95 protein-coding genes and 1 pseudogene (1 of these 96 running past the window's edge) are annotated in these 115,343 nt (G+C 37.0%); 51 read left to right on the top strand and 45 right to left on the bottom strand.

Translation table 11 applies throughout. From position 1 onward, the window contains the following. Positions 1–68: 68 nt before the first annotated feature. Positions 69–713: a PRC-barrel domain-containing protein gene (locus tag IQ215_RS05075; protein ID WP_193800231.1), complete on the bottom strand. Its 645-nt coding sequence runs from the start codon at positions 711–713 to the stop codon at positions 69–71. Between the two features lie 69 nt (positions 714–782). Next, complete coding sequence (locus IQ215_RS05080) at positions 783–1,052, bottom strand: TMEM165/GDT1 family protein (protein WP_193800232.1); 270 nt, start codon at positions 1,050–1,052, stop codon at positions 783–785. A gap of 124 nt (positions 1,053–1,176) precedes the next feature. Here IQ215_RS05080 and IQ215_RS05085 point away from each other — a divergent pair, with 124 nt between their 5' ends. The 3 genes from IQ215_RS05085 (at position 1,177) to IQ215_RS05095 (ending at position 4,772) form a co-directional block, all read left to right on the top strand. Then, the gene (locus IQ215_RS05085; protein WP_193800233.1) at positions 1,177–2,115 is read left to right on the top strand and encodes a UDP-glucuronic acid decarboxylase family protein; all 939 of its coding nucleotides are present in this window, start codon (positions 1,177–1,179) and stop codon (positions 2,113–2,115) included. A gap of 136 nt (positions 2,116–2,251) precedes the next feature. Next, complete coding sequence (locus IQ215_RS05090; RefSeq protein ID WP_193800234.1) at positions 2,252–3,631, top strand: UDP-glucose dehydrogenase family protein; 1,380 nt, start codon at positions 2,252–2,254, stop codon at positions 3,629–3,631. Between the two features lie 307 nt (positions 3,632–3,938). After that, complete coding sequence (locus IQ215_RS05095; RefSeq protein ID WP_193800235.1) at positions 3,939–4,772, top strand: photosystem II manganese-stabilizing polypeptide; 834 nt, start codon at positions 3,939–3,941, stop codon at positions 4,770–4,772. Positions 4,773–4,991: 219 nt separating this feature from the next. Here IQ215_RS05095 and IQ215_RS05100 read toward each other — a convergent pair whose 3' ends face one another. The 5 genes from IQ215_RS05100 to IQ215_RS05120 all read right to left on the bottom strand — a co-directional run bounded on the left by IQ215_RS05100 (position 4,992) and on the right by IQ215_RS05120 (position 15,135). Next, entirely contained in the window at positions 4,992–7,400 is a 2,409-nt protein-coding gene (locus IQ215_RS05100; RefSeq protein WP_193800236.1) for a hypothetical protein, read from the bottom strand. A gap of 221 nt (positions 7,401–7,621) precedes the next feature. After that, positions 7,622–9,286: a phospholipase D family protein gene (locus IQ215_RS05105; protein ID WP_193800237.1), complete on the bottom strand. Its 1,665-nt coding sequence runs from the start codon at positions 9,284–9,286 to the stop codon at positions 7,622–7,624. A gap of 112 nt (positions 9,287–9,398) precedes the next feature. Next, the gene (locus IQ215_RS05110; RefSeq protein ID WP_193800238.1) at positions 9,399–10,823 is read right to left on the bottom strand and encodes a DEAD/DEAH box helicase family protein; all 1,425 of its coding nucleotides are present in this window, start codon (positions 10,821–10,823) and stop codon (positions 9,399–9,401) included. Positions 10,824–10,902: 79 nt separating this feature from the next. Beyond that, positions 10,903–12,447: a DUF2357 domain-containing protein gene (locus IQ215_RS05115; RefSeq protein WP_193800239.1), complete on the bottom strand. Its 1,545-nt coding sequence runs from the start codon at positions 12,445–12,447 to the stop codon at positions 10,903–10,905. A gap of 99 nt (positions 12,448–12,546) precedes the next feature. Further along, complete coding sequence (locus tag IQ215_RS05120; RefSeq protein WP_193800240.1) at positions 12,547–15,135, bottom strand: AAA family ATPase; 2,589 nt, start codon at positions 15,133–15,135, stop codon at positions 12,547–12,549. 175 nt (positions 15,136–15,310) lie between these two features. Here IQ215_RS05120 and metH point away from each other — a divergent pair, with 175 nt between their 5' ends. After that, on the top strand, positions 15,311–18,862 hold the full coding sequence (metH, locus tag IQ215_RS05125; protein WP_193800241.1) for a methionine synthase: 3,552 nt from the start codon (positions 15,311–15,313) through the stop codon (positions 18,860–18,862). Between the two features lie 59 nt (positions 18,863–18,921). Here metH and IQ215_RS05130 read toward each other — a convergent pair whose 3' ends face one another. From IQ215_RS05130 to IQ215_RS05145, 4 genes are all read right to left on the bottom strand, one after another. After that, positions 18,922–19,569 carry an REP-associated tyrosine transposase gene (locus IQ215_RS05130; RefSeq protein WP_347239019.1) on the bottom strand — a complete coding sequence of 216 codons (648 nt, stop codon included), beginning with the start codon at positions 19,567–19,569 and terminating at the stop codon, positions 18,922–18,924. Positions 19,570–19,625: 56 nt separating this feature from the next. Next, positions 19,626–20,078: a divergent PAP2 family protein gene (locus IQ215_RS05135; RefSeq protein WP_193800242.1), complete on the bottom strand. Its 453-nt coding sequence runs from the start codon at positions 20,076–20,078 to the stop codon at positions 19,626–19,628. Positions 20,079–20,090: 12 nt separating this feature from the next. Next, on the bottom strand, positions 20,091–20,984 hold the full coding sequence (crtE, locus tag IQ215_RS05140) for a geranylgeranyl diphosphate synthase CrtE (protein ID WP_241735258.1): 894 nt from the start codon (positions 20,982–20,984) through the stop codon (positions 20,091–20,093). Between the two features lie 154 nt (positions 20,985–21,138). Continuing rightward, positions 21,139–22,641: a serine/threonine-protein kinase gene (locus IQ215_RS05145; RefSeq protein WP_193800244.1), complete on the bottom strand. Its 1,503-nt coding sequence runs from the start codon at positions 22,639–22,641 to the stop codon at positions 21,139–21,141. 133 nt (positions 22,642–22,774) lie between these two features. Here IQ215_RS05145 and minC point away from each other — a divergent pair, with 133 nt between their 5' ends. From minC to remA, 3 genes are all read left to right on the top strand, one after another. Beyond that, on the top strand, positions 22,775–23,665 hold the full coding sequence (gene minC / locus IQ215_RS05150; RefSeq protein ID WP_193800245.1) for a septum site-determining protein MinC: 891 nt from the start codon (positions 22,775–22,777) through the stop codon (positions 23,663–23,665). A gap of 13 nt (positions 23,666–23,678) precedes the next feature. Then, on the top strand, positions 23,679–24,107 hold the full coding sequence (locus IQ215_RS05155) for a VOC family protein (RefSeq protein WP_193800246.1): 429 nt from the start codon (positions 23,679–23,681) through the stop codon (positions 24,105–24,107). 262 nt (positions 24,108–24,369) lie between these two features. Then, entirely contained in the window at positions 24,370–24,630 is a 261-nt protein-coding gene (gene remA, locus IQ215_RS05160; protein ID WP_193800247.1) for an extracellular matrix/biofilm regulator RemA, read from the top strand. A 99-nt stretch (positions 24,631–24,729) separates the two neighbouring features. On the opposite strand, the gene glyQ is transcribed toward remA, so the two are convergent. Further along, positions 24,730–25,605, bottom strand: coding sequence for a glycine--tRNA ligase subunit alpha (glyQ, locus tag IQ215_RS05165; RefSeq protein ID WP_193800248.1), 876 nt, complete (start codon positions 25,603–25,605; stop codon positions 24,730–24,732). Between the two features lie 121 nt (positions 25,606–25,726). On the opposite strand from glyQ, the gene IQ215_RS05170 reads away from it, so the two are divergent. The 3 genes from IQ215_RS05170 (at position 25,727) to argF (ending at position 30,861) form a co-directional block, all read left to right on the top strand. Further along, positions 25,727–26,905, top strand: coding sequence for a response regulator (locus tag IQ215_RS05170; RefSeq protein ID WP_193800249.1), 1,179 nt, complete (start codon positions 25,727–25,729; stop codon positions 26,903–26,905). Between the two features lie 83 nt (positions 26,906–26,988). Beyond that, complete coding sequence (gene polA, locus IQ215_RS05175; protein WP_193800250.1) at positions 26,989–29,823, top strand: DNA polymerase I; 2,835 nt, start codon at positions 26,989–26,991, stop codon at positions 29,821–29,823. Positions 29,824–29,937: 114 nt separating this feature from the next. Continuing rightward, positions 29,938–30,861, top strand: coding sequence for an ornithine carbamoyltransferase (gene argF, locus IQ215_RS05180; RefSeq protein WP_193800251.1), 924 nt, complete (start codon positions 29,938–29,940; stop codon positions 30,859–30,861). Between the two features lie 331 nt (positions 30,862–31,192). On the opposite strand, the gene IQ215_RS05185 is transcribed toward argF, so the two are convergent. Together IQ215_RS05185 and larC are read right to left on the bottom strand one after the other, a co-directional pair. Beyond that, positions 31,193–32,569: a DUF4912 domain-containing protein gene (locus IQ215_RS05185; RefSeq protein ID WP_193800252.1), complete on the bottom strand. Its 1,377-nt coding sequence runs from the start codon at positions 32,567–32,569 to the stop codon at positions 31,193–31,195. 270 nt (positions 32,570–32,839) lie between these two features. Beyond that, entirely contained in the window at positions 32,840–34,015 is a 1,176-nt protein-coding gene (gene larC / locus IQ215_RS05190) for a nickel pincer cofactor biosynthesis protein LarC (RefSeq protein WP_193800253.1), read from the bottom strand. Positions 34,016–34,068: 53 nt separating this feature from the next. Here larC and IQ215_RS05195 point away from each other — a divergent pair, with 53 nt between their 5' ends. From IQ215_RS05195 to IQ215_RS05210, 4 genes are all read left to right on the top strand, one after another. Beyond that, a complete protein-coding gene (locus IQ215_RS05195; protein WP_193800254.1) occupies positions 34,069–34,722 on the top strand; it encodes an L-threonylcarbamoyladenylate synthase in 654 nt (217 codons plus the stop codon). 39 nt (positions 34,723–34,761) lie between these two features. After that, positions 34,762–34,908: a DUF2256 domain-containing protein gene (locus IQ215_RS05200; protein ID WP_193800255.1), complete on the top strand. Its 147-nt coding sequence runs from the start codon at positions 34,762–34,764 to the stop codon at positions 34,906–34,908. Between the two features lie 51 nt (positions 34,909–34,959). Continuing rightward, the gene (locus IQ215_RS05205; RefSeq protein ID WP_193800256.1) at positions 34,960–35,358 is read left to right on the top strand and encodes a hypothetical protein; all 399 of its coding nucleotides are present in this window, start codon (positions 34,960–34,962) and stop codon (positions 35,356–35,358) included. A gap of 141 nt (positions 35,359–35,499) precedes the next feature. Beyond that, on the top strand, positions 35,500–36,132 hold the full coding sequence (locus tag IQ215_RS05210; protein WP_193800257.1) for a hypothetical protein: 633 nt from the start codon (positions 35,500–35,502) through the stop codon (positions 36,130–36,132). Positions 36,133–36,332: 200 nt separating this feature from the next. Here IQ215_RS05210 and IQ215_RS05215 read toward each other — a convergent pair whose 3' ends face one another. The 5 genes from IQ215_RS05215 to IQ215_RS05235 all read right to left on the bottom strand — a co-directional run bounded on the left by IQ215_RS05215 (position 36,333) and on the right by IQ215_RS05235 (position 39,972). After that, positions 36,333–36,926 carry an HAD-IIIA family hydrolase gene (locus IQ215_RS05215; RefSeq protein ID WP_193800258.1) on the bottom strand — a complete coding sequence of 198 codons (594 nt, stop codon included), beginning with the start codon at positions 36,924–36,926 and terminating at the stop codon, positions 36,333–36,335. A 225-nt stretch (positions 36,927–37,151) separates the two neighbouring features. Then, positions 37,152–38,114, bottom strand: a complete 963-nt coding sequence (locus tag IQ215_RS05220) for a glycosyltransferase family 9 protein (protein ID WP_193800259.1) — start codon at positions 38,112–38,114, stop codon at positions 37,152–37,154. An 87-nt stretch (positions 38,115–38,201) separates the two neighbouring features. After that, positions 38,202–38,678, bottom strand: coding sequence for a pantetheine-phosphate adenylyltransferase (gene coaD / locus IQ215_RS05225; protein ID WP_193800260.1), 477 nt, complete (start codon positions 38,676–38,678; stop codon positions 38,202–38,204). A gap of 109 nt (positions 38,679–38,787) precedes the next feature. Then, complete coding sequence (locus tag IQ215_RS05230; protein ID WP_193800261.1) at positions 38,788–39,126, bottom strand: thioredoxin family protein; 339 nt, start codon at positions 39,124–39,126, stop codon at positions 38,788–38,790. A gap of 168 nt (positions 39,127–39,294) precedes the next feature. After that, positions 39,295–39,972, bottom strand: coding sequence for an NnrU family protein (locus tag IQ215_RS05235; protein ID WP_193800321.1), 678 nt, complete (start codon positions 39,970–39,972; stop codon positions 39,295–39,297). 269 nt (positions 39,973–40,241) lie between these two features. Here IQ215_RS05235 and IQ215_RS05240 point away from each other — a divergent pair, with 269 nt between their 5' ends. The 8 genes from IQ215_RS05240 to IQ215_RS05275 all read left to right on the top strand — a co-directional run bounded on the left by IQ215_RS05240 (position 40,242) and on the right by IQ215_RS05275 (position 47,767). Beyond that, positions 40,242–41,243, top strand: a complete 1,002-nt coding sequence (locus IQ215_RS05240; RefSeq protein WP_193800262.1) for a LysR family transcriptional regulator — start codon at positions 40,242–40,244, stop codon at positions 41,241–41,243. Positions 41,244–41,357: 114 nt separating this feature from the next. Beyond that, on the top strand, positions 41,358–42,365 hold the full coding sequence (locus IQ215_RS05245; protein ID WP_193800263.1) for a phosphoribulokinase: 1,008 nt from the start codon (positions 41,358–41,360) through the stop codon (positions 42,363–42,365). 102 nt (positions 42,366–42,467) lie between these two features. Further along, the gene (locus tag IQ215_RS05250) at positions 42,468–43,895 is read left to right on the top strand and encodes a phosphoglucomutase/phosphomannomutase family protein (protein WP_193800264.1); all 1,428 of its coding nucleotides are present in this window, start codon (positions 42,468–42,470) and stop codon (positions 43,893–43,895) included. Between the two features lie 159 nt (positions 43,896–44,054). Next, positions 44,055–44,576: a YqeG family HAD IIIA-type phosphatase gene (locus IQ215_RS05255; RefSeq protein ID WP_193800265.1), complete on the top strand. Its 522-nt coding sequence runs from the start codon at positions 44,055–44,057 to the stop codon at positions 44,574–44,576. A 275-nt stretch (positions 44,577–44,851) separates the two neighbouring features. Further along, positions 44,852–45,403 (top strand): hypothetical protein, encoded by a 552-nt coding sequence (locus tag IQ215_RS05260; RefSeq protein ID WP_193800266.1) that lies wholly within the window; start codon positions 44,852–44,854, stop codon positions 45,401–45,403. Between the two features lie 326 nt (positions 45,404–45,729). After that, positions 45,730–46,446, top strand: a complete 717-nt coding sequence (locus IQ215_RS05265) for a hypothetical protein (RefSeq protein WP_193800267.1) — start codon at positions 45,730–45,732, stop codon at positions 46,444–46,446. Continuing rightward, positions 46,400–46,702: a hypothetical protein gene (locus tag IQ215_RS05270; RefSeq protein ID WP_193800268.1), complete on the top strand. Its 303-nt coding sequence runs from the start codon at positions 46,400–46,402 to the stop codon at positions 46,700–46,702. Before IQ215_RS05265 ends, IQ215_RS05270 begins: the two co-directional genes overlap by 47 nt. 660 nt (positions 46,703–47,362) lie before the next feature. Then, on the top strand, positions 47,363–47,767 hold the full coding sequence (locus IQ215_RS05275; protein ID WP_193800269.1) for a hypothetical protein: 405 nt from the start codon (positions 47,363–47,365) through the stop codon (positions 47,765–47,767). 34 nt (positions 47,768–47,801) lie between these two features. Here the strand turns inward: IQ215_RS05275 and IQ215_RS05280 are convergent, their stop codons facing one another. Beyond that, on the bottom strand, positions 47,802–48,524 hold the full coding sequence (locus IQ215_RS05280) for a lipoate--protein ligase family protein (RefSeq protein WP_193800270.1): 723 nt from the start codon (positions 48,522–48,524) through the stop codon (positions 47,802–47,804). A gap of 179 nt (positions 48,525–48,703) precedes the next feature. Here IQ215_RS05280 and IQ215_RS05285 point away from each other — a divergent pair, with 179 nt between their 5' ends. Both IQ215_RS05285 and IQ215_RS05290 read left to right on the top strand, forming a co-directional pair. Continuing rightward, the gene (locus tag IQ215_RS05285; protein ID WP_193800271.1) at positions 48,704–49,060 is read left to right on the top strand and encodes a DUF1815 family protein; all 357 of its coding nucleotides are present in this window, start codon (positions 48,704–48,706) and stop codon (positions 49,058–49,060) included. A 259-nt stretch (positions 49,061–49,319) separates the two neighbouring features. Beyond that, the gene (locus tag IQ215_RS05290; protein ID WP_193800272.1) at positions 49,320–51,797 is read left to right on the top strand and encodes an endonuclease MutS2; all 2,478 of its coding nucleotides are present in this window, start codon (positions 49,320–49,322) and stop codon (positions 51,795–51,797) included. A 281-nt stretch (positions 51,798–52,078) separates the two neighbouring features. Here the strand turns inward: IQ215_RS05290 and IQ215_RS05295 are convergent, their stop codons facing one another. Further along, the gene (locus IQ215_RS05295) at positions 52,079–52,399 is read right to left on the bottom strand and encodes a HepT-like ribonuclease domain-containing protein (protein WP_193800322.1); all 321 of its coding nucleotides are present in this window, start codon (positions 52,397–52,399) and stop codon (positions 52,079–52,081) included. A 216-nt stretch (positions 52,400–52,615) separates the two neighbouring features. Between IQ215_RS05295 and IQ215_RS05300 the strand changes: the two genes are divergently transcribed. From IQ215_RS05300 to IQ215_RS05315, 5 genes and pseudogenes are all read left to right on the top strand, one after another. Further along, positions 52,616–52,924, top strand: a complete 309-nt coding sequence (locus tag IQ215_RS05300) for a hypothetical protein (RefSeq protein WP_193800273.1) — start codon at positions 52,616–52,618, stop codon at positions 52,922–52,924. A 128-nt stretch (positions 52,925–53,052) separates the two neighbouring features. Continuing rightward, positions 53,053–54,651, top strand: a complete 1,599-nt coding sequence (murJ, locus tag IQ215_RS05305; RefSeq protein WP_193800274.1) for a murein biosynthesis integral membrane protein MurJ — start codon at positions 53,053–53,055, stop codon at positions 54,649–54,651. Between the two features lie 3 nt (positions 54,652–54,654). Then, on the top strand, positions 54,655–56,241 hold the full coding sequence (locus IQ215_RS05310; protein WP_193800275.1) for a M16 family metallopeptidase: 1,587 nt from the start codon (positions 54,655–54,657) through the stop codon (positions 56,239–56,241). 27 nt (positions 56,242–56,268) lie between these two features. Continuing rightward, positions 56,269–56,397, top strand: coding sequence for a hypothetical protein (locus IQ215_RS14475; protein ID WP_277815525.1), 129 nt, complete (start codon positions 56,269–56,271; stop codon positions 56,395–56,397). A gap of 102 nt (positions 56,398–56,499) precedes the next feature. Beyond that, positions 56,500–58,886, top strand: a pseudogene (locus IQ215_RS05315) (dynamin family protein). 35 nt (positions 58,887–58,921) lie between these two features. On the opposite strand, the gene IQ215_RS05320 reads toward IQ215_RS05315, so the two are convergent. After that, positions 58,922–59,395, bottom strand: coding sequence for a hypothetical protein (locus IQ215_RS05320; protein WP_193800276.1), 474 nt, complete (start codon positions 59,393–59,395; stop codon positions 58,922–58,924). Positions 59,396–59,498: 103 nt separating this feature from the next. Here IQ215_RS05320 and folD point away from each other — a divergent pair, with 103 nt between their 5' ends. From folD to secG, 5 genes are all read left to right on the top strand, one after another. Continuing rightward, positions 59,499–60,362 carry a bifunctional methylenetetrahydrofolate dehydrogenase/methenyltetrahydrofolate cyclohydrolase FolD gene (gene folD / locus IQ215_RS05325; protein WP_193800277.1) on the top strand — a complete coding sequence of 288 codons (864 nt, stop codon included), beginning with the start codon at positions 59,499–59,501 and terminating at the stop codon, positions 60,360–60,362. Between the two features lie 959 nt (positions 60,363–61,321). After that, complete coding sequence (locus IQ215_RS05330) at positions 61,322–63,364, top strand: Rne/Rng family ribonuclease (RefSeq protein WP_193800278.1); 2,043 nt, start codon at positions 61,322–61,324, stop codon at positions 63,362–63,364. Then, positions 63,365–63,988, top strand: coding sequence for a ribonuclease HII (locus tag IQ215_RS05335; RefSeq protein WP_193800279.1), 624 nt, complete (start codon positions 63,365–63,367; stop codon positions 63,986–63,988). Positions 63,989–64,949: 961 nt separating this feature from the next. Continuing rightward, positions 64,950–66,548: a 2,3-bisphosphoglycerate-independent phosphoglycerate mutase gene (gene gpmI / locus IQ215_RS05340; protein ID WP_193800280.1), complete on the top strand. Its 1,599-nt coding sequence runs from the start codon at positions 64,950–64,952 to the stop codon at positions 66,546–66,548. Positions 66,549–66,716: 168 nt separating this feature from the next. Beyond that, a complete protein-coding gene (gene secG, locus IQ215_RS05345; RefSeq protein ID WP_193800281.1) occupies positions 66,717–66,947 on the top strand; it encodes a preprotein translocase subunit SecG in 231 nt (76 codons plus the stop codon). 55 nt (positions 66,948–67,002) lie between these two features. On the opposite strand, the gene IQ215_RS05350 is transcribed toward secG, so the two are convergent. Continuing rightward, positions 67,003–68,031 (bottom strand): AI-2E family transporter, encoded by a 1,029-nt coding sequence (locus tag IQ215_RS05350; RefSeq protein ID WP_193800282.1) that lies wholly within the window; start codon positions 68,029–68,031, stop codon positions 67,003–67,005. Positions 68,032–68,270: 239 nt separating this feature from the next. On the opposite strand from IQ215_RS05350, the gene IQ215_RS05355 reads away from it, so the two are divergent. From IQ215_RS05355 to IQ215_RS05375, 5 genes are all read left to right on the top strand, one after another. Then, positions 68,271–68,459: a hypothetical protein gene (locus tag IQ215_RS05355; protein WP_193800283.1), complete on the top strand. Its 189-nt coding sequence runs from the start codon at positions 68,271–68,273 to the stop codon at positions 68,457–68,459. A 63-nt stretch (positions 68,460–68,522) separates the two neighbouring features. Further along, positions 68,523–69,209 (top strand): hypothetical protein, encoded by a 687-nt coding sequence (locus IQ215_RS05360; RefSeq protein ID WP_241735260.1) that lies wholly within the window; start codon positions 68,523–68,525, stop codon positions 69,207–69,209. 93 nt (positions 69,210–69,302) lie between these two features. Next, a complete protein-coding gene (locus IQ215_RS05365; protein ID WP_193800284.1) occupies positions 69,303–70,634 on the top strand; it encodes a sensor histidine kinase in 1,332 nt (443 codons plus the stop codon). Further along, complete coding sequence (locus IQ215_RS05370) at positions 70,621–72,282, top strand: ABC1 kinase family protein (protein WP_193800285.1); 1,662 nt, start codon at positions 70,621–70,623, stop codon at positions 72,280–72,282. The genes IQ215_RS05365 and IQ215_RS05370 overlap by 14 nt, the downstream gene beginning before the upstream one ends. Positions 72,283–72,502: 220 nt before the next feature. After that, on the top strand, positions 72,503–72,940 hold the full coding sequence (locus IQ215_RS05375; RefSeq protein ID WP_193800286.1) for a hypothetical protein: 438 nt from the start codon (positions 72,503–72,505) through the stop codon (positions 72,938–72,940). Between the two features lie 67 nt (positions 72,941–73,007). Here IQ215_RS05375 and IQ215_RS05380 read toward each other — a convergent pair whose 3' ends face one another. From IQ215_RS05380 to IQ215_RS05395, 4 genes are all read right to left on the bottom strand, one after another. Next, a complete protein-coding gene (locus tag IQ215_RS05380) occupies positions 73,008–75,599 on the bottom strand; it encodes a pilus assembly PilX family protein (protein WP_193800287.1) in 2,592 nt (863 codons plus the stop codon). 32 nt (positions 75,600–75,631) lie between these two features. Beyond that, positions 75,632–76,843, bottom strand: coding sequence for a hypothetical protein (locus IQ215_RS05385; protein WP_193800288.1), 1,212 nt, complete (start codon positions 76,841–76,843; stop codon positions 75,632–75,634). Next, complete coding sequence (locus IQ215_RS05390) at positions 76,770–77,273, bottom strand: type IV pilus modification PilV family protein (protein ID WP_193800289.1); 504 nt, start codon at positions 77,271–77,273, stop codon at positions 76,770–76,772. Before IQ215_RS05390 ends, IQ215_RS05385 begins: the two co-directional genes overlap by 74 nt. 96 nt (positions 77,274–77,369) lie before the next feature. Continuing rightward, positions 77,370–78,140, bottom strand: coding sequence for a pilus assembly FimT family protein (locus IQ215_RS05395; protein WP_193800290.1), 771 nt, complete (start codon positions 78,138–78,140; stop codon positions 77,370–77,372). 618 nt (positions 78,141–78,758) lie between these two features. On the opposite strand from IQ215_RS05395, the gene IQ215_RS05400 reads away from it, so the two are divergent. Continuing rightward, the gene (locus IQ215_RS05400; RefSeq protein ID WP_193800291.1) at positions 78,759–80,783 is read left to right on the top strand and encodes a DICT sensory domain-containing protein; all 2,025 of its coding nucleotides are present in this window, start codon (positions 78,759–78,761) and stop codon (positions 80,781–80,783) included. A 711-nt stretch (positions 80,784–81,494) separates the two neighbouring features. Here IQ215_RS05400 and IQ215_RS05405 read toward each other — a convergent pair. Then, positions 81,495–83,828 (bottom strand): hypothetical protein, encoded by a 2,334-nt coding sequence (locus tag IQ215_RS05405; RefSeq protein WP_193800292.1) that lies wholly within the window; start codon positions 83,826–83,828, stop codon positions 81,495–81,497. Positions 83,829–83,992: 164 nt separating this feature from the next. Between IQ215_RS05405 and IQ215_RS05410 the strand changes: the two genes are divergently transcribed. The 3 genes from IQ215_RS05410 to IQ215_RS05420 all read left to right on the top strand — a co-directional run bounded on the left by IQ215_RS05410 (position 83,993) and on the right by IQ215_RS05420 (position 87,063). After that, positions 83,993–84,988 (top strand): L-lactate dehydrogenase, encoded by a 996-nt coding sequence (locus IQ215_RS05410; protein WP_193800293.1) that lies wholly within the window; start codon positions 83,993–83,995, stop codon positions 84,986–84,988. Positions 84,989–85,126: 138 nt separating this feature from the next. Beyond that, positions 85,127–85,843: a TspO/MBR family protein gene (locus IQ215_RS05415; protein WP_193800294.1), complete on the top strand. Its 717-nt coding sequence runs from the start codon at positions 85,127–85,129 to the stop codon at positions 85,841–85,843. A gap of 38 nt (positions 85,844–85,881) precedes the next feature. Next, positions 85,882–87,063, top strand: a complete 1,182-nt coding sequence (locus tag IQ215_RS05420) for a M20 family metallopeptidase (RefSeq protein WP_193800295.1) — start codon at positions 85,882–85,884, stop codon at positions 87,061–87,063. Between the two features lie 313 nt (positions 87,064–87,376). On the opposite strand, the gene chlG is transcribed toward IQ215_RS05420, so the two are convergent. Then, entirely contained in the window at positions 87,377–88,369 is a 993-nt protein-coding gene (gene chlG, locus IQ215_RS05425; protein WP_193800296.1) for a chlorophyll synthase ChlG, read from the bottom strand. 198 nt (positions 88,370–88,567) lie between these two features. Between chlG and IQ215_RS05430 the strand changes: the two genes are divergently transcribed. Further along, positions 88,568–91,141 carry a M1 family metallopeptidase gene (locus IQ215_RS05430; RefSeq protein WP_193800297.1) on the top strand — a complete coding sequence of 858 codons (2,574 nt, stop codon included), beginning with the start codon at positions 88,568–88,570 and terminating at the stop codon, positions 91,139–91,141. 3 nt (positions 91,142–91,144) lie between these two features. Further along, on the top strand, positions 91,145–92,545 hold the full coding sequence (locus IQ215_RS05435; protein WP_193800298.1) for an MFS transporter: 1,401 nt from the start codon (positions 91,145–91,147) through the stop codon (positions 92,543–92,545). Positions 92,546–93,122: 577 nt separating this feature from the next. Here IQ215_RS05435 and IQ215_RS05440 read toward each other — a convergent pair. Beyond that, entirely contained in the window at positions 93,123–93,395 is a 273-nt protein-coding gene (locus IQ215_RS05440; protein WP_193800299.1) for an RNA recognition motif domain-containing protein, read from the bottom strand. Between the two features lie 240 nt (positions 93,396–93,635). On the opposite strand from IQ215_RS05440, the gene IQ215_RS05445 reads away from it, so the two are divergent. Then, a complete protein-coding gene (locus IQ215_RS05445) occupies positions 93,636–94,022 on the top strand; it encodes a (2Fe-2S) ferredoxin domain-containing protein (RefSeq protein WP_193800300.1) in 387 nt (128 codons plus the stop codon). Here the strand turns inward: IQ215_RS05445 and IQ215_RS05450 are convergent. The 6 genes from IQ215_RS05450 to IQ215_RS05475 form a co-directional block, all read right to left on the bottom strand. Then, complete coding sequence (locus IQ215_RS05450) at positions 94,019–95,395, bottom strand: MFS transporter (RefSeq protein ID WP_193800301.1); 1,377 nt, start codon at positions 95,393–95,395, stop codon at positions 94,019–94,021. The two genes, IQ215_RS05445 and IQ215_RS05450, sit on opposite strands and share 4 nt — an antisense overlap. Positions 95,396–95,451: 56 nt before the next feature. Beyond that, complete coding sequence (locus IQ215_RS05455) at positions 95,452–96,369, bottom strand: NAD(+) kinase (RefSeq protein ID WP_193800302.1); 918 nt, start codon at positions 96,367–96,369, stop codon at positions 95,452–95,454. Between the two features lie 129 nt (positions 96,370–96,498). Further along, positions 96,499–97,788: a hypothetical protein gene (locus IQ215_RS05460; protein ID WP_193800303.1), complete on the bottom strand. Its 1,290-nt coding sequence runs from the start codon at positions 97,786–97,788 to the stop codon at positions 96,499–96,501. A 342-nt stretch (positions 97,789–98,130) separates the two neighbouring features. After that, positions 98,131–100,035, bottom strand: coding sequence for a tRNA uridine-5-carboxymethylaminomethyl(34) synthesis enzyme MnmG (gene mnmG, locus IQ215_RS05465; protein WP_193800304.1), 1,905 nt, complete (start codon positions 100,033–100,035; stop codon positions 98,131–98,133). Positions 100,036–100,230: 195 nt separating this feature from the next. Continuing rightward, positions 100,231–101,415 carry a 2'-O-glycosyltransferase CruG gene (cruG, locus tag IQ215_RS05470; RefSeq protein ID WP_193800305.1) on the bottom strand — a complete coding sequence of 395 codons (1,185 nt, stop codon included), beginning with the start codon at positions 101,413–101,415 and terminating at the stop codon, positions 100,231–100,233. Positions 101,416–101,482: 67 nt separating this feature from the next. Next, entirely contained in the window at positions 101,483–102,313 is an 831-nt protein-coding gene (locus IQ215_RS05475) for a peptidylprolyl isomerase (RefSeq protein ID WP_193800306.1), read from the bottom strand. Between the two features lie 284 nt (positions 102,314–102,597). On the opposite strand from IQ215_RS05475, the gene IQ215_RS05480 reads away from it, so the two are divergent. Further along, on the top strand, positions 102,598–103,737 hold the full coding sequence (locus IQ215_RS05480; protein WP_193800307.1) for an AbrB family transcriptional regulator: 1,140 nt from the start codon (positions 102,598–102,600) through the stop codon (positions 103,735–103,737). Positions 103,738–103,903: 166 nt separating this feature from the next. Continuing rightward, on the top strand, positions 103,904–104,212 hold the full coding sequence (locus IQ215_RS05485) for a hypothetical protein (RefSeq protein WP_193800308.1): 309 nt from the start codon (positions 103,904–103,906) through the stop codon (positions 104,210–104,212). Between the two features lie 4 nt (positions 104,213–104,216). Here IQ215_RS05485 and lpxA read toward each other — a convergent pair whose 3' ends face one another. The 3 genes from lpxA to gmk all read right to left on the bottom strand — a co-directional run bounded on the left by lpxA (position 104,217) and on the right by gmk (position 106,181). Continuing rightward, positions 104,217–105,014 carry an acyl-ACP--UDP-N-acetylglucosamine O-acyltransferase gene (gene lpxA, locus IQ215_RS05490; RefSeq protein ID WP_193800323.1) on the bottom strand — a complete coding sequence of 266 codons (798 nt, stop codon included), beginning with the start codon at positions 105,012–105,014 and terminating at the stop codon, positions 104,217–104,219. A 23-nt stretch (positions 105,015–105,037) separates the two neighbouring features. After that, positions 105,038–105,517 (bottom strand): 3-hydroxyacyl-ACP dehydratase FabZ, encoded by a 480-nt coding sequence (gene fabZ, locus IQ215_RS05495; protein WP_193800324.1) that lies wholly within the window; start codon positions 105,515–105,517, stop codon positions 105,038–105,040. A 109-nt stretch (positions 105,518–105,626) separates the two neighbouring features. Beyond that, the gene (gene gmk / locus IQ215_RS05500; RefSeq protein WP_193800309.1) at positions 105,627–106,181 is read right to left on the bottom strand and encodes a guanylate kinase; all 555 of its coding nucleotides are present in this window, start codon (positions 106,179–106,181) and stop codon (positions 105,627–105,629) included. Between the two features lie 201 nt (positions 106,182–106,382). On the opposite strand from gmk, the gene rpmB reads away from it, so the two are divergent. After that, the gene (gene rpmB / locus IQ215_RS05505) at positions 106,383–106,628 is read left to right on the top strand and encodes a 50S ribosomal protein L28 (protein WP_015222253.1); all 246 of its coding nucleotides are present in this window, start codon (positions 106,383–106,385) and stop codon (positions 106,626–106,628) included. 48 nt (positions 106,629–106,676) lie between these two features. Here rpmB and IQ215_RS05510 read toward each other — a convergent pair whose 3' ends face one another. Beyond that, positions 106,677–106,937 carry a hypothetical protein gene (locus IQ215_RS05510; protein WP_193800310.1) on the bottom strand — a complete coding sequence of 87 codons (261 nt, stop codon included), beginning with the start codon at positions 106,935–106,937 and terminating at the stop codon, positions 106,677–106,679. 372 nt (positions 106,938–107,309) lie between these two features. On the opposite strand from IQ215_RS05510, the gene ylqF reads away from it, so the two are divergent. Continuing rightward, the gene (gene ylqF, locus IQ215_RS05515; RefSeq protein ID WP_193800311.1) at positions 107,310–108,149 is read left to right on the top strand and encodes a ribosome biogenesis GTPase YlqF; all 840 of its coding nucleotides are present in this window, start codon (positions 107,310–107,312) and stop codon (positions 108,147–108,149) included. An 88-nt stretch (positions 108,150–108,237) separates the two neighbouring features. Here the strand turns inward: ylqF and hflX are convergent, their stop codons facing one another. Next, positions 108,238–109,914, bottom strand: coding sequence for a GTPase HflX (gene hflX, locus IQ215_RS05520; protein WP_193800312.1), 1,677 nt, complete (start codon positions 109,912–109,914; stop codon positions 108,238–108,240). 604 nt (positions 109,915–110,518) lie between these two features. Here hflX and rplI point away from each other — a divergent pair. Further along, positions 110,519–110,977 carry a 50S ribosomal protein L9 gene (gene rplI / locus IQ215_RS05525; RefSeq protein ID WP_193800313.1) on the top strand — a complete coding sequence of 153 codons (459 nt, stop codon included), beginning with the start codon at positions 110,519–110,521 and terminating at the stop codon, positions 110,975–110,977. Between the two features lie 110 nt (positions 110,978–111,087). On the opposite strand, the gene guaA is transcribed toward rplI, so the two are convergent. The 4 genes from guaA to IQ215_RS05545 form a co-directional block, all read right to left on the bottom strand. After that, positions 111,088–112,719, bottom strand: a complete 1,632-nt coding sequence (gene guaA / locus IQ215_RS05530) for a glutamine-hydrolyzing GMP synthase (protein ID WP_193800314.1) — start codon at positions 112,717–112,719, stop codon at positions 111,088–111,090. Between the two features lie 262 nt (positions 112,720–112,981). Then, the gene (locus IQ215_RS05535) at positions 112,982–113,788 is read right to left on the bottom strand and encodes a galactosyltransferase-related protein (protein WP_193800315.1); all 807 of its coding nucleotides are present in this window, start codon (positions 113,786–113,788) and stop codon (positions 112,982–112,984) included. Next, positions 113,778–114,521 carry a glycosyltransferase family 2 protein gene (locus IQ215_RS05540; RefSeq protein WP_193800316.1) on the bottom strand — a complete coding sequence of 248 codons (744 nt, stop codon included), beginning with the start codon at positions 114,519–114,521 and terminating at the stop codon, positions 113,778–113,780. The genes IQ215_RS05535 and IQ215_RS05540 overlap by 11 nt, the downstream gene beginning before the upstream one ends. 156 nt (positions 114,522–114,677) lie before the next feature. Next, a protein-coding gene (locus IQ215_RS05545) for a beta-ketoacyl-ACP synthase III (RefSeq protein WP_193800317.1) crosses the window boundary here: on the bottom strand, positions 114,678–115,343 show its 3' portion. The gene runs 354 nt beyond the window's last position; 666 of the gene's 1,020 nt are visible here — the last part of the coding sequence; the start codon falls outside the window, past its right edge; it ends in the stop codon at positions 114,678–114,680.

A 115,343-nucleotide genomic window follows, 5' to 3' on the forward strand; every position in this document is an offset into this window, starting at 1 on the left:
GAGTAGGGGTGATGGGGAGACAAAAAAATACTAAAGAATTACCATTATTAGTTAAGTGAGCTACATTGTTAAACTGTTTCTTTATCTATGGTAATGGGGGTAGATTCTTCTTTTTTGTCAGAATTTTCTTCTTTATTTTTTAGTTTTAAATCGGCTAAAGTTTTTTCGTAATCATCTTGAATAAAGTCTTTAACTTTGCCTAAGGTTTCTCCTAGTCCTTTACTGTATTGAGGGGCGTTTTCTATGGCTTGATTGTCGGCAATAATACGTTTGTTGGTAATGGCAATGACATCGTCGGGGGCTAGGGCATAGACTCCTTTTTTGATACCTTGCCAACCACTGGAGCTGAATAAATAGTTAATGACTTTTCCTGTGTCGGTGGAAAGGGTATAGTCAATGATGTTACCTGCTTTGTCTCCTGAGTTTGACCATAATTCGGCACCGATGAGAAAGGCGCCCCATTCATCCAGTTGAATTTCGATTTCTTGATCGTAGTGAACGATAATGCTATCTTTGCCGATGCTTTCTATTTGTTGCCATAAAAAACCGTGTTTTTCTCTGCCTAATAAACCTGCTTTTGAGATGATTCCTTTTACTTGATGGGTTTCTAATTCTAGGACGATATTTTCTAGTTTGCCGATATTTTCGGTGGTTTTATAGTTAATAATTAAGCGATCAATTAGTTCGCTGCGTTTTGTTTCTGGGTTAGACATGATAATAAAGACTATGAATAGCTAAAATATATGGTCATTATAGCTAAACATGATTGAATGGTTATAATTTTAGTCTTGCCAGAGGTTACTTAGGGCGAGGAAGATAAAGCCGATGGCCGCTAAACTTTTTAATAATTTAACGGGTAAAAATTCGCCGATTCCTACTCCCACGATTACCCCTAAAAAACTAGCGAGAATGAGGGCGGCAATGGAGCCTAAAAAAACTGCTTGGGGTGATTTTGAACTACCACTAAGGGCGATCGCCGCTAACTGACTCTTATCACCTATCTCAGCCACAAAAACCGTAATAAAAGTCAAACTCAAAATATCCCAATTCATAAAATATAATTGCAATTTAATTAATATAAAACGAACACAAAAAGAAACTATAAATAAAAATTTGCAAACATCAACACAACGGGTAAAATTATATAACAAATTGAACTTATTATAAATAATTATAATGAAAATTCTAGTTACAGGGGGTGCGGGATTTATCGGCTCTCACCTTATCGACTGTTTGATGAGTCAAGGTCATGAGGTTTTATGCTTAGATAACTTCTACACAGGGGAAAAAACCAACGTAGATCATTGGTTAGACCATCATAACTTCGAGTTAATTCGCCATGACATCACCGAACCTATCCGCCTAGAAGTAGATCAAATTTACCATCTCGCTTGTCCAGCTTCTCCCGTTCACTATCAATTTAATCCTGTCAAAACCATAAAAACCAATGTGATGGGAACATTGAATATGTTAGGTTTAGCTAAGAGGGTTAAGGCAAGATTTTTACTAGCTTCTACCTCGGAAGTGTATGGAGATCCTACCGTACATCCCCAAACCGAAGAATATCGGGGCAATGTCAATTGTATTGGGCCTCGTTCTTGTTACGATGAAGGAAAGAGGGTAGCTGAAACCTTAGCTTTTGATTATTACCGGGAACATAAGGTTGATATTCGGGTGGCTCGTATTTTCAACACCTATGGGCCAAGAATGTTAGAAAAAGATGGTAGGGTAGTTAGTAATTTTGTGGCTCAGGCAATTCGGGGTATTCCTTTGACGGTGTATGGTGATGGTAGCCAAACCCGTAGTTTTTGTTATGTGTCTGATTTGGTGGCGGGGTTAATGGCGCTGATGGAGGGAGATTATATTGGGCCGGTAAACTTAGGTAATCCGGGGGAATATACTATTTTAGAATTGGCAAAAACCATACAAGAAATGGTTAAACCCGATAGTGAATTGGTTTATAAACCTTTACCTGAAGATGATCCTCTCCAGCGTCAACCTGATATTACTAAGGCGAAACAATATCTTAATTGGCAACCAACTATTCCTTTAAGGGAAGGGTTAAAGTTAACCATTGAGGATTTTCGGCAAAGAATTAAGGGAGAGGGAAATTAAGAGATAAGGAATGGTGGATAATTGAAAGTCTGAGAAATATGGTTTTTGATTATCCATTATTAATTTTTTGGTGGTATTTTCTGCTTTTTTGTATTAACTTCGATTATATAAAACCTTTGGAAAAGATAAATTTATTATGAAAGTTTGTGTTATTGGTACAGGTTATGTTGGTTTGGTTACGGGGGTATGTTTAGCCCATATTGGTCATGATGTCATCTGTATAGACAATAACGAGAATAAAGTTAATTTAATGAAACAGGGGCAATCTCCTATTTATGAGCCTGGGTTGTCGGATTTGATGCGCTCTTCCATGGAGTCGGGTAGGCTTTCTTTTTCTACGGATTTGGGGGCAGGGGTAAACCATGGGGAGATTTTATTTATTGCGGTGGGTACTCCGCCCTTACCCACGGGGGAAAGTGATACTCGTTATGTGGAGGCTGTGGCTAAGGGCATTGGGGCTAATTTAAGGGGTGGTTATAAGGTAATTGTTAATAAATCTACGGTGCCGATTGGTTCGGGGGATTGGGTGCGAATGATTGTCTTAGATGGACTTAAGGAAAGGTTGGGGGTAACTCAGGGGGAGGGTTTTACCATGACTGAGGAGGTGGAAGCCTGTTTTGATGTGGTGAGTAATCCTGAGTTTTTGCGTGAGGGTAGTGCGGTGTATGATACTTTTAATCCCGATCGCATCGTATTGGGTGGTTCTAGTGATCGGGCGATCGCCATGATGAGTGAGTTATATCAACCGTTGGTTAACCGTGATTTTTCGGAGAATAAATCTTTGCCCCCTGTGCCTATTGTGGTAACGGATTTGAGTTCGGCGGAGATGATTAAGTATGCGGCGAATGCTTTCTTAGCGACTAAGATTAGTTTTATTAATGAGGTGGCCAATGTGTGCGATCGTGTGGGTGCTGATGTTACTCAGGTGGCTAAGGGTATTGGTTTAGATTCCCGTATCGGTGATAAATTCCTTCAGGCGGGAATTGGTTGGGGTGGTTCTTGTTTTCCTAAGGATGTGTCTGCCCTGATTCATACGGCGGAAGATTATGGTTATAGTACAGAATTACTTAATGCGGTGGTTAATGTCAATAAAAAGCAACGGGTAATGGCGATCGAGAAGTTGCAACAGGAGTTAAAAATCTTGAAGGGGAAGGTTGTTGGTTTGCTGGGTTTAACTTTTAAGCCTGATACCGATGACATGAGAGATGCTCCCGCCCTAAATATCATTGAGGAGTTAAATCGCCTTGGGGCTAAGGTAAAAGCCTATGATCCCATTGTTTCTCAAACGGGTATTAGTCATGGTTTATCGGGGGTCATTATTGAAAGTGATGCTTCTATGTTGGCTGATGGTTGTGATGCCCTTGTTTTAGTCACCGATTGGCAAGAGTTTTTGGATCTTGATTTTGAAAAGATGGCTAAGGTAATGAAACAACCTTTGATTATTGACGGGCGTAATTTTCTTGATAAAAGGGCGATCGAGGAATTAGGTTATCGTTATGTTGGTATGGGAAGATAATTATTAGGTGATAGGTGTTAGGGAAATTTTAAATATCAAAATCATAGGGAATATGACGTTAAAAATTTAGACACCAAAATATTATCACTATTGCCTGTTCCCCGTTCCCCGTTACCTATTCCTTATTATTACAAAATTTTAAGTTTCCTATAACGACTCTTAATTTGGTAAAGTATATTACGATAAATCTAATGAAACTTAGACAAGCTAGTTTTTTTCCCACGCCAATCGAAAAAAATAGCAAACATAAGTAAAATACGAGATTTAAAATTAAAAATTTAGAAAAAATCGAAAGAGAGGTCAAATCATGAGGTTTCGTAACCTATTAGTAGCTTTCTTGATTGTATGCTTAGGGTTTTTAGGCGCTTGTAGTGATGGACAAGCAAAAGCATACGATCCCAACACAATCACCTATGATGAAATTGTTAATACTGGACTAGCTAATAAATGTCCTCAAATTAATGAATTTACCCGTGGTTCTATTGATATTAGCCCTGATCAGCCCCTTGCAGTGGTTGATATGTGTTTAGAGCCTGAAGAATATTTTGTTAAAGAAGAGCCTGTTAATAAAAGAAAAGAGGCGGAATATATCCAAGCCAAAGTATTAACCAGAGATACCACCAGTTTGGAACAAATCAGAGGAAGTATTGTTGCTGATGAGGAAGGAGTTTTAACTTTCAAAGAGTTTGATGGCATCGATTTCCAAATCATCACTCTTTTATTACCTGGTGGAGATCAAGTTCCTTTTTTCTTTACCATTAAACAATTAACTGCTCAAACAGAACCAGGTTTTACTTCTGTTAACAGTTCTACTGATTTTAAAGGTGATTTTAAAGTGCCTTCCTATCGTGGGGCTTCTTTCATCGATCCAAAAGGACGTGGTTTAACCATTGGTTACGATAATGCTGTGGCTCTTCCTGCTGGCGCTGATAAATCTGAATATGCCCGTAATAATATCAAGAAAGCTGAGATTATGAAAGGTGAAATGTCTTTACAGATTACCAAGGTTGATGCTGAGACTGGGGAAATTGCTGGAATTTTTGAAAGTGAACAGCCTTCCTCTACTGATTTAGGTGCTGAAGATCCTGAAGAAGTTAAAATTCGTGGTTCTTTCTATGCTCGTTTAGAGCCTCAAATTTAATCTAGTTCTGGATTTGATAGTTTTTTATTCCTCAGGCATACTTTTTAAGCTGTCTGGGGATTTTTGTTGGCTAGGATGTTTTAAGGGCGATCGATCAATAATGTTTAGATTCGGTTAACTAATCCGATTTAGTATTATTTATGAATGGTTATTAAAAACCTAAATTTTTATCTTCGGTAATTTATTTGATTTTTGAATGTGTAGAAAATATCTATTTCTTCAATCAACCCCAGGTTTAGGAATATCATCACCAGTTGCATTACCATCTAATAATCGGGCAAATAACTCATTTAAACTGCCATCATTTTCATGATTAACCAATTTAGATCTAATTTGATAATTTTCTAGTTTATTTACCAGTTGCTTTGCCAACTCATAATGATGGCTATTTTCTAGCACAAAATCATAATTAATCTCTCGAAATGTTAATAGATAAACTAAACAAATTAAAGCGTTTTGAAAATAACCTTTATTTCTATTTTCTTCATAATTTAGAGTTAAACAATAGTGGATAATATCAGAAAAATGTTGTTTATAATTTAACCATTTATTGGCTTCTTCAAAGTTAAGATACCATAGTAAAATTCTTGCATATCCCCATAAATAGGCTTCTATTTTATAAAACTCTTTATCTTCCTTTTGAGAATAATTTGAAAATAAATTAAAATACTGTTTTTGTCTATTTAAAACACAAGCTAGTCTCGCCATATTTTGTAAGTGTTCTTTAAAACTTTTGACATTATTTAAATTTAGTATATTAGAGTCAAAAAGATAATTTAAAGACATATTTTGAGTTAAACCATAACTTTTGCCTAAAAATAATAGAATATCCAGATAAACATTATTTATTGATAGTGCATTTTCTCCTCTAATACTATGAGGTATTCTTCCTCTTAATCTACTTAAATTTTTATTAATTACATCTTCTAAATCGAAATAGATATTCAATATTTGATTCAGATGCTTTTCACTGTTTATTGGAATAGAATTTAAAATAGGAGGAAAATTGTTATTTGCATCTAATCTTAACTTTCTTATTTCTTGAGCATTCCTAATAAAATAAGAACTATTATAGTTAGCTGATTTAATATTGCTTAGTTTCTCTTTTATATTTAATAATATTTGTTCAAAATATAAATAATTTTCCGATATTTTATCTAGCCCCGCATTGGATAAATTGTTTCGAGTAAATTCACTCATATTTTTAGTAGATATACAAACTAAATTATCTAATTCTGGTTTATTTTCTAAAAAGGAATTTAAAACACGATTATATTGATCAATAACTTCTAATTTTGGTGGTTTACCAGGTTGAAGAATAAAACATATTTTTATCAATAAATTCTTATCTTTATTTCCATCGTAATATTGATTCTCAATTTTATAGATTATCTTTTTTGATGTTTGTTCATCAATTAAGTATTCTCCATTAATAGTAAAAGGTAAATAAACAGAAGAATTTGACATAGTAAACTCTTGTCTAAATTCTTGATTATTCTTACTATAATATTCCCCATAGATTTTTTCCTCTTTTTCCCCCTGATAGCAAATTTTTTCAGGTAAACTAATTTCTATCTCTTGATTTTTTTCTTCTCCTGCCACAAAAAAGCTAATTTTGTCTAAATGTTGCCCATAAAGAGGAAATTCTTGATTTTTTGCCTCTAACCAAATATCTTTAAATTTTTTAAAATTATCAGTTTTAACGCTTATTCCATAACTTGACAATGAAGTATTAACTAATGGTAAATCATAGCTACTAATCACTAAAAAGTTATACTTATCTTGATTATTTTCGATAATCTTATTTAATTCTTGTAAAGGTAATTCTTTACTGATAATTTCTTTAATTTCCTCTCCGTTAAGATGATAATGATAAAATTTTTCTCCCAAGTAAATTATGATAGGGAAAGATGTGATATTATTATCCTGTTGAGAGTTGATTAGTTTAAAAATATTAATTTTCTGAAGATATTTAATTAAATCTTTTTTCAGAGTAATATCTAATTTTAGTTGTTTTAGAATATTTTGTGCTATTCTGGAAAAGATACGTGCTACGTAGCATATCCCTTCGGGATCGCACCTCTCCTCATACATAAAAGACAATTTTAAATATTGATAATTGTCGAGATTACGAGTATCAATGATAGGAATAGAATAGTTGCTTTTTGGATGAGATTCAGAAGTTAAAGGAATAATTTGAGAAGGGGTAAAATCATCTAAATTATAAATAATCAAAGGCTTATCCAGATTATCAAATTTAATAATATCATCAACAAAATTCCAATAGTAAAAAACAGGTGAAAATAGATAAGATGCCCTTAATAAACTTAAACCAAAAGCATTAATAGGGGGAATAATAAAAATTTCTTCCTCCCGATTATCTTCAATAAAAAAACCTAACTTTTCCTTAGATATTCTTGATTGATGACTAGGTGTTAATTGTGAAGGCAACAAAGAAGGTAAAAAAGGAAACTCTAAAAACTCAATATTTTTATTTCTGTCAATAAAATGTTTATATTCTAATAGTAAATCTTGCTTATTTTTGTGATTAAGATTAATATTTTCTACAAAAATTTGGGCGTATTGACAATATTCTATATAGGATTCAAGGTTAAAAAATTTACTCATAATCTTTACCATTAATTTTAATAATAATTTCAACTTATAAACTGCTTTGCAATAAATTGACAAAGCTAATAGATAACGTTCAATAAATTGAACTAAAAAAATGTCATTTTAACTTTACATTAGCTTTTAAATATCATATTTTTATTAAGGTGGTTTAGATAGTATTTTATCTTTATTAAAAAAAGCGAAGGGGAATAAATATTTTTATAAATTATTGAAAATTAGTATAAATGATGTAATTGTTGTTTAATAGTTTCTATTAGTTTTAAATTAGTAATTTTATAGGTTAAATCATGAAGACCATAATGAGTAAAAGTGAAATCTTGACTACTAATATAGGCAACTTCATTGCTAAGAATCACAACCTTACCATGCAGAAAAGGAATTTTTTTCGCCGGTAAATCACTACCATTAAAATTGCCATAGTAAATTTCACAAGATAGACTTTTTAACAAATTAGCTTGTATTCCATTGGGTTTAAAATTACGAGTATAAATAATAATTTTGCTGCGAGGATTTTCCCTAAATTGTTGCAAACTAAGAGTTAAATCTTCTTCATATTGATAAGAATTGAGAAAACAACTATCGAAATCAATACTAATATTTTTAGGTGTTAAGTTTTGTATTTGAAATTCTCCCATCTTCGGCACAAATTGTGCCTTACTTTTATTTTCCCAAAGGTAGTTAAAATAATTAATTAAACATTGATATTCAGGGGAATGAGAAAACAAGATTCCTGTCTCAATATTTCTGCTTAAACTACCTCCCGTTAAATTACACGAACCCAAATAAGCTGATTTTTCGCTAATATAAGTTTTAAGGTGAAAATAGCCACTACGAAAACCAATTCCTTTTTCTGCTAATAATTGTAAGCATTGTGTTTTCTTTTCATTAGATGAGCCATATTCTAAATAATCCTCTTTATCTTCTACATTTTCATCAACTGTTTTTATCACCTCATCGTTAAAATCCGTCAAAATCCAAATTCCTAAAGGTAAACTAGAGGCTTTATTAACAATTAGATTAATAATATCTTTATCTTCAAGACGATAACTACTAATTAATAAAAATTTCTCAGCTTTTTCAATTAAATCATAAAGCAATTCTCGATGTTTTCCTTTATTTATTGTTATCTGATTATCGTCAGTCATCATTATATTATCTGATAAAGACGAAATTAAATTAATAGGAGATAAAGTTAAATATTTTTGTCGATAAGTCTTTACTAATAAATTCTCAGAAGTCAAAGAAGAATTATTTTTAAGAATCGTGATAGCTTCCTGTAAATTCATATGTAAATCTTCTATTTTTAATAAAACTATACAGTCATCATAGAGAGAAATAACACAATTTTCGGTATCAGGATTTTGGAGAAATTTATCAATAATTGTTAGGGGTTGCTCTTGGATGATAAGATTAAGTTCATAAAAAGCATTTTCTCTTTTTTGCTTGATAATTGGATTATTCTGATTTTCTGATAACTTAAGTTGATAAACCCCCTCACATACATAAATTAAGTTGACTGGAATTTGCTGATTATCTGAAGCCAAAATTAAGGTATCAATTCCTTCCGATTCTTCAGGGATAAATTGATAGTCAAATTCTTTCGGTTGAAAATTACGACTTGATTCTAGTGATGGTTTAATTTTCTGATTGATTAAGATTGCCGATTTACCTAGATTTTTTTCTAATAAATTATTAACTATACTGGGAGGAAGGAAATTTAAGCCAAAAGATTTATTAATAGTCGATACATTAGATATTTTTTGTTGAGTGGCGATGGCTTGAATATCATTAATGATAGTTTTTAATGGAGTTGCTTTTCTGATTTCTCCATCCTTTGCTATTTTCTGATATTTACCTTTAATGTGCCAATATATTTCCATGTTTTCACCTCAAAATTAATATAATATTGTGTTAAAAATCAAACAGAAAGATAGAAAAATTAAACAAGTATATAGGCAAGATGCCTGTTTTACGGAGACAGATTATTATGAGTTAAATAGTTGCTGATGTTAAGGCTAGATCTCGTTTAATCGTTATGGTATTATCTTGCAGTAAGATGTTTAAGTTTGAATTTTCATAGTGGGTTTTATCTCCTAAAATTGTGATGGAATATTTTGCCCTAGTTAAGGCTAGTTTTAATTCTGTTAAGGTAGGATTATCTTGATTATTTTTATCAACGACGATTAGTAAATTTTCTGTTTCTTCCCCATACCAGTTAGAGATAGATTTTATTATCTGATTGTTTGAATTAGAGTCTAATAGTTGTTGAATGAGAGTAGATGTATTTTCCGAAAAGGTTAGTATTTGATAATCCTTATTTTCTAGTAAATATTGTTTTAAGACGATAATCATTTGTTGAAAATTGACAATATCATGCCAGATTAAACAGTTTTTTTCTAGTAACACAGGTAGATTGTCTGTCTTTCTGGGGGTGTTTAATGAATGAGAAACGGGGGTATAAGGATAGTCATTGTAAAACAAGGGAAAAATTTTTCTGGCTAAGTCGATAGTTAAGCGATGGTTTTCTTTTATTTCCAGACGATAAGCAGGAGATAAATTATAAAATAGTCTTTTCAAAAAATTATCATTATCTTTGTCTAATTCTCCCAATAAGATTAATTTTTGACTATTCTTTGCTATTCTTTCAATTACATTTTGAGTCAATAAATGACTATCTTCAATAATGACTACATCAAAAATTTTGTCGGGAATTAAATCAATATCACTCACTAAACAGGTGTGAGGAAAATTGACAGTATTAATAGTTAATTGGGTTAATTCTTCTAAGTCGTTATCGGCAAGATTTTGATAGTTTTGTTTTAGATATTCTCTTTGAGTTAGGAGGTGAGAAAATTTTTTGATTTTTGCCATTAATAACATACATCTGTTATCGGAGATTTGCGGAAATTTTTGCTTAATCCTTTTTCTCAATTTCTCTTGATTTGTTTCTGTTATTAACTTTGACAATTTTTGGATGTTAATTTCTAAATTATCAAAGATAGTATCGGGTAAAAGATAAGGAGGAGTGAAGTTTATTTCTGGATTTTGTATTTTTGATTTTAACCAGTTTTTGACTATTTCATAATATTTTATTTCCTGATTTATCTGTAATGGTTTAAGACTAAGATTTTGATATTGATTTAAACTACTTTGATGGGGAGAAATAATTAAGGTTGAGTTTTGATTTTTTATAGCCGTGTCAAGAATAGCTTTGGCTATTTCTGTTTTTCCACTAGCTGGATTTCCTGCAATGATGACTAGAGGAAAATTCGATAATCCTAATTCAATGGCTTCTTTTTGTTTCACTCGAAAGGGGAAGTTACCTTGATAATGAGGTAAGTTTAATTGGTTTCTTGTGTTAATAAAACTTATAGGTTTTTCCGTTATTTGATTGATTATCTCTAAGGGTAAATTCATAGTGTTTAATTAATTTAGAATGATGATTTTTGCGTTAATTCATAAAGGATAGAAGGGATAAATCCCTAACTACAAACCTCTATTGCCATTCTGCTAACCAATAACAAATGTTTTCTATAATTAGCTTGACTCCTGTTTCTAAATTTTCTTTTAAAGGATGAGATATTTTGATAAGATTAATCTTACTCTCTATAATTTCTTCTGTTTCTTTTTCTGATGATTCTGGGGAGGGATAAAGATAAAAACAAATAGGCAACTTATCTTTAGATTTTTCTTTTATCTTCTTTAAGATTTCTGCTTCTGGTTGATACCAAAATACCCATATTAACCATTGATAATTAGAAAATTCTGGCTCTCTGTCTGTTATTCTTTGTATGGTGATATTTAACTGAAAATCTCCTTTTGTTATGTTATTAGTATGTTGTTGAAGATTGAAAATAAATGCTGATTTGTTTAATAGGCATAATATCTTAAATTGTTGGTTATCTTTTAAATATTTGCCTTCTTTGGGTATGTCTAAAATTTCTATTTTTGTTTGACAATCAAGATAACTTCCTTCTAATTTTAATAAGGCTTCTAACCATAAAATTTTGACAACATCCACTAATAAGGCTTGACGAAATCCCCAAAATTTTTCTTTCTCTGTGCGTCTTTTTAAGTAGTCTTGATAGGCTTGATAAAAACTTCGATAAATGGGATTTTGTTGTAAAACATAGTTGGGCTTTCCTGTAAATATTGTTGTACGAGGAATTGTTTTGACACTTGGCTCTTGACGAAAACGCTCTATTGCTATATATAATGATTTAGCTTCTTCATAATCACTGCGATAGTCTTGACATTCTAAATGTAATAAATCGCAAAATCCTTTTAAAAATCGATTTTCTGGGGTATTATAGTTTTGATAGCGTTTAATGCCCATTAATTCTTGTCTTGCTCCTGCTTTTTCGATCGCATCTTGCCCCGGGCGACGTACATAATCTCTTAAACAATAGGCATCCATTTCTTGAATATGTCCTAAAGGCATCATCTCCGCTACACGATTAAGTTGAGAGCGTAATTTAGGAGCAATTAATTCTAATTTATGTCTTAGTTCATAGCGTTTATTGAGTGCTAAAATAAGGGGTAAACGGGCATCTTCTTGACTTAATTTTTCTAAACTTTTTTCAATATTTAAAGGAGTAGTTTTTTTGTTTTGATGATGGTTAGTTAAACTGTGAAATAATCCAATAAAAAGGCTGATGCTTTCTGCTGTGGTGCGATCGCACTTTTGTCCTAACTCTTTTAGTAAATTTTTAGCTAAATCCTCATCATTGGTTAATTGTGTCTCGTCTAATACCTCATCTTCAAGGTAAAATTTAATTACTTCTCCTTGTTTAGTTTGAATATTAATTAATTGAGTTAAATTATTATTAGTCTCAAAATCAGCAACTTGTATCAAGGGAAATCCAATTTCATATAATCCTTTATCTCTTTCCATTAAGAAATGATATTGATGTTGTAAATCTTCATCATCGGCTAATTTGAGAAAAGGGCGATTTTTACTTTTTAAGGTGACAATAGACTCTGAGTTAAACGAGTTAAATTTATTGTCTAAATAATCAGCAATACTCGGATAATAAAACATTTCCTATCGTGAATAGTTGATGGTAAATAGTTAATAATTCCTCCTTTGTTAAGGGGGGCTAGGGGGGATCATTGTGGTATATTGATTATTGAGAATCACCTAATCGTTACTTGTTTCCTGATAAACCATCCCCTTCCATTGAAACTGCCCATATTGCCCATTTCGTGCCACCTCAAAAGCCTGTTTTAAAGACTCATCCCCCAATTCATCAATGATTCTTTTCAACTCCTCTAACTGGGGTTTAACATTGCTATCCTCTACCATCAAACCCCTTAACTTCGGTAACAATTTTTGTCCAAATTGATCTGAGATAGCTTTTTTTCTGATATTATCGTCTTGTAGAGCATTCGGATAGTTTACCACATACTTTGCGATCGCCTGATAAACTCGATGGGCAAAAGGTCTTCCCAAAGCCTCCATAATGTTATTAACTCGATTAACATAGTCTTTGACACTCTCTAAAACACTGCTACCCTCTTGGGGTTGTTGACACCAACTGTTAAAAGTTTCCCAAGACAAGTATTCTTTAGGAATGTCAACCTTCCGTTTAACTCCCCTTAACTTCAATTCGGGAGGTTTGCCAAAAGTTAATACATTTGCCCTATCTAACACTTTATCTGATAAAGACTGAGTGGTTTCATCCTCATTCATTGTGCCTACAAACAAAAATTGATCGGGAATTTTTACCCTTTTGTCTTCCTTTGATAACTTTAAACTACCTGCCTCAATTTCTAAAAAAGTATCGTCATTTCTTCTGCTTTCTAACTTAGATAAAAAATCACTAAAATAATATTCAACCCTTGCTAAATTCATCTCATCAAGCAATACTAAAACCATGCGATTTTTTAAGTCATTTTGCCTTTCATGTTGATAGAGATAACGCATTAACTCAGTAGGTTTATATTTCTTTTCAATATAGTTAAAAAACCCTTGTAAGTCTTGGGGAGAATCCCAACGGGGTTGCACAGGTAACATCACCAAAGGTGCACCAATAAACTCACCATAGGCTTGGGGTAACTCACTTTTTCCCGTGCCACTAATCCCGGCTAAAATTACTAAAGCAGAAATATCTTGCACCTTTAAAGAAGTGTGAAAAGCATTAATAACCCTATCAGAAAAAGTTAAGCCTTTTGCTTTTAAATAACTCTTCAATTGATTTAAGAAATCAGATTCACTCTCAAAATATTTTTCTATTTGTGCTTTAACTTCTACGGGAATCTTTAAGGCTTGGAAAGCATAATCAACACTATTTTTTATCTCCTCTAAATCCTCTTTCAATCTTTTAATTTCCTTTTGTAACTCTTTAATTTTACCTTCTTTTCTTTGTATCTCTATTTCTCTCCATTTAATTTCATTTTCTAAATTTTCTTTTTCTGTTTCTAAATATTCTATTTTGCGTTTTAAACTACCTAAATCATTCCTTTTAATTCTAAATTGTGCCTCTAATTCATCTAATTCTCTTCTTAATATATCAGCCTGTTGAGCCTTTGTTTCAATCGTTTGAATTTCTTGTAAAATTCTATCTCTTTCTGATTCTAAACGAGGAATTTCTAAAACTAAAGTTTGCTGTTGATTTTCTAAGGTTTCGTATTCATTTTTTAGGGCATCATAGCTACTTCTAAAAATTTCTAATTCAGCAGTTTTTTGATTGAGATTTTCTAGCTTATGGTTTAAGTTTATTAATTCATTTTGTTTTTGTTCAAATTCTTCTTTTATGTTATTTAATTTAATCTCATATTTTTCATTCTCATTAATTTTATTTTGAATTATCTCTTTTTGATGATTAAGATTGTCAATATCATCTAAAATTTGATTTTGCTTATTTTCTAAAATGCTATATTCTTCTTTTAAAGCATTATAATTTACATTAAATATCTCTAAATCTTCTTTTTTTTGCTTAAAATTATTTATTTGATTATTTAATTCTTTTAGTCGATATTTTTTATGTTCAAATTCTTCTTGAATATTATTTAATCTTATCTGGTACTTTTCCTGCTCAATAATTTTTTCTTGAATTAATTTTTTCGTGTTGTTAAGAATCTCAATTTCTTGTAAGATTTTATTCTGTTCCTTTTCCAAGATGGTATATTTTTGGTTTAAAGCCTCATAGTTGACTTTGGCAATCTCTAAATTTTCTTTACTTTTACTTAATTTGTCTATATTTTGCTTTAAATCATCTAATTCAGCTTGTTTTTGCAAAAATTGACTAGATACTAAAGATAAATTATTTTTTTGATTTTCTCTTTCTTTTATTTGCTCTTTAATATTATTTAATTCTGCTGTTGATTCATCAATTTTTATTTTTAATATTTTATTTTGTTTAATTCTTGCTTCTAACTCTTCTAAATTATAATGTTCTTGTTTAATGGTAATAATTCTTGTTTCTAAATCTTCTTTTTCCTCATTTAAATTATTAATTTTTGTTGTCAATAATTTTTGCTGTTGTTGTAAATAATCCAGTTGTGGTTTAAATCCAAATGCTTCTTTCAATTCCCGATTTTTTTCGTCTAATTTATCTACGTCTTTCTTAATTAAAGTAGTAGAAATATAGCCTCCAGAAGTTGTAGCGAAAAAACCGACTATACTTTGTGATAAATTACCACCAGTCACTGCAATAACTAACGTTGCTAAACCACCAGTAACAGCAGAGGGAATGATTTGAGAAATAAACTGAGGTGGTTTTTTCATAAATTGTATTTGATTAATAGCCTATGTATGTAATCTTAATACTCGAGCTTAGAGAGAATAAATATTTTCATGATTTTTAACATTCCATTTTTGTCAGACATTCTAAGCCCTTAAATAAGCTAAAGTAGTTAATATACATAACTTATAGAAGCAATCATATATAAATAACTACTCCATGAAAAGCCTATTCTTAGAAAGACTCCATAGCAAAGATCGCCCCGTGCTAGTATTAGATGGTGCTATGGGTACAAACCTACAAGTGCAAAACCTCACCGCCGAAGACTTTGGCGGGGCAGAATATGAAGGATGTAACGAATATTTAGTCCACACCAAACCCGAAGCCGTGGAAATCGTCCATAGGGGCTTTTTAGAAGCAGGGGCTGATGTTATCGAAACCGACACCTTTGGGGGTACACCCCTAGTATTAGCAGAATATGATCTTGCGGATCAATCCTATTATCTAAATAAAACCGCCACTGTACTCGCCAAAAGAGTAGCCCAAGAATATTCCACCCCCGAAAAACCCCGTTTCGTGGCAGGAAGCATTGGCCCGGGTACAAAATTACCCACCCTCGGACACATCGACTATGATACCCTAAAAGATGCCTACGTCACCCAAGTTCAAGGGTTATACGATGGTGGTGCCGACTTACTGTTAGTGGAAACCTGTCAAGACGTACTACAAATAAAAGCCGCCCTCAACGCCATCGAAGAAGTATTCAAAGAAAAAGGAGAAAGACTCCCCCTGATGGTATCTGTCACCATGGAAACCATGGGTACTATGTTAGTGGGTACAGAAATCAGCGCAGCCCTTGCCATTCTTGAGCCTTATCCCATCGATATATTGGGGCTAAACTGTGCCACAGGCCCTGATTTGATGAAACCTCACATCAAGTATTTAAGCGAAAATTCCCCCTTTGTGGTTTCCTGTGTACCCAATGCAGGTTTACCTGAAAACGTCGGAGGACAAGCACACTACAAACTATCTCCCATTGAGTTAAGAATGCACCTAATGCACTTTATCGAAGACTTGGGAGTACAAATTATTGGTGGTTGTTGTGGTACTCGTCCTGATCATATCAAAGCCTTGGCGGAAATTGCCACTACCCTCAAACCCAAAGAGCGTCATTATAATTATGAGCCTTCCGCTGCGTCTATTTATGGCACTCAACCCTACCAGCAAGATAATTCTTTCTTAATTGTGGGGGAAAGATTAAACGCCAGTGGCTCGAAAAAATGCCGTGATATGCTCAACGCCGAAGATTGGGATGGTTTGGTATCCCTTGCCAAAAGTCAGGTAAAAGAAGGGGCGCATATCCTTGATGTCAACGTCGATTATGTGGGGCGTGACGGGGAAAAAGATATGCACGAATTGGCTTCCCGTCTGGTGAATAATATCACCCTCCCCCTCATGCTAGACTCCACGGAATGGCAAAAAATGGAGGCAGGATTAAAGGTGGTGGGGGGTAAATGTATCCTAAACTCCACTAACTATGAGGATGGAGAGGAAAGATTTTTTAAGGTATTAGAATTGGCGAAGCAATATGGCGCTGGGGTGGTAATTGGTACTATCGATGAGGATGGTATGGCGCGCACGGCGGATAAAAAATATGAAATTGCTAAACGTGCCTATAACGATGCGCTGAAGTTTGGTATCCCTGCCCATGAAATCTTTTTTGATACCCTTGCTTTGCCCATTTCCACTGGGATTGAGGAAGACAGGGAAAATGGTAAGGCGACTATTGAATCTATTGCGCGCATCCATGCAGATTTCCCCGAATGTCATTTTATGTTGGGGGTTTCTAATATCTCCTTTGGTTTGAATCCTGCTGCCCGTCAGGTGTTAAACTCGGTGTTTCTCCATGAGGCGATGCAGGTAGGGATGGACGGTGCGATCGTTTCTCCTAATAAAATATTACCATTAGCTAAGATTGACGAAAAATCTTTAGAAATTTGTCGGGATTTAATCTACGATAATAGAAAATTTGATGGGGATATTTGTACTTATGATCCTTTAGGAGAATTAACCACCTTATTTCAGGGTAAAACCACTAAAAGTAATAAGAAAAATGTGGCTGATTTACCCATCGAAGAAAGATTAAAACAACATATTATTGAAGGGGAAAGAATTGGCTTAGAAGATGCTTTGAATATTGCCCTAGAAAAGTATCCTCCTTTAGATATTATTAATGTTTTTTTATTGGATGGTATGAAAGTTGTGGGAGAGTTATTTGGTAGTGGACAAATGCAATTGCCTTTCGTTTTACAATCTGCCCAAACCATGAAATCGGCCGTAGCTTTTCTTGAACCTTTTATGGATAAATCCGATAGTGATGGCAGTGGTAAAGGTACATTTTTAATTGCCACAGTGAAGGGAGATGTCCATGATATTGGTAAAAATTTAGTAGATATTATTCTTTCTAATAATGGTTATAAAGTGGTTAATATTGGTATTAAACAACCTGTGGAAAATATCATTAAAGCGTATCGAGAATCTAATGCAGATTGTATCGCCATGAGTGGTTTATTAGTAAAATCCACGGCATTTATGAAAGATAACTTAGAAACCTTTAACCAAGAGGGAATAAATGTTCCCGTCATCTTGGGTGGGGCTGCCTTAACTCCTAAATTTGTTTATGAAGATTGTCAAAATGCTTATAACGGTAAAGTGGTTTATGGTAAAGATGCCTTTGCCGATTTACATTTTATGGACAAATTAATGCCTGCAAAAAACAGCAGTCAGTGGGATAATTTACAGGGATTTTTAGGAGAATTTGAAGAAGAAAATAATCTCTTTAAAGGTCGTAATTTTGATGATTCAGGGGAGGTAAAAACTGAGGATAAAAAAGAGAAAGAAGAAGAAAAAGACCAGGTAATTGATACCCGTAGAAGTGAAGCAGTGGACGTAAATATTGAACGTCCGACTCCTCCTTTTTGGGGTACAAAAATTATGTATCCCGATGAGTTTGATTTTGACGATCTTTTCTGGTATTTAGATTTACAAGCCTTGTTTGCTGGGCAATGGCAATTCCGTAAACCCCAAGGGCAACCAAGGGATGAATATAATGAGTTTTTAGCGGAAAAAGTACATCCTATTTTGGATGAATGGAAAGCGAAAATTCAAGCGGAAAATTTATTACATCCCACCCTCATTTATGGTTATTTCCCTTGTCAATCGGAAGGTAATACTTTATATATTTATAACCCTGAAAATCCTGAAGCGAAGGAAGAAATTGCCAAATTTGAATTTCCTCGCCAAAAGTCTGGTAAAAGACTATGTATTGCCGACTTTTTCGCTTCTAAAGATTCGGGTATTATCGATGTTTTCCCCATGCAGGCGGTGACAGTGGGCGAAATTGCCACAGAATACGCTCAAAAACTGTTTGCCAATGATGAATATACCAATTACCTCTATTATCATGGTATGGCGGTACAAACGGCGGAAGCCATGGCGGAATGGTGTCATGCAAGGATTCGACGGGAGTTAGGTTTTGGCGATTTAGAGCCTGATAATATCCGTGATATGTTTAAACAACGCTATCAGGGTTCACGGTACAGTTTTGGTTATCCTGCTTGTCCTAATATGTTAGATCAATATGTGCAGTTAGATCTGTTGGATACTAAGCGCATTGATATGTATATGGATGAGTCTGAACAAATATACCCTGAACAGTCCACCAGTGCGATTATTTGTTATCATCCTGTGGCGAAGTATTTCAGTGCTTAAGTTCGTAGTAAGCCCTTTAGGGCTTTTTGAAGGGCTTCAGCCCTCACTACGAACTTGGTTTAATCATCCCATCCTTTACCATAGTCTTTTACAGGGTATTTTACCCAACTATCTCTTAACCAGTCTCTACCTTTCTCCTGTAAATACCAATGTACGCTGCTTTCTAACCAATCATAAGGAGAGTTAATGTAGTTATGTTTCACAGGATTATAATGTATGTAGTTCAGGGTTGTGTAATAATGTCTTTTGGAGCGAATGGCGCGATCGCTAAAACGATACCATACTTTACGTCCTCTTTGATTATCTTCTAAATTCCATTGATAGGAAGTAACACCATGAATTGCTTTAAAAATTGAGGAGAGAATTAATAAATTGGGCAAATAGACCAATAAATGATAATGATTCACCAAAATTACCCATCCTCTAATTTCTATTCCTTCATGGATAAATTTTTCAAACAAGAGGTTTAATAATTGTTGACGACGAGATGAAGTATTTAAAATTTTTTGATGTTGATAACAGGCAATTGTAAGTAAATAAAAGCCCTCAATTTGTATGGGATGAGGCGGAGAATGAGCGGGAAATCCTTTTTTAAGTCTCTCTTGCACTAATTCCAATTTTTGTTGATGACTTAATTTATGATACTCATACATAATCCTAGTTTGTAGTAATGGCTTTAGCCTTGATTCTACTGATAATAATGCCACTAAAGTGGCAACTACAAACTTAATTCAATAATTTTTGATTTATTTTCTACTCGAAATCAAATTAAGGGTAAGAAAATAGCAGAACTTAAGATGCCTAAAATCAATCCTACTACTACCTGAAAAGGAGTATGCCCCAATAACTCCTTAAGTCTTTCTTCGTTAAAATCTTCATGGTTAATCATGCCTTCCATAATTTGATTTAATACTCTTGCTTGTTTTCCTGCGGCCTGACGTACCCCCGCAGCATCATACATGACGATTCCTGCAAAAATAGAGGCGATCGCAAATTCGGGGGAAGACCAACCCAAAGTTTGCCCTATACCCGTTGCTAAAGAGCCTACAAGGGCAGAGTGAGCGCTAGGCATACCCCCCGTACTCACAATGTAACGGAAGCTAAATTTGCGGTTGTGAACTGTATCTACGGTAACTTTGATGATTTGAGAGATAATACAAGATAAAAGGGGAATGACAATTAACTTATTGCTTAAAATTTCACTGACTATCTGCATTTTTCACTCCTCTTAATTTTTTCTATTAACAATATATTCCGCAAGAGCTTTTAAGGGTTGAGCTTTTTCCCCATAGATAGTTAACTGTGCGATCGCACCTTCAATCAACTCATCAGCCTTAACCTTAGACTCCTCAAGCCCCCACAACTTAGGATAAGTAGCCTTATCAGCCGAAACATCCTTACCAGCAGTTTTCCCTAACTCCTCGCTAGTAGCCGTGACATCCAAAATATCATCAATAATTTGAAAAGCTAAACCGATATTTTTCGCATAAATAGAAAGACGATTTAAATCCTCCTGATTCGCCCCAGCCAAAACAGCCCCAGAAGTTACACAGGCTTCCAACAAAGCCCCCGTCTTGTGAATATGAATAAAACTCAACATCTCCGCCGTCACATCAGTTTTACCCTCACACTCTAAATCCATCACCTGCCCCCCTACCAAACCTTGAGCGCCCACGGCCCTAGTTAAAATCTTAATAACCTCCAACACATTTTCAGGAGGTACCCCCTTAGTTTCCCTCGCTACATACTCAAAAGCATAGGTTAACAAACCATCCCCAGCCAAAATAGCAATATCTTCCCCATAAACCTTATGATTAGTTAACTTACCCCGACGATAATCATCATTATCCATAGCAGGTAAATCATCATGGATTAAAGACATAGTATGAATCATTTCCAAAGCACAAGCAGAAGGAATCGCCATCTCATCATTACCCCCCATCAACTCACAAGTAGCCAAACACAAAATAGGGCGCAATCTCTTGCCCCCCGCCAACAAAGAATAACGCATCGATTCATAAATCTTCTCAGGCTTACCCATGGGTAAAGACTCATCCAAAGACTTTTCTACTAACCCTTTCTTTTCCTTTAAATAGCTTTGTAAATCAAACACAGAATTCAACTTTCCTTTACTTGCCTTTATTTCCAACGAAAAAAAGAGACTAATAATCCCTTCCTAGATATACCAGATATTATTATCAATGATCACCGACCATTAAGCAATAAAAAATAGGGCATAAAAATTTAATTATCAACTATCCATTATGCATTATCCATTATTTAGCCCTTGCCACCGCCGCCAAAATAGTTTTCTTCACCGACTCAAACTGCTTTTTCAAAATAATTTTACTCGCCTCAGGTTGCCTCTCCCCTCCCCAAGAAGAAGCCCTCATCACAAAACTTTGTAACTGTTTAAGTTTCTCAACACTAACATTAACCGTCAACTTCTGCTTATAACCAGAAGGATTTCCCAACTCAAACAAAAGAATATAATATTTTTTCTGACTCACTAAATGGGTGCTAATTTGATAACCAATATCCGTTTTTAAATCCAAATAACAAGGCAACCACTTCGGCTCATAACTGCGATTATAAAGTAGATTTACCCATAAAATCATTGGATGTGGGGTAGCCTGAAACATAAAATGGGTAAAGCAAAAAGTTGACTTAGGCTGAAAATGTAACACCTCATCAGCGTCAAGCATACTCCATAAACTAGAAAACGTACCCTCTTGGGCTTCCGTTAAATTGGGGAAAACAATCTTTTTCTGGGGCTTATCTTTTGGCCAAACACTTTGACGATATACCGTGCTTAAAGGCAAATTAGAAGAAGCCTCCTGACTTTTGTGGTTAATTTCTTCATCAGCGCCACTATATTCCCTTTCCAAAGGAATAATTAGTTTCAAAATTTCCCTAATACTCTGAGGGCGACGGGCGGGAGACTTATTTAAACACTTCATGATTAAGTCGTCCAACTCTGGGGGTAATTCTAAATAACTAGGTAACTTTTTCGGGGCAAACTCATTATGGGCTTTGTACCATGATTGAAAATTATGAGCCTCGGCCTTAATGGGAGTTTCACGGGTTAACATTTGATACATTAATACCCCTAAACTATATATATCAGAAGTAGGTTTTAATTCTTCCTCTGCCATTTGCTCAGGGGAGCAATATTCAGGAGTACCCATGAAGGATTTTTGTGTTAAAGATTCGTCGGGATTATGAATTTGAGCAATACCAAAATCAAGAATTTTTACAAAATGAACTTGTTTTGGATCTTTACTCAAAAAAATGTTACTTGGTTTTATATCTCGATGAATAATCGGTGCTAATTCATTGTTAACTAAAATACCGTTATGAGCGCACTCTAACCCCAAACATATCTGATAAATTAGAGATAGAAATTTGGGTAAAGAAAGGGGCTTTTTCTTAATCAGTTGATCTAAATCATAACCTTCCAAATATTCCATCACATAAAACGGCACTTGACTATCATCTACACCGTAATCCTTTACCCTGACAATATGATCACTTTGTTCACCCAATAAAGCACTTATTCTAGCTTCTTTTTGAAAACGATCGCGCATCTTCCCATCCAATAAAGCCTGAGAAAGAAATTTAATCGCCACTACCCCATCATTATTATTAGTATCAAAAGCCTTGTAAACCTGCCCCATGGCGCCCTTCCCCAAAAGATTACCGATTTTGTAACGATTAACCAATAATTCTCCTGAATCTTTTTGTAAAGACTTAACCAAATCCGAGATGGGCTTAAACATTGTGATACTATACCTCTACCATTACGGGTTGCCACGGAGATAAATTCTCAGCACCCCTCTAAATATATTATAAAATTGAAACCATTAGTTTTTTGTCCTTCCCTAAAAAAACAATTTACCTCCTTCAATAATAATGATCAATCCAGCTGATAACATACCCCCTGAAAGTGATAACCTTAATTCCCCAGAATCATCTATTACCGAAGAAGTTTCAGAAAACCCCCCCCTATCTAGTCAAGAGCAAATAAAACTGAAACAAGAAGGAGATTTTGTCTATCTTTTTTTACCCCTCCAAAAAGCTAACGACAATCATCAATGGCTAAGGATGGTTGAAGACTTCAAAACTAGATTACAAAAAATGGATAAGTCATGGCTTCCTGACACAAAAGCCCACTTAGAAAGTCACGATAAATTATTAGATACCCGACAAATTAGAGAATTAGACGAAATCCTTGAGCAAAATCAACTAAAACTCGATTTAGTAGTCACCCAACGTCGTCAAACCGCCGTAGCGGCCGCTAGTGCTGGTTATTCCGTCAAACAAAATCCATCTATTTCCCTTTTCGTTAAACCGAAGGAAAATCCCCAACAAAATTTGACTGAACCTTTGTATATTAAAACTAACTTACGCTCGGGGGTGCAAATAGCCCATGATAGTACAGTAATTGTTTTGGGGGATGTTAACCCGGGGGCGACGATTGTGGCGGGGGGAGATGTGTTCGTTTGGGGTACGTTAAAAGGTATTGCCCACGCAGGGGCCAGGGGTAATCGAGAATCACTTATCATGGCACTAAAAATGAATCCTACTCAATTGAGGATTGCCGATTTAGTCGCTAGGGCGCCCGATGATAATCCCGATAATAATGTGGCGGAGGTGGCTTATATCGGTGAGGAGGGCATTAGAATTAGAGATGCGGATACTTTTCGTAAGTTGAATGTTTTTGATAAGCAAAAGCAATATTGGCAGAATCGTCATTCTGAGTTGAGATTCGAGCGCACCGAAAACCTAACCATTGAAAATTGATTATTTTATAACCATGAGTGATATTCTTTTTCATCTAGCAATTCCCATGATTAATAGGGAAGATACCGAAAATTTTTACGCTAATATATTGGGAGCTAAGTTGGGCAGAAATAATGATCATGCGATGATTTTTGATTTTTATGGACATCAATTAGTTACCCACACTAGCAAAGAAAATATTGCTCCCCCTCGGGGTATTTATCCCCGTCATTTTGGCATTGTTTTTACTCAGGAATCTGATTGGGATGAATTAGTTTATAACTGTGAAAATAAACAAGTTAATTTTTATCAACCCCCTCGCATTCGCTTTTTAGGGGAATTAACGGAACATAAAACCTTCTTTTTACAAGATCCAGCCTATAACATCCTAGAATTTAAGTTTTATCGTCACTATGAAGCTATTTTTGGGGCGAATAATATGACGGCTATAGGCGATCGTTAAATTAATATTATCCTCAATAAATTAATTTTTATCCATTAATAAAAACAGTTCTTATTTTTGAAGGAAAACTTCTTATAAATTTTAACTATAATTGTTTCTTTATATTGTTTATAATTGTCATTAACCTAAAAAAATAAAGATATAATTACCATTTATTTTAAACGGTTTAAAAAACCACTCTTTTAGGTTTACTTTTATATATTTGTGTTATTATTCTAGTCATTATCTATAAAGTCATTATCTATAATAAATTACAAAATTGATGGATAGCAAATTAGTAAATATCGGTTTTGGGAATATCGTTTCTGGTAGTAGAATTATTGCCATCGTCTCTCCCGAATCAGCACCCATAAAAAGGATTATTAACGAAGCTAAAGATAAAGGTCAGTTGATTGATGCTACCTATGGCAGAAGAACAAGGGCAGTGATTGTCACCGACTCCAACCATATTATCCTATCTTCCATTCAACCTGAAACCGTTGCTCAACGATTCTCCTCCCCTAAGGATGGAGAAAATAAATAAAAAAAGTTGTACATTAAGTAATCAACCTTCTTTTGTGAGTCTTGAAAAACCGTTGCCATAGCCGTGTAATTGATTACACGGTGGCCAAACTAAAAAGATTTACTGTGCCATGAGAGGAAAATTTAAACTCTCCCTTTGCGCCAGATATTGATGGGCTACCTCACGGGCAAGATTTCTAATCCTACCAATATAACGAGTTCTTTCCGCCACAGCTATTACCCCCCGAGCGTCAAGAAGATTAAAACAATGGGAACATTTAAGAACATAATCAAGGGCAGGTAAAACCAAATTTTTATTAATTAATTGATTGGCTTCTTCTTCATATAAGCTAAAAAGTTTAAACAAGAAATCGGGGTTGGATGCCTCAAAATTATAGGTACATTGTTCAATTTCCCCTTGTAGAAAAATATCACCATATTTAAGGTTATCATTCCACTGAATATCATAAATACTATCCACATCCTGCAGATACATGGCTAAACGTTCTAAACCGTAGGTAATTTCGATCGCCACGGGTTTACAATCAATACCGCCACACTGTTGAAAATAGGTAAACTGAGTAATTTCCATACCATCTAACCACACTTCCCAACCCACACCCCAAGCACCAAGGGTGGGAGATTCCCAGTTATCCTCCACAAAACGAATATCATGATCTTCAGGATGAATACCAAGGGCTTGGAGAGATTCGAGATAAATTTCTTGAATATTATTGGGGGAAGGTTTAATTAATACTTGATATTGATAATAATGTTGTACACGGTTAGGATTTTCCCCATAACGGCCATCGGTAGGACGACGACAGGGTTCAACATAAGCCACCGCCCAAGGCTCGGGGCCTATAGCCCTTAGGAATGTATGATGATTCATTGTCCCTGCCCCTTTTTCTGTATCGTAAGATTGGGCAATCATACAACCCCTGTTGCTCCAAAAGTCATTTAGACGAGCGATAATATTTTGAAAGTTAATAGTCATGAATTACAATAAAAGTTATTGAAATAAAATTTTAAATTTCCTACTAATCCACTAAACTGATTAGAAAGTATAAGACTATACTAGGATCAGTTTTGCTCAGCATACATATAATTTATCACTAATGGATACGCCCCCAACCCAAAACTATAGTGTCCCCATCAAGGAGTTTGTAGCTTCAAAGCAGACTTATTTATTTAATACCCTGAAAAAACATCAATTTACGGGGGAATTAACCTTGAGTTATCCTGGTAATACGGAATGGAAGTTTTATCTTAATTTGGGCCGCATTGTCTATGGTACGGGGGGAGAACATTCGGTAAGGCGATGGAGGCGTAATTTAGGGGCTTATTTACCTGAAATCGCTACGGATCAGGCTTTTTTGGAACGGGAGTTACAGTGGATTGCGGATCAAAGGGAGATTAAAATCTGTTGGGATTATGATTTGTTGAAGCGTTGGTTATCTTTAGAAAAAATTTCCCGTAATCAGGTATTAGCGATGATTAATGCGATGTTGATGGAGATATTTTTTGATCTTAATCAAGTTCCTGAGATTGTTTTTCGCCTTGATCCTGATTTTGATATTCCTTTATCTGAACAGATTTTTTTGATTGATAGTAATAAGATTATCACTCCCGCTTGGAAGTCTTGGCAACAGTGGCTGGGGGCAAAAATGGCCGATCGCTCTCCAAACAAGGCTTTAATGATAAAGTATTCTGAGGAGTTAAAGTTAAAGTGTCCTCCGAAGGTGTATCAGGTATTTACTAAGTTAATTAATGGGCGTAATACCATTCGGGATTTGGCATGGCAACTAAAAAGGGATTTACACCAAGTGGGTAAGTTACTTTTGCCTTACATTGAGGAGGGTTATATTAGTCTTAATTCCATTGCGGATTTACCGCCCCCTGTGTCGGCTACTACTATTGTTCAACCTGAAAATACCATTTTAGTGGCTTGTATTGATGATAGTCCTGCCATTTGTCAGACTCTCCATAGTATAGTCAAACCTGCGGGTTATCGTTTTGTGGCCATTACTGATCCCATAAAGGCGATCGCCACTATCCTTGCATCAAAACCTGATATAATCTTCCTGGATTTGGTGATGCCCAATGCCAATGGTTATGAAATTTGTGCCAGTATTCGTAAACTTTCTTTTTTTCGTAATACTCCCATTGTTATTCTTACTTCCAATGATGGGATGGTGGAAAGGATGCGCACCAAAATTGTTGGGGCAACGGATTTTCTCTCGAAACCCATACAGCCCGATGAGGTTTTAAATATGATTAGTAAACATCGACCGTAAAAAAATTGACAATGGACGATGGACAATGGACAATTACGGTAAGCTAAAATCTTCTGATTCATACCATACAAACATAATTCTTCATGGATTCTTTATTTCTCCTCATCGATGGACATTCCCTTGCTTACCGTGCTTATTATGCCTTTGCCAAGGCTAGAAAAGGGGCTTTGCGCACCTCCACAGGGATTCCCACCAGTGTTTGTTATGGTTTTCTCAATTCCTTATTTCAATTGATTGACGGTTATCAGCCTGAGTTAGTGGCGATCGCATTTGACCTCCGAGAAGCGACTTTCCGCCATACTGCTGATGCTAATTATAAGAGCGATCGCAAGGAAACCCCCGATGATTTTATGGAAGATTTATATAATTTACAACAGTTATTACAAGCCCTTAATATCAGCATTGTTACCGCTTCAGGCTATGAAGCCGATGACGTTTTAGGCACTCTTGCTCTCCAAGGTTCTCAACAAGATTATACCGTTAAAATTGTAAGTGGCGATCGGGATTTATTTCAATTAGTGGATGATGAGAGTAAAATTAGCGTTCTTTATCCCGACAAAAACTTTGGTAAATACAACGAATTTACCGAAAAGGAAGTTTTTGACAAAATGCAAGTCCAAACCAAGCAAATAGTCGATTTTAAAGCCCTCTGCGGAGATAAATCCGATAGCATACCAGGGGTGTTAGGTATTGGAGAAAAAACCGCCGTTAAATTATTACAAGAATACGATAATTTAGCCAATATTTATACCAATATAGACCAGATAAAAGGAGCAACTCAAAAAAAACTAATAAATGGCGAAAAAGATGCCCTTCATTCCCAATATTTAGCCCAAATAATTACCGATATAGACTTAGAAAATAACTTAGAAAATTATCAATTGACAGGAATTAATCAAGAACAAACTATCACATTATTAGAACAACTAGAATTAAAGAGTTTTATCAACCAAATTAATAAAATTCAACAAAAATTAGGCGGTCAAGAATTTAAACTCACCTCTCCTAACGAAGCTCAAGAAAATGAGCAATTATCTTTATTTAACACTCCCAACAAACAAGAAATTATCAAGCCCATAATTATTGATAGTCAAGAAAAATTAACCAATTTAATTACGACCTTAAAACAACAAACTGACAGTAAAAAACCCACCGCATGGGATACCGAAACCAACTCCCTAGATACTCAAAAAGCCGACTTAATTGGTATTGGTTGTTGTTGGGGTGAAACAGAAAAAGAAAGCGCTTATATTCCCCTAAAACATACCCAAGGGCAACAATTAGGCTTTGATATGGTATTAGAAAAACTAAAACCTATTCTCGAGAATAAAACCTATCCCAAAACCTTACAAAATGCTAAATTTGATCGTTTAGTTTTTGCCCATCAAGGTATAAAATTACAAGGGGTTGTATTCGATACCATGTTGGCTAGTTATGTGTTACAGCCCGAACAAAGTCACAAGTTAAGTAGTCTTTGTTTACAATATTTAACCGATATTATCTCCCAAGAATATGATGACTTAGGTATAAAAAAAGGAGAAACCATTGCTAATTTATCCATTGAAACCGCTGCTTCTTACTGTGCCTTAGATGCGATCGCCACTTATAAATTAACGATAATTTTACAAGAAAAATTAAACAAAATTCCCGAACTACAAGAAGTATTTAACCTTGAAATAAAACTCGAGCCAATTTTGGCACAAATGGAAAAAGACGGCATCAAAATTGATAAAGAATATTTAGAACCATTATCCCAAGAAATAGGAAAAGATCTAGAAAAAATAGAACAAAAAGCCTACGAATTAGCAGGAGAAAAACTTAACCTTTCCTCCCCCAAACAACTAAGCGAATTACTGTTTGAAAAACTAGGACTCGATACCCGTAAAACAAAGAAAACTAAAACAGGATATTCCACCAATCAAGTAATACTAGAAAAACTAGAAAAAGATCATCCCATCATTCCCGAAATCCTACAACATCGCACCCTTTCCAAACTTAAATCCACCTACATAGATAGCCTCCCAACCCTAATCAATCCCCATACCCAAAGAATTCACACCAACTATAACCAAACCGTCACCGCCACAGGCAGACTCTCATCATCTAATCCTAATCTACAAAATATTCCCATCCGTTCTGAATTTTCCAAACAAATTAGAAGGGCATTTATTCCCCAAGAAAACTGGTTATTTTTAGGGGCAGACTATTCCCAAATAGAACTAAGAATTCTAGCGCACCTTAGCCAAGAACCAATATTAATTGAAGCCTATCAAAATAATCAAGATATTCATACCGTAACCGCCCAATTATTATTAGATAAAAAAGAAATAGATTCCTATGAAAGAAACCTCGGAAAAACCATTAATTTTGGTGTAATTTACGGCATGGGAGCGCAAAAATTTGCCCGTAAAACAGGAGTGAGCGTCAAAGAAGCACAAAAGTTTATTCAAATATACCAAGAAAAATATGCAGGTATATTTAATTACTTAGAAAGAATGAAAAAAGAAGCCCTAGGCAATGGTTATGTCACAACAATTTTAGGGAGAAGAAGATATTTTAATTTTGGAAATAGCGTTTTAAATTCCTTAAAAGGACAAGAAATAAACTCCATTAACCTAGCAGAATTAAAATTAAATAATTATGATGCCCAAGCCCTAAGAGCAGCGGCTAATGCACCCATTCAGGGTTCTAGTGCCGATATTATAAAAATGGCTATGGTAAAAATCAGTGAATTACTCTCATCCTATGAAACTAAATTATTATTACAAGTTCATGACGAATTAGTATTTGAAATCCCCCCCCATGAAGTAGAAGAATTAACCATAAAAATTAAAAATATCATGGAAAATGTAATTAATTTATCCATACCTTTAATTGTGGATATAAATATAGGAAAAAATTGGATGGAAGCAAAGTAAATAAACCAATGCAAAATCATTAATTGATAACAGAGATTAAAAAAAAGTCAACATCATAGACATTGTTCGTTAAAATGAGAGATTATTAAAATCTGGATAAAAAAAGCATAATTTATGACTAATTTGACAGGCAGAGACTTACTAAATATCACAGACTTAAACACCGCAGAAATCAAAACAATTCTTGATTTAGCCACCGACTTAAAAAATGGTAAAAAAGAATTTAACTGTAATAAAACCCTAGGACTACTATTTTATAAAGCCTCCACCCGTACCCGTGTATCCTTCAGCGTAGCCATGTATCAATTAGGAGGCAATGTTATTGATTTAAACCCCAGCCGTACCCAAGTGGGTAGAGGAGAACCAATCCAAGACACTGCAAGGGTTTTAAATCGTTATTTAGATATTCTTGCCATTCGGACTTTTGCCCAAGAAGACATCCAAACTTTTGCCGATTACTGTGATATTCCTATCATTAACGCCCTCACAGATTTAGAACATCCCTGTCAAATTCTCGCCGATTTACAAACCATCCAAGAAACCTTTGGACAATTAGAAGGTTTAACCATGACTTACTTAGGAGATGGTAACAATGTGGCTCATTCTTTGCTTTTAGGGGGTGTGTTAATGGGCATGAATGTGCGTTTGGCTTGTCCAGAGGGTTATCTTCCCTCCCCTGACATTGTGGCACAAGCCCAAGCCTTAGCGACAAAACCCGAACAGGTGATTATCACCCAAGACATTCAAGGGGCGGTGGAAAATGCCCATGTATTATATACAGATGTATGGGCAAGTATGGGGCAGGAGGAAGAAACTGAACAACGGATTCCCATTTTTATGCCCTATCAAATTAACCAAGAATTACTTAATTTCGCTCATAACGATGCCATTGTCTTGCATTGTCTTCCTGCTTATCGAGAAAAAGAAATTACCGACGAGGTGATGGAAGGCTCTCAATCTCGTATTTGGGATCAAGCCGAAAATAGGATGCACGCCCAAAAGGCTCTCATGGCTTGTTTATTGGGGTTAAATAACTGATGTTACGCAAAAAAGATAATTAGTTCTTGGTTTGAGGTGTCAGGTATCGGGTATCAGGTTCAAAAATTTAGAAAAACTGTATGTTAATTAATGGTCTGATTTTCGCTTTCTCAATAACCTAATAAAAACTTTTCGTATTTTTAACCTGCCACCTGTTATGTCAAGTGCGCTTGATCACTTATAAATTAGCAGTATTAATATCTTAGTTCAATTTATTGAACGAACTACTATTAGTCGTGTAATTCATTACACGGTGGGCGAAGATACAATCTATTTATAAAAAAAAGCCCCTCTCCATGGGAAAGGGGACAAAAAATTGATTATTATTTATTTATTGCTTTTTGACGGGGGGAAACCATTCAAGGGTGGCTTCCTCCTTGGTGTTGGTATTGCGAGAAGGGGTTTCACGGGTAAATTCCATGTGAATAGAGCGGGTTTGCTCACCATCCGCAGCCACGGCAACGATGGGATAATCAATTAGGCCGTCTTGGAAGGACATCTGGAAGCGGAAAGTACCATCAGGGTTGAGTTTGATCGGTCTTCCGCCAATGGTAACGGTGGCATCGGGTTCGGTAGCTCCGTAAACGATTAATTCAGCATCGGCTACTAACCAGAATTTGCGAGGTTGGGCGGTAATGCCTAATCCAGCCCCTGAGCCACTAGCCAATAATCCAGCACCAGAGCCACTGGCCATCATGCCTACCCCTGAGCCTCCTGCATAGCTCACCATGCCCATTCCTGCGCCTGAGGCGGTGGGTACAGCCCACATACCAATCCCTGAAGGGAATACGTAGGAACTAACGGCATTTTCGGGAATCATAGAACTAGGGGCTTGTTGCATACTGCCATAGAGTGAACCTGCTACTCTTTGAGCCTCAGCGCCCCGGGCCATACCAAAGATTTCGTCGTAGATTTTATTTTCTCTTTGTCGGGCTTCTTGGGCTTGTTGCTGGGCGATCGCAACTTTTTTCGCAGGGGGAGTTAACTCATAAACCTTCTTACCCTTAAGCTCTTCTTCCCAATTAACGGTAATAAATACATCTTCTACCCAATCACTAGGATACACAGGGGGAACACGTACAGGGGTCGAACGGGCTAAAATTAACCAACGACCATCAGCACAACGGTAACCAATGTCGATCAAATAATCGCGATCGCTCACAGGAATAGGTAAATACCACTCTCTAGCCAACTCATCACAAAGATACTCTTGAATATTATGGGGGCTTTGATGCTCAATATTAATATCAGTAACATCATATAAACGTAAAGCTAACTGTTGCCCCCCTTGCATTCTTAAACTTTCTTTTTGCTCATGGGGTACATCCCAATAGGCATAAGCCCACTGAGGATCTCTGGGTAATAGTACTATTCTACTTTCTCCATAACCCCCCGGAAGCTCTCCGATTCCTTCATCAACAGATGCTAAGGTTGCCATGGAGAGATCTTCTTGCCCTTGTCCGACATCAAATTTTGATACTTCCATTTTCGGTTCTCTCTGATTATTAACTGGACTTGATTTTGATAAATTATTGGTATTAACAGAATTTATTGCATTAGTGGGTATAAGTTCTTTTTGTCTGGCTTGAATAGCACTTAATAACTGTGCTTTCCTCATGCGACTATAGCGAGGAATATTTAGCTCACTCGCTACCTTGCGCAGTTGCCTTAAAGTCATTTCCTCAATAGGTGGTCGTGATTTTGACATGAGATCAAATCTCCGTGGGATTGATAGTTTAATATGTTTAGGTCATATTAGAACCTGATTTTTTAGCAATTTTATTCCTATATAACTAGGATGGGGATCGCTTATATTAGCTTTATGTAAACCAATAAACCCCTTACTTGTCAAGAGGTTTGAGCAATTGTTTTCTTTCTATCACGAAATATTAAGGCTTTGGGGATCGTTATTGTCAAATTTTCATGACATTTTGAGATCAAAAGTTTAGGCATCCCTTAACCGTAAAAAAAATAACCCCTAATTAATGGCTTTCCTTACTTCCAACATTACTTCACCTAAAGGAATTTGTAATCTTTTAGCCACTGAAACACAATCATCATATTCTGGTTGAATATTGACAACTTCTGAACCATTTTGAGCAATTTTTACCCTCACATCACCATATTTGGTACTCACGGTTTGCAGATGCCGACTCAAAATAGAGCGAGTTTGTATCTGTTTACGAATGCCCAGAGTAGAAGTTTCTCGAAAAATAAACCCTTCACAAACACCAACTCTATCCAAATCACAAATCACCGTCAATAAAACCCCTGGGCGATTCTTCTTCATGGCTACAGGTTGAGTAAAAACATCCCTAGCCCCCAACTGTAATAACTCATCCATCACATAACCAAAAATCTGTGGCGACAAATCATCGATTTGGGTTTCCAATACTGCAACAGTTTCTTCATCAATAACCTCATCTTTTTCCCCTATCCAAAGACGGAGAATATTAGGCATTGCTAAATCCTGATTCCCTGCCCCTAAACCCACTTTATCTAAATTCATAGTGGGGGGTTGACCAAATTTTTTAGCTAAAGTTGTCACAATGGCCGCGCCTGTGGGGGTGACTAACTCTTTATCAATACCATTGCTATATAAAGGCACTTTGCCCATTTGACATAATTCTAACACTGCAGGGACAGGGACAGATAATTTTCCATGGGCAGCTTTGATAGTGCCTCCCCCAGTGGGTAATGGAGAACATTCCAAGCTATTAATATTAAAATAATCTAAACCAATACAAGTGCCGATAATATCAACTAAGGCATCCGTTGCACCTACTTCGTGGAAATGAACTTTTTCTGGAGAGATACCGTGAACTTTCCCCTCTGCGATCGCCAGTTGCCGAAAAATTGCTAAACTATTGTTAGTGACAGTTTCGGGTAAATTAGCTTGAGTTATAATTTGCTCAATCTCTGGTAAATGACGATGGTGATGGTGATGATGGTGTTTTAAATTAACCTCAACTTTTGTTGCCCTTTGCCCCTGTCTTTGTACATCACGCCCTGTTAAGCTATATTCATCACTTAAATTGAGACTTTTTAACCTATCAATGAGATACTTAAGGGGCATTCCTGCATCCACCAAAGCACCGAGAAACATATCTCCTGCGATACCCGTTGGACATTGTAAATAAGCAATTTTCGACATTTGATAAACCTTTTTTTGGATATTTTTTTTAACTAATACTTATTACATATTCTATGGCCACTATATATCAATTAAACTCCGAAAATCCCCAAGGGCGATCCATCGAACAAATTACCGATGCCCTAAAACAAGGGGCAATTATGCTTTATCCCACAGATACAGTCTATGCCATTGGCTGTGATTTAAATGTTAAATCTGCGGTACAAAAAGTAAGACAAATTAAACAATTATCTAGCGATAAACCCCTTACTTTTTTATGTTCTTCTCTATCTCATATTTCGGAATATGCCATGGTAAGCGATGAAGCCTATCGAATTATGAAAAGATTAATTCCGGGTCCCTATACTTTTGTTTTACCTACCACTAAATTAGTTCCTAAATTGGTCATGTCTCCTAAACGCAAAACCACAGGAATTAGAGTACCAGATAATAATATATGTCAAAGTTTATTGGCATCTTTAGATAATCCTATTATTTCTACATCTGCACATTTTCCAGATGATGAGGGAAAGTATCCTTCTTATAATTGGGAAAAAGCAAGATTATTTGATCATTTAGAAAAATTAGTTGATATTATCATTGATAATGATGATGAACCAGGATTAAAAGTTTCTACAATTATTGACTTAAGTACCTCAGAAGCTACAGTAATTAGGAAAGGTTTAGGATGGGAACAATTAGATAATTTATTTAGTTTTTCTAGCTAATTATTAATATAATATCTGTTTTTTATTATAGTAATTTATATGGCAAAACAGCGGAAAAAATCTGATTTACCTAATAAAATATGCCCTGTGTGTGGTTTATCTTTTTCTTGGCGTAAAAAATGGGAAAAATGTTGGAATGATGTTAAATATTGTTCAGACAGATGCCGAAGGCGCAAAAATTCTTAATGGATATTTTAGTAATAAATAAATAATAAAAAACCGAAGGGAGCATAACCTATGAAACCAGATTATAGAACCATTTTAATAAATCCTAATTACGCAAATTATGGGTGTCTTTCATTGTTATTGATTTTAACCCTCATTGTGGCTATCGTCGGCTGGGATTGGGTAATCAATGGAGTTGTAATTTTTCTTGCTTTGCTCATCATCGTACCTGTGGTCGGTGGTTTAATTTTTCGTTGGTGGTTAAAAGCGAATATTATGGAAGATAGTTGCCCTGTGTGCGGTTATACCTTTGCAGGATTTAATAATAAACAGTGTCGTTGCCCTAGCTGTGGTGAAACTCTGATGGCTAATCATGGAAATTTTGAAAGGGTTACCCCTGAAGGCACTATTGATATTGATGCGGTGGATGTTTCTGTTAAAAATATTGATGATAATTTAGACAGTAAATAATGATAAAACTTCAATTGTTAAGTTTTAATAATTACTTGTTAGGTTGCAAAATATCAGAACTAGCATAAAAAAACGATTAAGTAAATCAAGTAAAAATATTCTTTACTAAATTTGCAATCGAATAACTCTACATCACAAAAAATGAATAAATATTTACCGATCTTTCTTTCTACTGTGTGCATATATGGAGGAATTAATTTATCATTGTCACCGTACAATGTAGAGGCGATTTCAGCCCCGATTATTGCACAGAATAGAAATGTAAATGGACGTAACGTAAGAGAAGTTCGCTACCCGCAAAAAGGCGGTGGCTTTTTTCAACAACAGGCTGATGGTTCGTGGGTTGAAACCAACTCCGATGGAAGGTTTACTTTCCGAGAAGAAAATCGAGATGATTGGTCAGTTTATCTAATTAAATCTGATGGGTTACCTATTCAATTAGATTTACACCGAAGGGAAGTTATCTGGCGGGGGCAAGGAAAACTTTATGACATAGAAGGTGCGTATCAAACCGTTAGCACCAACGGATATAATGTCACAGAAGTTCGTTATCCTCAAAAAGGTGGTGGGGTTTTTCAACAACAGGCTAATGGTTCGTGGGTTGAAACCAACTCCGATGGAAGGTTTACTTTCCGAGAGCAAAATCGAGATGCTTGGTCAGTTTATTTAATTAAATCTGATGGTTTACCTATTCAATTAGATTTACACCGAAGGGAAGTTATCTGGCGGGGGCAGGGAAAACTTTATGATATTATATCTAGTTCGGATAATTAGTTATAAATAGATTTTATCTTCGCCCACTGCGTAATTCATTACACGGCTAATGATAGTTCGTTCAATTTATTGAACTAATCTATAAGTGATTAAGCAGACTCGATATTACATTTCTACAGGTTACAGGTATTAAGGTGATGGGGAGTAACGGTGATAATAGTTTAATATTAGCCTTCATTACTAGACTTGTCCAGCGCACCTTACCTGTTTCCCTTCTCCCATTGCAAAATCCAATCTACCGCCTCACTCAAATCCGAGGCAATATAATCAGGTGTGGTGTTATGTTGATACTTTCCTTCCACAACCTGTGTACCATAGCCAGTGGTGACGAGAATACCTGTCAAACCTGCATTATGGGCTAAATCAACATCAGTCGCCTTATCCCCCACCATAAAACTACCTTGTAAATCTAAATCATGTTCCCATGCCGCCGCCACCAACATTCCCGTATTAGGTTTACGCCATGTACCCCAGTAGGTAAACTCAGGGTTTATTCCCCCCGCATTGGGGCTGAGATAGGGGCAATAATAAAGGGCATCTAATTTTGCTTGGGCTTCTTGCCACAACAATTGTTCTAATCTTTGGTGTAATGCTTTCACATGACTATCGGGATAATAATTTCTAGCCGGCCCTGATTGATTGGATACTAGGCAACAGAAAAAGTCACTATCGTTAATTTTTTTGACCGCTTTGGCAACATTGGGAATCAGTCGTAAGTCTTCTATATTGTATATGTATCCTGCCTCAACATTCAAAACACCATCACGATCCAAAAAAACTGCTTTTTTCGCCACAACTATATCCTTGATTTTTGCTGAAAAGTAATTTTAATTAATTTGATTTAATTTCCTATGTACGGGGTTTACCTTATATTTTTTAGTCTAGTTTAAGTTAATTAATTTTTGCTTAATCCTGAGCAATTATCTGATTTTTGTCAATTCTTTTGGTGGGCATTGCCCACCCTACACAAACAATGAGATTTTGAGAATATAAGATTAATTGTCCACCGTCAATTTTCTTTACCCTTGCCACATTTTTTCTAAAATTTTCTCGGTGGGTATATCGGCAATGTTTTTGCTTAGGGATTGAATACCGATAAATCGATCGCTCTTAGGAGGTAATAATTTATCAGCTTGGGTAGGCCCAAATAAAGCGATGGTATAAGTGCCTACGGCTACGGATAAGTGCATAGGGGCGCTGTCGGTACATAACATCAGATTTGCCCCAGCGATGAAAGCGGATAATTTGCCAATATCTGGAGGGCTAATAACTTTTAGGTTGTTACATAATTGTAACATTTCCGCCGTCCATTCCTGGTCATCGGGGCCGTTTAAAAGGACGATGGGTAGATTAGGCTGTTTTCTTTGTACATCTTCGACAATTCTTTGCCATTTGGGTACGGGGTAAATTTTATCGATACCTTTGGTTTTTGCCAGCGCACTCGAGCCCCCGTGGATGAGGATATAACCTGATTCTTTGATGTCTAGCCTTCTTTGTTCAGACTCTGCCCATTCAATGTCTTCTTTGGGTACATTAATAGCCAAAGGAGGGCAAGGATTAGAGATATTCAAACCATGGACAAGATCATGGTACATATAAGCGGCATACTGTTCGGTTTTTAGTTCTACGGGGTTGTTAATAAACCAAGATTTAGGTCCTTGATAACCCACACGGGTAGGAATACCATTAAGCCAGAGGAGGAAGCCCACTGCCCAATTACGCCCAAGGGTAACGGCAACTTCATATTCTCTATCTCTAATGATGCCCAAAAGGTTGAGGTAGTCGGCTAGTCCATTTTTATCTTTATAATCAAAGACTAACACTTCTTTGACGTAAGGACAGACACGGTAAGCATTTTTTGACCGAGGCTCTACAATGACATCAATAACGGCTTTAGGATATTGATCTTTGAGAGTTTTTAAAGTAGGAAAAAATAAAATTTGATCTCCGATACCACCGGGGATAAGAGCTAAAATCCGCATTGTAATAAAATAAATAAAGTATCTATATGAGCTTAATTTTAAGGTATTCGTTGACGATAGCTATTATGTTTTGTTAAAAATTTTAGGTTACTTTTGTAATGCTTTGTAAATATCAAGGGCGATCGCCTCAGGCACTAAATGATCAATTTTACCCCCAAATCGAGCAATTTCTTTGACCACACTACTACTAACAAAGCTATGCTCGGTATTAGTCGCCAAAAAAACCGTTTCCACATTATTGGCTAGGGTTTTATTAATATGAGCCATTTGCAATTCCTGCTCAAAATCTGACAACACCCTTAAACCCCTCAATAAAACCCCTGCCTTTTTCAACTGAGCATATTCCACCGTCAAACCCGAAAAACTATCCACCTCCACATTAGGAATGTCTTGGGTACAAAGGGAAATTTGTTTTACCCTCGTTTCCAAACTAAACAAAGGCTTTTTATTAGGATTTTTCAACACTGCCACAATGACTTTATCAAATAAAATACTACCCCGTTGTATCAAATCTAAATGTCCTAGGGTAATGGGATCGAAACTACCGGGGTATATTGCAATCATGATTTATGAGAATGGGGAATAGGCAATGGGCAATGGGGAATAGGCAATGGGCAGGACAAAATTCATTGAAGTTTAATTGTCCATTGTCAATTGTTAATTGTCAATTATCTTAAGCAGTTTTGTGCATCAGATTTAACATTACATCATTAACCGTTTTATATAAATGTTCCCTATTATGGAAACTTTCGAGACGCTCAATGATTTCCCCTCGATGCATCAGAATAAGGGTGGGTAAACTGCTGAGACTATAATTATTAGCCAAGCGCAAATTTTGATCAGCATTGATACTGACAATTTTTAAATTTGTTTCCCACTCAGACTCAAGACGATTGAGAATCGGTTGAAGCATCATACATAAACCACACCAAGGCGCCCAAAAGTTAATTAAAACCATTTGAGAAGACTCTAAAACTTCTCGCTCAAAAGATTCTTGACTGACAGAAATCATATTAATTTGTTTTATCTAAATAACTAAAAAATTTATAAAATTGCGATGTCGAATCAGATAATAGCCTAAGAAGGGTAATTAATTATTGATTTAACAATTTTTTATTGATGCCATTATTGATCCCCTACCTATATTGTGCAAGATGAAAGGGGAAATCATCCAACTAAATTACCAACTTACACGACTAGTAACTGTCATTAACCAGGGATGGATAAACCAAAATAAAAGGGTAAATGCTGTTACACCCACGTAAGCAGGTTTTAAAAATTCTTGCCATTTTAATTGTTGCCTACCATCAAAGATAGCTAAACCGGGTAAAACGGAGGTTCTTTCCTTGACTTTTAAGAATGCTTCTCCGTAACGTTTGGTAAGTCTTTTGTCTCCATGCCACACCGCAAAAAGATGATGACCAATTAAACCCAGAGAAGTAACAATGGTAAAGGTTGTACCAAGCCAGATAGTGTGGGCAATACACCAAATAACTTGTCCTACCATTTGCGGATGGCGACTAATACGGATAATGCCTGATTCGTACAGATGTACTTGAGGTTTTTGGATAGCTGCAATTTCCAAAAGGTTGAAGGTGGCAGGGTAAAGAAATATGAAGGAGATGGCTGATAATATCCAAACGGTGGTTTTGACTCCTGATACTTCTTGTATTTGCCATAATAGGGCGCCATCATAGCGATGGTTAAAAAAGTAAATGATTAATACGGTGGCAAAGGGAATGCTCACCAGGGCAAATAATACTCGATATAGTCTTGCTCCTATTTTACTTTCTCCCCATGGTCGTAGAGCAGCTAAACCGCTATGGGCGATCGCAAAGCCCACTAACATACCAAGCATAATAAAATGACTAGAAGTTAACCACCCGGGAAAGTTAATGATGGTCAGAAAAAAAGTATATGGAGGAAAAAAATTAATAATTTCTACCGCAAAAGGGGTCATAAAGTTTATACTTATGGGATAAATATATAATAAATACTTATTTTATTGTTTACCTAGATCTTATCAATAAATAGGGTCAAAACTGATCCCAATCTACTTAATATCTAGTTTTAGTCATTATTTTCTCAAAATAAATTAAAATTTTAATAACGAAATCTAATTTTACTATGGCTGAGATTCCTTTTTCCCTTGATCAATTACGGATTTTAAAAGCAATTGCCGAGGAGGGTAGTTTTAAACGGGCGGCGGATAGTCTTTATGTCTCTCAACCGGCCATCAGTTTACAAATACAAAATCTTGAAAAACAATTGACTGTACCTTTATTCGATAGGGGAGGAAGGAAAGCTCAATTAACCGAAGCGGGTAATCTTTTACTGGCCTACGGTGAAAAAATTATTACCCTCTGTCAAGAAACCTGTAGGGCGATCGAAGATTTACAAAATTTACAGGGGGGAACTTTAATCGTGGGGGCTTCCCAAACCACGGGAACATATTTACTACCCCGCATGATCGGTCTATTTCACCAAAAATATCCCTACGTCTCCGTACAACTACAAGTCCACTCCACTAGGCGCACCTCTTGGGCGGTGGCTAATGGACAGGTAGATTTAGCCATCATTGGGGGGGAAGTACCTTCGGAATTACAAGAGGTATTAGAAATTATTCCCTACGCAGAAGATGAATTGGCATTGATTATTCCTCCTAATCATCCTTTTGCTGAACAAGAAACCATCGCCGCTGAAGATTTATATCACCTCAATTATATTACCCTCGATTCTCAATCCACTATTCGTAAAGTAATCGATCAAGTATTAACCAGAAGTGGTATTAATACCAATGATTTGAGGGTAGAAATGGAGTTAAATTCCATCGAAGCCATTAAAAATGCCGTTTTATCAGGGTTAGGGGCTTCTTTTGTGTCCGTAACAGCCATCGAAAAAGAACTCAAAATGGGAGTATTACACCGCGCCCCCATCGAAGGGGTAGAAATCAGACGCACCCTTTCTGTGATTGTCAACTCTAACCGTTATCGTTCCAAAGCTGCCGAAGCCTTTATTAAAGAGATATTACCCCAATTCTCCACCGAAAACTATAATCAATCCCTTGAAAAACTGTCCAGAGAGAATCAAGCATTTTTAGATAAAGAAGTAGAAATTTCTGATGTTTAAAATCAAAAAACAAAACAATTAGATATAGAATAGTGTGCAATTGACTGATAAGATAACAATCAATAGCAAGATTACTTATATAAAGTATATTTAGTTTCACATATAGAGGAAAAAATGACTCAAGATAAAGTAGTAATTATTGGAGTAGCAGGAGATTCTGGCTGCGGTAAATCAACTTTTTTACGTCGTTTAGAAGACTTATTCGGTAAAGAATTTATGACCGTTATTTGTCTTGATGACTATCATAGCTTAGACCGTAAAGGTAGAAAAGCAGCAGGGGTTACTGCTTTAAATCCTAAAGCCAACAACTTCGACTTAATGGCCGAACAAATTAAAGCCTTAAAAAATGGTCAAGCCATTGATAAACCTATTTATAACCACGAAACTGGAGAATTAGATCCTCCCGAAAAAATTGAACCTAACAAAGTAATTGTAATCGAGGGTTTACATCCTCTTTATGATGCTAGAGTAAGAGAATTAGTTGACTTCAGTGTTTACCTCGACATTAGCGAAGAAGTAAAAATTCAATGGAAAATTCAGCGTGATATGGCTGAAAGGGGTCATACTTATGATGATGTGGTGGCTTCTATTAATGCTAGAAAACCTGACTTTACTGCATACATCGAACCTCAAAAACAATATGCAGACATTGTTATTCAAGTATTACCTACTCAGTTAATCGAAGAAAAAGAAGGTAAAATCTTACGAGTTCGTTTAATTGAAAAAGAAGGTATCGAACATTTTGAGCCTACCTATCTATTTGATGAAGGTTCTACCATTGATTGGCGCCCCTGTGGACGTAAGTTAACCTGTTCTTACCCCGGGTTAAAAATGTATTATGGGCCTGATAACTACATGGGTAATGATGTTTCTATTCTCGAAATTGATGGTCAGTTCGACAATTTAGAAGAAATGATCTATGTAGAAAGTCACCTCAGCCGTACTGGTACTAAATACTATGGTGAAATGACCGAGTTATTGTTAAAACATAAAGAGTATCCTGGTTCTAACAATGGTACTGGTTTATTCCAAGTTTTAGTGGGTCTAAAAATGCGTGAAACCTACGAAAAAATTACTGGCACCGTTGCTAATAGCGAGTCTCAAGAGGTTGCTCAGGTTTAATTTTTTTTAAGGTGTGAGGTTTTAAGTGTTAGGAAATTTTTATTTTTGATATTCAGTTATCACTATATATTTACTGTCAAGTTTCCGTCGTAAATTGTATTTATGCCTTTTCAAGCTAGTCCGATTAAATTTGGTACGGATGGGTGGCGTGGAGTAATTGCCGCTGATTTTACTATGGAGAGGGTGGCGAAGTTAGCTCCTCTTTGTGCGCAGGTTTTGAAGGAAGATAAACCCCATGGTAATTTGATGATTGTGGGTTTTGATCGTCGTTTTTTGGCGGAAGATTTCGCTTTGGTGGCTTCTCAGGCTTTACAAGAGTATGGTTACGATGTTCTATTGGCGGATAGTTATGCCCCGACTCCTGCTTTTAGTTGGGCGGCTAAGGAAAAGGATGCTTTGGGGGCTTTGGTGTTGACGGCTAGTCATAATCCTGCTCAATATCTAGGTTTGAAGGTGAAAGGGGCTTTCGGTGGTTCGGTGTCGGGGGAGGTTACGAGTAAGATTGAGGGGTTGTTAGACCATGATTTGCCGAGGGCTTCTCAAGTCGGCACTTTGACAAAATTTGATCCTTGGGATAGTTATACAAAACAGTTGGCTAAATTAGTGGATGTATCGGCTATTGTAGGGGCGATCGCCTCTGGGAAACTAGATTTGATTGTTGATGTGATGCATGGCGCAGCTTCTACGGGTTTAAGTCGCATCCTTGGCTGTAGTATTAATGAAATAAATGCCCAAAGAGATCCGCTGTTTGGGGGTAATGCCCCTGAACCTCTAGCTCGTTATATTCCTGAGTTATTCCGTGAGATTAAAGAAAGGGGTAAAACTAATCCTGATGCCCTACGAGTTGGTTTAGTGTTTGATGGAGATTGCGATCGCATTGCGGCGGTAGATGATCAGGGAAACTATTGTAGTACGCAAATTTTAATTCCCATTTTGATTGAACATTTATCTCAAAATAAAGGATTAACGGGGCAAATAGTGAAAACTGTCAGCGGTTCAGATTTAATCCCCAAAGTGGCAAAACTATATGATATTCCCCTCTCAGAAACTCCCATCGGTTATAAATACATTGCCGAAAAAATGTTAACTAGCCAAGTTTTAGTGGGGGGCGAAGAATCAGGGGGAGTAGGTTACAGTACCCATATTCCCGAACGAGATGCCCTTTTATCGGCTTTATATGTCCTTGAAGCCATGGTTAAGTTTGGAAAAAATATTGGGGAATTATATGGAAATTTACAGGAAAAAACTGACTTTGTTTCCCACTACGATCGCATCGATTTAACTTTAGCAAGTATGGAGCAAAAAAATCAATTACAAGCTACCCTTGCCAGTAAACCCTTAGAACAAATTGCGGGAAAAAAAGTAACTGATTGTTTAGCCATTGATGGTTATAAATACCGTCTTGAGGATGAAAGTTGGTTATTAATTCGTTTTAGTGGTACTGAACCTTTATTAAGGTTATATTCTGAGGGTAATTCTTTAAAAACTGTCCATGAAAATCTTCATTGGGCAAAACAGGAATTTAGTTAAAAAAATGGTTGATTGTGCTATTCAAATAATCTCGGCTCGGATACAATGCTTACAGCACTAACCAAATTTTATGATGTTTAAGGGTGTTTTTCACCCTATTTTTTGTCTTTTTTTTGGCAGACTGCTACAACAGACACCATAGCTAATTGATTGTTTTCTATGTCAAAATCTCATTTATTACAACCGGATTTGGTTTTGGGGGATGTGGTAACTAAGTTAAGTCCTTCTATCATCCAACAATATAATTTAAAGGGTTTAGTTTTAGATGTGGATGAAACCCTTGTGCCTTTTAAGGAAAATACTATTTCCCCTGAATTAGAACAATGGATTTCACAAGTACGCCCTTTAGTTGATTTATGGTTGGTTAGTAATAACCTTAGTAAAAGTCGTATAAGTGCGATCGCCTCTACCCTAGATGTCCCCTTTATTTTTGGAGCTAGAAAGCCATCTCGAAAAAAACTTCGTCAGGCCGTTAATGCCATGAATCACCCCGTAGATAAGGTTGCGATGGTGGGCGATCGTCTATTTACCGACGTTTTAGCGGGAAATCGCCTAGGAATGTTTACCATTTTCGTTGAACCCATGGAAAACACCGAAATATCAAAAACTCCTCTTTTTTCAATTCGTAATTTTGAAGTATGGTTATCCCAAAAAATCGGTATTTCTCTTTACAAAAATTAACTGCTGTAACATTTCTTATTAATTCTTTATTTTCCGAAAATAAACATTAAATAAATATTAAGAAAATTAAGAAAACTTTAGATATATGTCATTATAGTTCTCGAAGATAAATTGAGGTCAGCTTATATAAAGACCTTAAGCATATATAACTCCATATAAAACAACGGGACATTTTGCCAAGGCAGAATGTCCTTTATATTAAATAAAAAAATAGCCCAATCATCTTAATTTCACAAAAAAACTTCACCTGAATAATTAAAAATTTTCCCTTATTTATGGAGCAAGTTATTAACGCTTCCCACAGCAAAGATTTTGTTACCTATGCTCACCCAAGTTTAATTATTAATCGTTTTATAATTGACATAACCTACACCGCAGGTAGCTATGGCATGGGAGGTTATGGTTTTCTTGGTTTTCAATTAAGCCCCACAGAAAAAAGAAAACAAGAATGGCTCATATGTACAATATTTAGTGCCAGTGATTGGTTTACAGTAAACGGTAGATGGTTAAGTTGTCACCCCGCCCAATATCCTCAGCAACAACCCCTTATGGGGACAATTTACGATCCCCACACCAAAAATAAGTACTCATCACCCCTAAAAACATGGGATGATTTTAAACCCCTCATTCTAAATAAAAAAATTAGCCAATTTGACTGCAAAAAAAATAGTTGCCAAATGATCATAGAAGAAAATATTATCGCCATAAATCCCAGTAGTAATAATCGTCCCCCCTTTTATGGTTCTAGGCAACCCCGTGATTTCGACGAAAAAGACGATTTGCGTAAGGCTTGGATTTTAGCCCGAGAAATCTATTTATATTTATAACTTAATTAATAACTCAAAACACACTATATTTGCCAACAAATAATTTTGTTAAGTTTATTACGTTTGCTCCAATCTCTAAACAAATTTAATTTTTACTATTCGTTATGAAATTAGATTTTAATAACTATATTTTTTTTTGCTTTTTATATAGATAGCCTGTGATTATCTTCTCTTACTTTAAATTCAAGATAACTTTATTTAACGATGAAATAAAATTTGAATGTTACATCTTATCCTAATTTTTAATATTATTATTGACATTGATAATATAATCAAACTATTCAATCTCACCCATAGAGATAGATACACTTAAAGGAGCGAAACTAATGACTACTTCGGGTTTATTTTCATCAGCCACAATTCCAGGAACATTTGATCTTAATGACTTCTATCGTACTTTTAACATTGGCGATCCTCAAACTAGACCAGATGCTAGGACTATAGATGAGTTTAATTTCTCAGTTAATGAACCAACAAGCGTTACCGAAGGATTTAATCCAGCCGCACAATTTAGCGTTGGTTTTTCTTTACAAACACCCGGACTAGGAAGAACTCGTTTTAATAAACAAATAATACTGGTAGATCTTAATGATAATTCTGTTAAAAATCTGCGCTCAGGTGATGCTGAAACTATTCTTTTTACTTCTGGTGTAATAGAAATAGGGTCAGATTATCGGGTTTTAGCCGTGGGCAGAGGACCAGAGAATACGACTATTAATTTATTTAATCCTCCACTTCCCATTAATTACAATGCATCTGTAAATACGAATACTACTGAAAATTCACCAATTAGACCAGGATTTACATTTACCCCCAAAATTACTAACTTTGATGATCCTGAAAATTCTAATGGCGGTAGTTTAACTATTCTCGATGGAGTATTAGAACAAGAGGATAGTCTTTTTATTGCCAAAAACCAAATTAAAGGTTTTCTTAACGCTGATGAGACTTTGGGAGCAACGGTAGGTTATGCTGATGAATTTCTTTTGAGTCCTAATGGTAATCAAGGTAATTTTACTATCTTTCTGGCGCAACGCCATTAATCGAGGAGAAGTAAGCCTACCTGCGATCGCCCTTGAAATAGTATTAGGCGCAAGAGATAGCGACATCGTCAAAGTCAGAAATAAAATTACCAGTGCCGATTTATTTACCGATGCCTTGTTTGGGGGATTTGAAAATCGCTATATTGGTTCTAATGCCGAAACCATAGGAAGAAACTTCCTCAGTAACATAGATACCTCTGTCGCCACCACCAATCAAGTATCAGCAGCAGTTAATAGCTTACCAATTGTCGTTTAAATCTTGAAAAAATAAAACATAAATAATGGACAATAAAACCTAAGTTAATTGAGTTCGGGATAAAATTTACAGAAACTGTATTTTATACTGAATCAGCGAATCAAAATATGTTTTAGTTCAATTTATTGAACGATAAATTCCTAGCCTTGTAATTCATTGCAAGGCTTTAACGAGGTGTTGAAAATTAAGTGTTAGGTATCACACCTTTAACCAAATAAACCAAGGAAATTGATTAAAAAAAAGCTCTAGGAAATCCAGCTTAATTTAACCCATTGAACGTCAGTTATTAGCCTTATAATTTATTGGCATTGCTGATTTTGAGTGTGAAACATTATTAAATTACAGTACATGTATAGTATTAAAACTATTATGACTATTGCCCATTGCCAAACTAAACTAAAAATCATACCTTAATTCACCAACACCAATTTATTAAATGGTGGAAAAATTAGCAAAATATTATTTTTCGATAATACATTACTCAACCTCAATATTATTCACCGTGGGTAATGTTAAACTTTGTCAATCAAATTTGTCATAAAGCCAAAAATAGATTGTAAACTATCAATAATTCATCTCCATAGAGCTTATATCAGATTAAAATAAAAGAATTTCCATCTCCAACTTAGGTATTATTTAACTTTACATATAACTTTTACCATGACCAAAAAAAATATTAGAGGGAATAAAACAACCCCACTGCGCTCCCATAATCTGGAAATATCTCGCCCCCAAACCCCTAATCGTCAAATGCCAAGAAAATATGCAGTAAAAACCATCCAAAAACAACCCCAAAACACCAGAAAAAAACATCCTACCAAAGTTCACCCCCAGCATACCAACAAAACTAACGTAGCGAATCAAGACAAAAACAGTATTCTTAAATATTTAATCGTCATCACAGGCACTATTTTCACCTTTGGTAGTTTAGGCTTTGGCTACACCCTCAGATATGCCCATAAATGGCAACAATTGATGGTCAATGAAACAGATGTTAACAATATTATTCAAGGGCAAGAAGTTATCAAACAAGAAATCATTCAAGAATTAAGAATCAACAACTAAGGGCGCTCTTTTGACAACATCTCCCTATTTTTTTTCATTCAGCCCTAATTAATCTCCATTCCTCCGCCGAAAGAGGTTGATGGATAAACTCACATTCAAAACATTCTTCTGCTGCCCTTAATAAAGTATTAATAATATGATTTAGAGAGGGAATTTGAGACAAAATTTGTTTGGGAGGAAGGCAATGAAAAACCTGCTCAAATAGCTCTGATTGTGGCTCTAACAACATTGAACCATGTTGGAGGGTAAATTTCCCCTTTTTTAATTGGGCGCTACCAATGAACTTATTTCCCCCATCATCTATTAAATCAGCGTTAGTAGAGAGGGCAAAACAATTAGAAGATTTTAAATACTGTCGTTGGGGTTTACCAAAAGAAAGATTTATCCCTAATTTTTGCCAACCCAAGATAAGAAACTGAGAAATTTGCCGATAAACTTCATCTAAATTCCCCTCAAACTGAGAAGTTATCACTGCATAGGTTAAGTCGCCTTGGTGTAATACAGCCCTGCCACCGCTAGGACGTTTCACTATATCTATTAATTTTCCTTGCCATTGCAGGTTATCCCAGTGGGGGGGATATTTTTTTCTCTGGCTAAATCCGAGGGAGATAGTGGGTTGATTCCAAGTATAAAAACGCAAAATAGGGGGGTGATTACACTTTTGATGTTGGGTTAATAACCATTGATCGATCGCCATTTGCTCTTTTCCTGAAAGGTTCAGCAAAGGGATAAAACGCCACGATAGTAGGGGTTTCATAGTATTAAGAGGAACAAAAAATAACTAAGTTAGTCATATTTTAATTAATTAGGGTATCCTTAAATTGTGACCGAAAATAATTACTTTTGCATTTTTGATTCAAGATAACATATAATAAATTTGGCAAATCTTAAATTATTATTAAGAATGTAAAGTAAAATTACCCATAGGAGGTAGAAATGTTCATAAGACTTGCGCAGGAATATAGAGAGTTTGTGAAAGATTTAGTCATGAATCTCCAAGCCCTAGCGATTGTATTAGAGAGGAGAGGTTATATTGCTTCTTGCTACACTTGTGGCACCCAGTTAACTAGCGCTTCTTTTATGGTGAGTTTGGGTGATAATCATTTGATTCGTTTTTTAGTTTCTGATTATGGTATCACTTGGACAGAAATGCAAGATGATCGAGAATTAATGAAGTTAGAAGGTGCGGAAGCTATTAGCCAGTTAGAGGAGTTAGCTAATTTGGTAAAATATCAGATCAAATCTTCTGAAAGTAAAGCTCCTAATTATGATCATAGTCTATTAGTGGGTTAATTTTTCCCTGGGATAAACTATTTTTCGTTTAGGAGAATAAATTTAACTCTCGTTCTCTTTTTGTATGACTGAGGGCTGATTTTTGGTTACAAATTTTTGGTTTTTTGAATAGCTGAAAATAATAATTTGCATCATCTTCCTTTAAAATAATTGTAATGCAATGTTTTGCTAACCTCAGCAAAATACTAAGTTGTCTCTATCTTGATATTAATCATTATCAATTCTCCATTATTCATTATCAGTTATTTTTTTACTTGCTTTGATTGAAAAAGAAACTTTCCGACTTTTAGAATGGCAGAGATTATGCCACCATCTTTCCACATTTTCAGCAACAAAGTTAGGTGCGATCGCATCTAGCCATTTAACTATACCCAAAACCCTGTCGGAAACGAAAAAGTTATTAGAGCAAACCAAGGAAGTATATCACATCGAAACTAGCTTAAATCCTAACTGGTCTTTCACTGGTATCCATGACATCGGAGACGCATTAGAAAGAGCAAAATTAGGCGGTATTCTCAAAGGAGAAGAATTATTAAACCTTGCCACTACCCTAGCAGGGGTAAGGAAATTGAGAAGAGTAATTGAAGATTTAGAAGACTCACCCACCCTTAAAGAATTAGTAGAGAGTTTAAGGACTTTCCCCGAATTAGAGCAAGAAATTCACTATTGCATAGATGATCGTGGGGAAATCACAGAAAGGGCATCTCCCCAATTAGGAGAAATTAGGCAAAAAATAAAGGGTTTAAGAAATAAGATTCAGCAAACCCTACAAAACATTATCCAGCGCAACGGTAACGCCCTCCAAGAGCCTGTGGTTACCCAAAGGGGCGATCGCTTCGTACTACCTGTTAAAGCGTCTCACAGTGGGCAAATATCGGGCATTGTTCATGATACCTCCACCACAGGATCAACCCTTTATACCGAACCAAAATCTATTATAGATCTAGGCAACCGTTTACAAACCAGCAGGGGGCAAGAAAAAAGGGAAGAAGAAAAAATATTACGCACCCTCACCGAGAAGGTAGCAGAAGTTTGGGAGGAATTAGAACAATTATTGGCGATCGCCACTGCCCTTGATTTAGCCACTGCCAAAGCTAGGTATAGTATGTGGCTAGAAGGAAACCCGCCCCAGTTTGTGAATTTTCAAAGCCAAGAAAATATCACCCTGCGTCAACTACGTCATCCCCTACTTATCTGGCAACAAAAAAAAGAAGAAAGCGCTGCAGTAGTTCCCATCGATGTTTTGATCAAATCCGATACTAGGGTAGTGGCTATTACTGGCCCCAATACAGGAGGAAAAACCGTCACCCTCAAAACCATTGGCATTACTGCCCTCATGGCAAAGGTGGGCATTTTTATCCCCGCTAAAGATCCTGTTTTAATACCTTGGTTTGATCAAGTTTTAGCGGACATTGGCGATGAACAATCCCTCGAGCAAAATTTATCTACCTTCTCAGGGCATATCCGCCGTATTATTCGCATTATGGATGCCCTCCATGGCTCTACACCAAGCCAGAACCTTGATGATGACTCCCCCACCGTAACCGAAGAACAGGGGCGAAATGAGCTTTCTAATAGCCTTGTATTGCTTGATGAAGTGGGGGCAGGAACAGATCCCACCGAAGGCAGTGCGATCGCCATTGCCATCCTCAAACATCTTGCCGACCATAATTTACTGACCATCGCCACCACCCATTACGGGGAACTAAAAACCCTCAAATATAACGACAGTCGCTTTGAAAACGCCTCCGTAGAATTTGACGATGTCAGTTTACAACCCACCTATCGGGTATTGTGGGGTATCCCGGGGCGCTCCAATGCCATCATTATCGCCCAAAGGTTGGGTTTACCCTCGGATGTTATTGCCGATTCCCAAGAGTTGGCAGGGGGCTTTTCTCAGGATGTCAACCAGTTAATTGGCGAGTTAGAAAACCAAAGAAGGGAACAGGAGGAAAAACATAAACAGGCTCAGGATTTATTAAGCAAAACCGAGCGTTTCTATCAAGAAGTAGAAGCCAAAGCCACTTCTTTACAGGATCGAGAAAGGGATTTAAAATCTCAGCAAGAACAAGCGGTGCAAAAAATGCTCCTTGATGCGAAAAGTCAGATTGCCCAGGTGATTAAGGAGTTACAGAAAAAAGGTAACCCCACCGCTCAGGAAGCCCAACAGGCAAGGGAAAATCTGGAGAAAATAGGCGATCGCTTCTTAAGCCCCATCCAAAAATCCCGTAAAAAATCTAGTTATAAACCCAAGGTAGGGGAGAGGGTGAGAATATTAAGCCTTGGGCAAACCGCCGAGGTGTTAGATGTGGATGAAACCGCCGAACAGTTAAGCGCTCGTTTCGGCATAATGAAGATGGTATTGCCCTTTACCGATATTGAATCTTTGGATGGTAAGAGGTTTGAGAAGGAAAAACCCCCGAAAACAGAGGTGAAACAAAAACCGCCTAAGACGCCAAGTAAAAATCAACCCGCCAAGACTACCGCAAGGGTAAGGGTAGAAAAAAATACTGTGGATATTCGTGGGCAAAGGGTACATTTAGCAGAACCTGTACTGGAAAGGGCGATCGCCTCTGCCACGGAATTAGGACTATTATGGATTGTCCATGGTAAGGGTACAGGGAGTTTACGCACTGGGGTTCATGACTTTTTACAACGGCATCCCCAAGTGAGCAAGTATGAAACCGCCCCCCGCAATGAAGGGGGTACAGGGGTTACTATCGCTTATTTGAAGTAGTTTTCTTGCAAGTTTCCGAAAACGCAAATAATATCGGCGTTGGTGAATTAAGATATGATTTTTTATTGAGGGAGGGAACAGGGAACGGGGAACAGGCAATAGTGATACTATTTTAATGTCTTAATTTCTAGTGTTATTCAATTATATTTCACACCATGATTAAGCAATGCCCAATATTTTAGTTCAATTTATTGAACGAATTACTATTAGCCGTGTAATTCATTACACGGTGGGCGAAGGTATAATCTATTAATAACGAATTATCTGAACTTGATATAATCTCATTCTTGATTGTTTTGGGGAGCAAGTTTTTCTATTAGCTCTAATAACTGGGGAATATCAATATCCGATGTTTTCCAGACTTCATCTAAGTTTGTATCGCCATATTCATGAATTAGATTATCTCTCATTCCTGCGATTAAAGACCAAGGGATTTGTGGATGATTATTTCTTAATTCAAAGGAAATACGTTTAACGGCTTCCCCAATAATCAGCAGTTGATATGAAATGGCAGATTGAACTTGATCATTTTCCAAAAATTGTGCTTTATTTAATCCATTTTTATACTTAATAATTTTATGACAAGCATTGACTATATCTATTAGAGAAGCTCGATCTTAATTATGGTATGAAATATAGTTCAATGATTAAACTAACCTAGTATTTAAGATACTATCACTATTGCCCCTTCCTTATTCTCCCTCCGAATTACCCTATTTTTTGATTATGAATACATAAGTTTGACAGAGTGTCTTTTGACACAAAAAACCTTTGGTATATATATTTTGGTCATCTCGATATTATATGTTTTACCCTCCATGAGACTAACTCTAAAAAACAAAAAACTAATTCAAATCGGTATTGCCCCCCACGATGGCATATTGTGCATCGGTATTTCTCCCCATGGTTTAATTTCCATCGGTGCTATTCCCCATGGCGTAATTTCCATTGGATTAGTACCCATGGGAGTATTTTCCATTGGTTTGGTATCTATGGGAATTTTTGCCCTTGGACAAGTTACCATGGGCGTTATGAGTTATGGAAGACAGGATATGAGTTTGATTAAGCTCAATAACGTTCAACCCCAAGAGTCTTTACCCATGAATCATGATCACCATCACCATTAATGCAATTCTCTACACGGGGTAAAACCACAGAAGATAAGAGCGAAAACCCAACACCTAAGACCTTAAATTATTGTCAATTGTTCATCATCCATAGATAATAAGTCAAGTCATAATATTCTTTTCTAGGCGTGAACAAAGGTAAAACAAGATCCATTGGCAATATTGCGGGGATAGTTGGTATTGGTACATTTATCAGTAAATTAACTGGGTTAGTAAGAGAACAAGTGGTGGCGGCTGCCTTTGGGGTTGGTGCGGTGGCCAATGCCTATGCTTATTCCTATGTGATACCTGGGTTTTTATTAATCCTTTTGGGGGGAATAAATGGACCATTCCACAGCGCTTTGGTGAGTGTTTTAGCAAAACGAGATCAAAAAGAAGCAGCGCCCTTAATTGAAACCGTTACAACTTTGGTGACGGGTATTTTATTTGTAGTAACCATTATTTTGATTGTTTATGCTAGTCGTTTTATTGATTTAATTGCCCCCGGTTTAGATTCAGAAGTAAGGGCGATCGCCATTACCCAATTTAAAATCATGGCACCTTTAGCCATTTTTGCGGGTTTAGTGGGCATCGGTTTTGGTAGCCTTAACGCCTCAGATCAATACTGGCTACCGAGTTTAAGCCCCCTTTTCTCTAGCTTAACCACCATCATCGGGGTGGGGGGCTTATTGTGGGTTTTGGGCGGACAAATCAACGATCCTGAATATTTGAGACTAGGGGGAATTGTCTTAGCATCAACAACCCTGTTAGGGGGTATCTGGCAATGGTTAGCCCAACAAATAGCCCTCGTCAAATCGGGTATTAGTCGTTTTCGCTTTCGCTTTGAATTTGGTAGGGAAGGGGTAAAAGACGTTATGAAAGTAATGATTCCCGCCACCCTCTCATCAGGAATGTTACATATCAACGTTTATACAGACCTATTCTTTGCCTCCTATCTGCCCAATGCGGCGGCGGCCATGCGTTACGCCAATTTTGTGGTTTTAACCCCTGTAGGCATCCTTTCTAACGTGATTCTCGTACCTTTTTTACCCGTCTTCTCCCGTCTCACTGAGCCTGAAAATTGGGGGGAATTAAAATTAAAAATTCGTCAAAGTCTTGTGTTAACAGGATTAACTATGTTTCCCTTTAGTGCTATTTTTGTGGCATTATCCCAACCCATTGTCAGAATTATCTATGAAAGGGGAGTATTTCGCGCCGATGCTTCCTCCATTGTTGCCCCTGTCTTACTAGCCTATGCTTTGGGGATGTTTTTCTATTTGGCAAGGGATGTATTAGTTAGGGTGTTTTATGCCCTTGGGGATGGTAATACTCCTTTTAAGATTAGCATTTTTAATATTTTTCTTAATGCTTTCCTCGATTATGTGTTGGTGAGAAGTTTTGAGGTGCAAGGCTTGGTATTTGCCACCATTGGAGTTAATGTGATTTCTTTAATCATTTTCATTGCTCTTTTACATCGTCGCCTTAATGGTTTGCCTCTGCTAGAGTGGGCTGGGGTGTTTGTCATCCTCGTGGTTGCTAGTGTGATTTCTGGCTTTGCTTGTTGGGGTATTCATCAGGGTTTAACTTCTTTTTGGGGTGATGAAAGTTTTATTCTGCAATTTATTAATCTCTCTGTGGCTAGTATAGGGGCGATCGCACTTTTCCTTATTTTTGGCAAACTGTTAAAATTACCAGAGTTAGAGCTTTTATCTAATAGAGTTTTAGCAAAAATCAAACGCAGTAAATAAACCATGAAAAAAGTTATTGATAACCAGAGGTTTAAACCCCTCAACTCACCCTTAAAACCATCAACTTTAACCCTAAAAAAAATATTTTCATTACTCTTAGCAACATTATTAATTTGGAATTTTAATCTTAATTCAGCCGTTGCACGAACCATCGAAAATAGATCAATTACCCCCTATTTAGAACAAGTAAAAAATAATATTACCGAATTTACTCTTAATAACGGTTTAAAATTTATTCTGCTCGAAAATCACCAAGCTCCCATCATTTCTTTTGTTACTTATGTAGATGTAGGGGGAGTCGATGAACCCCAAGGGCAAACAGGAGTAGCCCATTATTTAGAACATTTAGCCTTTAAAGGAACATCGGAAATAGGCACCATTAACTATGAACAAGAAAAGCCATTATTAGATAAATTAGCGCAACTCTTTGACCAAATTCAACAAGCAAAAAAAGAAAATAATCAACCAAAATTAGCTCAACTAGAAACAGAATTTAGACAAGTAAATCAACAAGCTAGTGAGTATGTAAACCAAAACGAATTTGGGCAAATTGTCGAAATCGAAGGGGGAGTAGGTTTAAATGCGGCTACCTCCGCTGACTATACCGCCTATTTTTATAATTTTCCTTCCAATAAACTAGAATTGTGGATGTATCTTGAGTCTAATCGATTTTTAGATCCCGTTTTTAGGGAATTTTATCAAGAAAAAGACGTTATCTTAGAAGAAAGAAGACTACGCACTGATAATTCTGCCATCGGTAAAATGGTGGAAGAATTTTTGTTAACTGCCTTTGTTTCCCATCCCTATCGTCGCCCTGTCATTGGTTTTGAGGAAGATATTCGCAATTTAACCCAAACTAATGTCCAAGATTTTTTTGATACCCATTATGGGGGCGGTAATATTACCATCGCCATGGTAGGGGATGTTAATCCCAATCAAGCCAGAGAAATGGCAGAGGAATATTTTGGACGTTTTCCAGATAGTGTCAAACCCTCTCGTCTTAGTATAAATGAACCAGAACAAAATGAAACAAGGGAAGTTGTGGTAGAATATCCCTCCCAACCTTTATACTTTGAGGGTTATCACATTCCTAGTTTAAATGACCCTGATTATCTGGTATATGAAATTATGGGTTCAATTTTAAGTGATGGTAGAACTTCTCGTTTATATAAATCCTTAGTAGAAGACAAAAAAGTTGCCCTCAGTGTCTCTGGTTTTAGTGGTTTTCCAGGGGATAAATACGAAAATTTGATGTTATTTTATGGAGTTTGCGCCCCGGAGCGATCGCCCGAAGAATTAGCCATAGAATTAGATAAGGAGATAGAAAAGCTCAAAACAGAGTTAGTATCACCTGAGGAGTTAGAAAGGGTAAAAACCCAAGCCACCGCCAATTTATTGCGCTCGGTTAACTCCAATGGAGGTATGGCAAATCTTTTGGCAGAATATCAAGCAAAAACAGGGGATTGGCGTAATCTCTTTACCCGTTTAGATGCCCTTAATGCAGTAACAGCCGAAGACATACAAACCTTAGCCCAAAAAACCTTTACCGATGAACATAAAACCATTGGCAAGTTGGAAACGGCTAGTTAAAGTTATTCCCTATCTTAGTTTGTAGTCATGGCTTTAGCCATAAAAACCCCGTTAGGGGTTACTACGAGCTTTTTTGCGGAGGATATACAAAGGTTAGCACAACAAACCTTTATCCCTGAACATAAAGCCGTAGGTAATTTAGAAACTGCTAGTTAATTTTGCTCAGACAGAAAAAATAACAATAAATTAAGATTTTTTTACTCTTAAAAATAGTCATAATGTAGGAAAAGATACATCAAGAGGATTTTATTCCCAGTTATGCCTAGTATTCATCCCCAATGTCAAGATTTAGCCTCCCAAGTAAATCAAATCATTGAACTATTACAAAAAAATCCTGAACTAAGGGTACATCATGATACCTCATCCCTTGAAACTTCGCTACAAAAGGCGATCGCCCCTAAGTTTGAAATCGTATTCGCCGGGGCTTTTAGTGCGGGAAAATCCATGTTAATTAACGCCCTTCTCGAAAGAGAATTATTATATAGTGCTGAAGGACACGCCACAGGCACAGAATGCTATATTGAATATGCCCCCCCCAAGAAGAAAAGGTAATTTTAACCTTCCTTAGTGAAGCCCAAATCAGGAGTCAGGCTTCTATCCTTGCCCAAATTCTCAACATCGACTTAAAAGACATAAACATCAATCAAGCCCCCGTCATGGAAGAATTAAAAGGCATCTGTGATGATATTATCCGTCAGGAAGGAGGGCATAACAAATCAGAATTAGGAAAACAAGCTAACGCCCTACGGCTTCTATTATCAGGATTTGAAGCCAACCGAGACAAAATCCACACCATACAAAATGCTACCTATTCCATGGAGCAATTTAATTTTACCAATCTTAGTGAAGCTGCTAGTTATGCCCGACGGGGAAGAAACTCGGCAGTCTTAAAACGTCTTGACTACTACTGTTATCATCCCCTCCTCGAAGATGGTAACGTATTGGTGGATTTACCTGGTATCGATGCACCCATAAAAAAGGATGCTGACTTAGCTTATCGTAAAATTGAAGATCCTAACACCTCGGCCGTGGTGTGTGTCTTAAAACCAGCTTCTGCAGGGGATTTAACCCAAGCTGAAACGGATTTATTAGAAAGATTAAAGACTAATTCTGCCATTCGAGATCGAGTTTTTTATGTGTTTAATCGCATTGATCAAACTTGGTATAATGGACAGTTAAGACAGCGTTTAGATGGTTTAATAAACAGTGAATTTAATCATACTAATCATATTTATAAAACCAGTGGTTTATTAGGTTTTTATGGTAGTCAAATTAAACATACTTCCTTTGATAATCGTTTTGGTTTAGACACTATTTTTGCTGAAAGTATTAAGGGCGCTGGGGGTGAGGAAGAAACTCCTCAATTTATCAGTGAGTTTAATAATTATTGTGCTAATTCTGGCAAATTAACCCGTACTGATTTTAAAGTTTCTGTTCATGGTTATGAAAGCCCAAATTCCAACTATGAAAGAATTTTAAATGAATGGGGAACTCCTTTAATTGAACAGTTGATTATCGATAGCGGTATTAATATTTTTAAATTAGAAATTAGCCGTTATTTGAGAGAAGAAAAACAACCAGAATTATATAAAAATTTAGCTAATGATTTACAATCTATTTGTATGCCTTTAAAGGAATCTTATCATGATTTACAAAGGAATTTAGATAGTGAGCCTCAAGAAATTGAGGCAATGAAAAAGCAAAAGTTAGCAGATTTAAATAATCAGTTAAGGGCAATTGGTCATGAATATGAGCAGTATATTAATGAGCAGGTAAATTTGATTATTACCAATGAAAATAAGGCTTTTAATCAAGATTTTCAACGGTTACAAAATCGTTTTGTTAATTACCTTGATGAGTTGTTGAATAACTTCTCTGTAGCAGATACCTACAGTTTGGCGGTGAAGTCTCATCCTCGCAATCAAACAGCGCCCCTCATTGCGGTTTTGGTGGAAGCCCTTTATTACATCGCCAATGCTTTAGAGGATTTATTAAAGGATGGTTTAAAGGATTTGGTAGCTAATTTTATTCAAAATTTAACCTACGATGTTCGTCAACAGGATTGTTATCGTAATTTATATCGTTTATTGGGGGATGATGGGGGTATTGAAAAAGAGTTACAGGATTTAGAAACTAAGTTACTCTATGCGCTACAATCTGAAGCTAGTACAGAGTGCGATCGCTACGTAAGGGAAAGTCCTCAATTCTACAGCGAAGGTACATTTTCTATCTACCAATTTCGGGAAACCCTCAAACAAACTTCCCAAGCCTATGATTCTTCTGCTATGGTAGAATCTGAACCTGCTATCCGTCAACTATTACGCCTAGATTTTGAACCAAAAATAGATCGCACCATACGCCAAGTTTTTCGTCAAACCATCAATCAAACCATCAAAACCAATTTGATACCCATGGCAAAACAAATGGCAGATAGTATTTTACAAAAGTATGACATGGCAAGGGAAAATCTCAAACAAACCCTCGAACAGGAAGCAAAGGAAAAAATTGCCTATAATCAACAGTTAACCCAAGAGCTACAGTCTGATGCTATCATCTACAACCAGGCGGTTAATAATATCAATAGTTGCTTAGAGGCTATGGATATTAATGGTCATGATTTACCTTTAGTTAATATTATCGATTAATTAGGATTGGGAATGAGGAATTTATTTATTTAACCTTATTCCTCGTTGTCGGTTTCGGAGGTTGGATTTTCCTCCTCTGATTCCATGGTATCATCAGGGTTTATGTCCGCTTCGGTTTCATTTTCCGAAATATTACTATCCTCCTCAACTACTTCTCTGAGGTAAAAACTACTCATATCCTTTTCGTCGATGATAATTTCTTCTTCTTGAATGGTGACAGAAGTAACAATATTTTGTCCTACTTCGGGTTTATCGCCCGTTGTCGTCACCCAAATAGAGCCTGTATTATCTTTTATTTCATAAGCATAGCCATTAACCAAAGGAATTACTTGGGTTATTTCCCCCTCAACTTTGACTTGATTGTTACCCTCTAAAGCAAAAAATTCCACATCCTCAATGGAAATATTATTTTCCCCCGCAAATCCCCCATGGATTAAATATCCGCATCCTGTGGTTATAAGTGCGATCGCCATTAACATCGAACGCCAAGAGCCAAAAAATCGATTCATAACTAAATAATTACAATAAAATGACCATAAAGGAAAATATCCCTATATAATCATCAAAAGTTAAAGTTCAAGTATCATAATAACCCAGATAATTATTACTAACATGGTTGCTAAAATCTTAGACGGTAAAAGTTTAGCCCAAAAAATCCAAAATCAGCTACAAACCCAAATCAGTGAAAAAGTAGCCCAAGGAAAAAGAGCGCCCGGATTAGCAGTATTAATGGTAGGAGATAACCCAGCTAGTGCCGTTTATGTACGCAATAAAGAAAAATCCTGTCAAAAAATAGGTATGGAATCCTTTAGTCGTCATTTCCAGGCCAATGCTACCCAAGAGGATTTAGAAAGTGCGATCGCACAGTTAAACCAAGACGAGCGCGTAGATGGAATTTTAGTACAATTGCCCCTCCCTTCCCATCTCGACTCAGTGGGCTTATTACTAAAAATCCTTCCCGAAAAAGACGCCGATGGGCTTCACCCCTACAACCTCGGAAAATTAGTCAGACAAGAAAAAGGATTACGCAGTTGCACCCCCGCAGGAGTAATGGAAATCCTCAAAGAATATAACATCGACATCGCAGGAAAAAAAGCCGTCGTCGTTGGTAGAAGTATCCTTGTAGGAAAACCCCTCGCCCTCATGCTACTAGAAGAAAACGCCACCGTCACCATCGCCCATTCTCGCACCCCTAATCTTGCCGAAGTTACCAAAAACGCCGACATACTCGTTGCGGCAGTAGGGAAACCCGAAATGATTACCGCTGACATGGTAAAACCAGGCGCCGTAGTTATTGACGTAGGCATTAATCGCATCGAAACCGCCCAAGGCAAAGGAAAATTAGTCGGCGATGTTGACTACGAAGCCATCAAAGATATTGCCTCCTATATTACCCCAGTACCGGGGGGAGTAGGCCCGATGACAGTGGCAATGTTATTGCAAAATACCTACCTTAGTTATCTAGCTAACCAATAATAAACCTAAGGGAGAAAAGACAAGGATATACACCAAAAACACCCAAGGCAAATCGTAAAATCATGCCCCATTTCTCCCCAAAAAAATCATTAACTCAAACTTCCCTTTAATCAAAAAACTATTTTTTGATAGTAGAGATAGCTAAATTACCGAAAAATGGTAAAATTAGTTAAAATAATATAAAATCAATAGCAAACTTTAAAAAACTGTTAATAGTTCCCATAAAGTTTGTCCTATGACAATAAATCGTTTTCCATTGTCCCCAAAAAAAGATAAAACCTAATCGTAGGAATCTTTTTCTTCCCTCTCTACTACCAAAAACATTTCACCATCTGAATACTACAGTCTTAGCTCCACTAAATATTAAAGCCATTGAATATCACTCAGAAGATTTATATGTTTTATCTGATAGAAAGTTAATTTCAGTATTCTATGACAAAATTTTAGTTGTAGGGGTGAGTTATTGTTAAGGTAATTAAATTTATCTTAATTCAATCCCAAACGACAACGGAAAAATTAGATTTGATAAGACTGCAATAAAAAAAGTTAATCCAATCAAAATTGTTTAACTAATAAAACTAACTATTTTAGGTAGTCTAGGGATAATAAAAAAGGGATATTTTTGTAAAAAATTGCTATTACCATAGCGACTTAGATGGGGATATTTAAAAATAATTAATGGCTTTAGACTTATATGAACAAAAAGAAGTGATCTTGAAATATTAATCGATGAATACCATGTTATCAGTCACAATTAACACCAATTAAAGTTAACGAAAACGTCTTATAATAACAAAAAAATAAATCTATATGTGTTTTCACGAGTTATTATAGTGTCTGTTTTTCATAGTATTTATAGGTGTTGATAAAAAAATCATCAAGTTATTATTGATTTTTTAGTTTGTTTAAAAGTAATTTTTCATATTGATAAAGATTTTAAAATTTTCGAGGAATATTGAATGTCAAAACAAATAATAATTGCTGAAAAAAATCACATTGCGGCAGTTTTCGCAGAAGATCAAATTCAAGAGTTGGTAGTCGCCACAGGAAATCAACAAGTCGGAGACATTTATTTAGGAACAGTAGAAAATGTTATCTCAGGTATTGATGCCGCCTTTGTTAATATAGGAGACGCAGAAAAAAACGGATTTATCCACGTCACCGATTTAGGCCCTCTGAGATTAAGAAAAAATTCCGCCTCCATTACCGAACTATTAAGCCCCCATCAAAAAGTATTAGTTCAAGTGATGAAAGAGCCTACGGGCAACAAAGGACCTCGCTTAACAGGTAATATTAGTTTACCAGGTCGTTACCTCGTATTGATGCCCCATGGTAGAGGAGTAAGTTTATCTCGTCGTATCAAAAATGAAAATGAAAGGAATCGTCTCAGGGCTTTGTCTATCCTTTCTAAACCGGCGGGAATGGGTTTATTAGTGCGAACAGAAGCAGAAGGAAAAGCAGAAGAAACGATTATCGAAGATTTAGAATTTTTACAAAAACAGTGGGAAAAAATTAAATTAGAAGCAAACTCCGTTAAAGCCCCGGCCCTGTTAAACCGTGACGATGACTTTATCCAAAGGGTGTTGCGGGATATGTATAGTGATCAGGTTAATCGCATTGTGGTGGACTCCGAAAGCAGTGTTAAGCGGGTGAAAAAACAACTCAATGATTGGAGTGCTAACCGTCATCCCAGTGGGGTTGTCATTGAATGTCATCAAGGTTATAATTCCATTTTGGATTATTTCCGAGTCAATGCGGCCATCAAAGAAGCGCTTAAACCTCGGGTTGATTTACCATCGGGGGGTTATATTATCATTGAACCGACGGAAGCCTTGACGGTAATTGATGTTAACTCTGGTTCGTTTACTAATTCGGCAACTTCTCGGCAGACAGTTTCTTGGACAAACCGAGAAGCCGCCCTTGAAATTGCCCGACAACTTAAGTTACGTAATATCGGTGGGGTAATCATTATCGACTTTATTGATATGGATTCCCGTAAGGATAAGTTAGAGTTAATCCAAGATTTTGAGAAAGCCCTCAAGTCGGATAAGGCAGCGCCCCAAATCGCTCAGTTAACGGAGTTAGGGTTAGTGGAATTGACGAGAAAACGTCAGGGTAAAAATATTTATGAGTTGTTTGGGCAAACCTGTTCCCATTGTGGGGGCTTGGGGGTTATGGCTCATTTACCGGGCCATCAAGATATTGAGATGGTAACTAATTTTACTCAACCTGTTATTAATAAGGGGTTTGAAAAACCAACCATTGATGAAAAGCCCATTATTAATGTTAATAATGATTTGGTTATTAACACCGATGGGAAAGATGATGAGTCGGGCAATGGTAGTGGTGATAATAATGATAATAGTCGTCGTCGTCGTCGCCGTGATGGAGGTAAGGATGATGTTAATGAGAATCATAAGAATGGGGCTGACACGGATTCTCCGAAGCCTGAGCGTAAGGAGCGCAGTTATTTATCTCGCAGTGCTAGACGGGATGAGGCGAAGCTAGAAAAGGTTGTGGTGACGATGTCGGAGGCACAACAGGATATTTATGCGATGATGGGGGTTTCTCCTTTATTACATTTGGAGCGGGAAATTAAAGATCCTAAGTCGGTGCTGGTTTATGTGCAGTCTCCCGATGAGTCTGGGGGGGGAGATGATGATAATGGTTTGGCGAATGATAATAAAGCCGATGGGGATTCGGAGGTTATTTTTAGTTCCTCTTCGGTGGATGTGGATGATAATCATGGCAGTGTGGAGAAAGAAGATCAGAAAATGGAGGTTTCTTTACCTTTGAAGGTTGAGGAAAGTTATGAGGGTGAGTCGGAAATGCTTGATGATGATGATGATTTCACTATGGAGGAGAATGGAGATACGGAAACTACTGCTACTAAGGTAGTTGAACCTGAGACTATTGCGGAGGCTGTGGTTAAGGAGGCTTTAAGTGGCGATCGCCCCGTGGTGCGTACCCGTCGCCGTCGTCGTAAAAAAACAGAGGAATAGATGAAAGATGATACCTTTGCCCTAGATTCTCTTGCCCCTACTGCTTTGGTGGCGGGGGTTGATGAGGTGGGGCGAGGGTGTCTATTTGGGGAAGTGGTTGCGGTGGCGGTGGTGATGCCTGTCCACAAAGTTCACCTATTAACTGATTTGGGGGTGAAGGATAGTAAGAAGTTAAGCCCTAAAAAACGAGAAGGGTTAGTACCTAAAATTCAATCTTTGGTGACGGATTCTGCCATGGGGGTGGTGGATGTGGCGACTATCGACAAGGTTAATATTCTTCAGGCTTCCCTTTTGGCTATGTATGAGGCGATAATGACTTTAAAATCTATCCCTGAGCTTTGTTTGGTGGATGGGAATCAGTCTATTCCCCGTCTTGGTTTACCCCAGATTACTATGATACAGGGTGACGGGCGATCGCCCCTTATTGCGGCCGCTAGTATTTTGGCAAAGGTATGGCGTGACCAAAAAATGGTGGAGTATAGCCGACAATATCCCCATTATGACCTAGAAAATAATAAAGGTTATGGTACTAAAAAACACTTAAGGGCGATCGAGGAATATGGCATCACACCCCATCACCGTTCCTCCTTTGCTCCTGTTTCTCGACAATTAAAGTTATTTTAGTGATTAGAGTACCATAGTTGCCCTACCGTGTCATAAATTACATCTAGTTGGGAAAATTCATTATAAATAGATTGTATCTTCCCAGCCCCACCGTGTAATAAATTACACGGCTAACGGTAGTTCGTTCAATAAATTGAACTAAGATATATTTTGATTCAGGAATTCATCATAAACTATTATCACCTTTACTCCTCTACTCCCCATCACCCATACTCCCCATCACCTCTAACCTGCTTTACCATGGGTTACAAATTTGTTATCATGTGTGCCAGAAAAAGTTAATAAATTAAGCAAAACAAACCATTCAATTTATTTTTAATATAAAAAAAGAGATTTTTTATTATTGATAAATGGCCAAAATTATCTCACTCAAAAAGTTAGCTATTGTTAATAGTGATGAACGATAAAACTGTTTTTTTGAGAATATTTAGAATTAATCATTGTGTCAATAAACCATTACAGAGGTTTTAATGAAAGCAAAAAAAAGGGGGTTGAGAAAAATTAATAAACCATATTACGGTAATAAGAATCTTTTAAAAATTATATGTTTAGAGAAATAAAAAACTTAATACTAAATTAATAATCATCCAAAAACCTTACTATGATTAAATAAAAAATAATTTCAGAAAAATTAATAACCTTTCTACTACCTCCATTTAAAAATATAAAAAAAAGATTTTATATCTTATCTTTTCATTTATCAAGTCCTAACCTATAAACTTACTGATAATAATATTTAATAGATAACTTTTGAAAATATTATGATTATTGTTAACAATTAACTATTATGACCATGATTAAAAGAATAAAAATATTATCGATCATTCCCCAAAAAACAAGACAAGAGTTGTTAAGATTTTCGGATAACTCTTTACGGTTAATTGTTCACTGTTCACTCTTTCAATGTTATTATCAAATTGCAGCTAATTAGACAATTTGTAGAAGACTAGGAATAAATATTATGAGTCAGGCGGCAATTTCTCCAGTGGTGCTAGTAATATTAGATGGATGGGGTTTTCGTGAAGATGATCGAGCAAATGCGATCGCCCTTGCCAAAACTCCTATCATGGATACATTAATGGAAGTATATCCCCATACCCTTATCAATGCTTCAGGGAAGGCGGTGGGATTACCCCATGGACAGATGGGAAATTCAGAAGTAGGACATTTAAACATTGGGGCAGGTAGAGTTGTACCCCAAGAATTAGTAAGAATTTCCGATGCAGTAGAAGATGGCTCAATATTTAGTAACCCTGCCCTAGAATCAGTATGTCAAGATGTCATTACATCCAAAGGAAAATTACATTTAATGGGTTTATGTTCCGATGGTGGGGTACACTCCCACTTAGATCATTTAATTGGCTTATTAGATTTAGCTAAATTACAGGGCATTAGTGATGTATGTGTCCATGTAATTACCGATGGCAGAGATACTAACCCCACCGATGCCATTAACTATGTTAAAGCCATTCAAGAACATATCGACAAAATTGGTCTTGGTAAAATTGTAACTATCTGTGGTCGTTATTATGCCATGGATCGGGATCGTCGTTGGGATAGAACGAAAAAAGCCTATGATTTATATACCCAAGATGATCATATTATCGAAAAAAGTGCGATCGCCCTTATCGAAGAATCTTACCAACAAGACATCAACGACGAATTTATCGAACCCACTCGCCTCGCTAAAGGTTCAATTCAAGCAGGAGATGGAGTAATATTTTATAACTTCCGCCCCGATAGAGCCCGTCAACTATGCTACGCCCTCACCATGGAAGAATTTGACGGCTTCGAGAGAGAATTAGTAAAACCCCTTAGTTTCGCTACCTTTACCCAATATGATCCTAATTTACCCGTTAAAGTAGCCTTTGAACCCGAACAATTAACCAATCTTTTAGGGGAAGTCATTGCCAATGCAGGATTAAAACAATTTCGTACTTCTGAAACCGAAAAATATCCCCATGTCACCTATTTCTTTAACGGTGGATTAGAACAACCTTTCGAGGGAGAAGATAGGGAATTAGTACAAAGTCCGATGGTATCTACCTATGATAAAGCCCCCGCCATGTCTGCGGAAAAATTAACTCAGGTGGCTTGTAAAGCCATCACCAAGGGAGAATATGCCTTTGTGGTGTTAAACTATGCTAACCCTGATATGGTAGGACATACGGGAATGTTAGATAAGGCCGTAGAAGCCATTGAAGCGGTAGATAGATGTTTAGGAAAACTATTAGAAGCCATTAACCAAGTTAGTGGTACAGTGATAATTACCGCAGACCATGGTAATGCTGAATATATGAGCGATGAGGAAAATAATCCTTGGACTGCCCACACCACAAATAAAGTACCCTTTATTCTAGTAGAAGGGGAAAAACGTAAAATCCCTGGCCATGGCGGTGATGTAAATCTTCGGGAAGATGGAAAACTAGCTGATATTGCCCCCACCATCCTCGAAATCCTCCAATTAGCCCAACCTAACGAGATGACGGGGCGATCGATGATCCTCAAAGCAGAATATGATGTTAAAAAAAGTCGTACCCCTGTCAGTATTTCTGTTTAAAATCAACAATCTTAGTTCAATTCATTGAACATTCAGCATTAGCCGTGTAATAAATTACACGGTGGGGCAACTGCCAATATACAATCTACTTATAATGCTTTTTTTCCATCCCATAATCAGCCATAATAGAAAAGGCATCCATACTAAAATTATCAATATATTAACTTCATGACAGCTTATCAACTCGTACAAATCGTTTGGGCAGTATCAGCCCTCTTATTAATAGTAGTAGTATTACTCCATTCCCCCAAAGGAGACGGTTTAGGTGGTATCGGTGGACAAGCTCAATTATTCACCAGCGTAAAAACCGCAGAAGCTACCCTGAATCGTATTACCTGGGCCTTAAGCATCACCTTTGTAGCCCTAACCATTGTCTTAAGTGCAGGTTGGTTAAGCTAAAATCTGAAGGTGGGCAATGCCCACCAACTTTGAAAATAAATAACCCTTCTCATCATTATTCCGTTTCACCACCCCACTTATCCAAAATATCCTTAAACAAAACTTCCTCCACCCAAGTTTTAACTACCACCGTCAAAGGAAGGGCTAATAATAAGCCAATTACCCCAAAGGATTGGGCAAAAAATATTTGAGCAAACAAAGTCACCGCAGGTAACAAAGAAACTTTATCAGCCATCACCTTAGGAGTTAACCAATAACTTTCTATATTTTGAATCATAAAATACCAAATCAAAATTGCCACAATTTTCCAAGGAGAATCAAGAAGGGCAATCATTACGGGGAAAACAACGCTAATAGTGGGGCCAATATTGGGAATAAAGTTTAAAAGTCCTGCTAAAAGGGCATGGACTAACACCAATTTTACTTGAAATATCAATAAACCAACACCGCTTAAAGTACCAATAAATAAACAATTAATTAAAATTCCACTTAGCCAACCAACAATCGCACCTTCACTTTTATCAAAAATTTCCGAGGCACGACGACGATAAAAAGAAGGGAAAAGTTTTAGACAATAATGACGATAACGAGAAGGATTAAGTAAAAAAACCACCGTTAAAAATAAGACAAATCCTATCTGTAAAGCAACCGCTACCACATTAGAAAAAACTACCAAAAAATTATTGAATAAGTTACTACCCAAGGAAGAATAACTACTGATAATATCATTGAAGCTAGGTACAGCAAAATTACCTTCCACATAATTACTATAAAAATTTTCCAAACTTGGATTAATCTCTTCCCATACCCTCGGTAAAGTATTGATTAATAATTGAAACTGTTCAATGAAAGGGGGTAAAATAACTATTACTAAAATATTGAGAATAATTACCGAAATTACGCTAATAGCCAACGTTGCATATTTACGACTAACATTGAAATCTAAAAAAACCCTAACTAAACGATTGAGGGCTACGGCAAATATCATCGCCATAAAAATTAGTAACATTAGTTGTTGAATTTTCCACAACACATAAAGGGAAATTAAAAAAACTAGAAAACCGATGGATTGTCCAAAATTCATAAAGTTATTTATTGCAATATAAATTGTGATAATCTGTTAATTCTTTTTAGAAAACCAATATTTTTTATTTTTTACCCTAACAATATTTTCTTAGTCTCATTATATTTTTTGTTTTATCATTCCGTATCATAAAAATTTAGCTAAATTGATTTATTCAACTACCTTGATGAAGAAAAAAGAAAAAAGTATTTTATAGTAAAATCATTGTAGAGCTTTATGGTCTTAAAAATATTATTAATATGAATAACCAACCTAATCATAATCCCTTCATCCTCGAATTGGGCATTAGCCTTTTAACCCCCCCCATCCTTTTGGGCTTAACCATTAGTCGTGAGGTGGGTGAAATGATGGATAACCTCGGCAGCGCTAGTGAAGAAATCTTCCGAGGGCAACATCTACCCATACTCAAAACTAAACCAAAAACTTAATTAACATCTCCGTCCAAAGTGTGATAACTTTTTGACAGATTATTTTTTACGGAAAAACTTACCATGGCTTCTCATCATCACGATTCCGAGAAAAAAACCACTTCTTCCCCCGACACCCACAAGAAGCGCTATAAAATTTTAGTAGGTAATGGGTGTCATCAGGCGATCGCCGAGGTTTATGGTATATTAGTACCCCCTGCCGAAGAAAATAGTTGTCATAGCCTTATTTTGCCCGATGGCTACACCCTCGAAGCAACCTTCAAAGATGCTCGACTCAAGTGGTTAGCCCACAACAAACAACAAGTATTAGGGGCGCACTGGTTTCGGGGTTACCCTAAAATGAAAGATGATAAATTAGTCGGCTTTCAAATAGTCGCTTGGGATATGGATATGCCCACCAACCCCAAAGGGTGGGAAACATGGGAATTTATCGGCATTTGGACAGTGCAAAAAAATCTCACCGTACAACGTTCCATGGGTTTAAAGGAAATTCGTGAACAGGCTAAGGAAACAGGGTTTATTAAAAAATTTAAATACACCTTTAATAATACCTATGATTGGTTAAAAAGCAAAAAATTGTGGACAGGATATGTCTATAAAATACTTTGTCGTCGAGAAAAAGATACCCTTAAAATACAAAAAGTAATACCCTACGCTTGTCCCCGAGTAAAACCCGTACCAAGAAATAAAACCCATAACCAGAATACATCACCCCAAGGAAAATCCCCTAAAACTCTCAAAGAAACATAATGTAACATCCCTAATAACTTTTTCGGTATCTCACATTCTCAAATAAATAACTATCATAGAGGATAATTACTAAGGGCGAATAATATTATTTTAATGGACGCTATTTTTGATCTTGACCTAATTAATACCGTAAAAGTCCTCAAATTAAATAGACTTTCGATTGTGCGATTTAAATATGATCATATCATTCAAACTAAATCTAAAAATAAGCAAATTCCTTCAGCTACTGTCGAAAAGGTTTTTGACTGTCATGAGTGTCAAAATTATCAGCCTGATCAAGAAATAAAATATAATAAATTATCACAATCATCATTGCTTATTTATGCTTGGAAAATAGCTCCTAAAATTGCTATTTTAGAAACCCCTGAACAAATCATTAAACATCGTCAGGGGGAAGATTGGACAGAACTTTTTCAACTTAATTTAATCAACTCTTTATTATTTATTCCCCTTTATTTAGAAAGACAAAAAACCACATATCAACCCAATATTTTAGGAAGTTTAATATTACAAAGTTATGGTGCAAAACAATGGACAGACGCTGACATAGAAGTATTTAAATGGATTGGAAAAAAAGTGAGTGCAGATATTATTAATCAACAAACCGTAGCTAAAACCCAATCCCTCGTCAACGAGCGCACCAGTCAACTAAAATTCAGCCTCGATGTACAAGCAAAATTATCTAGTAAACTACGATTTCATTTAGAAGAATTAAGGGAATCTAATCGAGTAAAAGATGAATTTATTGCCAGTATGAGTGATGCATTAAAAACCCCTTTATCTAATCTCAAAACAGGGCTTAAAATGCTTAAATTACGCAATAAAAATAAATCTTTGGAATTATATATTAATATCTTAGAACAAGAATGCGATAAAGAAATTAATTTAGTTGATAACCTTTTAACTATTCAACAATTACGGGTTAAAGAAATAGAAATTAGTCCTCAAAAAATTCATTTATCTTCTTTTTTACAAGATATTAGACAAAATTTTATTAATCAATTAGCCCACCATCAATTAAGTTTAAATATTAGCTCTCAATTAGATTTTTTATTAACAGATTTAAAAAGTCTTGACTTAATAATTAAAGAATTAGTGCTTAACGCCATTAAATTTTCTACCGCCCAAACCGTAATATATTTAATTTTTGAGAGAAATGGTAATGGTTTTATCATCGAAATATCTAATATTGGAGCAAAAATTGCCCCTGAGGAGCAAGAAAATATTTTTCAACCCTTTTATCAGGGTAGTAACGTAGAAAATGTTACCAATGGAGGTACAGGGTTAGGACTTGCTTTAGTTAAGTCTTTGATAGAGAATTTAAATGGTACTATTGAAGTTTCTAGTATTTTGTCCCCTAATTCTAAAGACTATATCAACACTTTTACCATAACTTTACCGCAAGAAGTGCATGAAGTTTACTGAGCCTAACATATCATGGGAGCGTAATAATTATTCTCCTTTTCAACGTCAATGGCAGATTTTTAACATTGCCCTCCGATTTACATTTTACCTTTTTAAAGATTTTTGTTTACAAAAAAATAGCTCTTTTCAACGGCATAAAAGAGCGCAATGGTTAGTTAATAAATTAATTGAATTAGGCCCTACTTTTATTAAAATTGGTCAGGCTTTATCCACTCGTCCAGATTTAATTCCCATCGAATATATTGACGAACTTAGTAAGTTACAAGATCGAGTTCCTGCTTTTTCTTCCCAAGAGGCGATCGCCCTTATAGAAGCAGAATTAAACACCTCAGTATATAGCATATATCAAGAATTTGAACCGATTCCCATCGCCGCAGCCAGTTTAGGACAAGTACATTGGGCAAAATTAAGAACAGGAGAAGAAGTAGTAATTAAGGTACAAAGAAAAGGATTAGATAAACTATTTAACTTAGATTTTCAAGTCTTAAAACAAATTATTACCATGGGAAATCGTATTTTACCTGGGTTTAAAAAATATGAATTAAACTTAGTTTATCAAGAATTTTTTGAGCTTTTATTCTCAGAAATAGACTATATAAATGAAGGGAAAAACGCTGAACGATTTAGGGAAAACTTTAAAAAAGATCCCAAAATAGTAGCCCCTAAAGTATATTGGCAATACACCACCGCCAAAATTTTAACCCTCGAATTTTTACCAGGCATCAAAATTAACGATAAAGAAACCCTACAAAAAAAAGGGATTGCCCTCAAACCCCTCATTGAAACAGGTATTTGTAGTTATCTCAAACAACTTTTAGAAGACGGATTTTTTCAAACCGACCCCCACCCCGGTAATATGGCAGTAAGAGAAGATGGTGCAATTATTTTCTACGACTTCGGCACCATGGCGCAGGTAAAAGGATTAGCCCAAGAACAAATGATCCAAACTTTTTTTGCTATCTTGCGTAAAGACACCGATAAAGTCTTAGATATGCTCATTTACATGGGTTTGATAGAGAGAGTTTCAGACATGACGGCAGTAAAAAGATTAATTAGTTTTTTACTCGAAAAATTTAGAGATAAACCCGTAGATGTTAATGCCTTCCAAGAAATTAGCACCGAAATTTATGTAATGTTTGAGCAACAACCCTTCCGTTTACCACCGCAAATGACATTTATCGTCAAGGCTTTAACTACCCTCGATGGTATTGCCCGTAACCTAGATCCAGAATACAACCTCATGGCCGCTAGTCAACCTTTTATTAAAAATATTGTCAGTGCTGGTAATAGAGGAAACCTATTAGTAACAATTTTTAACCAGACTAAAATATTTATTCAAGAAAAAATTAATAAACCCTCCTCCCTTGAAAGTTTTATGCAAGATTTTCAGGGAAAATTAGATGGGGGAGAGTTACAAATTAAGGTGCGCTCTTTGGAAACAGAACGAATATTTAAAAACATTTATTTAGCCTTAAAAACTATTCTTTATGGCTCTTTAATGGGTTTTTCTTTACTAAATGCCATTTTAATAGCATCTACTATTTATAGTCAATGGGCATTTTTTTTATTTGGTTTAACAGGTTTATTTGCTCTTTTTTTCCTTCGTTCTATTATTACTTTAACTTTACAGGAACGACTTTTAAAATAAATTTATGACATTTTAGACACCTTTGTTCATTAATTTTATTCCTTTAACCTCAGTTCGGGATTTATAAGTATGGTAGGGAACGTAGCATGATACCTCCGTAAAGGTTACAGGTTATTAATTGTCTATTGTTTAAACCTTGCCACACCTAAACTATAAATCAAGGTTAAAATTATTGAATAATTAGCTATAAAAAATAAATATACAAAAGGAAAACTAACCCATGGAATATGTGGATATTTTTGAAAAAATAGAAGGGGATTTATCCCAGCGCGTCAAAGACTTACAAAAAAAGCAACAGGAATTATTAGAACAAAAAAAATTTCTCACCGAAGCAAAGCAAAAAATCCACGGCTTTTTGAGTGATGCCAACGAAATCAGACAAGTATTAGAATTTCATCCCCATTTAGTAGAAGTCGTCAGAGAGGAGTTAGACAAAATATTTGCCGTCAATGCTCCTTCCCATAACCTCAAACTACCCAACACAAACCCTAGAAAAACCAGCCCCAATAATCCCCTACCCCAAAGCAAGGAAGTAGAGGTAAATTTACCCACCGAGGGAATGAAAAAAACAAAAGAGCCAGAAAAAATACAATTTTTCCCCTACGTGAACATGGAAGGGAAAACCACTCGCCCCCCCGAATCCAAAGACAAAGAATAATCTTTAATTCTCTATTGGCAGAATTTACCCTAACAAGGGGTTTAAACCCCTTGCCAAACATAAATAATTATTGATCAAAGCTACGGAAGAAGGAATCCTGTTTGAGATAAACAAAATTAGGCGTAAGGGGGGGAAGATTACGAGGATCATTAAAACTCTGATCATAATCCCATTCCCGTTGAGGAGGATTGTAAAAACTTCCTGCTTGTTTGCCACTAACCCGTAAAGGAGGAGAAATATTAACGAAAGAACCACGATAACGTAATGCAACGCTATTCCAATCTTCTAAAAATCGAGGATAGTTTTCTAAGCCTCCGTTATAGTAAGGACGATTAGTTATGTCGTTTCCAGCTAAAAAAGCAGCGTTAATAATAGTTTCCTGAGCTTTACCCAATTTTTTACTGTTACTTTTAGAGGTTTTATCACAATTCTGAGCGTCTCCACGATGATTTATACCCATATCATCATTTAAGCAAGTATTCGATAATACGTTTAAAGAATCGGATAACACAGAAGCTGGTTGTTTATTTCTGGTATTGTAATTACCTTGAAGATATACTGCTTGATCACTCGCAAAAGTTAAGCCCGTGGGGTCATTCTTATTAAATGAGTTGGCAAAACCTAATCCTGGCAGTTGATCCGCTTCAACGATACCAAAACCATAAGGACTTTTATTGGTTGCTGCATTAGGATAATAAGTAACACCATCATCAGGACTATTATTAATAGTTGCGTGAAATACTAAGCCACCGTCAGAAATATCCCTTGCAGCCATTCCTAAACGCTGAAAAGAGTTATTTGGTGCAGAGCTATCTTCGGGGGCTGTTTGATATAAAAGTTGATTGGTTGATGTTAAATTGGAACCGTTGAGATATTGTCCTTCAAAGTTCCAAACTACCATACTTTTCATATTCAACTGTAAAATTCGCATATCTCGTTCTTCTCTTTGATTACGAAAACGAAAATCAGTATTATGATTTTCAGAATCTCTACCAATATCAATTAAGGGCGCTGGAATAAAACAACGTTGAACAACGTCCCCACCATCACTTTCCCTGTAAGGTAAAGAAGCAATTTCGTTGGGAGTCAGGGAATTCAATTTCGCTATCATACTAACTTGAGCGGAAGCAGGAATATTGGGGATATTTAATCCTGTAAAGGTTAACCCAGGAATTCCTCCTGTTTTGTCTAAGTTAGAAAATAAAAGAGGTGCTTTCCTTTCCTGAACCCTAGTAACTAAAATATCGTGAGCGAACTCGGCAATATCTTTTTGTTGTTCCCAAGTTAAATTTTCCCATGTATTTTGAAAGGCTGGTGTACCAAAGTTAGGTTCAATTTTACCACTTTTAATATCATAGTCATGGGGTGCTGTACAGATATTATAATTGGGGTTCTGAGCAACGGTAAAATTATCGCTACCACGATTTGTATCATTGATAGCAATAAAGTTTTCCCCACTAGAGGGGATACTAGCTAATTGTGGGGAAACCAAAATAGGTTGGCGCAAACTTCTACGCTGAGCTTCTGTTAGAGATATTGCCGTTGGGCTACTGATAAGATTACCGCTACTGTCTGTACGATTAATAACTTGAATAGAAAAAGGTACATCCTCTTCGTATTTCGCAACATTACTAGCCGTGGGCGTGTAATTAATCCGAATATCTGCTTTTTCAAAATATTCCCCTGTATTATCCAAAATATCTGGGGTAGGAATGGAAATGGGATCTGTGCCAACTTGAACTTGTGTACCATATGCACTAGCAATCCTAACAGGATCCATGGGATCTGGAGTGGCGGAGGTTGAGCCTGTACCTGCTTTCACTAGATCAATCCACTTCTTATCTGCCCCATCTCTAATTTTGACTTTACCGTTGGCATAGTTCGTATTCTTATCCTTACGTTTACTAAATAATTGCCCCGCAACCGTTATTTGACCTTTTATATTTAAACTATTATCTCCTCCTAAGTATAAACTGCCATCGGTGTGGATGGGCCCATTTAGGTTCATAGTAGGACCGGGTAAGATTTCGAGATCATCTTTATAAAAGGCAGCAAACTGAAACATGGGAATTTCCCTTGCTCTTACGTCCATCTGTAAGATTGCGGAGGCTTGGTTCGCATCAGCACCTTCTTTTAATCCTAGGGCGTATAATGAGTAAAGGCTTTCGCTCATGGTGAGGTTTTGGAAGCGATCGCCCCTAGGCACAACCCCTAGAATATTCCTAGCCCCCTCGACCACATAGGTCACACCAACATAATCTTGTCTATTTATTGCGCTGGCGGAAAAAGTCCTTGTTTTACATTCGAAGTGATCATCTTCATCCTCAGAACTCGGATCAAGACCAACGCAATCATCTAAATCCTGTGGTGAAGTACCCTGGGGAATAGTTCCATCTTCCAAAAATACTGTTCTTAATTTCTGGGCTCTTTGATTGAGAGCTGCTTCTGCAGCGAAAAAACCACTACTACTATCTACCGTGCTGTCGGTAGCAACATTTTGGATACGGTTAGAACGTCCATAAACAGCCAATAAACCTGTTAGGGCAACAATAATTCCCACGGCTATCACTAACACATAACCAGAATCATGAGAATTTTTTACAGCTTTTAGTTTAAGTAAAAAATAAAGGATAGAAAAAGGGCGATGATTATTATTCATAATTTTAGATAAAGACAAAATAACGACAAAAATTAAAAACTAAAGACATTTCGAGGGAAAAATCTTTCCGTCAAAACTAAATCTTCCTCCGTCAAGCCACTACGTTTAAAATCTTTTTGATCAGGAGCAAGGGTAGTTATCATTTCAATGTATTGAATTTTTGCCCAAGAATACTGAAGATTATCGGGAAAGCAATCATCATCCCCGGGGGGAATTATCCTACATTTATGGGTTGTATCTTCACTCACATCCTCAATAATGTTGACCACCACTTCGAAATTAGCGATATTTTCAGCCACAGTAAGAGTGTCATAGTCATCAATATTACTTAAATCACCATCAACAATCTCTTGAGGAGGATCAATGATTAATTTAAGAAAGCCACTGTCTTCCCCTTCTTTACGATGTAAAAAGTAGCTACGTCTTTCAATGATGTGAATTCTACCAGTACCGACAGAACTATAATCATTCTTCCAAGTATGACCATCTGTGGTGATAAAAGCCCTCGCAGGTTCATTATTTTGGCTGGGAGTCATGGAAGTTCCATCTTGATTCTCAGTAATTTCCCCCGTATAGTTAAATATTTCATAGTCATGTACTTTCTTATTATTTAGGTCTGTCTGTTCTCCAGCATAAATATAGGCTTCAATAGAACCTCCTTGATTTAGTCTATTATCTCGAAAAACCTTTAAAATATCTGGCCAACCATCACCACTGAGATCAGGATTATCATCGTTAAAAGGTATTGAATCGGGTATCTGACAACCACTTTTTTTCTTACCATTACTATCTGGAACATCATCTCTAATCATAATTTTAGCCGTAGAACTTCCCTTACTAATATCAGCACAAATAGGTAATGAGGATGAAACTAGGGCTTTAGTAATGGTAATTATTGAAGATTTGTCGGTGGTTCCGGGTATATCTGTTTGAACAACCCTAACTGTCGGAAAATTAGGATCATCGGTTAAACCTTGCCCTATCTGTAAAATATCTGGCCCTATGAGGGATGATACCCCTGTGAAAGACTGATTAACAGAACGACGGGATTGATCTCGCACAAAACTTTGGCGATATTCATTAAAACCAGTAAAAGCTACCCCCACCACCAATCCTGAAAAGGCAATGGAAGCCAACATTTCAATAATACTAACGCCCCTCTCTGAGTTATTAGTTTGCCGCAGGTGGCGGAATAAGACGGGTAAAGGCTGTTTGAACGGTGTGTATTGGTTCTGTTTGTCCATTTCTTTTTATCTGTATTACAATGTGTCTAAGTTCAGTGTCGCTATTACTGGTACTACATTCGGTAACCTTTAAAATGTTTTTTTTGAGAACTTCATCTCGTACTTCTTCTATTTTAGGTTCTGAAGTACAAATGTAAGTGGTGGCATCATATTCGTAGCCTAATTTATCTAACCCCGTTTGTAGCTGCCCATCAACAGGGGCGGCGACCGCCTTTCTAGACCTAACTTCATCTAATAAATCCCGAGCCAAAGAAGTTGCCCCCAGTCTAGCCTTTGAGGTAGTATTTTCGTTTTGTAGTAGCACCAACAAGGGTGCATTGAACAAAATGGCAAGGGATAATAACAACATCGATACCGTGGCTTCTAGGAGGGTAAAACCTCCCTCGGATTTAATCTTTTTTAAGTTTTTGTCATGGTGCAATCTATTCATCTGATTTGGTGTACTTGGGTGGATGGATTTTGCTCTTGGGAATTACGATATGAAAAATCTGTTTTTTGTGGATGATGAATTATTCATCCTAGGGGTTTATATTTCTTCGGGTTCTGGTTTTGTAATCGCACCGCCCCTTAATACGTTAAGTTGTAATTCTTCATCATTACTGGTATCGGAAATGGTAAGCTCTAAATCTTGATCTACCACCCCTTGGGCATCAAAAAGAGTGGCAAAACCACGACTATCAAAACACAAGCGCCATTCATCATTAGTGACATTAGAGGCAATTTCCATGGGTTCATTAAAGGTTAAATCCTCCGCCAATACTGCCCCATCGGGCGCCCAGTTTTGTGCTAATTCCACCACTGCATCTTCAGGTTGGGTAGAGCCAATGGCTTGTCCAAGGGTAAGCAATGATGAGTTATCATCGATGGCAATTACCTGATTATCGGTATCATCGCTACCAATTTTGAGTTTATCCCCCACACTAAAACCCCTTGTGGAAACCACTGGTATTTGTGTTTCATCACTCTCTACCGCTGCCGATAAAGCACTGATGGCTTCACATCCTCTGGTGGTGGCGGATTCTATTTTTAGAGCCGTACTAGGATTGTCGGGATCTGGTTCTATCCTGATGGCAGAGGTAGTGGCGATCGCCCTTGTGCGGGTTTGTTGCAAAATACCTTCTAACTGATACCCTGCATTATTTAATTTAGAAGTTTGTCCAAAAGGATTACTAGCTAAAGCTAAAGCCCCCAACATAGAAGCCATCCCTAAGGCTACCAAAATTTCTGGCAAGGTATAACCTTCTTCTTGAAACCCGGCTTTCAATAGTTTTTTGATAGTACCAGCTGTGATTTTCATGGTCTTTAAGATAATAGAAAAAAGAATTACATCAACAATTAATCTGAGTAAGTATTTAATAATTTGTTATAAGATATTTTTAATTATACCCCCTTTTTTTACTTTTATAGCTATCATCAATACCAATTTATATTGATACTTTTTGTTATCTTTAAATATCCTTGACAAAGATTCAGTATAGGTACGTAAAAACACTTAAACATTGACACTTAGTCAAACTTAGAAAAACTTATAACCGCATTAACAAAACTTTATATATATTTAAAACTAGAGAAAAACAATGAATAAAATGATGATTGTGATGGTGAATATGTGGTAAAAAACCTAGATAATTAAAAAAATATTATCGAAAAATAAAAATATTATAAAAACAAAGCTGAATCAACAAAAAAGAAATCACTATCTAAATAAATCAGTGAAAACCGCCCCTAAAAATTAGATATAAATTTTTTTTGTAAGAAAACTTAACATAAATTAGCCATAAAGCAATAACCACCCATAACCAAGTAATAGTACGATAAGATTTAGTGCAATTAATTGTTACCACCAGCGGATAGAGAGATTTATTTGTCATTTCCCAACCAGAAAGCAAAGCTGACCAAAAATTAAACAGATTCCATGAGCAATTCTAATTCTGTTGTTACAGATTTACTAAAAGTTTTCCCCAAGTGGCGAACTCAAATCTATTTCAAATCTTCTTTAACAGCACTATCTCACGCTATGGAAGATCAGGTTTTAGCAAACACTGAAGAAGCCTTAATTATAGCTAGTTTTCAAAAAGAAAGATTTTATCGTCAAGAGGCTCATCGTTATCGTCGCATCGGTAAAATTTCCCCCCATGTTTATGTTTTAGCCGCTCCAGAAACAGATTTTTCTAACTCCACGGATATTTATGAAAAAATAGCTTTTGATGGAAATGATGCTTTAACCAAGGAATGGCATTTGGTGGTAATTGGCAGTAACTATACTAATTGTTTGATTTGTCGAGAAAAAACCCATTTACCCAAAACCGAAGCAGCGGAAATGTCCATGGATAATAGTCGTCGTTTTGAAGGGGTTTGGACTTTTGATCGTGATATTACCCTAGCGGCGGCATCCATATTATTAGATAGGATTGGGGGTTATCGTCCTGAGTTACGGGAAAAAATCGCTCAAGCTAAACAGCGTTATTGCGGTGATAATCAGGGTTTATTAGAGGCTAACCATAATCAAGAAACCCAGGGGCAAATTAATTCTCCGATTATTAATCCAGATCCTTTTGTGCAAAGATTAATTACTTATTTACAGTCGGGGCAGTATAAATTAATCAAGGCAAACCGTTTTTTGAGTACCAAGGAGAAAAAAGAAAGACTTTTAAATTCTGTTACCGATGCCATTCGTCGCTCTCTTAATCCTGAGGAAATTTTACAAGTGGCGGTGGATAAGTTAGGGGAAGGTTTGGGGGTATGTCGTTGTTTGATTTATCGTTGTCAAGAGAGTGATTATAATGCGGAAATTAACCATGAGTTTCTGAGTGAGGGTATCAAGTCTATTAAGGGGCAAACTTGGCCTTTGAAGCAAAATCCTTTGTTTCGGGAGGTGTTAAATTTACGGGAATCTATTAGTATTGATGATGTGGATATTGATCCCCGTACCCAAGGTAAGGCAAAGGTTTTAAGAAAATTAATTAATAGTTGTTCGATTATTTCTTGGTTGATTGTACCAATTTTGTACCAAGGTCGTCTTTTAGGGGTGATGGAGTTACACCATTGCCAAGATCAGCCCATTAACTGGAAACCAGAGGATATTGCCCTAGTAAATGCGATCGCAACTCAGGTAGCTGTAGCCTTAATTCAGGCGGAATCCTATACTAATTTAGAGGATTTAAATGAACAATTAGAGGCGCTCGATCGCACCAGGTCAAACCTTGTAGCCATCACGGGACATGAATTACGTACCCCCCTATCTACCATTCAAATCTGCCTTGAGAGCCTTGCTAATGAGCCAGATATGCCAGAGGAATTAAAGCAAATTATGCTTAATACAGCGCTTCAGGATGCCGAAAGAATGCGTAAACTGGTACAGGACTTTTTAACCCTTTCTCAACTAGAAAGCGGCAGGGTAGAATGGAACCCAGAACCCTTATCCCTAGAAGAATGTGTCGAGTTGTCCATCTCCCATATTCGCTCTCGACAAGATCAATCCGTCATCCCCGAGATTGAAAATTTAGTTCCCCAACAAATCCCCTTAGTGCAGGTGGATGGAGAATGGTTGGTGGAGGTATTAAGTAAATTATTAGATAATGCCTGTAAATTTACCAATGGCGATGGACATATTCGTATTATGGTAGAAGAAAAAGATCCTGCTAACCTTGAGGTTACCATATCGGATAATGGTAGAGGTATTGAACCAGATCGTCTTAATCAGGTATTTGACCGTTTTTATCAGGAAGAAGGGGCTTTACGGCGTTCTGCGGGGGGTACAGGGCTAGGTTTAGCTATTTGTCGTCAGATTGTTAGTAATTGGGGCGGGAAAATTTGGGCCGAGTCTTCGGGAAAAAATCAGGGGAGCAAGTTTCATTTCACTATTCCTATTTTTGATGAGATGGATTTTCCCTCTAATAAGGCACAAAATAAAAGGTTAAGGTTAAGGGAGCGTTATTAGGAGTTAGGGCAATAACTCTAATGAATAATCGATAACGTCAATTCGGGATAACAGGTTATCAGTAGCATAAGTTTTGGGTTGTAGGTTATAGATGTGATGTTGCTTAATTACAGTGTGATACCAAATCCAATTTATAAGGTTTACCCTAACCCACCCTGTAATATGAAATACTTAAATGTTTACGACAAATAAAGCCTCTAAAATGACATCCCAGCCGAATTATATTTATAGCAATCTTTTTTATATTTCATATAACAATTGATAATAAACAATTATTATCTGTTGCCTGTTCCCCGTTCCCTATTCCCTGCCTTAACTAAAAAATGTTATCCCGAACTCAGGTTGGATAATATCAAGTTTGGATAATTCGTTTATAAATAGATTGTATCTTCCCCCACCGTGTAATGAATTACACGGCTAATGGTAGTTCGTTCAATTTATTGAACTAAAATATTGGGCATTGCTTAATCATGGTGTGAAATATAATTGAATAACACTAGAAATTAAGACATTAAAATAATATCACTATTGCCTGTTCCCCGTTCCCTGTTCCCTCCCTCAATCAAAAATCATACCTTAATTCACCAACGCCAAATATTGATATTGCTAATTTGTAAGTAATCAAGCGGACTTGATACAATTGATTATTAATAATAAAATGTTTATCACCTCCAACCCAACTATACTGACAACTGTTATCCTCAAATCAAGTTATTTAGAGAATAAAAGACGCGCTGCGCAGCAGATCCCTTCGGGATCGCTCATAAACCTAATTTCTTGCCCCCCCACGGTAACCGTAGAATTAATTCCCACAGGATTAACAATCTCGAGGGAAGGTAAATCATCCTTACCCGTAGCCATTACCACCAAAAATTGATGACCTCCCGTAGCCATAATTTTTGAGCCATAATCGGTTTTTTCCACCTTTATTTGTACATTAGTAGGGGCGGCAAAAATTCCTTCCATCCTTGCCCCTGAAGAGCTTTCGATGGTAAAACGATTATCATTAACAATAACATTCCCCTCCGTGTGCATAGTCCAAATTTTCTCCTGAAAACTGGGGTGATTAACATCCCCCGTAAAAACATCCGCCATGGCAAAGATACCATCTGCCCCTGAAAGTTTACTATAATCTACCCCAAAGGAGCGTAAGTAATTAAGTTCAACATTTTCCGACTTTTGTTGACTAATCATCGACACCACCCCTGAGCCGTCTTCTGCTTCGGTAAAATGAATTTTTTTAGCCATCCTCCAAGGGGAAGCATTGGGAAGATAAACAATATTTTCCTTTCCCCCTTCCCCCTCGCTAGGGGCAGCCATAGCCCAGTTTACCCCTAAGCCAGTAATGCGAAAACTGGTGGCTTCGGGAAACAACCAACCTCCACGCACAGGGTTAGCATTGAGATAAACACTAGCCACGGTATCATCTTGATTTTGCCATTGATTACGGAAAACGTATAAGCCCCGTATTTCATCCATAAATACTTTATCGAAGGTGGAATCAGGAGATTCGGGGAGTATATCTTGAGGATAATTAACGAGGGCATAAATTGCTGTGTGGGGGTAGTTTTTAGCAATGCCAAAAGTGGGGGCGGTAAAGTTTGAATCTCGATTCATGGCAAAATAACGATTAAATATCCATAAGGCACTAGGTAAAAAATCCTCCGAGAGTATGCCTAAACCCGAAGCAAAAAGAAAACCACTCGCACCCTCACGATGTCTGCCATAGGCTGGGGTAATGGGGGTATTATTTTCCCTGGGTATCATGCGCATGATACTTTGAGGAATTAAGTTATTAGCATTGGTTTTAGTGGCGATGTCTTTGCCCATAACGTTGGCATATGCTTGTAAGAAAGGCAACATCTGATAGGAGGAATGGCTAGTGTAGGCATCCCCTTCTATGCCAAAACCACCATCCCCAAGGGCGGTGTCAATATATCGAGATACATTTCTTTGGGCGGTGGCTAAAATTAAGTCGAGGTGGTTTTCTGGTTGATAAAATTCGTTGTTGGGAAAAAAGGTTTCAGGCTCATTTTTGATGGCTAAGGCGGCGATTCCCGCGGCACTTCTTGCCCTTACATTCCAATTACTGACGGTGTTATTATTCCATCCTTGCCCCCCTCCTTGGGATAATTCTAAGGCTTGTTGGGCTAACCATTTAGTCATTTCTTGTTGTTGATTTTGATTCCATAAAGGATAACAATGATCGTAGGCTAGGGCAATACCGATTACTAATCCTGCCCTTTCTAGCATTCTTGGTTTTGATTCTCCGTCTAATCCACGGCTAAGGGCGATCGCACTTTGAACGGTATTCCAACCTTTTTGAGCTAATGCCATATCATCATTAATTAAAGCTAAAAAACAATATCCTGCCCCATGGGAACCACCATTTAAACCATAACCACTATAAAATATTTCACCTTCTAAGGTATTATTTAATTGAGATAAAATTTCTTGTCCAATGGGAGTGTTAATCTTATTTTTAATATGCTCTAAATCTGAGGAACGAAAAATTAAGCGGGGATGTTCTTGCGATTCTATAGGTTGATGATCTGGTATTTGAACAGTATAATCATCTTTAATTTTTCCCGTAACAGAACCTACTAAAAATCTATCATTTAAATTACCAGAATAACTTCCCAATAATTGATTATTTTCGTCATAAACTAAATCAATGGTATAGTTAGCTTTATGACTATTTATCCTAAAAGGACTCGGCCTAATGTCTAATTCTATCTCAAGGGTAAAATAATTAGTTTGGGGAATTAACTTAACTTTCCCTTGATGTTCTACATCTTGATTATATTTAGGTGACCATCCATAAATATCAGAGTTACACTCATTTTTTTCACATTCTAAATCAATATAAAGATCTTGAAAAATTGCATTTTCTTCTAATGAACGCCACACGGCATTTTTCAATTTTAAATTAATATTTCCCGACAAAGCCTTTAATGATTTTTCTCTAGCTTCATAACTTGCCCCACCAATAAAAAATAGTGCAAAAAATAAAGATATGTAAAAATATAACTTTTGAAATTTCATTGCCTTATATTATTATAAAAAAATCTAAATAAAATGTATGATTATATTATTCAAATGGCACAGTTTCTATACTATAGAATGATAAAATTAAGACCCATTAAGATAATATAAATTTAACCTTGTCTATTTATCATTAACCAATCAACCATTTATATATTCTGAATATGTTTGATAAAATTTTAATTCCCCATTCCGACTCCCAGAAATCATCCTTTATTCGCCCCCGTAAAGGGGTAATCATCGGGCTAGGGCAAGTGGGTTTGGCTTGTGCCTATTCTTTGTTAATTCAAGACTGTTTTGATGAATTAGTTTTACAAGACATTGCCCCAGAAAAATTAGAAGGGGAAATTATGGATTTATCCCACGGAATGCCCTTTATTTCTCCTACGGATTTAAAAATGGGTACGGTGGCAGAGGAAGGAAAAGATGCAGACATCGTCATAATTACCGCAGGGGTTGCCCAAAGAGAAGGAGAAAGTCGTTTAAGTTTGGTTGAACGTAATATTAACATTTATAAAAAAATTCTCGCTGATGTGGTCAAATATTGTCCAGATTCGATTATTTTAGTGGTGAGTAATCCTGTGGATATTATGACCCATGCTACTCTGAAGATAACAGGTTTTCCTAGTTCTCGGGTAATAGGTTCTGGTACGGTGTTGGATACTGCTCGTTTTCGCTCTTTATTAGCCAAGGAAATGGGTATTGATGCTCGTAGTGTTCATGCTTATATCATAGGAGAGCATGGAGATAGTGAGGTAGCTTTATGGAGTATGGCTAATGTGGGAGGGGTGAAAATTGTACCCCATGGTTGGGAAAATCTTGCTAGTGATGAACAGGATTTTTTGTCAAAGATTTATCATAATGTGAAAAATGCTGCCTATGAAATTATCCGTCGTAAGGGCAGCACTTCCTATGCTATTGGTTTAGCTACTACTGATATTGTAAAGGCGATCGTTAATTCTCAAGAACGTATTTTAACGGTGAGTGGTTTAATGAAGGGAATGTATGGTATTGATGATATTTGCTTGAGCATTCCACGGGTAATTAATGAAAAAGGAATTTTACAAACCATAAATTTAACCCTTAGCCCTGAGGAAGAAAAATTATTACAAAATTCTGCAACTATTTTAAAGGATATATTTAAGCAGTTGAAGATATGATTTTTTAATTGAACTATATTATTATCAAAAAAATATCTTTTTTGACGATTTTATAGATCCTAAAATTTTGATATTCATCGTTAGTTATCCAGCGCACCTTAAAACAAAACAAACATAAATCATTTTAGATAAAAATTAATGAATAATAATTCTAATTTATCATCCAATAACAACAAAATTTTAAATACCATTGATACCGTAATGGGTGTCAAAGAAGAAAAAGAAATTAATCAACAACAAGAATATCCTCCTTTAAATGGACAAAAATTATTGATTTACGTAATGGGGACATTAGCTCAAATAGGCTTTATGACCTTAACTTTATGGTTAATTAACTTAGGTTTTAAACAACTACTTGAGTATAATCTTGACGTTAGAATCAACACTATTATTGTTAGTTTATTTTGGATTTTCTTCACCATCAGATCTCGGCTTTTTTCTCCCCTAGATAATACTCGCTCTCGCCGACAATATGATCAAGTAATACGTCCAAAATGGGCGCCCCCTGCCTTTGTATTTCCCATAGTCTGGATTAGCATTGGGGTTTTAAGGGTGGTTTCCTCTTATCTGGTGTGGCAGGAATTAAACCAAAATTTCTTAGCTTTACCTTTAATAATTTTTACCATCCATTTAGCCCTAGGAGACACTTGGAATACTATTTTTACCGTGGAAGGTAGATATGGTTTAGCTGTGCCTGTGGTAATCATCGGGCCATTATTATCATCTTTTGTTTTAGCCTATGTATATGGGCAAATTTTGCCCTTAGCGGGTTGGCTGATTTTCCCTTCCTGCATATGGTTAATGGTTGCTTCGGTATTGGTAATTAACATTTGGCAACTCAATCAGAAAGACTAGGATATATATATATAAACAGCTGAATTTGTAAGAGTGGAATGTTATCAGAAATCAAACGTATAGCCACAGAAATTACCCCCAGACTTATTGAAATTCGTCGCCATTTTCATGCCCATCCCGAATTGAGTGGCAGGGAATATCAAACGGCGGCCTATGTAGCGGGGGTTTTGTCTTCCTGTGGTTTGACGGTAAAAGAAGGGGTAGGTAAAACGGGGGTGATTGGAGAGTTGAAAGGGGGGGGAGCATCCCACCGTTATTTGGCTATTCGCACGGATATGGATGCCTTACCGATTCACGAAATGAGTCAGTTGGAATATGCTTCCCGTAATCCAGGTATTATGCACGCCTGTGGCCATGATTTACATACTACGGTGGGTTTGGGTACGGCGATGATTTTATCAAACCTAAAGGATTCTTTGGGGGGGAAGGTTCGGTTTCTATTCCAACCCGCCGAAGAAATTGCGCAGGGGGCTTCTCTAATGGTTGAAGATGGGGCGATGAGGGGTATTGATGCCATTTTTGGGGTTCATGTGTTTCCGTCTATTTCTGCCCAAGTAATCGGGGTTAGGTGTGGGGCGCTTACTTCGGCCATGGATGATATTGAGATTACCATTCAGGGAGAGGCAGGCCATGGGGCGCGTCCTCATCAGGCCATTGATGCTATTTGGATTGCGGCGCAGGTGATTACGACTTTACAACAGGCCATCAGTCGCACTCAAAATCCCCTTGATCCTTTAGTGGTAACCATTGGACAAATTCAGGGGGGAAGGGCTGCTAATATTATTGCTGATCAGGTTAAGATGGTGGGTACGGTGCGATCGCTCAATCCCCAATTAAGGGAGGGTTTAGATCAATGGATTACCAATATTGTTAAGGGTGTTTGTGAGATGTATGGGGCGAAGGGGGAGGTTAATTATAAGTATTGTTTACCTAGTGTGCAGAATGATCCTGATTTGACTAAAATTATTGAAAAGTCGGCCCTGGAGGCGCTCGGAGAAGACAAGGTTATTTCCATTGCTGAACCTTCTTTGGGGGCGGAAGATTTTGCGGTGTATTTGGAACACGCCCCGGGGGCAATGTTTCGGTTAGGGGTTGGTAAGGAGGGGGCGCATAATTATCCTCTCCATCATCCTCGTTTTGTGTTGGATGAGTCGGCTATCTTTGCGGGGGTGGTAACCATGGCTTATTCTGCTTATCAGTATTTTGAGCAATGGGGTTAATTATATTGTTATACGTCTTGCAATGAATTACCTTTGTGAAGGTGTAAACAATTGACAATTAACAATTAATAAACTAGATCATCACTCGCCTTGCAATGAATTACAAGGCTAACAGTTTAGCGTTCAATGAATTGAACTAAGGTATATTTTGATGGTGGGCAATGCCACCCTAGGATTTACGGCATTGCTGATTTTGAGTATGAAGCATTATTGAATTACAGTAAATGTATAGTATTAAAACTATTATTACTATTGCCCATTCCCTATTGCCAAACTCAACTAAAAATCATACCTTAATTCACCAACGCTGAATTTATGAGTTACCGATGGCGAGTCCTAATACTAACATTCCGAGTACGAGGAAGGGTTGTGCGCTGGCCTGATATTTTACGTCGTTTTCGAGGGGGTTTCGTAAAAAGTACATATCTTGGAAAGTGATTTGAGGAATGATTAACAAAAATAGAATAGTTGCATAGAGATTTTTATGGATGCTGACTAAATATAATCCCATTCCCGCTTGAAAGACATCGATCATAATTACACATATCCAAGCGGCGGTAGTTACCCCAAACATGACGGGTAAGGATTTTAGCCCTAAAGTGCGATCGCCCTCTACACTCTTAAAGTCATTTACCACGGCGATTCCTAACCCTGCCATACTATAAATGAGGGTAAGCACCACAATAGTCCAGTTTAACTCTCCAAACAAAGCATGACCTGCCCACCAAGGCAAAGCGATATAACTAGCACCAAGGGCATAGTTACCTAACCAACCATTTTGTTTTAACTTCAAAGGAGGCGCAGAATAAATATAGGATACAAATGAACCCCCAATGGCCAAACAAGTTAGGATGGGAAAATCATGATCCGCCCAAACATCCAAGCCATAGGCGATCGCAATTCCTCCCACCAACAAGACAATAATTTGAGTAGCCACTTGAGGAATAGTAATCGCCCCCGAAGGAATAGGGCGATAAGGCTCATTAATAGCGTCAATGTCTCGATCATAAAAATCATTGATAGTCTGGGTATAACCCGTTAAAAGAGGGCCAGACATCAACATACAAGCAAGGGCAATCAGAAAATGTTCCACACTCCAAACATAACCCCCCGAAGAAGCTGCCCCACACACAACCCCCCAAATGAGAGGAATCCAAGTAATGGGTTTCATCAACTGTAACCTTATTTGCCAAATATTTTTAGCTTGACTAGCCCCCTTCATACCCAACATTTGACGGGCTTTTGAGCCTTTATCTTCTCGCTTTAAATCAACTTTGGTATAATCTTTATTTTCTGCTTCAGTCATAACCTTAAGTAATAATTAATTTTTTCCTTAAGGAAATAGTAACCAAAACAGACATTACCATGGGGAAAATAACTGATAAATTACTGTTTTTGGAGAAATCGAAATTTAACCCCATCCTTGCCTAAGGCTTTTTTGCCGTTAATTTAGACTTAGGATAAGATAAATAAAAAGAAAAATATCCTTATCAGTAGGCAAACTATGACCCGTAGCTATTATTTTGATTCTGAAGCCAAAAAAAGTTTTGAATTACCCGGGGCAAAACCCCATTATAATCCAGATCGCTACGGACAAGTACAACATATTTTTTTGGACTTAGAATTAGATATAATAACCCAAAAATTTGGCGGAACTTGTAATATTACCCTTACCCCCATTCGTCAAAATATTCAGCAATTAACCCTTGATGCGGTTGATCTGGAAATAGAATCAATATTGATTGATAGTGTCAGTCAACCCTTTGATTATGACGGCGAAATTTTAACTATCAATTTACTACAGCCTACCACCACAAAAGACTTAGTAATTAGTATTAAATATAGTAAAGAAAAACCCCAAAGGGGATTATATTTTATTGCCCCCGATGAACACTATCCCGAAAAACCTAGTCAAGTTTGGACTCAGGGGGAAGATGAAGACTCCCGTTACTGGTTTCCTTGTTTTGACTACCCTGGGCAGTTGGCAACTTCAGAAATTAAAGTAAAAGTACCCTTGGATTATACTGCCATTTCTAACGGAGAATTAGTAGCAGTTCAAGAAGTAGAAAATAGCAAAATATATCATTGGTTACAGCCCCAAGTTCATCCTACTTATTTAATGACTTTAGCGGTGGGTAAATTTGCCAAAATTGAGGATAAATGGCAAGATATTCCCGTGGATTATTATGTAGAAAAAGGACAGGAAAAAGAGGCTCAAATTAGTATGGGAAAAACCCCCAAAATGATTGAGTTTTTTAGTCATAAATATGGTTACAGTTATCCCTTTTCTAAATATGCGCAGGTGTGTGTAGATGATTTTATTTTTGGGGGGATGGAGAACACTTCTACTACCTTGTTAACAGATCGTTGTTTGTTGGATGAAAGGGCGGCTTTAGATAACGATCGCACCGAAAGCCTTGTGGCCCATGAATTAGCCCATCAATGGTTCGGGGATTTGGTGGTAATTAAACATTGGAGTCATGCTTGGATAAAAGAAGGGGCGGCTTCCTATGCGGAGGTATTATGGACAGAGCATGAATATGGGGATGATGATGCCCGTTATTATCTTTTGGGGGAGGCAAGGAGTTATTTACAGGAGGATTCTTCCCGTTATCGTCGCCCCATTGTAACAAATGTCTATCGAGAGGCCATCGAATTATATGACCGTCATTTGTACGAAAAAGGCGCTTGTGTATATCACATGATACGCTCGATTTTGGGGGATGAATTGTTTGACAAGGCCATTCATAATTTCATTAACGATAATGCCCATAAAACCGTGGAAACCGTCGATCTTTTACGTGCCATTGAAAAGTCCACGGGTTATAATTTAGGTTCTCTTTTTGATCAATATGTTTTCAGGGGTGGACATCCTGATTTTAAGGTGAGTTACAGTTGGGATAATGATGCTAATTTGGCTTGTGTGACGGTGAAACAAACCCAAGCTAAGGAGGAAAATGGTAAATATATCGATTTATTTGAGTTAAAAATACCCCTTGCTTTTGGTTATTATTCTGCTCAAAATGGTGTTAATTTAACGGAATTTTCTCTTAAACTGAATAAACCTGAACAATCTTTTTATTTTCCTTTAGCTGAAAAGCCAGATTTTGTTAGTTTTGATGTTGATAATAATTATCTAAAAACTGTTAAATTAGAATATGGTTTTAGTGAATTAAAGGCTCAATTAAAATATGATCCAGACCCTATTTCTCGTATATACAGTGCGATCGCCCTTGGCAAAAAAGGCAATTTAGAAACCGTAAAAACCCTCAAAGAAGCCTTTTTAGATGAATCTTTTTGGGGTGTAAAAGTAGAAATTGCTAAACAATTAGGCAAAATCAAATTAGATCAAGCCGTTGATACCTTAGTAGAATTTTTAGGCGAAGAAAATCACCGTGTCAGAAGGGCGGTAGTAGAAGCCCTCAGTAAACATAAAACCGAAACCAGTTATCACGCTCTCAAACAAGTGGCGATCGCCTCTGATCCTAGCTACTATGTAGAAGCCTCCGCAATCAACGCCCTTGGCTCATTGGTGACGGGTAGCCTAGCAGATAAAGAAAATGAGGTAATCGAGCTTTTCGGTCAAATACTGAAGGAAAGAAGTGGCTTAAATGAAATAATTAGATCAGGGGTGGTTAATGGACTAAGTAAACTAAAAACCTCCCCCGCCGCCGCCGACTTAATCGCCCAATATACCAAACTCGGCACTCCTCAACCCCTCCGATTAACCGCCATTCGTTGCTTAGGGGCAGTGGCCAAAGGGCAAAAACCAGATAAACTAACCACTATCCTCGAACAATTTGAAGACATCCTCAAAGATACCTTTTTCCTCACCCAAATGGCCATCATTAGCGGATTATCACAGATAGAAGACTCCCAAGCCATTAACCTCCTCTCCACCCTCGCTGAAAGCACCCCCGATGGCAGGGTAAAAAGAAGGGCGGAGGAAGCCATTAATCAAGTGAGAGGAAAACTAGGCAAAGATAAAAATATGGAGGATTTACGCCAAGCCGTTGATAAACTCAAACAAGAAAATCAAGACTTAAAAAGTCGTCTAGCTAAACTTGAAGCCAAATAACATATGACTAACTTTGCTCAACAGTTAGATGATTCCCCCATAACCCGCCCCATGTGGCTATTATGGTCATTATCTGCCTCCTTAATTGCCCTCGATGGGTTCGATTTTTTTGTTATCGGTATTGCCCTACCCTTTTTAAGATTAGATTTTGCACTGACTCCCACCGATACCGCTATGATAGCAGTAAGTGCGATCGCAGGGGCGTTGGTAGGTTCTCTTACCCTAGGGGCTATCACCGACAAAATTGGCCGTCAAAAGATGCTTTTAATTGATGTCTTTTTGTTAATAAGTGCCAGTGTCGCTTGTGCGCTATCTCCTAATACTACATTTTTAATTATTTCCCGTTTTTTGGTGGGGGTGGGTATTGGGGCAGATTATCCCATTAGTGTTGCCTATATTACCGAAAATGTACCTTCTCGTTATCGAGGTAGGATGGTAATTGGGGCTTTTGCTTTTCAGGCCATTGGCACGGTAATTGGGGCGTTAATTGGTATAGTTGTTATTGATTATTTTCAATCTTTTTATGGACAAAATCCCATGGTTGCCATTCATTATGCTTGGCGATTCATGTTAGGAATCGGAGCTTTATTTGGGGTTTTAGTCGGAATTTTAAGGCTGAAATTTTTGCTAGAAAGTCCTTTTTATTATATTAATCGAGGGGAGTATGAAAAGGCATCTCAATCAGCTTCTATTTTGTTAGAAAAAGAGGTTATTCTCACCCCTGAAACTGAGGCAATGGAAAAGCAAGAAGTCCTCAGTTATGGAGCTTTATTTTCTAATAAATATCGAATTAATACTTTATTTGCTTCTATTCCTTGGTTTTTACAAGATATTGCTACCTATGGTATTGGGATTTTTACCCCTACTATCATTGCTTTTTTAGCCCTTAATAATGAGTCAGATTTTTTGGTACAACAAATCAAGTCTGCCCAGGGTGCTATTGTGGTTGATTCTTTTTTGGTATTGGGATTTATTTTGGCTGTTTTATTAATTAATAAATTAGGTAGAATTTTCTTACAGGTAACTGGTTTTTTAGGGATGGCCGTGGGTTTATTTTTATTGGGTGTATCTTCTTTTTTCCCTGAACAAAGTTTTAACAATATTGGCTTAATTTTAATGGGGTTTTTCCTGTTTAATTTATTTATGAATGGTGGTCCTAACTCTACTACTTTTTTATTATCGGGGGAAGTTTTTCCTTCTTCTATTCGGGCTAGTGGAGCAGGTTTTGCCGGGGCGATCGCCAAGGCAGGGGCAATTTTAGGGGCTTATTTATTACCCTTAGTTCAAGAAAAAATAGGTGTTGATAATGTGTTATTTATCTTAAGTATTTGTTGTGTATTGGGAGCAATAATTACTTATATTTTGTCCAGAAAATTAATATTTTTTAATCCTAGTAATGGATGATTAATCTGAAGTTCTGATAATTCGTTATAAATAGATTGTCTCTTCGCCCACGGTGTAATACCAAATCCGATTTGTAAGATTTACTATCATCCACTTGCCACAGTTGACAATAAACAATTATTATCTTTTTTCTGTTGCCTGTTCCCCAATAAGTATATTATTGAAACAGGATTTAGTATAGTGATATGACATACTTAAATGTTTACGACAAATAAAATCCCAGCCCAATTAACCTCAATTTAGGTTAAAACTCTTGACCATTCCTTGTATAGATTTATGGGCGCTGAATCCATTTATTTCCAAACATAAAAGTTCAATTCATTGAACGAAAAATCCGTAGCCTTGTAATTCATTACAAGGCGGGAAATACTCAAAGGGCTATTTTTTTCCATAAACAATTATCCCTCACTGAAGTTAATTATATTTATAGCAATCTTTTTTCTATTTCATATGAATTACATGACTAAGGGTAACTCGTTCAATAAATTGAATATTTTAATTCACTAAAAAATAACCCCCAACACTAGAGATGTCAGGGGGTAAAGGAAGTATTCAATACAAAAAGAAAAGAAATACGTTAGAATCTATCACGACGGTTTCCGCCTTCTTCACGAGGCTTGGCTTTATTAACCTTCATTTGTCTGCCCATCCACTGAGCACCATCTAAAGTTTCGATCGCAGTTTCTTCTTCACTATCACTAGACATTTCTACGAAACCGAAACCACGCATTCTTTTAGTTTCACGATCAACAGGTAAATAAACACGTTTTACCTGACCATAATCAGAGAAGACAGTTTGTAAATCTTCTTCTGTAACATCATAGGATAAATTCCCAACATATATGGACATATAGACTTAACTCCAAAATCTTAATTTACACTAGGGCAACTGAGACGACGGACGTGAGTCTTTCCATACCGTTGAAGGAACAACCTTTCTAAACTGGAATCAAACACTGTTACCGAAACGAACCTCAAATTAACACTAATCTTAATTTATCATATTAGCCGTCTAATTAACACAAGAAGATCACGGGCAAAATAATCGATAATTGATAATAACCATTAATTTAAGAGATTGTTATTAAAGATGGCAGAAAAAATTACTTCCATGATCGAAAAACTACATTTAAATTGTATTGACCGTCACATTTTTCTATGTTGTGATCAGGCAAAGCCGAAATGTTGTAATAAAGAAGATAGTCTTAAATCGTGGAAATATTTAAAAACAAGGCTCAAAGAATTAGGTTTAGATAGCCCCAATTCCGAGAAAAAAACCTGTGTTTTTCGTACTAAGGCTGATTGCCTTCGGGTATGTTGTGACGGGCCAATTATGTTGGTATATCCTGAGGGGGTATGGTATCGTAACGCAACCCCAGAAGTAATTGAAGAAATTATCCAAAGACATTTAATCAATGATGAAATTGTTGAGGAATATAGATTTCACCAACACCCTCTACAATCAATGGAAAGCTAATTTTCTTTAAGGGCGTGATAATCAGGCACATTCATCCAGGCGAATTTAAGGGAATTGGTTAAATTTTTATTAGCCGTTGTCATAAAGATTATTAACGCCACCGTTGCCATAATCCCTGCGATGGTGAAAAGGAGAGTATAACCACCAAAATCAAGGAAAATAGAGCCGATGATGGCACTACCTAGGGCGACGCCAATATCAAAACCACCCACACACAAGGAAAAGGCTCGTCCTCTTTCTTGGAAGGTACAACGATCAGAAATCAGGGCAAGGGTAATGGGGATAAGCATTCCTGCCCCTGCCCCTTCAAATAGGGCGGAGATAATTAGGGCTAGGGGTGTTTGAGCTTCGGCGAGTAATATCATGGAGATGATGTAGCAAAGGAGGCTAACGGTGATGAAACGTCCTCTACCATGGACATCGGAGGCTTGACCGGCAAAAAAGCGCATGGAGAATGAGGCGATCGCCGTTCCCGTGTAAAAAAGACCTACGTTAAAGTTTATATCTAATTCCCTGATATAGAGGGGAAGAAAGGTGACGATGGTGCTAAAGAGTGAACCGACGAGCAGTAGTACGAGGGTAGGGATAAGGAAGGAGCGATCTAAAAATAATTCTTTGAAACCACGGCTATGGTTATGGTTTTTGGGTTCAGAGGTTTTTTGTTGTTCTCTGATTTGCTGTTGTCTTTGGGGGGGAAATTCTTTTACCCTTGAGGCGAGGAGGAGGGATAGTAGTCCGCATCCTGCACAGAAGGAAAATAAAATGGGATAGGTGCTATATTCTTGTAAAAAACCACCCAATGCCGGCCCTACGGCCATACCGAGGGGAATTACTAAGCTCATGTAGCCGATTAGTTCTCCTTTTTGTTTGGGGGGTGATATGTCCACCACTAGGGCGCTATAACCTGTGGTAAAGGCGGCGATACTGATGCCGTGAAAGGCTCTGATGGCCATGAGTTGGGGGATTTGGTTAAAGAATAGGTAACAAATAGGGGCGATCGCCGCTACCGTTGAACCAATGAGGATAATTACTTTACGACTGGGATAATATACAAGGTTACCAAAAATGAGCTTACTGATTTTGAATATAAATTGATGGATGGTTTTTGGTAGGGAAATTTTATGAAGAAAAATATCAACACTTTCATCGGCTAATTGCCCTAACCAGATACGAGAGCCTAATAAACCAATGGCAAAGAAACTCATGACGATGGCTACTTGTTTGGGTTGTGCTCCCATGTCTTTGATGTAGGCGGGAAGGGTGGGAAGCAGAGATGACATACTCATCCAAAATAGTAACCCTGAGGCGAATAGGGTTGCGATATTAATTAGTTTTGGGCGCTCGATGGTTGCAAATGCCTTGAGAAAATTCACTGTTTGTGACTATTTTGTTACAAAAGTTCATCTTCCATTATCCCTCAAAAAAAATATTATGGTAGTTCCACGGAGCTTGGTTTGGCAATATGAGGTAATCCCCACCCTAGTTTTTCCCTGAGAATGCGGAAAAATTCTGGTCTTTGTAAACGAATAAATTTAGCGTCATAGGGCGATCGCACCATACGAACTTCATCATCGGGTAAAATGTAACATCCGGCGTTACCATCACCCACCATTACCATTTGATTTTTAGTGGCCGGATAAATGGTGACAGGCTCTTTGTCTGAAAAAACTAACGCCCTAGAAGCAAGGGAATGGGGGCAAATGGGCGCAAGTTGAAATACTGGTACATCAGGGGTAACCACTGGCCCCCCCGCACTTAAGGAATAAGCCGTTGAACCCGTGGGGGTGGAAATGATTACCCCATCGGCGGCAATGTCCACGGGGGCGTGTCTGCCGATTTTGATCTCAAAATGACACATACTCGTGAGGGGTTCTCGATGTACTACCACTTCATTGAGACAAAGGGCTTCCCATAGTTTGATTTTCTCCCTTATCACATTTACTTCAATCATCGATCGCACCTCAATTTCAAAATCTCCCTCTAGTACCTGTGCGATCGCCTTATCGAGCTGATTAAGATAAATTTCGGTTAAAAAGCCTAAATGCCCTGTATTCACCGCCAAAATGGGAATATTATGGGGGGCTACCTGACGACAAGCTGATAAAACAGTACCATCACCCCCCAACACTATTGCCAATGTCATATCTTGATCAAATTCTGCTTCGGCTATCTGTTCGATGGGGCTATGACATACGGGGCGATCGGGATAAGAATAACCTAAAATACCAGTGTAGCCCGTGGCTAAGTAAACATCGTAACCTTTTGCCATTAAACTTGATTGTAATTCCGCAGCGATTTGACAGGCAATAGGTTTTACATCGTTGTAGATAACACCAATTTTAGGCATCAATAAATATTCCTAGTAAAATTTGACCGAGAAAAACTTAGGTTTTCATAACACCATAGGCATTATACCAGAATCAGTCATTTTCCCATCCATTTTCACCATAAATATTAAACTTTTGATAGTCCCCCACTATAACCGAGATTTTAAATCATTAATTTGATTTTGAGCATCACCAATTAACTTTTGTGCCGTAGGATATGAAGTCGAATTAGGATCTACACTATTTAAAATACTTATTATGTCTTGAATTTGTACAATACGCCGACTAATATTATTAGGAGAATCATCCAAATTAGCGTTACTATTTCTATACCTACTAATTAAATTTTCGGCATTTTCCAAAGACCTTAAAGAATCTTCCTCAATTTCCTTTCTTAACCTTGCATCCCGCAAACTATCTTCATACCCAACGATAATGCGGTTAGCCTGACGATAACCTTCCAAATCAGTTTCGGGGATTTTTTCCAACTCATTAATCGCCTTTTCCCAAAAGTCTTCAATATCCGACCATTCACTTACAGTATAAGGGGGATTTTGACTTCTTGTTTTTGCTAATCGTGCAAAATCTTCAGCCGTACCAATAAAAGTAGCTAACCTTTCATTATTAGCAGAAAAACCCACCACATCTTCAAAATCTAACTCATGTACCACTAATTTTTGTTGTGCAATAGTACCTGCAAAGGTAGAAGAAGAAATCAAATTAAATTCATTAAGCATCGTCCGCCATTGTTGAATAATTTGTCTTTTTTCAGTGTCAGAATTACTATTTTGATATTGACTTTTGAGATCTGCTAATTGATTTTCTAACTTATTTAAAGTCTGTTTAGCATTAGTTCCTTGAAATATTTTTGCTTCTAATTCCCCTACTTTTTTCCGCATTTCTACAAACTTTGTTCCTGAAAATCCAGAACGATAAACACGATTAGAATTGCCATATCCCATCAATTCATTTTGAGCAATAATAGGAATTTTATCTAAATAAACTTTCCCTTCTTGTAATCTTTGAGAACCTAAATCAAGATCTGGAAAATCCGTGGCATTATCGATTAATTGTTCTGCTTGTTCTGTTAAGTTTAGAGCTTTTTTAAAGTTATTTTCTACTATAATTTGACTAGGTAAAAGTAAGACGGGAGCATGACGATTTACGGGGCGACGGATAGCGGCATAGGGCAAGTTGACTATATATAAAAATCCAGCTGGAATGCTAATTCCTAAGGTAATAAAAAATATTCTTTTGATGGTAGATTTTATATTTGATACAAAATTTGATTGTTTTGAAGGAGGTAATTTATTCGATTTTTGAGGGGAAATTTCTTGTTCTAATTGCTCTAATTGTTTTTTTATATCATTTTCTTGAGAGGAAGAAATATTATCTTTTGGCTCATTTTTATTATTCCCAGAAAAATTATTAATGCCCATAATTAATAGCTATTTTACTTTTTATAAAAAGAAAACCCTAATTAAATAGATTATATCTTAACCTGAGTTCGGGAGAACATTTTCTGGGGTTGGTATCTTCGCAGTTGCCCCACGGTGTAATTGAATTACACGGCTAATGGTAGTTAGTTCAATTTATTGAACTAAGATGTTAATACTGCTAATTTTTAAGTGATCAAGCGGACTTGATATAATTGTTTATTATCAATTGCTACACGGTGGATAATAGTAAACATTGGAAAAGTTCTATGATGCTCTTAATTTGTTAAAAGTTTAATTTTTTTTTCAGCGCACCTTAAATATTTTGATCAACCTAAGCAAAAACTATTTTTTCAATAAATTATTTTGCATCTCCAAATAAATCAATAAAGCATTGACATCCGCAGGATTTACCCCACCAATACGGGTAGCTTGTCCAATGGTTAAAGGTCGAACTTTGGTTAATTTTTCCCTCGCTTCCATAGACAAAGTTTCAATTTTCATATAATCTAAATTTTCATGTAATTTACGATTACTATGACGGGCAATTTGATCAATTTGTTTTTGTTGTCTTTGAATATACCCAGAGTATTTTATCTCAATTTCTGCCCCTTCTTTTTCCGCCTTATTCAACTCAGAATTATGTAAATTATATCTTTCTAAATCTTCATAGTGAAACTTCGGACGGCGCAACAAATCCGCAAGGGTAATAGAACCTTTTATTTTTTGTTCCGTATCCGCTACAATTTTAAGGGCAACCTCATCCCTTTCCTTGATTCTGGTTTCGTATAACCTTTCTTGTTCAGCGATAATATTTTTTTGTTTTTCTTGATATAAATTCCAACGGCGATCGCAAATTAACCCTATTTCACGACCAATAGGAGTCATACGCTGATCTGCATTATCAGACCTTAAAATTAAACGATATTCCGAACGAGAAGTCAACATCCGATAAGGTTCACGTAAATCCTTAGTACACAAATCATCAATCAAAGTACCCAAATAACTTTGCTCACGGGGAAAAACAATCATTTCCTTACCCTGAGAAAAACGAGCCGCATTAATTCCCGCCACAATGCCTTGTGCTGCGGCTTCTTCATATCCCGTAGTACCATTAATCTGGCCCGCCGAAAATAACCCCTCAATTTTCTTGGTCATCAAAGTAGGATAACATTGGGTAGCGGGTAAAAAATCATACTCCACCGCATAGGCAGGGCGTAACATTACACAATTTTCCAACCCGGGTAAAGTTTGCAACATTTGCAACTGTATATTCTCGGGTAAACCAGTAGAAAACCCTTGAATATATAACTCAGGAATATCTCTCCCCTCAGGCTCAATAAAAATTTGATGACTATCCTTATCCGCAAAACGAACAATCTTATCTTCAATACTAGGACAATAACGGGGCCCCTTCGAGTCAATAAAACCTCCATAAATGGGCGATAAATGGAGATTATCTTTAATCAACTGATGGGTTTTGGTAGTGGTACGGGTGAGATAACAGTTCATTTGTTCTCGTTCGATCCACACTTCAGGATCAAAACTAAACCAGCGAATCTCCTCATCAGGGGGCTGCACCTCCATTTTTGTATAGTCAACGGTGCGCTTATCTACCCTCGCAGGAGTACCAGTTTTTAATCTGCCCGTCTCAAAGCCTAAATTATTAAGGGTTTCGGTTAAACCCACTGCCGCAAATTCTCCGGCCCTTCCTGCCGCCATGGATTTACCACCAATCCAGATTTTGCCATCTAAAAAAGTACCCGTAGTTAAAACCACTGCTTTAGTTTTGAAACAAGTACCAAAATAAGTTTGTACCCCAATTACCTCATCATTTGCCCCCAATACCAAATCTGTCACCATCCCTTCACGGATAGACAAATTAGGTTCATTTTCGACAATATTTTTCATCACCGCCGCATATTCGCGCTTGTCGGTTTGCGCCCGTAATGCCCATACAGCAGGGCCACGGGAATTATTTAACACCCTTTTTTGTAAATATGTCCTATCCGCCATTTTGCCTATTTCTCCCCCCAATGCGTCGATTTCGTGGGTGAGTTGAGATTTTGCAGGGCCGCCCACCGCAGGATTACAAGGTTGCCACGCAATTTTATCCAGATTAAGGGTTAACATCAGGGTGCGACATCCTAACCTCGCACTAGCGAGGGCGCTTTCACAGCCAGAATGTCCGCCACCGATGATTATTACGTCAAATTCGTCTTGAAATTCTACGGGGGTTGTAATGGTCATTTTATCTTTTATCTAGGGTGCAAGTAGAAGTTAGTTGCTTTAAGTTTCTATGATAACGCAGTTGTTGCATTGATTAAGGGGGGGCAGGGCATCTTGACTTCCTTTGAAATAGGGAAGGGTTTTTGACCAAGTAAAATCAAAACTTGATCATTCTCTGTTGTGAATCAATACTATTACCCCATTTTTTAATTGTCCCTAATTTCCTTGGGTGTTATAGACTCTACCACGCCATTTTTTTGGTTTACTTAGGGCTGATATAAATATGCGGGTGACAGCCAAGATGTCGGCGGTGGGTGAGAGCCAGAATAATAGACTAGCAAAGGATTTTCCTTTTTCGTAACTAGGGGCGATCGCCCCTAAAAGAGCAAAACGAACTAACAATAAAAATAGATTAAGAACAAATAATAACTGAAAACTTAGATAATCATAACTAGAATAATTAATTAAACAAAAAATAGTTAAAGGTAAAGGTAACCCCTGCACCAAAGCCAAAAAACCACATTCAGCCCATAACTGAGCCTTAGAAGCCGCATCCTTCAAATCCAACGAGCGCCCCCACTCCTGCCAAGTTTCCTTCAACCCTTCATACATCCTTACCTTAATCAACTTTGCCCCATCAGCAAAACCCACCTTATAACCAGCCATGGCCGCCCCACGCGCAAGGGTAACATCATCACAAAAAGAATTAGAAGCCACAGCATAACCATCTAAATCTTCCAATACCTTCCGCCTAATCAAAAAACATTGACCATTAGCCATCACCGTTTCAGGAGTCATGGCATTTACCCCCGAAGACTCAAAACGATACAACAAAGTCATTAATAAAGCAGGTTGTAACCACCATTCACCCCCAGACTTCAAAATAAATTGGGGAGACAACGATAACACATCATAACCATGGGTTTGGGCAAAATTAATCAAACTAGGAATTAAACCGGGTTGAGGTTGCGTATCCGCATCAATGCCCAATATCCACTCACTATCCTGAGAACTTGTTAAAAAGCCGTTGTGTAAAGCCCAAGGACGTCCTACCCAATTAGCAGGTAAAGGAGGGTCACTTAATAGTTTAACCCGAGGATCTCTTTGGGCCACATCTTTCACCTTTTCCCTGGTGCCGTCTTCGGAGTTACTATCAACGATTAATATTTCTCTTACTTCATAGGTTTGACGGGTGATGCCTGACAACATCCCATCCATGCGATTTACTTCGTTTAAAGTGGGTACTACTACCGAAACCTGTGTTAGCATATCGGGGGTTGCCCATTGGGGTTTGAGGGGGGGAAATCTTTTTGCTCCTCGGAATAGTCTGGCTAAAAGAATGAAGGTGCAAACGGTTTGAAATAATAATAAAACAAAAAAAGTAACGGTAGCTATTTCCATAAATGTTAATAAAAGTTAAATGATTCTACCCACAATAACCGATAGTGGTTTTCTGGGGTAGATAAAATTAGGTTGAAGGGGTATGGGGAATTACCTGATTATTTTGTGAATGCCCATTCATTGATGGTGGTGATGTATCGTCATCGGGTAAGGAGATGGTAAAGTTTTCGAGATGAAATTTTACTTGATTTTGAATTTCTTTATTGAGCCAATTATTAAATAATTCTTCCATTAATCTTCTAGCTGTGTTCATATCCAATTGAGCTGGAATATATCTTTCTAGCCTTAAAATGACTACCCATTCGCCAATTCTGACGGGAGCTAATACTTTTCCTTGTTGCGCTGTCATTAGTAATTGAGCAATTTGAGGATGAGGCACGGTTAATTCAACAGGCCCTACTACACCCCCAGTTTTAGCTTCCGAGCCTTGGGAAAATTCCCTAGCAAGGGTGGCGAAGTCTTGTCCATCGTCTTGGATTCTGAAAAATAATTCTTGGGCTTGTCCTACATTCGTTGTTCTAATCAGGGAGTAGATAACTCGATCTAGTTCTCTTTTTCTCCTTAAGTAGTATGATTCTAGTTGAGGTCCAAAGGTTTTTTCTTTAAATTTATCTAGTTTTATTCCTCTCAAGACTCTATTTTCTAAGTCTTCGGGGGTTAAGTAGTTTCTTTCTAGCCACGCTTTTAGTTGTTGTTTATCGTTAGGGGCTATTTTCATTTGGTTAAAAAATTGTTGATAGGCCATATTTTTTTCTTCGGGGCTACACTCAATATGGGCGATCGCACTGTCTAAGATGATTTCAGTGGCTAAGGGAATAACAATTTGTTTTTGAGCCAAAATGGAAAAAACATTTTCTTCAGTTATTTTGTAATCACCAATTTCGATATAAGAACCCATAACAATTTTTAAAACTAATTTACCCCTATTAATACTACAATAACTTGACCTTTTCTCACCTAAGCTCAACCCTTACTCTTAAAAGCTATTACTCCTAAATAATAAGCTCATCGCCATCAACCACGACAAGGGTTACTGGAGATAATGATTTTTTAATTAGTTCCCAATGCTAATTATTTTTTCCCTAGTATTTAAAAAAAATCCCTTTATTTTCTTAACCTAAAATTAACATTTGTTATTTCTTAACCTAAAATTAACATAGGTTAGATTATCAACACTATGAAATGACAAAAACTATTACCGTTGATAACGGAGAAATTTTCGCCCTTGGTGGTTTATTTTTATTGGCGTTAATATTTTCTTTTATCTTGGATTCTCTCCATTTTCCTGTGGCTTGGTTTTTAGTACCTTTACTCGTTGCCATTATCTTTTCCATTGTACGGGGTAAAGTGGAATCTTTTCCCCATTCTGCGGGGGCGCTCGGCCAAGGAATGATTGCGGTGGTTACAGCTAGTAATTTTTCTGTAGATAGTTTAATCAATGCCCAAAGCTATTTATTACCATTACTAGGGGCTATTTTTATTACGGGAACATTTAGTTTATTCAATGGTTTTTTACTCTATAAAATCGCTAAAATTGACCCCTGCTCTAGTTTTTTAGGTTCTATTCCGGGGGCAGGTTCTAGTTTAGTGGCTATGAGTGAAGAAATGGGGGCAGATGCGATCGCTGTTACCGTACTACAATACGTCAGAATCTTATTAGTATCGTTAATCGTACCCAATATCGTTGCCCTTTACTTTTCAACCCCCGTCTTAGCTACCCCCATGGTAGAATCCTGTAACCCCGAGCTTTGTTTTAGCCCCCCCAATGACATATTGATTACCGCAGACTTACCTCAATCCCTCATCACTGCCATCATTAAAACCCTCTTAATTATCTTTACCGCCATTGTCGCCATTCAAATAGGCAAAATCATCAAATTACCATCAAATCTTTTCCTAGCCCCCTTCTTCAGTGGTTTAGCACTATTCTGGCTAATTCCCACCACCATTCCTCCCCTAGTATTTAGCATCGGATTATTTTTACTAGGTTTATCCACGGGGGTAAAATTTGACCTAAAAACCATTCATAAGTTACTAAAAGCAGTATTAATTGAAGTTATCCTCGTCATTTTTTTAATTATTGTTTGCTTTATCATCGGTTATGAATTCCATCAAATCACGGGATTGGACATGATGAGTTCCCTTTTAGGCACAACCCCAGGGGGTTTGAACACCATGACAGCCACAGCATTGGAGTTAGGAGGAGATTCGGGCATGGTTTTAACCATGCAAATGGTGCGAATGTTTTTTATTCTTACTTTTTCTCCTTTTTTCGCAGGGACTATTCTACAAATTGATTATTCTCACCATGAAAATAATTAAAGTGATTAACTAATATTAATTGGCAACTATGAAGTTTTACTATTTCGCTGTTTCACGAAATCCGTCAAAAACTCTTGTCTATTATCTTTTCCCTATCTTAATTAGATATTTTTTTGGTACATTAAATTGTGAGAATAAATAAAAATCCATGGGGGGTAATTAGGTGATGAAATACTTTTTTTTAACAGAAGGTTGGAGTTATAACCGAGTCTGGCAAAGAGGGGGGTTATGGGATACTATTACTTGGCGTCGTCCTCCCCATATCAGTTGTTTAAGGATTGGTATTGAGGAAAATGGAGAAATTTTGTGGCTCTACGAAGTAGAAGAAGCGGTTTTAATGGTGGAAGTGATGCCCTCTACCACGGAGGCAAAAAAGAATAGTAATATAGGTCAAGTGGTTTTAAAAAGACTCATCGATTCTACTCAAGTTATTGATGCCCTTGTAGGGGCAAAAAAAGTTGTTAACCAAAATTAAACCATCATTTTTTATTACCTGGGATTGGCCCTCGGCGAGATGGATTGGTACTTGAGGTAACCATAAAATCGTAAAGAGTTTGAATTTTATCGTTATTTACCATGGTGGATAATTTATCAAGGGCTTGAGCAAGGGTTAACCCTGAACGGTATAAAAGGCGATAGGCTTGTTTTAATTCTTTGATTTCTTCTGGGCTAAAGTTATTTCTTTTTAGGGCAACGCTGTTTAAAGCCCTTACCCTTGATGGGTTTCCTTCCACTAACATAAATGGTGGTACATCTCTTTCGATGCGACTCATACCCCCTAACATTGCCATAGTACCAATGTGGACAAACTGATGTACTCCTAACATTCCACCGATGACGGCTTTGGAATCCACTTGTACATGACCTGCTAAACTAACGGAGTTGGCGATAACTACCCTATCTTTGATGATGCAGTTGTGGGCGACATGGACATAGGCCATTAGTAAATTATCGTTACCGATGATGGTGTATTCTCCTTCTTCTGTGGCTCGATTTAGGGTTACGAATTCACGGATTAAGTTGCGATCGCCTATTTTTAGTCCTGTTATCGCTCCTTTATATTTTAAATCTTGAGGATCTAAACCAATGGCCGCCCCGGGGTAGATTTTGTTATCTGTGCCAATTTCTGTATGACCTTGAATAACTACATTAGCACCGATGACGGTGTTTGCCCCAATTTTTACTCCTGCCCCAATTACGGCATTGGGTTCAACGGTGACAGTAGAATCTAATTCTGCCTTTTTATCAATAATCGCTGTAGGATGTATCACGGTTATTTAAATTTGTATTAACGATTGAGTTAGTCGAGCAAAGAAAATAACATTTCGCCCTGTACGGCTAGTTGTCCATCAACCAAGCCTTGCCCTTGCATTTTAGCAATACGATTACGTTTGAGGGATAATAGTTCCACTGTCATGATCAGTTGATCTCCAGGTACTACGGGGCGGCGAAAACGTACTTTATCGATACCCCCAAAGGCGAAAAATTTTCCTTTCATCCCGGGTAATAGAGTTAAAACGACTCCCCCTACTTGAGCCATGGCTTCTATTTGTAATACCCCAGGCATGAGAGGTTTTCCTGGGATGTGTCCTGGGAAATAGGGTTCGTTGATGGTGACATTTTTTAAACCTACTGCTTTTTCACCTGGTACATAGTCTATGATGCGATCGACTAAGGCGAAGGGATAGCGGTGGGGTAGTAGTTCCTGAATTTCTTCAACGGTGAAGGTTGTTTGTATATTTTCTTGGGGGTTAGTTTCTGGGGAGGCGGTTTTTTCCATTAACTTTTTGTCTATTTTCGTCAACAATATTTTTTACTAGAACGGTATCCTAATAAACCCACATAAGAATATCATGATTTTGTCTTTTGTGATGGAAAGATTTTGTCCGTTAAATGATGATTTGTTGTAATTGGACGATCGCCCTTTCTAACTGATCATTAACGATTTTATGATCAAATTCATCTTGGGCAAGAATTTCTTCTTTGGCCCGTTGTAAACGTTTGCTAATGGCTTCGGGGGAATCACTGCCCCTGTTGCGTAATCTCCTCTCTAATTCCTGTTCTGATGGGGGTAAAATAAAGATTAATTCTGATTGGGGAAGGTTTTCTTTTACCTGTCTTGCCCCTAAAAGTTCAATTTCTAAAATAATAGTTTTACCCTGATTAATCTTTTCGAGGACGGGTTGTTTCGGAGTGCCGTAATAATTACCCGCATAGGTAGCCCATTCCAATAAATTATCTTCCTCTATCATGGACTTAAATTGTTCTTGGCTCAAGAAATAATAATCTTTTCCTTCTTTTTCTCCCTGGCGTGGTTTTCTTGTGGTGGCGGAAATAGACACAAATAATTGGGGATGACTTTTAAGGAGCGATCGCACCAAAGTTCCTTTACCTACTCCACTAGGCCCAGTGATAACAAATAATTTTCCTTCTTTTTCTGACATGAATAGTTAACAATTAATAATGAATAGTTAAAACGAAAGATCATCTTATCACCCCATTGGGTTTTCCCCTTTACCTCTTACACTATTGTCCATGGTGCATTTTCCCTTGTCAATGGTTGCTGTTGTCAACGGTCAATTATAAAGGTACAATTAAAGATCGCAGATTAAATTTTAGAATAATTATATATAGGAGATAAATTCATGGCTCGTGTATGTCAACTGACAGGAAGAAGAGCAAATAATGGTTTTGCCATTTCTCACTCCCATCGTCGTACCAAAAGACTACAGCATGTTAACTTACAAGATAAAAGAATTTGGTGGGCAGAGGGCAATAGTTTTGTTAGATTACGTCTTTCTACCAAAGCCATTAAAACCCTAGACACGAAAAGTGTTGGTCAAATGGCTAGGGAAGCAGGAATCGATCTTAATAAATTTAAATGCTCCTAATCTATTTATCTGTTAAGGGTTGAATCATAATACTTGGTTAGTGTTTTTTTATTCGGCAAAGTTGCGATCGACACTACCAAAAAACACTGGTTCAACTCTTATGCCTACCACCTCGGAAGGCCGAAGCACCATATATTCTCCCTGAATATTCTTAATAGGTACATTAATAAAATCCCTAGATGCTGATTTTGGTACTAACTCTCCACTGTACCACTTCTGAAATTCTTGTATCGTATTAAACCTCACTTCTTCTCTGTGTCCACTACTCATTAAAAGATGGACAGTATATTCATCTGGTTTTCTTGCCATAATACAGTCTTTTTAAATAAATTTGAGATAAATTATATCTTTAATATCAAGTCCGCTTAATCACTTACAAATTAGCAATATCGATATTTTATACTAAATCCTGTTTCAATAATATACTTATTAGGGAACAGGGAACGGGGAACAAAGTTCTTCATTCTCAATTGTTAATTGCTTTATCACCTCAACGGAGGAAAATAGTTATCAGTATAGTAAGTTGCAGATTACCTTATCTCGAATTCAAGTTCAATAAGGGTCAAAGTGAATGGACAAAATGAGATATAATAATTTACTCTTATAAGTTTAAAAAATTTTAGTTTGGATAACTCTAACTTTATTCATCGGAAAATAGTAACTTCCAGCTAACAAAATGTTATGACACTAATTCAATGGTATCCAGGACACATCAGTAAAGCAGAAAGACAACTCAAAGAACAACTAAAACGAGTAGATGTTGTCTTAGAAGTGCGGGATGCCCGTATTCCCCTTGCCTCCCATCATCCCCAAGTAAAAGAATGGATTGGAGATAAACCACGGTTATTAATCCTCAATCGAGAAGATATGATTAGTAACGTGATTAAACAAGAATGGCAAGAATGGTTTAAAAATCAAGGGGAAACTCCTTTTTTCACCAATGCTAAAGATGGAAAAGGGGTAAAAGCCATTAACAAAGCCTCCCAAGGTTGTGGCACGGATGTTAATGCAAGGCGTAAAAGTAGAGGTATGTTGCCCCGCCCCGTGCGCGCAGTGGTGATTGGTTTTCCCAATGTGGGTAAATCTGCCCTTATTAATCGTCTGCTCAATCGTAAAATTGTCGCTAGTGCCAGAAAAGCAGGGGTAACAAGACAGTTACAATGGGTAAGAATTTCTAAGGATATAGAATTACTTGATGCCCCCGGGATTATTCCTCTCAAGTTAGAAAACCAAGAAGATGCTCTAAAGTTGGCTATTTGTGAAGATATTGGGGAAGCGGCTTATAATAATCAGGAAGTTGCCCAACAGTTTGTGGATTTATTGGTAAATCTTGGCACAGAAAATGTGTTAAAAGAGCGTTATGGTTTGGATGCTTTAGATTTGACTGGGGAAGAATTTATTATTAAATTGGCTCAAATGAAGTATCAAAATGATCAAGAAAGGGTAGCCCGTCAGATTTTACAGGATTTTCGCAAGGGCTATCTGGGTAAGGTTTCCCTTGAATATCCCCCCGTAGAATAGTTTTTTTATATTTATCTAAAGTACAGGATTGGAAACCTGCTTTTTCAGCACAGCTTTATATTATCCATTCTCAATTATCAATTATTCATCAATGAGCCATTAATCGGGAGCGTAAGTTATCAAACCCAATACGCTCACTAGCGGAAATAAAAACTGCTTGGGGATATGTTTCTTTGGCTAACTCTAAATGTTCAATATCAGCTTGATCAATTTTATTAAAGGCAATTAATTCTTCTGCAGGGGCCAAGGGCATATCTGCTAAGATATTTTTGACTGATTCGATATGACTTTGCCAAGCAGGATGGGATAAATCCACCACATGGAGAAGGGCATCGGCTTCGGTAACTTCTTCTAGGGTGGCGCGGAAGGAATCTACTAAGGAAGGGGGTAATTCGTGGATAAAACCCACGGTATCAGTGAGAAGGATGGTGCTTGATTTTCCTGTGTGTTGTTCTGTAATGGTTAATCTTCGGGTGGTGGGGTCAAGGGTAGCAAAAAGTTGATCGGCGGTATATACTTGGGCGTTAGTGAGGGCATTTATGAGGGTTGATTTTCCTGCATTGGTATAACCGACGATCGCCACGGTGGGTATTTCTTGATGTTGTCTTTGTTGACGCATACGGGAGCGGTGGCTTTGCAGTTGATTAACTTCTTGTTGCAGACGGGTAATGCGTTTTTGAATAGCACGTCTTTCGGTTTCTAATTTGGTTTCCCCGGGCCCCCTTGTACCGATACCACCGCCCAAACGAGACATCGCCCTTCCCCTACCTTTGAGACGGGGTAACATATACTCTAGTTGGGCAAGTTCTACCTGCAATTTTCCTGCCCGTGACTGCGCCCTTTGAGCAAATATATCTAATATTACCTCGGTGCGATCGACTACTTTTACTCCGAATTGGGTTTCGAGGTTTCGGGCTTGGGAGGGGGATAAATCTCGGTCAAAGGCAACTAAATTCGCTCCCATACTCTGCACTTGTAGGGCAATTTCTTCTACTTTTCCTGCCCCTACCACGGTTTGGGGGTGGGGTTGACTTCTTTTTTGTTCTAGGGTAGCCAACACTTTTCCCCCAGCACTTTCTACGAGTCTTTGCAACTCTTGCAAACTATCATCAAATTTTTGAGGAGTGAGATTATCAGTCATTAAACCCACTAACACTACTCTTTCTTGGGAATCTTCTACTTTTTGGGCGACAAACTCTCGGCTAAATTCCTCCTCCAAACCATCCACGAGGGTTAAAAAGTCTTGCTCGGCGATCGCCTCTATATCTTGAGCAGGAGAAACTTCCCAATAGTTAAGGGTGTCTTGGGCAGGGGTAAGGTGCGCTACATAGGCATCTTTAATAAATCCCGATGCTCCACCCCCTTTCCTTTGTATTCCTTGCCCAGTCAAAGTTAACACTAAAAGAGCGTCTAACCTTTGTCTTGCCATGGCCGTTAAACTCGCCTGACTAGGAGGAATGGGTTTGATGGATGTGCTTAGGCAACGGATGCCCGATAGTCTCTGCGCCCCATAACGAGGTAATTCTAGGGGGGGGATTTGCGTTTGACGGGGGCTACCAACCCCTACCCTGATCACCTGTCCACGGCGATTTAGATAGACACATACAGGCTGTTTGAGGTCACTACTTATGGAGGCTATTCTTTCCGCAAATTCTGGGGTTGTCAGGCGATCGCTCCTGATCCTTTGTTGGTATAATCTTTGTAATTGCTTGAGTTGATTTGGTTTTATTCCCTGTAGATTTCCGTAAATAGGTGCGATCGACATTCAGCAAAGATCATTAAATAGTAATACCTCTCCTATCTTAACCAAAAAACCATCATTAAATAATTGGGGTTTAAATGAAAAAAGGGAGTCGTAGCATGGTACATCAGTACAGGTTGCAGGAGATGGGGAGTATGGGAGATGGGGAGTAAGAGTAAAATAGTTCAATTATTCATTGTCAATTGTCAATTGTCAATTATCAATTATTCACGCCTTTACAAGACTATAAATTTTATCCCGAACTTAGGTTATTTTAGTTCAATTTATTGAACGATAAACTGTTAGCCTTGCAATGAATTACAAGGCGAGGGATGATATATTTTCTGGCATTGCTGATTTTGAGTATCGAACATTATTAAATTACAGTAAATGTATAGTATTAAAACTATACTATTATTACTATTGCCCATTGCCCATTCCCTATTGCCAAACTAAACTAAAAATCATACCTTAATGAACCAACGCCACAATTAAAATTAATCCCCCTAGCCCTTATCCTGCCATCACAAAAACAATTCATTCCCATGGTTTGGAAAATTACTGTATAATTGTAATTTGTGACTAAATATGCTAACTATAAGAATTTCATAAACTATAAAGAGGTTATATGGCAAAAAGATTACAGGTAGTCTTAAACAAAGACGTAACAAAATTAGGCAAAAGAGGAGATGTTGTAGATGTAGCCCCCGGTTATGCCCGTAACTACCTAGTACCTCAGGGCTTCGGAGTATTTGCCACCGCAGGGGTATTACGTCAAGTAGAACAAAGAAGAGCCAAAGAAGCCGAGCGTTTAGCCGCCCTTCTCGAAGATGCAAAATCCCGCAAAACTGCTTTACAAACCATCAATAACTTTGTTATTCGTAAGCAATTAGGGGAAGATCAAGCAATTTTCGGTACTGTTACCACCCAAGATGTAGTAGAAGTAATCAAAGCTAATGCAGGTTTAGATGTAGAACGTCAAGCCATTGAATTACCCGAAATCAAGAGAATTGGTACTTACAAAGCTCAAATCAAATTACACGCTGAAGTAATCGCTGAAGTTTCCATCGAAGTAGCACCCCTTTAAGCTGATAAATATTTCAGTTAATTATGGGATTAGAACAAAAAAGGGCAGAGGATTTTTACCTTGCCCTTATTTTTGTAAGTGGAGTAATAATTGTCAATTGTCCATTGTAATTATTCCCATTCGATAGTCCCGGGCGGTTTAGAAGTAATATCATAAACCACTCGGTTAACCCCTTTCACCTCATTAACAATGCGGTTGGAGATGGTTTCTAGTAAGTCATAGGGAGGTCTTGCCCAGTCGGCTGTCATGCCGTCTTCACTGGTAATCAACCTTAAAACAATAGGATAGGCATAGGTGCGCTTGTCACCCATTACCCCCACACTTTTTACGGGTAAAAGTACGGCAAATGCCTGCCAAAAGTCATGATACATTCCGGCTTTTTTGATTTCATCCCTCACTACAAAATCAGCATCCCGAAGGATATTGAGTTTTTCGGAGCTAACTTCCCCTAAGATACGGATAGCTAAACCTGGGCCGGGAAAAGGATGACGGGAAACGATTTCTTCTGGTAAACCGATCGCCCTTCCCACTTTACGCACCTCATCTTTAAATAGTTTGCGGAGGGGCTCGACTAATTTAAAACGGAGATTTTTGGGTAAACCACCCACATTGTGATGACTCTTAATTTTGACGGCTACCCTTTCCCCAGTTTTGGGATCAACGTTAGTATCAGCAGATTCGATAACATCAGGATAGAGTGTACCTTGGGCAAGATAATCAAAAGGCCCTAAACGGGTGGATTCTTCCTCAAATACCCTAATAAATTCATGACCGATTTTGCGGCGTTTTTCTTCAGGGTCTGTCACTCCTTCGATTTGGGCTAAGAAGCGATCGCGCCCATTCACATATTCCACGTTAATATGAAACTGATTATTAAACAACTCCACCAATCTTTCAGGCTCACCCTTACGCATAAAACCTTGATCAATAAACATACAAGTCAATTGATCACCGATGGCTTCATGGAGTAAAAAAGCAAGGGTAGAAGAATCCACACCCCCCGAAAGAGCCAATAAAACTCTTTTATCTCCAACGGTTTCCCTAATCTCCGCAATGGATTGTTCCAAGAAGGTTTGAGTCGTCCAAGTAGGTTCACAACCGCAGATATGATAGACAAAGTTACGAATGAGAGCCGAACCATATTCAGAATGGATTACTTCAGGATGAAACTGAACCCCAAATAATTTTTTTTGATGCTCAGCGATCGCCGCACAAGGGGTATTATCAGTATGGGCGAGGATGGAAAAACCTTCGGGTAACTCGGTACAAGAATCACCGTGGCTCATCCACATGGTAGAACCATTTTCCACATTAGTTAATAAATCCGTGGGATCATCAATAAACAAAGAAGCCTTACCATATTCGCCTCGTTTTGCCCTTTCAACGCCACCTCCCAACTGTTTCACCATCAGTTGCATACCATAACATACCCCCAAAACAGGAATGCCAAGACTCCATATTTCAGGATCACATTGGGGCGCATATTCATCATATACAGAGTTAGGACCACCCGATAAGATGATACCCTTGGGGTTAAGTTCTCTTAGTTTTTCAGCGCTGGTGCGATAGGAGATTACCTCGGAGTAAACTTCTGTTTCTCGGATGCGACGGGCAATCAATTCAGAATATTGCGAACCGAAATCAATAATCAGAATCATTTGACGTTTGGTTGTATCGTTACTAGAAGAATTATTATTAGTTTGGTCTTGCTTGGAGGGAAGGGGAGTTTCTGTTATAGTCACGTTCTCTTTTTGGTAAAGTTGAGTAATCAAAAAATAAAAAATTCTAGCCTGAACAAAGCTAGATTTTTCCTTAGAGGCGAAGTTACTTTCTACCCTAATTTAAATATTCTTAACATCATATCATTACCGTTGAATAATTTGGGATTGGGTTTGATAAAAATGCCTTTTTGTTTGATTGGGGAATAAGGAGCGACAATGGAAAAGAGTGGAATAAATTTCCAAGTAATACCAAGAATTTGTCTCACTTTATTTCATAAGGGTTTCAGATACGCTGATCAAATCCTGTAATAGTTATATGTTGGGGTAAGGTAACAATCTCTTGTCGTAAGCTACCATGCAACTGATAAGCTAAAATCATCTGATTGGAAATAGCTATGTTACGATTACGGGTGAATATAGGAGATTCTTGAGAAGGGTTTCTGATCTCATCTCCATGGCTTTGATGTAACACTGCCCCCATGGATTTTACCTCATATCCTAAGATATTAGCTCTAATTAATAAGTCTTGATCTTCCCATCCCCATCCCCTCAAGTGTTCGTTATACCCCCCTAAGGATAGTAAGTTATTTTTTGTGGCACAGATTAAACCACACCCTGAACGTTTTGAGGTTGATAATTCTGTAATTATGTCGATCTGAATTTTATCAATGGTTTTGTTAATAACGGGTGTGAGGCGGGGGCGTTTGAGAGCGTTAGTATGGTTGTTGGTTTCTTGTACTTCTTGAATATGGACAATGAGGGGGGAATCGAGATTATTGTTAATGGTTTGATAGATATTTGTGATGGTGTTTTGATTCCAAATAATATCGGCATCGGAGATAAGGAGAATGTCACTGGGACTATTTTTTATGCCGTGGTTTAAGTAAAATGTTTTGCAAAATGGGTATTGACTAAGGTTAATTATTCTTATTTTTGAATTATGGGCAATTTTAGGTTCAATTATTGATTTTTTGTCTCCTGATAAAATAGTTATAAGGTTTATTTGTTTTATTTCTAGTAAACTAAGGATTGTTTTGTTAATGCTTTTTCTTTTTTTTAGAGGTATTAATATTTCAAGGCTAGGAGTCATTATTTTTATATTTACGATAATAGTATTCTCTATTTTTGTTAACAATGTCGGGAGAATACCAATCGGGATTGTGGTGATGGTTGAGGTGTAAATAAACTAGGTCTGGCACTCGACAAAGGTGATAACCTTCATTACAATATCTTTGTATAATATCTTGATCTTCTCCCCCCCAACCGATAAAGTTTTCATCCCAACCCCCTATTTTCTGTAATTCTTCGGTACGAAATAGGGGCAAAACTCCAAATCTCTCGTGGCTGGTAAGATGTTTTTTGAGGGCACTTGGTTGGTCTTCAGGGGCGATCGCACTTTGTTCTACAATAAAATTAAGGTCATTTTTATTATCAACCAATGGTTGTTGTACCATTAAACGATAACCAGTTACTAAGAAAAAAGATGATTTTTTAGCTATTTCTAAATGGGTAAAAAGGCTATTGTTATGGGGAATTAAGTCAATATCATAAGCCATCAGATATTTAGTATCAACTAAGTTAAGACCATGATTAAGAAGGGCTGTTTTATGAAAAACACCATTATTTTGAACAAAAAAGTAACTAGCACCTATTTTTTCTATTTTTTCTTGAATAGCTAAAGTGGGTTGTGTATCACTTTCAATAAAAATTATTTTGACTATGTTTTTTAGTCCAAAATGAAGTGACGTAAACCAGTTATAAAAAGAATAAAATCCTAGTTGTCTTTGTCGGTAGGATATGATTAAGGTAAGCTCATTTTTCATCGAGCTATAAGATAGTTAGTTGAGAACTATTTTATTATACAAAAAACAGCAATAATTGATTAAGCAAAAAATAGGGAAAAAAAGAAATAGCCCAACTCATTAATTTTCTTCCCCTAAACCCTCAAAAATATTATCCCTAACTCAAGTTAATATATATTAACGCCCCCAACGGAAAATAGAAGCGCCCCAACTGAGCCCAGCACCAAAACCAGACACCGCTATAACATCTCCCGATTTAATTTTACCCTCCTTCAAGGCTTCATCAAGGGCAAGGGGAATAGAGGCCGCAGAAGTATTGCCGTAGTTGTGGAGATTAGTAATAACTTTTTGTTCGGGTATTTTTAAGCGACTAGCTACCGCATCAATAATTCTTTTATTAGCTTGATGAAGAATTAACCAATCAACATCATCGGTGGTCAAATGAGCTCTAAATAAGGCTTTTTCAATGACTTCAGGTACTTTATTCACCGCAAAACGATATACTTCCCTACCATTCATGGTGATATTACTAAAACCACCGTTATTAATTTGTTTATCTTCGCCAATGTTCTCCAAATTTCCTTGATAGGAGAGATTGAGGGTGTTATTTAAGGCCCCATTACTACACATCTCAAAACCTAGGAGATTATCTTTTTCTGAGTTACCCTGACATACCACCGCCCCTGCACCGTCGCCGAATAATACACAAGTAGTACGATCGCCCCAATCCACCCAACGGGAAAGAAAATCAGCTCCAATAACGAGGACATTTCTATATACCCCATTACGAATAAACTGAGAAGCCGTCACCAAAGAAAAGACAAAACCCGAACAAGCGGCCGT

Origin of the sequence: Cyanobacterium stanieri LEGE 03274 (assembly GCF_015207825.1) — a bacterium.
GTDB classification, from domain to species: domain Bacteria; phylum Cyanobacteriota; class Cyanobacteriia; order Cyanobacteriales; family Cyanobacteriaceae; genus Cyanobacterium; species Cyanobacterium stanieri_B.

What these genes read in the sequence shown, in the direction of transcription:
- IQ215_RS05075 (WP_193800231.1), bottom strand. Translation starts at nt 713, where the DNA reads ATGTCTAACCCAGAAACAAAACGCAGCGAACTAATTGATCGCTTAATT.
- IQ215_RS05080 (WP_193800232.1), bottom strand. Translation starts at nt 1,052, where the DNA reads ATGAATTGGGATATTTTGAGTTTGACTTTTATTACGGTTTTTGTGGCT.
- IQ215_RS05085 (WP_193800233.1), top strand. Translation starts at nt 1,177, where the DNA reads ATGAAAATTCTAGTTACAGGGGGTGCGGGATTTATCGGCTCTCACCTT.
- IQ215_RS05090 (WP_193800234.1), top strand. Translation starts at nt 2,252, where the DNA reads ATGAAAGTTTGTGTTATTGGTACAGGTTATGTTGGTTTGGTTACGGGG.
- IQ215_RS05095 (WP_193800235.1), top strand. Translation starts at nt 3,939, where the DNA reads ATGAGGTTTCGTAACCTATTAGTAGCTTTCTTGATTGTATGCTTAGGG.
- IQ215_RS05100 (WP_193800236.1), bottom strand. Translation starts at nt 7,400, where the DNA reads ATGAGTAAATTTTTTAACCTTGAATCCTATATAGAATATTGTCAATAC.
- IQ215_RS05105 (WP_193800237.1), bottom strand. Translation starts at nt 9,286, where the DNA reads ATGGAAATATATTGGCACATTAAAGGTAAATATCAGAAAATAGCAAAG.
- IQ215_RS05110 (WP_193800238.1), bottom strand. Translation starts at nt 10,823, where the DNA reads ATGAATTTACCCTTAGAGATAATCAATCAAATAACGGAAAAACCTATA.
- IQ215_RS05115 (WP_193800239.1), bottom strand. Translation starts at nt 12,447, where the DNA reads ATGTTTTATTATCCGAGTATTGCTGATTATTTAGACAATAAATTTAAC.
- IQ215_RS05120 (WP_193800240.1), bottom strand. Translation starts at nt 15,135, where the DNA reads ATGAAAAAACCACCTCAGTTTATTTCTCAAATCATTCCCTCTGCTGTT.
- metH (WP_193800241.1), top strand. Translation starts at nt 15,311, where the DNA reads ATGAAAAGCCTATTCTTAGAAAGACTCCATAGCAAAGATCGCCCCGTG.
- IQ215_RS05135 (WP_193800242.1), bottom strand. Translation starts at nt 20,078, where the DNA reads ATGCAGATAGTCAGTGAAATTTTAAGCAATAAGTTAATTGTCATTCCC.
- IQ215_RS05145 (WP_193800244.1), bottom strand. Translation starts at nt 22,641, where the DNA reads ATGTTTAAGCCCATCTCGGATTTGGTTAAGTCTTTACAAAAAGATTCA.
- minC (WP_193800245.1), top strand. Translation starts at nt 22,775, where the DNA reads ATGATCAATCCAGCTGATAACATACCCCCTGAAAGTGATAACCTTAAT.
- IQ215_RS05155 (WP_193800246.1), top strand. Translation starts at nt 23,679, where the DNA reads ATGAGTGATATTCTTTTTCATCTAGCAATTCCCATGATTAATAGGGAA.
- remA (WP_193800247.1), top strand. Translation starts at nt 24,370, where the DNA reads ATGGATAGCAAATTAGTAAATATCGGTTTTGGGAATATCGTTTCTGGT.
- glyQ (WP_193800248.1), bottom strand. Translation starts at nt 25,605, where the DNA reads ATGACTATTAACTTTCAAAATATTATCGCTCGTCTAAATGACTTTTGG.
- IQ215_RS05170 (WP_193800249.1), top strand. Translation starts at nt 25,727, where the DNA reads ATGGATACGCCCCCAACCCAAAACTATAGTGTCCCCATCAAGGAGTTT.
- polA (WP_193800250.1), top strand. Translation starts at nt 26,989, where the DNA reads ATGGATTCTTTATTTCTCCTCATCGATGGACATTCCCTTGCTTACCGT.
- argF (WP_193800251.1), top strand. Translation starts at nt 29,938, where the DNA reads ATGACTAATTTGACAGGCAGAGACTTACTAAATATCACAGACTTAAAC.
- IQ215_RS05185 (WP_193800252.1), bottom strand. Translation starts at nt 32,569, where the DNA reads ATGTCAAAATCACGACCACCTATTGAGGAAATGACTTTAAGGCAACTG.
- larC (WP_193800253.1), bottom strand. Translation starts at nt 34,015, where the DNA reads ATGTCGAAAATTGCTTATTTACAATGTCCAACGGGTATCGCAGGAGAT.
- IQ215_RS05195 (WP_193800254.1), top strand. Translation starts at nt 34,069, where the DNA reads ATGGCCACTATATATCAATTAAACTCCGAAAATCCCCAAGGGCGATCC.
- IQ215_RS05200 (WP_193800255.1), top strand. Translation starts at nt 34,762, where the DNA reads ATGGCAAAACAGCGGAAAAAATCTGATTTACCTAATAAAATATGCCCT.
- IQ215_RS05205 (WP_193800256.1), top strand. Translation starts at nt 34,960, where the DNA reads ATGAAACCAGATTATAGAACCATTTTAATAAATCCTAATTACGCAAAT.
- IQ215_RS05210 (WP_193800257.1), top strand. Translation starts at nt 35,500, where the DNA reads ATGAATAAATATTTACCGATCTTTCTTTCTACTGTGTGCATATATGGA.
- IQ215_RS05220 (WP_193800259.1), bottom strand. Translation starts at nt 38,114, where the DNA reads ATGCGGATTTTAGCTCTTATCCCCGGTGGTATCGGAGATCAAATTTTA.
- coaD (WP_193800260.1), bottom strand. Translation starts at nt 38,678, where the DNA reads ATGATTGCAATATACCCCGGTAGTTTCGATCCCATTACCCTAGGACAT.
- IQ215_RS05230 (WP_193800261.1), bottom strand. Translation starts at nt 39,126, where the DNA reads ATGATTTCTGTCAGTCAAGAATCTTTTGAGCGAGAAGTTTTAGAGTCT.
- IQ215_RS05235 (WP_193800321.1), bottom strand. Translation starts at nt 39,972, where the DNA reads ATGCTTGGTATGTTAGTGGGCTTTGCGATCGCCCATAGCGGTTTAGCT.
- IQ215_RS05240 (WP_193800262.1), top strand. Translation starts at nt 40,242, where the DNA reads ATGGCTGAGATTCCTTTTTCCCTTGATCAATTACGGATTTTAAAAGCA.
- IQ215_RS05245 (WP_193800263.1), top strand. Translation starts at nt 41,358, where the DNA reads ATGACTCAAGATAAAGTAGTAATTATTGGAGTAGCAGGAGATTCTGGC.
- IQ215_RS05250 (WP_193800264.1), top strand. Translation starts at nt 42,468, where the DNA reads ATGCCTTTTCAAGCTAGTCCGATTAAATTTGGTACGGATGGGTGGCGT.
- IQ215_RS05255 (WP_193800265.1), top strand. Translation starts at nt 44,055, where the DNA reads ATGTCAAAATCTCATTTATTACAACCGGATTTGGTTTTGGGGGATGTG.
- IQ215_RS05260 (WP_193800266.1), top strand. Translation starts at nt 44,852, where the DNA reads ATGGAGCAAGTTATTAACGCTTCCCACAGCAAAGATTTTGTTACCTAT.
- IQ215_RS05265 (WP_193800267.1), top strand. Translation starts at nt 45,730, where the DNA reads ATGACTACTTCGGGTTTATTTTCATCAGCCACAATTCCAGGAACATTT.
- IQ215_RS05270 (WP_193800268.1), top strand. Translation starts at nt 46,400, where the DNA reads ATGGTAATCAAGGTAATTTTACTATCTTTCTGGCGCAACGCCATTAAT.
- IQ215_RS05275 (WP_193800269.1), top strand. Translation starts at nt 47,363, where the DNA reads ATGACCAAAAAAAATATTAGAGGGAATAAAACAACCCCACTGCGCTCC.
- IQ215_RS05280 (WP_193800270.1), bottom strand. Translation starts at nt 48,524, where the DNA reads ATGAAACCCCTACTATCGTGGCGTTTTATCCCTTTGCTGAACCTTTCA.
- IQ215_RS05285 (WP_193800271.1), top strand. Translation starts at nt 48,704, where the DNA reads ATGTTCATAAGACTTGCGCAGGAATATAGAGAGTTTGTGAAAGATTTA.
- IQ215_RS05300 (WP_193800273.1), top strand. Translation starts at nt 52,616, where the DNA reads ATGAGACTAACTCTAAAAAACAAAAAACTAATTCAAATCGGTATTGCC.
- IQ215_RS05310 (WP_193800275.1), top strand. Translation starts at nt 54,655, where the DNA reads ATGAAAAAAGTTATTGATAACCAGAGGTTTAAACCCCTCAACTCACCC.
- IQ215_RS14475 (WP_277815525.1), top strand. Translation starts at nt 56,269, where the DNA reads ATGGCTTTAGCCATAAAAACCCCGTTAGGGGTTACTACGAGCTTTTTT.
- IQ215_RS05320 (WP_193800276.1), bottom strand. Translation starts at nt 59,395, where the DNA reads ATGAATCGATTTTTTGGCTCTTGGCGTTCGATGTTAATGGCGATCGCA.
- folD (WP_193800277.1), top strand. Translation starts at nt 59,499, where the DNA reads ATGGTTGCTAAAATCTTAGACGGTAAAAGTTTAGCCCAAAAAATCCAA.
- IQ215_RS05330 (WP_193800278.1), top strand. Translation starts at nt 61,322, where the DNA reads ATGTCAAAACAAATAATAATTGCTGAAAAAAATCACATTGCGGCAGTT.
- IQ215_RS05335 (WP_193800279.1), top strand. Translation starts at nt 63,365, where the DNA reads ATGAAAGATGATACCTTTGCCCTAGATTCTCTTGCCCCTACTGCTTTG.
- gpmI (WP_193800280.1), top strand. Translation starts at nt 64,950, where the DNA reads ATGAGTCAGGCGGCAATTTCTCCAGTGGTGCTAGTAATATTAGATGGA.
- secG (WP_193800281.1), top strand. Translation starts at nt 66,717, where the DNA reads ATGACAGCTTATCAACTCGTACAAATCGTTTGGGCAGTATCAGCCCTC.
- IQ215_RS05350 (WP_193800282.1), bottom strand. Translation starts at nt 68,031, where the DNA reads ATGAATTTTGGACAATCCATCGGTTTTCTAGTTTTTTTAATTTCCCTT.
- IQ215_RS05355 (WP_193800283.1), top strand. Translation starts at nt 68,271, where the DNA reads ATGAATAACCAACCTAATCATAATCCCTTCATCCTCGAATTGGGCATT.
- IQ215_RS05360 (WP_241735260.1), top strand. Translation starts at nt 68,523, where the DNA reads ATGGCTTCTCATCATCACGATTCCGAGAAAAAAACCACTTCTTCCCCC.
- IQ215_RS05365 (WP_193800284.1), top strand. Translation starts at nt 69,303, where the DNA reads ATGGACGCTATTTTTGATCTTGACCTAATTAATACCGTAAAAGTCCTC.
- IQ215_RS05370 (WP_193800285.1), top strand. Translation starts at nt 70,621, where the DNA reads ATGAAGTTTACTGAGCCTAACATATCATGGGAGCGTAATAATTATTCT.
- IQ215_RS05375 (WP_193800286.1), top strand. Translation starts at nt 72,503, where the DNA reads ATGGAATATGTGGATATTTTTGAAAAAATAGAAGGGGATTTATCCCAG.
- IQ215_RS05380 (WP_193800287.1), bottom strand. Translation starts at nt 75,599, where the DNA reads ATGAATAATAATCATCGCCCTTTTTCTATCCTTTATTTTTTACTTAAA.
- IQ215_RS05385 (WP_193800288.1), bottom strand. Translation starts at nt 76,843, where the DNA reads ATGGACAAACAGAACCAATACACACCGTTCAAACAGCCTTTACCCGTC.
- IQ215_RS05390 (WP_193800289.1), bottom strand. Translation starts at nt 77,273, where the DNA reads ATGAATAGATTGCACCATGACAAAAACTTAAAAAAGATTAAATCCGAG.
- IQ215_RS05395 (WP_193800290.1), bottom strand. Translation starts at nt 78,140, where the DNA reads ATGAAAATCACAGCTGGTACTATCAAAAAACTATTGAAAGCCGGGTTT.
- IQ215_RS05400 (WP_193800291.1), top strand. Translation starts at nt 78,759, where the DNA reads ATGAGCAATTCTAATTCTGTTGTTACAGATTTACTAAAAGTTTTCCCC.
- IQ215_RS05405 (WP_193800292.1), bottom strand. Translation starts at nt 83,828, where the DNA reads ATGAAATTTCAAAAGTTATATTTTTACATATCTTTATTTTTTGCACTA.
- IQ215_RS05410 (WP_193800293.1), top strand. Translation starts at nt 83,993, where the DNA reads ATGTTTGATAAAATTTTAATTCCCCATTCCGACTCCCAGAAATCATCC.
- IQ215_RS05415 (WP_193800294.1), top strand. Translation starts at nt 85,127, where the DNA reads ATGAATAATAATTCTAATTTATCATCCAATAACAACAAAATTTTAAAT.
- IQ215_RS05420 (WP_193800295.1), top strand. Translation starts at nt 85,882, where the DNA reads ATGTTATCAGAAATCAAACGTATAGCCACAGAAATTACCCCCAGACTT.
- chlG (WP_193800296.1), bottom strand. Translation starts at nt 88,369, where the DNA reads ATGACTGAAGCAGAAAATAAAGATTATACCAAAGTTGATTTAAAGCGA.
- IQ215_RS05430 (WP_193800297.1), top strand. Translation starts at nt 88,568, where the DNA reads ATGACCCGTAGCTATTATTTTGATTCTGAAGCCAAAAAAAGTTTTGAA.
- IQ215_RS05435 (WP_193800298.1), top strand. Translation starts at nt 91,145, where the DNA reads ATGACTAACTTTGCTCAACAGTTAGATGATTCCCCCATAACCCGCCCC.
- IQ215_RS05440 (WP_193800299.1), bottom strand. Translation starts at nt 93,395, where the DNA reads ATGTCCATATATGTTGGGAATTTATCCTATGATGTTACAGAAGAAGAT.
- IQ215_RS05445 (WP_193800300.1), top strand. Translation starts at nt 93,636, where the DNA reads ATGGCAGAAAAAATTACTTCCATGATCGAAAAACTACATTTAAATTGT.
- IQ215_RS05455 (WP_193800302.1), bottom strand. Translation starts at nt 96,369, where the DNA reads ATGCCTAAAATTGGTGTTATCTACAACGATGTAAAACCTATTGCCTGT.
- IQ215_RS05460 (WP_193800303.1), bottom strand. Translation starts at nt 97,788, where the DNA reads ATGGGCATTAATAATTTTTCTGGGAATAATAAAAATGAGCCAAAAGAT.
- mnmG (WP_193800304.1), bottom strand. Translation starts at nt 100,035, where the DNA reads ATGACCATTACAACCCCCGTAGAATTTCAAGACGAATTTGACGTAATA.
- cruG (WP_193800305.1), bottom strand. Translation starts at nt 101,415, where the DNA reads ATGGAAATAGCTACCGTTACTTTTTTTGTTTTATTATTATTTCAAACC.
- IQ215_RS05475 (WP_193800306.1), bottom strand. Translation starts at nt 102,313, where the DNA reads ATGGGTTCTTATATCGAAATTGGTGATTACAAAATAACTGAAGAAAAT.
- IQ215_RS05480 (WP_193800307.1), top strand. Translation starts at nt 102,598, where the DNA reads ATGACAAAAACTATTACCGTTGATAACGGAGAAATTTTCGCCCTTGGT.
- IQ215_RS05485 (WP_193800308.1), top strand. Translation starts at nt 103,904, where the DNA reads ATGAAATACTTTTTTTTAACAGAAGGTTGGAGTTATAACCGAGTCTGG.
- fabZ (WP_193800324.1), bottom strand. Translation starts at nt 105,517, where the DNA reads ATGGAAAAAACCGCCTCCCCAGAAACTAACCCCCAAGAAAATATACAA.
- gmk (WP_193800309.1), bottom strand. Translation starts at nt 106,181, where the DNA reads ATGTCAGAAAAAGAAGGAAAATTATTTGTTATCACTGGGCCTAGTGGA.
- rpmB (WP_015222253.1), top strand. Translation starts at nt 106,383, where the DNA reads ATGGCTCGTGTATGTCAACTGACAGGAAGAAGAGCAAATAATGGTTTT.
- IQ215_RS05510 (WP_193800310.1), bottom strand. Translation starts at nt 106,937, where the DNA reads ATGGCAAGAAAACCAGATGAATATACTGTCCATCTTTTAATGAGTAGT.
- ylqF (WP_193800311.1), top strand. Translation starts at nt 107,310, where the DNA reads ATGACACTAATTCAATGGTATCCAGGACACATCAGTAAAGCAGAAAGA.
- hflX (WP_193800312.1), bottom strand. Translation starts at nt 109,914, where the DNA reads ATGTCGATCGCACCTATTTACGGAAATCTACAGGGAATAAAACCAAAT.
- rplI (WP_193800313.1), top strand. Translation starts at nt 110,519, where the DNA reads ATGGCAAAAAGATTACAGGTAGTCTTAAACAAAGACGTAACAAAATTA.
- IQ215_RS05535 (WP_193800315.1), bottom strand. Translation starts at nt 113,788, where the DNA reads ATGACTCCTAGCCTTGAAATATTAATACCTCTAAAAAAAAGAAAAAGC.
- IQ215_RS05540 (WP_193800316.1), bottom strand. Translation starts at nt 114,521, where the DNA reads ATGAAAAATGAGCTTACCTTAATCATATCCTACCGACAAAGACAACTA.